The following is a 115,343-nucleotide window of genomic DNA, read 5'->3' on the forward strand; positions in this document are numbered from 1 at the left end:
TCGGCATGACCATGCCCAAATGGCAGCCAGCCCATCGTGCGTCGTATGGTCAACTGCTGATGTCCCTTGGACAACTGTTTTGCCGCGAACCCGTATTACGTCAGCGAGCGCTTTATCAAGGGCTGATGTTTGCATCGTTCAGTTTGTTCTGGACCGCCGTACCGCTGGTGTTGAGTCGTGAGTTCGGCCTCACGCAAAGTCAGATTGCGATGTTTTCTCTGGTCGGCGCCATCGGTGCAGTCGCTGCACCTATCAGTGGTCGACTCGCTGATGCAGGGCACACTCGACGAGCCTCACAGTTGGCCATGGTGCTGGGCGTGGTGAGTTTCCTTCCCGCCTTCATTAATCCCTTTTACGGTGTGATTGGTTTGGCGGTCACCGGTGTTGCTCTGGACTTTGCTGTGCAGATGAACATGGTGCTTGGCCAACGAGCCGTCTACGCCTTGGGCACCGCCAACAGAGGCCGCCTGAATGCGTTGTACATGATCAGTATCTTCGTTGGCGGTGCAATCGGTTCCTCGGTGGCCAGTTCGCTTTATGAACATGCCAGCTGGTTGGCGATTGCAGCGGTGGGAAGCGCCTTGTCGCTGGTCGCTCTGATCGCCTTCTCGATTGTTTCTCGTCGAGCCGGGCAGGTTCACTGAGTCGATCGGTCTCTGGAACGCGCAATGCCCAAGATGAGAACGGGGATAGTCGAGGAGTGTCATGGACAAGTTGCTCGCATTGAAAATGTTCGTCCAGGCTGTGGATTCGAAGGGCTTTTCTTCTGCCGCTCGACAGTTGGGCCTGGCGACGTCTTCCGTGACCCGGATGATCGACGGGCTTGAGGCTGAGCTGGGCGCTGTCCTGCTTAACCGTTCCACGCGGCAAATCTCATTGTCAGATGCCGGGGCCGCCTACTACTTGAAAGCGCGGGAGGTGTTGAACGCTGTAGCCGAAGCGGATGCCTCGGTCACTGACCGTGGGGAAGTCCCCGCAGGGCATCTTCGTATTTCCGTACCTGTGGCACTGGGACGTCGTCTGATTGCGCCGCATATCGCCGCGCTTTTGAAGCGTTACCCGCAACTCGTGTTGGACATGACGCTTTCTGACGACATTGTTGAGTTGTTGGGGGAGCGCGTCGATCTATCGATCCGGTTGGGCTCCGCAGCAGCAATGGACGGTGTAGTCAGTCGTCCTGTCGGTCATTTTAGCCGTAGGGTGGTTGCCAGTTCCGAGTACCGGAATGCGCATGGTTTCCCCGAACATCCTATGGACCTCATGCAGCACGAGTGTATGCGCTTTAGTTATGGCCAAAAGCAACAGGTTTGGAGTTTCTTAAAGTCCGGTGAGAAGACTCGAGTACCTATTGAAGGCCGCTTTAAAAGCAACAATGCGGAGGTTTTGCGCGAGGTTGCGCTGGCGGGCGGAGGGGTGGCTCTTTTACCTGATTGGCTCGTCAACGATGATATCGGTAGCGGTCACCTGACGTCATTGTTCGAGTCTTTTGTTGTCAATCCGAACGACGCGAGTTCGGTTATCTCTGCGCTGTATCTTCCCAATCATCGCGGCTCCAGGCGCGTCAATGCATTTATCGATTTCATCAGCGAGTTGCTCGGGCCTGAGGGCTTGCCAGTGAGCTGATCTCGTGACCGTTGATTAATTTAAAGCGTTGGATTTTGACGTAATGGACCACTTTCGCTGTGTAGATACAGCAGATCCGGGAGGCTTGAATGAGCGCCGCAACATTGCATTACGTGTACGACCCGTTCTGTGGCTGGTGCTATGGAGCGGCACCAATGATCACGGCGGCCACCACGATTCCTGGCCTGGAAATTCAGGCTCATGGTGTAGGCATGTTATCGGGAGACAAAAGCAAGTTTGTGTCGGGTGAATGGCGCGATTTTGTTCGTCCCCACGAAGCTCGGATTACCGCGTTCAGCAAACAAACCTTCGCAGACGCTTACGTCCAGGGCGTACTCGACCATGAAAGCGTTTACCTGGACTCTTCACCGCCCATTGCAGCCATGATGACGGCTCAACAGCTGTCAGGACGCGGCATTGAAATGCTCAAACGCTTGCAAGTCGCGTACTACCAGGAGGGACGGGCCATTGCTGACCGTGGGGTGATTGCCGACATTGCCGGCGAGCTTGGCTTTGAATCAGATAGGTTTATGGCGGCTTTTGATTCGGTCACCGCAGACTCATTGCAGGATCATCTTGAGCGCAGCAACGGGATGCTGGAAGCCCTGAATGCGCGTGGCTTTCCAGCATTTGCGCTGGAAATCGATGGTGAGATGGAAGTGTTGGCCATGGGGCATTATTTAAGTCGACCCACATTGTTCAAGACGGATATTGAAAGCCGCCTGGCCAAATAGGTGTGGTTCATAGCCAGCACATTCTTTTGTTTTGTATGATGCCTGAATGAAGCTCTAGTGAGGCGTTATGCAAGACTCAAAAAATGTGGACGAGAACGAGCCAGGCAAGTCAAAGGACTCCGCAAGCCTCGTCAAATCGACGACTCGACGCCTTTCGCCAGAGGTCAGGGAAAAGCAGATTGTGCAGAAAGCCATCGAGCATTTTGCGACGTGCGGATTCTCGGGGAGCACCCGTGAGCTTGCGCGACAACTTGATGTTACCCAGCCTTTACTCTATCGATATTTCCCTAGCAAAGAGGCGCTGATAGATCGCGTGTACGACGAGGTGTACCAGTGGGATACCTCGTGGGAAGCGATGATCAAGGATCGCTCGGAACCCCTTCAGTCTCGTCTGGTTCGTTTCTATACCTCATATGCAGGGGTGATTCTGCGGCGGGAATGGATTCGTATCTTCGTTTTCGCCGGGCTGACACGTGAAGGTATCAACGATCGGTATCTCGCCAAATTGCGTGAGCGAGTCTTCATTCCTGTCATCGCAGAGATTCGCCATGCTCATGGATTGGCACCCTCCTCAGGCGAAACGATCAATGACAAAGAGCTGGAATTGATCTGGAGTTTGCATGCCAGCATTTTCTATATTGGCGTGCGCAAATGGATTTACGATCTTCCAGTAACGGAGGACATTGATGCGCTGATCGAGCAGATGGTCGATGCATTCCTTAACGGCAGTCCCCATGTATTGCAACAAGTCGATAACGACCTCGGCGAGAAGCCTAGCTTGAATTGATCGGCTTCAATTTGAGTTGGTTTTTCTGCGTTACCCGTCCGCTGATCTTTTGCTTTGCCTCTCTTTTTTGTCGACCACTCATCACCTGTTTCAGTCTTCAGCTGATCAGGTGGTAGGGGCCGTACGCATGTCATTTTGCCCTGAAAAGCCCTTTCCCAACGCTTGAAACCCGCTTCCCTTTTGCGTCGCCATGACGTGGTCCAGGCCAGTCCTCAAAAATTTGCCCCATCGGCTATTTACTTCAATTTCGTCAGGACGTATTGTTTATCGAGTGATAAATAAATACAAAAAACGTTGGAGGCACCATGCAAGTCCTGAAGCTCGCTCATTACTCGATCCGGTCGTTCGACCTGGAGAAGTCCAGCCGATTTTATGAAAGGGTGCTCGGTTTTACCCCTGGCTATCGGCCGCCGTTCGATTTTCCTGGCGTTTGGTTGTACATGGGAGGAGATGAGGAGGACTTTGGCACGGTCCACATTATCGGGATTGACCCCTCCAACCCCGAAGGTCTGAAGAACTACCTCGGCGATAAAGAAATCCCGCTGACAGGCACTGGAACCGTTGACCACATTGCCTTTCTGGTAACTGGCCTGGTTGCATTCTGGAACGTCTTCAAAGCCGAAGGCATTGCCTGGCGTGATCGCACCGTTCCGAGCCTCGGCCTGCATCAGGTTTTCATCGAAGATCCGTCAGGTGTCACCATCGAGCTCAATTTTCCAGCCTCCGAGATTGAAGCTGTTGGTTCTTATGCCTCCCATGTAGCTGCCACTGTGGGAGAGCGGCCATGATCAATACGTTGAATAAACCCCGCGCTATTGTCGTGGGCGGTTCGCTGGGTGGTCTGTTTGCAGCAAATATGCTGTTACGCAAAGGTTGGGATGTTGAGGTTTTCGAGCGTGTTCCGGATGAACTCGCTGGACGAGGCGCCGGGATCGTTACACACCCTGAATTGTTCGAGGCGATGGCCGCTGCGGGAATTCCCCTCGATGCATCTGTCGGTATCAATGTGCTTTCGCGTGTCACGTTGGCCCAGGATGGCGATGTGGTACTTGAAAACGCGCTCCCTCAGACGTTGACCGCGTGGGGGAAAATGTACCAGGTTCTTCGCGCCGCATTTCCGGACTCCCTGTACCGCTGCGGTGGTAGCGTCATCTCGGTTGAAAGCACTGACACGCATGCCAGCGTCACGTTGGCCGATGGCACAACTCATCAAGCGGACGTCATTATTGCCGCTGATGGATTTCGGTCGACAATCCGCCAGCATTTTTTACCTGACGTACACCTGCAATACGCTGGATATATCGCATGGCGTGGGTTAGTCGATGAAAGTGCTCTATCGGATTCTGCCCACGCAGCGCTATTCGATAAATTCGCTTTTTGTTTGCCGCCACACGAGCAGATCCTGGGGTATCCAGTTGCCGGGCACTCCAACAGCACCCTTGTAGGCGAACGCCGTTATAACTTCGTGTGGTACCGCACCAGTGACGACGACGATTTGCGCGATTTGTTGAGGGACGAAAGCGGGAAACAATTTGAAGGTGGAATTCCTCCGGCGCTGATACGCCGTGATGTGCTCGACACTATGTACCAGTCCGCAGAGGCATTACTTGCCCCGCAGTTCGCCGAAGTTGTAAAGAAAGCCGCGCAACCGTTATTCCAGCCAATTTACGACCTGGAAGTACCAAAGATGAATTTCGGGCGTGTCGCTTTGCTCGGCGACGCGGCATTTGTGGCGCGTCCCCATTGCGGAATGGGTGTTACCAAGGCCGCCGGTGACGCGTTGGCAATCGTCGAAGCACTTGAGCGACATGCATCCGTTGAAGAGGCACTGGCGGACTATAGCGAGCAACGCTGTCGTTTCGGGGCGTCGATTGTTCAGCATGCCAGGCATTTGGGTGCGTATATGCAGGCGCAACTGAAAAGCGAGGAAGAGCGCGAAATGGCTGAGTTGTACCGGACCCCCGAAGCCGTAATGCGCGAGACAGCGGTGCCCGTGAAGTTTTAATTCAGCCAAAAGCCCTTTGCAGGAGACAACCATGGAACATGCATATCCGCAAGACGGTGGCTCGGCCCTGTCCGCTGAACAGGTTGATAACGCTATTCAAAACCCGATTCTCGAAAATCCGGAGTTTCGTGCTTTGGTAAAACAGCGACGGATATTTTCGTGGAGTATGACTGCCCTGATGCTGGCAGTTTATTTCGGATTTATTCTTTCTCTAGCCTTTATACCGGCCCGTTTGGGTACACCTATCATCGAAGGGCAACCGATGACATGGGGCGTTCCAATTGGCTTTGGAATGCTCGCCTTCACGATTCTTCTCGTTGCTGTCTACGTATGGCGAACTAATACCTGCTACGACCCTAAAATAAAAACAATCATCAGGAGCTTCAACAAATGAAGCGTCTACTTATTGCAGTCTCAGCCATTCTGGCGTCGGTAGCGGTATACGCTGCCGACGCTCCGGGCACAGTCCACAAACATAACCCCATTGCCATCGGCATGTTTTTAGCGTTTGTTATTTTTACTCTGTTTGTCACACGATGGGCCGCACGCAAAAACAATAGTGTTGCCGATCACTATGCCGCAGGCGGAAAAATTACCGGCTTCCAAAATGGTTGGGCCATCGCCGGAGACTATATGTCCGCGGCGTCTTTGCTGGGTATCTCCGCGTTGGTGTTTACCAGCGGTTTTGATGGACTGATTTACTCAATCGGTTTCCTTGCAAGCTGGCCGATCATTCTGTTTCTGATTGCCGAGCCATTACGCAATCTAGGTCGCTACACGCTGGCGGACGTACTGTCCTATCGCCTGAAACAACGACCCATACGAGCGTTTGCCGCGTCCAGTTCGATCGTGATCGTTCTGCTTTATCTGGTTTCTCAGCTGGTAGGCGCTGGAAAGTTGGTGGAGTTGCTGTTCGGTTTCGATTACACCGCAGCTGTGCTTCTCGTCGGTACGCTAATGGTCATCTATGTTTTCTTTGGCGGGATGCTGGCAACCACCTGGATTCAGATCATCAAGGCAGTCTTACTGCTGACTGGCTGTGTCTTCATGGCTTTCATGGTCTTGTCCGAATTCGGATTCAGCCTGAACCAGCTATTCACTCAAGCTACCCAAGTGCATCCATCCCATGTAGCAATCATGAGTCCAGGAGGGCTGATTACTGACCCGGTATCTGCGATTTCCCTGGGGCTGGCATTAGTCTTCGGTACGGCAGGTCTTCCACATATTCTCATGCGGTTCTTCACCGTCGGTAACGTCAAGGCTGCGCGCCAAAGTATTCTTTATGCCACCGGTCTTGTCGGCATAGGGTACGCACTGATCGTCATCATCGGTTTCGGCACCATCGCCCTGGTTGCCAGCAATCCTGCCTATCATGATGCGTCAGGTGGAATATTGGGTGGCGTTAATATGGTTGCGATTCACCTCGCACATAACGTCGGCGGCAATGTCTTCCTCGGGTTTATGTGTGCGGTATCGTTCTCGACAATATTGGCAGTAGTGGCGGGGTTGACCCTTGCAGGCTCGTCTGCCGTTTCTCATGATCTTTATGCACATGCCTTGCGCCGTGGTACCGCAAGCGACCGTGAAGAAATGCGCGTCTCTCGTGTTACAACCATCGTGCTGGGTGTGTTGTCGATTCTGCTGGCGATTGCTTTCGAGAAACAGAACATCGCATTTATTGTGAGCTTAACGTTCTCCATCGCCGCAAGTTCCAATTTTCCAGTGCTGTTGTTGTCGATTTACTGGAAGGGCTTAACGACGCGTGGCGCCGTGATTGGCGGATCGTTGGGGCTGGTGTCTGCAATTACCCTGTGCATTCTCAGTCCTACTGTTTGGGTCAAGATTCTCCATCATCAGCAAGCCTGGTTCCCGTATGAATACCCGGCCCTGTTCTCTATGGCTGTCGCATTTATCGGTATTTTCTGGTTCTCCATTACTGATCGTTCCGCCAGCGCCGTAGTTGAACGCAGTCGATTCGAGAATCAGTTGGTCGATACGGAGCTGGGTACGCCGGCAACATGGAAGGCGCAACTTAAAGCTGATTAAGCCAGGTGATGGCTGTCTACATTAAATAACTACAAATTTCTGCATGAAAGTGTAGCTCCTGTAACGCTGGTCGCGAGAAGTTGATTTTTAATAAGCGAACTAAGGTTTGGCTGTGTGCTTCTCGCGCACCATAAGCTATCGGAATACCTACGTCTGGAAAGTCGCTTAATAGTTCATACAAAAATAACAATTTAAACTTGGGTGAAAATAAATGAAGTGTACTTTTGCTGTTGCGACAGCCATGTGTGTATTGGCGCAGCAAGCCCATGCGGCTGGTTTTGTCGATGATAGTAAGGCTGCGATTAAACTGCGTAACTTCTATATCAATAGCGATTACCGAGACTCGGCAACACCCGCTCAGAAAGCAGCCAACCAGAGTTATCAAGCGGAGTGGGGGCAAGCCTTTCAACTCGAATTCATCTCGGGCTATACCCCGGGGCCTGTGGGTTTTGGTGTTGATGCGTTGGGCATGCTGGGCGTCAGGCTGGATTCAAGCGCCGGTAAACATGGCAATCCGACGGGCACGAACTACGGTGGCGTGGTATTTCCAAGTGACGGTGACCATGCGGTTGACGATTTCTCCAACTTGGGGCTGACCGGGAAAATGAAAATATCCAAGACCGAACTGAAGCTTGGAACTCTGGTCCCAAAACTGCCGGTGATCTTCAGCAATGACGGGCGTTTGTTGCCTCAAACCTGGCAAGGAACCCAGGTTTCTTCGGCCGACATCAAAGACCTGACCTTGATCGGCGGGCAAATTGAAGAGGTGAAGGGGCGCAACTCCAGCAACAATGAAAATATGTCCATCGCAGGCGCCAATAATGCGGTCACTGGCCGCTTCAGTAATAAATTTATTTACGCCGGTGGCGATTACAAGCTGACTAAAGATCTAACCTTGCAGTACTACTACGGCAATCTAAAAGATTTTTATAAGCAGAATTTTCTTGGCCTGATTCACAACTGGGCAATCGGGCCAGGTGTACTGACCAGTGATGTTCGATACTTTAATAGCAAGGATGATGGTGCAAACGGCCATGACCCTGCGTATTTTACGACAGGCTACTACGGCGGTAACACGCTGAAAGGAAAAGTCGATAACGATTTGTACAGTGGGTTGTTTACCTACGCGGTTGCGGGTCACACTTTCGGAGCAGGCTATGAAGTCAGTGATGGGAAAAGTGACTTCCCTTATTTAAACCAGGGGGACGGCCCCACCACCTACACCATCACGGAAATGCAGGTTCAGAAGTTTGTTCGTGCTGGCGAGAAGTCGTGGCAAGCCCGTTACTCTTTTGACTTCGCAAAACTGGGTCTGCCTGGTGCGACGGCAGGTGTTGTGTATGTTAAAGGTAATGATATCAATACTGTCGCATCTAGCAATTCCAGCGAATGGGAACGTGATATTACACTCGCCTATGTCGTGCAATCAGGCCCCTTCAAAGGCTTGGGTGTCATGTGGAAAAATGCAATGGTGCGGAATAATATCCCGAACGCCCGCCAACAAGACGAGAATCGCGTGATTATAAATTACCAGTTGGCATTGTTTTGATTTTTAAACGCAGGCGATAGTTTGTAGCGGAAACTATGCGGTGAGTCAGTGCTGTTGTGACTGGCCGCTGTAACTGACAGGCAGCGCTTTAACAGGTGTTGCATGTACATGTCGTTCTCTTCCAACGGCATGTTTTTAAGTAGAGTAACGTTTCCCTTAGTTGGGGTAGGGCGGTGCAAGTGATCCTTCACCGCCCTTTTTTATTCTGAACAGGGGGCGTTCATGATCCCAGAGCATCCTGCCAACCACGTCGCGCCAACGGCAGATCCAGCAAGCGCTTGCCGATGGCATCACTGATGGCGTTGCCCAGCGCCGCGGCCATGGGGCCCTGGACGATTTCCGCCGCGCCGAGGAATGGCTGGCCGGGCTGATCAATCATGTGCACCTCGACCTGTTTCGGCAACTCGGGAAAACGCATGATCGGATAGCCGCTCCAGTCGAAGCTATGCATGCCGCTGGCGTCATAGAGGATTCGTTCATAGAGCGTCCAGCTGGCGGACTGAACGATGCCACCCTGGACCTGATTGAGTAGCCCATCGGGGCTGACTATTTGCCCCACATCGACGGCGGCCACCACCCGATCAATCGTCACTTGCCCGGTCTGCCGTTGCACATGCAGCTGCACGGCGATGGCGCAGTAACCCATGATGTTTTTATAGCGAGCGAAGGCGAAGCCGATTCCGCTGCCGGGGCCAGTTGCCTTTTGCGGCCAACCGAAGCTGCTGGCCACACGTTCCACCACCGCCCGTGCTCGTGGATCGCTCAGGTGATTGAGGCGAAATTGCACCGGGTCCACGGCGGCCTGCGCTGCCAGTTCATCGACAGTGCTCTCGATGGCGAACACGTTGATATGGGCGCCGAGCGAACGCATGGCCGAGGTCCTGAACGGCATGGTCAGAACGAAGTTCAGATCGACCTGCAGGTTGGGTATCTCGTACAACGGAACCGAGTTACGGTCGCCGTCACCCTCGGGCTGGGCAATAGGGATCGAAGGGGCTGGGGTGAAGGGCCTGGCCAACAGCCACGCCGGTAACAAGCGCCCGGCATTGACGATACGTTCGTTGTGCGGCGTGCTCCAGAGTTCGTATTTCCAGTCCCGAAGGCGCCCGCCGTCGTCCAGTCCTGCTTCCACTTCGGCAAGCATCGCCGAGCTGTAGGGCTCCCAAAGATTTTCCTGCTCGCGCATCCATTGCACCCGTATCGGCTTGCCGGGTATGGCCATGGCGATCAGCGCGGCATCGGCTGCGGCGTCATCCGCGCCGTTATGGCCATAGCAACCGGAGCCTTCGGCGTGGATGCAACGCACCTGTGCCACCGGCAGGCCGACCATCTCGGCGATGCCCATGCGCAGAGGATAGACGCCTTGAGTGTGAGTCCAGACAGTGAGTGTTCCGTCCTGAAACCAGGCCATTGCACACGACGGCCCGATGGAGCCGTGCATGAGGTATTGCTTGGTCACCCGTGCCTTGTAGGCGCGTGGCGCAGGTTGCGCGAGGTTGCCCTTGGCACTCACCGGGTAGCGTCGCGCTGGCAACTCGGTGAGGAGTTGATGGATATGTGTTGAGTCGGGCAGCGGATTACCTTCTGTCCAGCGGGCAGAGGCGTAGCCTTCGCGCATCGCTTTGACTGCCAGCCATTCATCGGTGGCGACCACGGCGAGGTAACTGCCGTTGCGGACCAGTTTCACCACACCGGGGAGTTTTTTGAGGGCCGCCTCGTCGATGTCCAGCAGCTGACTGCCGCGCCGGGGTGGGCGTATCACACGGGCATGCAGCATGTCGGGCAGACGCATGTCTTGCACATAAGCCGCACCGCCGCTGACCTTGGCTGGAATGTCCAGTCGAGGCAATGATGTGCCGATCAGTGTGAAGCTGCTGGCTGGCTTGAAGGGCGAGCTGGCCGATGCGAAGCGATGCAGTTGAACCCCGACAACCGCTTGCACGTAGGTCATGCTGCGACCTTGCGCATCGTAGATCACGGCGTCCCGCGTGCTCAGGCTGGCGACTTTCTGCTGCCATTGCCGTGCCGCAGATTCGAGTAACAGCTGACGTACCTGGGCCGCAGCATTGAACAACGCAGTGCCGCTGTCGACGATTGTATGGCTGCCGGCGGTATAGCCTTCGTTGGGCGTCAGCGCGGTGTCGGCGGTGAGAAAACGGATGAGCCCGGGCGACACTTCCAGGCGCTCGGCGGCGATCTGCAGGAGCGCCGTTTTGACGCCGGTGCCCAGCTCCACTTTGCCGGTGTAGACGGTGATGCCATCTTTCGCGTCAATGCGGATCCAGGCGTCCAGATAGGGCGTGGCCCGCAGGCTGCCCGGCAGGTCAGGTGCCAGGATTTGCGTGCCCAAGGTGTCCACTTCGGTGTCGGCGAAGGCGCGCGGAATGCCTGGAAGCATCGCGAACCCCATCACCAACGCACCATTGATCACGAACGCACGGCGGCTCAGATTGACGTTTTGCGTCGAGGTTTTCATACCTTGGCTCCCTGCGCGATGACCGACTTGATAGCGGCGAGGATCCGCACATGGGTGCCGCAGCGACACAGGTTGGGTGCCATGTGGCGACGGATCGTTTCATCATCCGGATGAGGGTTGGCCTCCAACAAAGCCTGCGCCCGTACGATCATCCCCGCGATGCAATAACCGCACTGGGCCGCCTGTTCGTCGATAAAGGCCTTCTGCAACGGCCCCGGTTGGTCGGCGCTGCCCAGGCTCTCCACGGTGCGCACAGATTTTCCCGCCAGCGCGCCACACGGTGTCAGGCATGAAAACACCGGTTTGTCGTCTACTAAAACCGTGCAAGCGCCGCACTGACCCAGGCCGCAGCCGTACTTGGCTCCATTGAGCCCCACCTGGTTGCGCAAGGCATAAAGCAGCGGCATGTCTTGCGCAATGTCCAGAACATGAGTCTTGCCGTTGATGTCGAGTGTGATCACGGTTGCTGCTCCTGAGCCCGAATGCTCTTGATAGTTTTCTCCAGGTCCGTCCAGGGTCTGGTCGCGCAGCTTTCGGTGCGCAGATACTCGGCAATGGCGGCCAGATGGCTATCGTCGAGGTTGTGTGCAAAGGCCGGCATGTAGTGGCTGGGAGCGGCACTGGACATCGGAATGCCTTGCAGGATGGTTTGGATTAAATTGCGTGGTGAGTCCGCCGTTACTGCCGAAGTGCTGGCCAGAGCTGGCCTCGATTCAATGGCGCGCATCGGGGCGGCGGTGCCGTGGCAGCTCGCGCAGGCACCTTCGAATAACGAGGCGCCCAGAAGCGCCTTGGCGCTGGGCTTGGCCTCAGAGGTACAGGGCGGCAACGTCGCATCCGGTGAGGTTTTCTTGAGGTCAAGAATGTACTGCGCGATGGCATGGGCATCTTCCTCCGGCATCTGAGCGATGCTCAGGCTGACCGGCAACATCGGGCCCGCTGCTGCGCCGTGTCCTTCGGCGACCTCGCCGGTCAGGTAGGCGACCAGTTGGGCTTCATTCCAGGGATGTTGCGCCGAGGCCATTGCGCGCAGGGCAGGGGCCGTCCAGCCGTCGACGATACCGCCGTTGAACAGCTCGCTGCTTTTCTCCCCGCCAATCAAATTCAGGGGCGAATGGCAGGATGAACAGTGTCCCGCGCCCTCGACCAGATAGCGTCCACGATTCCATTGCGCTGATTGCCCGGGAAGTGGTTCCAGTGGATCCCCATGCAGGAACAGCAGGTTCCAGAAAGACACCAGCGGACGGAAATTCATGGGAAAGACCATATGGTTTTCCGGTGCGGTGTAGTTGACCGGATCCACGCTCATCAGGAAGGCATAGGCATCCGCAATATCTGCATCGCTCATCTTTCGGTAATGCACGTAGGGGAACGCCGGATAGAGAAAATGGCCGTCGCGCGCGATGCCTTCACGCATGGCCCGTTCAAAGGCGTCCAGCGACCACTGGCCGATACCGGTTTCCCGGTCTGGGGTTATGTTGGTGGTGAAGAGTGTTCCGAAGGGCGTTACCAGCGGCAATCCTCCCGCCATGTGAGCGCCGCCAGGTCGTGTGTGGCAGACCGCACAATCGCCCGCTTCGACGACGCGTCGGCCTCTGTCCAGGGTCTCGCGATCTGCATTTTCGGGCGGGCTGACAGTGGCGATTTCCGGCCTCCACATCATCCAGAATGCAAACCCTATCCCCACGATGCCGATTGCCAGAACGGCACCGATGATCGTCTTGCGCTTCATCGCCTTACCTCTCGAGCTCAGTTAACGACAGATTTTTCAATCCGCCGCGTGCGATTGGCGTACGGCGACTTTCTGTGGCGTGAGCTTAGAGAGGGCGGTTGTGATGGAGTACCCCATCAAGGCGCAACGCTACATTGCGCCCAGCGCAACGACGTCAGAATTAACAACCGTTAACTCGCGCCACTTGCGCGCTTGTCCAAAGATGGATGCTCAAGGAATGTACCGATGGCATTGAAGGAGTTTCATGGACAAGCTGCTCGCACTGAAAATGTTCATCCAGTCGGTAGATTCCAAGGGCTTTTCGGCGGCCGCCAGGCAACTCAATCTGGCGACCTCTTCAGTGACCAGAATGATCGACAGGCTTGAGGGTGACCTCGGTACCGTGCTGCTTAATCGCTCTACCCGGCAAGTCACGTTGACGGATGCCGGGAGTGCTTATTACTTGAAAGGCCGGGATATTCTGAATGCCATGGCGGATGCTGACGAGTCGGTTTCGGATCGTGGTGAAGTGCCCGCAGGGCAGCTGCGTATTTCGGTCCCAGTGGCGTTTGGACACCGCCTCATCGCCCCTCATATCTCCACGCTTTTAGAGCGTTACCCAATGCTCATGCTGGATATGACGTTATCTGACGACATCGTCGATCTGCTCGGCGAAAGCATCGATCTATCGATCCGGATGGGGTCGCCGGCGGCGATGGAAGCTGTGGTCAGTCGCCGCATCGGCAGCTTTCGACGCCGGGTGGTCGCCAGTGCCGAGTACCTGAATGCTCGCGGACTTCCTGACCAACCCATGGACCTCATGCGATACGAGTGCATGTGCTTCAACTACGGTGCACCGCAGCAGGTCTGGACATTTACAGGCAAGGGGCAAGCGATTCGCGTGCCCGTCGACGGGCAGTTCAAGAGCAACAATGCCGAGGTTTTGCGTGACGTGGTACTGGCCGGTAGCGGGGTGGCGCTTTTGCCCGATTGGCTGGTCAATGATGATATCGACAGTGGTCGATTGACGTCCTTGTTCGACGCTTTTGTCGTCAATCCGGACAGCGCAAGTTCGGCGATCTCGGCCCTGTACCTGCCCAACCACCGCGGCTCGAAACGTATCAATACGTTCATTGATTTCCTCACCGAGTTACTCGGATCGGAGTGTCAGCTCGTGGGCTGATCGCCCCACCTTTGCGTTTTGCGAAACGCAACGTTGTGCAGAAGGTGGATTCTCTGGCGGGGACCGGCCGCCTACCGTGGGGGTGTGAAAACATTCAACCACGGAGACTGCCATGAGTTTGCACTCATCCAAGATTCAGGTGACTTACGACTTCATCTGCCCATGGTGCTGGATCGGTGAGGAAAATCTCGAACGCGCGCTTGCCGCTTCGGATTATTCAGCTGACGGCCACATTACGTTCCTGCCTTACCAGTTGAACCCGGACATGCCTGTTCAGGGCATGGATCGTAAAGCCTACCGCTCTGGCAAGTTCGGCAGCTGGGCGCGTAGCCAGGCCATGGACGCACAGGTGACCCACGCCGGCAAGGCTGTCGGTCTGGAGTTCGATTACCAACGAGTCGAAAAAACCCCCAACACCTTGGCAGGGCATCGGCTGGTATGGCGAGAACAACTGGCGGGTAGAGACGCGTCCCTCCTGATCAAGGCCATTTTCAAGGCGTACTTCAGCGAGGGGCGGGATATCGGCGACCTCAATGTGCTGGCCGACATCGCTGCCGAAACGGGGCTGGACCGGGGGGCAGTTGTCGACTTTCTCAACACCGAGGAAGGCACCGCTGAAGTCCTGGAGCTGGAGGCCATAACCAAGGCCTCCGGTGTGCGCTCGGTACCGAGTATTCAGATCGCAGACGACGTCATCAGTGGTGCTCAGCCCATCGAAGTAATGATCCAGATACTAAGACGAAGCCAGGCGGCTTAAGCCGTTTTTTCAATCCCTATTCATTCAGGAAATCATCATGACTCATCACTTGTTCAGCCCGATCAAACTCGGCCTGCTCACCCTTGATCACCGCGTCGCCATGGCCCCTTTGACTCGCTCCCGTGCGGGCCAGCCTGGCAACGTACCGACCTCAATGAACGTCGAGTACTACCGTCAGCGTGCCAGTGCCGCGTTGATCATCACCGAGGCTACGCAGATTTCGCAGCAGGGGCAGGGTTACGCCTGGACGCCCGGCATCCATAGCGACGAGCAGATTCAGGGCTGGAAAGCTGTCAGCGAAGCCGTGCACGCAGAAGGCGGGCGCATCTTCCTGCAGCTCTGGCATGTGGGGCGGGTGTCGCACCCGGTATTTCAACCTGACGGCGGCCTGCCGGTGGCACCGACCGCGCAGCCGGTCCCCGGCAAGACGTTCATCCTGAATGAAAAGGGCGAGGGGGTCTGGGGTGATGTACCGGTTCCTCAGGAACTGGACATTCCAGGCATTGAAGCGATCGTCGCCGACTTCCGCAAGGCCGCTCGCAATGCACTTCTTGCCGGTATGGACGGTGTGGAGATTCACGCAGGCAATGGCTATCTGCTTGACCAATTTATCAACAGCGCTAGCAATCAGCGTAGCGATCGCTACGGTGGAAGTATCGAAAACCGCGCGCGGCTATTGCTCGAAGTCGTGCAAGCCGTGACCGAAGAAATAGGCGCCGAACGTGTTGCTGTGCGTCTGACACCGATGGGGCGTTTCATGGGCATGGGCGATGACACCCCGGAACAAACCTTTGGCTACATTGCATCCCGGCTCAATCACTGGAATCTCGCTTACCTGCACCTGGTAGAACCGATGATGGTCGGCACGGTGCTCGACGAAAGTAACGATCCCCGCTGGGACGCCATCATCAAGCAGCTGCGTACTGACTTCCATGGCGTTCTGATGCTGGCGGGTGGGTACTCCGGCGAAACGGCCGAACAGGCTATCGCGCAGGGGCGTGCCGACCTCATCGCTTTTGGTCGCCCGTTCATTGCCAACCCCGACTTGCCAGCGCGTTTGCGTGGCCGTACCGAACTCAACCCGGCGGACGGCAACAGCTTTTTTGGCGGCGACGCCAAGGGGTACATCGACTATCCGGTGTTGGCATAACGCAACGTCAAATCCAGAGGCTGTGGGAATCACCCTGCTACGAGGAGAGAGGTAATGAAGAGTTCAGACGTTCCGAAGGCCTTGGTCATTGGTGGTTCCCTGGGAGGACTGTTCGCCGCCACGGCGTTGCGTGCGATTGGCTGGCACGTCGATATTTTCGAGCGATCCCCCGCGGCGATGGATAGCCGTGGTGGAGGCATTGTTCTGCAAGCAGATGTCCTTCAGCATTTTCGCTATGCCGGAATCAAACCGGCCAATGCACTTGGAGTCCGCTCCCATGATCGTCTGTATTTGAATCGAGCTGGCACCGTCGTGCATAAAGAGCCGATGCCGCAAACTCAGACGTCCTGGAACACGCTCTACAACTCATTGTTCTCTGTCTTCCCTGCCGAGCACTATCACCGTGGAAAGACGCTGGTTGATCTGACTCAAAATGAGCAACGAGTGACTGCGAATTTTGCAGATGGCAGCAGTGCTGAGGGAGACCTGCTGATTGGTGCCGATGGTGCGGGTTCAACCGTGCGAAGTCTGGTGTTGCCTGGGGCGCAATACACCTATTCGGGGTATGTAGTCTGGCGTGGTCTGGTTGATGAAGACGGACTTCCAGACTTCGCCAAAGCGCAGCTTTACGAAGACTTTGTCTTTCAACAAGACCCTGAATCGTTGATGTTGGAATACATGGTGCCGGGCTTGAATGGCTCGGTTAATCCTGGCGAGCGACGGTTCAACTGGCTCTGGTATTTGAAAGCTGCCCAAGGCGCAGCATTAGATGCTGTGCTCACTGATAACAATGGTCATCGGCGTAGCCACTCCATTCCACCGGGAGCCTTGGCTGCTCAGCAGGATGCTTACCTGCGGGACATGGGTGAGCAGCATGCCAACCCGGCTTTTCGTGAACTGATTCGCCAGACCAAGGATATTTTCGTTCAAGCGATCCTTGATCTGAAAGTCCCCCAAATGGTGTTTGGTCGCGTGTTGCTGACTGGCGATGCCGCTTTTGTGCCGCGCCCTCATACGGCCGGCAGCACGGCCAAGGCAGCCCGCAATGCACTGTCCCTGGCTCAAGCGATCGACGACATTGGCGACATCGATAAAGGCTTGCTGATCTGGCAGCAACTGCAACTTGCAGAAGGCAAGCGTATGGCGGATTGGGGGGTGAGCATGGGTGACCGGATCATGGGCATCAACTGATCCTGATTCAGCCGCTTTAACTGGATAAAGTTCGTTTACAGGCGGGGTGTTGTTGCCGTATTTCCAGGCTGGAATATAAAAAGAGGAGAAAGCTTCAGCTCGAAGCTTTCTCCTCTTTTTGGCATCTGCATGTTTTAAGGCATTAACCATTCAGGCAAGCGCTACCGAATATCTTGTATTGCAGGTCGTGCGTTGCGCCCTTGTGATCCACATACACCATGTGCGCATCCACCGGGCCGCAAGCGTTATTTGTGTCCTCGGCAGTAGTGATGTTGATGACTTTGGCGATATCCATGTGTTCGGAGTAATTGTAGTGCTCAGGTTCAGGAGTGGCGACGTTGATGTTGGAAGCGCTTTGGGCAGAAGCGTAAACGCTGAACATCATGAGTGAGGCGAGCATTGCGTATTTCATGAGGGTGATTTCCAGAGGTTGTTTAAGAAGGAACTCTTTGTGTGCTTCTGGAGTTAATTGTGATGTCGAGCGTTAGTTTATAAAAATACCCAATTCAAATACCGGTAATTACCACAATTGATGTGTCGCCAACGTGCCTGTCAACAAGTGACTGATAAGTTGCATGATCGACAAAGCGCCAGGTATTGCTCACTTGTCCACTTCGTCATGAAGGCTTGAATCGGAGCAAAAAAAAGGCCGGTCAGACCGGCCAAAGGGAAATTGAGTGTTTCGCTAAAGTTATCCGCGGAGTCCGAGGATTCTGGCCGCGTTTCCACCGAGCACTGCAGCCTTCTCGCGGGGGCCCAGACCTACGCTTTCTACAAAACGCACCGGTTGTTCGTATCCCATGTCGAAGCAGTAGTCGCTGCCCAGTACCAGATGGTCGATACCGACATTGGCGATCAAATAGTCCAGAACCGGCCCGGAGTGTGAAACGGTGTCGTAGCTGAATCGCGTCAAATAGCTGCTCGGCTTTTGAGCCAGACGCCGTGTCTCGGGACGTGAACTCCAGCCTGCGTCGAGACGCCCGACGAGTATTGGCAATGCTCCACCGGCGTGGGGCAATGACACATGCAGCTGTGGGTATCGATCCAGTACTCCACCGAGAATCAGGTGTGAAGCCGCGATAGCGGTATCGAACGGGTTGCCCAGCAGGTTGCTCAGGTAATAGTTACTCAAGCGGCTGCCGCCAACCGTTTGTTGCGGGTGCAGGAACACTGGCAGTCCCAGCTGTTCAATGCGGGCAAAGACTGGTGCAAAGTGTGGATCGTCCAAGTCCAGACCGTTGATATTGGTGCCCATATAAACGCCCCGCACCCCGGGCAGTTCGGCTGTGCGTTCCAGCTCGATAATGGCGTCGTGCACATCCAGCATCGGCAACGTCGCCAGTACCACAAAACGCAGCGGGTGTTGGCGATGAACAGTTGACGCGGCATCGTTCCAGGCACGTGCCAGGCGGGCATTGAGTTGACGATCTGCCCAGTACACCATTGGCACGCTCAAGGACAGCGCCTGAACATCGACGCCTGCGCGATCCATGTCGAGCAAGCGCGCTTGCACATCGATAAATTTCAGGGGCAAAGGCCCTAATCCGCCGGCCGGGGTAGCGAAGCTGAATGAATTTTCCTGGCGGGTATAGCTTCCACCGAAAGCTTTGCCATCACCGCCCAAGAGGTGCAAGAACTCTTCAGGGTAGTAATGCGCATGGATGTCCACCGATCTCACCGGGATGTCGGCACCCCTCTTGATCGGCCCCGCCGAGGCGGGTACCAAACGGGTGACCAGCAGGCCGCCCGCAGTAGCTGCCATGATGCCTAGCAGTTGGCGACGGGTCTTCGAGAGACAGCAGGGACATTGCATGGTCAATCTCCTTTTTATTGTTTTTGTTGGGCGATGAACGCCGAGACGCCTTTATTGATCAGTCGATTACTTTTGAATTTTGATTATCAATCGATAAATTGAAATAATGCAAGGGGCTTCAATTGGCCTTCGTTCCAAATCGGAATCATGGGGGAGCGTTGGTGGTGATGAACGTTCTGTTATAGTCGCGAGCTTACTGATCGCTCGATAAAAAGGAGTGGCAATGACTGACTCCACGTCTGATCCGATAGACGCGCTTGATTGGCGGAATCGCCGCAAGAGCGCCCGCGCAGGTAGTCAGAAGCCATGCAACCCCAAACCCGCTACCGATTGAGCACAGCCATGCAAGACGCCCACCGTCTGGTCATGCACAGTCGTTACCTTTACTTTTCGATCTCGGAATCCGTTTATGGATAAGTTGCTGGCGCTCAAAATGTTTGTCGAAACGGTTCGCTGTGGTGGTTATTCGGCAGCGGCGCGCAAGCTCGGCATCTCCACTTCGTCAGTGACGCGACAGGTAGCCGGACTGGAAAGCGAGTTAGGCGCCAGCCTGCTTAACCGCACCACGCGCAACACCAGCGTCACGGTGGCGGGCCAGAACTATTTCGATAAAGCCGTGGCGATCCTCGAGGCCATCGACGAGGCCGATGCCGTCGTTACCGACCGCGGCAGTGAAGCCCAGGGGCGATTACGGGCCAGCGTCCCGGTGGAATTCGGCCGACGTATCATCGCTCCCCATCTGGGGCGGTTGCTTGAGCGCCATCCTGGCCTGGAGATCAGCCTTTCGCTGAGCGACGAGGTCAGTGACCTGCTCAGCGAGCAAATCGACGTGTCCGTGCGTCTTGGTTCATCGGTTGTCAGTGATGACATCGTCAGCAAGCGAATCGGTGATTTCCAGCGTTGGGTGGTGGCAAGTCCCGAATACCTGACGCGTACCGGGCTACCCCGGCACCCGCGTGACCTGTTGGAGCATCAGTGTCTGCGTTTTGATTACCGCACGGGTCACCACAATTGGACCTTTCAGGGCGACGAAGAAGTTATCCGCTTGAATGTGCAGGGACGGTTGCAAAGCAACAACGCCGACATTCTGCGCGAGGCGGCGTTGGCCGGTGGCGGGGTGACGCTGTTGGCCAATTGGCTGGTGCGTGACGACGTCAGCGCAGGTCGGCTCACGCGCGTGCTGGAGCAGTATGAGGTCAACCCTGGCAGTGCAAGCACCTGCATCAATGCGTTGTATCTGCCCAATCATCGTGGTTCCAGCCGCATCAATGTGTTCATAGAGTTTCTCAAGGAAATACTCGCCCCCTAAGCACGTCCTGTGCATTTGACCAGACGGCGTTGCGCGGCGCTTTTGATCGAATCGAAATGCCGGCCGATGCCATCGCGGCGCACAGCGTGCTGCCTTGATTGCGCGCTCGCGCAACGGCAGCGTTGCCGAATGCGCAACGAAGCCTTGCAGTGGGCAGCGATTCTCCCGGCGTGCCCGGGTTCGTAAAGTGATGCCCATCAACTGACCCCGGTCGTCAACGCGCCACCCCGCGGCACTGACAAATTTTTTCAATTGGAACTCGCCCCGATTCGGCCGGCTACGGCCCGCTATCGCCTGGCGAAAGTATGAGGAATGTCCTATGAAACCCCTGCAGACGGTTCCCTTGATCCTCTCGGCTCTGGCGCTGGCGGTCGTGCTCGCTGGCTGCAAGCAAGAGGCCCCCGCACAAGCTGTTACACCGCCACAGGTTGGTGTCGTGACGCTTCAATCACAAACGTACACAGTGCAAAGCGAGCTACCGGGACGTACCGCGCCGTTCCGCGTTGCAGAAGTGCGGCCGCAAGTGGACGGTATCATCGAGCAGCGTCTGTTTGACGAGGGCAGTGAGGTGAAACCCGGACAGCCGCTGTACCGCATTGATCCATCACCGTACGAAGCAGACGTCGCCCGCGCCCGCGCATCGTTTCAACAGGCCCGTTCCCTCGCAGACCGTTATCGACAGCTGATCGGAGAAAAGGCGGTGAGCCGTCAAGAGTTCGAGGATGCACAGGCGCGACAACTGACGGCGGAGGCTGACCTCAAGCGTGCCGAGATCAACCTGCGTTACACCCGTGTGCTCGCACCGATTGCTGGCCGCATCGGCCGCTCCAGCGTGACCGAAGGTGCGCTGGTGAACAACGGCCAGGCAGCGGCCATGGCATCGATTCAGCAACTCGACCCCATCTATGTCGATATCACGGAGTCATCTGCAAACCTGCTCAAACTGCGTGATGATCTCAAGCAAGGGCGCCTGGAGACGGCGGGGGCGGACGCCGCCGTGGTGAGCCTCGCGTTGGAAAATGGCAGTGCCTATGGACTGCCGGGGCGCTTGAAGTTTTCTGAGGTGTCAGTCGACCCCTCCACCGGTTCGGTGACCCTGCGCGCCGTGTTTCCCAACCCGGAGCACCTGCTACTCCCTGGTATGTTTGTGCGTGCAAAACTTCAGAGCGGCGTCCGACAAGCCGCCATCCTTGCTCCGCAGCAAGGGGTGACCCGCGACCTGAAGGGTAATCCCAGCGCACTGGTGGTCAGCGCTGATGGCACCGTGGAACAGCGTCCCCTGACGGCCAATCGCACAGTGGGCAACCAATGGCTGGTAGAGCGTGGCCTCGAAGCGGGGGATCGCTTGATCACTGAAGGGCTGCAGTTCGTCAAGCCAGGCATGAAGGTCTCCGTGACTGCCGCGCAAAACGTGGCACCGGTGTTGGCCGGTGCCGTGGCTGGGGGGAACTGAACATGTCCAGGTTCTTTATCGATCGGCCCATTTTTGCCTGGGTACTCGCATTGATCGTCATGCTGGCGGGCGGGCTGGCGATCCTCAAGCTGCCCGTCAACCAATACCCTGACATTGCTCCGCCAGCGATTTCGATTCAGGTGACCTACCCAGGGGCATCGGCCCAGACCGTGCAGGACACCGTGGTCCAGGTCATCGAGCAACAGCTCAACGGCATCGACAACCTTCGCTACGTCAGTTCGGAAAGCAACTCCGACGGCACCATGGCGATCACGGTTACGTTCAACCAAGGGACGAACCCCGACATCGCTCAGGTTCAGGTGCAAAACAAACTCAACCTGGCCACGCCCTTGCTTCCGCAGGAAGTGCAGCAGCAGGGGATCCGGGTGACAAAAGCGGTCAAGAACTTCCTGATTGTGATCGGCGTCGTTTCCGAAGACGGCAGCATGTCCCGCGAGGACCTGGCCAACTACGTGGTATCCAACATGCAGGATCCGCTGTCGCGCACTTCCGGCGTCGGTGACTTCCAGGTGTTCGGCGCGCAGTACTCCATGCGGATCTGGCTTGATCCTTCGAAGCTGGTCAGTTTCGGCCTGACGCCCGTCGATGTGAAAAGTGCGATTCAAGCCCAAAACGTGCAAGTGTCTTCCGGCCAGATTGGCGGCCTGCCTGCATTGCCGGGCCAACAGCTCAACGCCACCATCATTGGCAAAACCCGCTTGCAGTCAGCAGAAGAATTCAAGGACATCCAGCTCAAGGTCAATCCTGACGGCTCCGAAGTGCGTCTGGCCGATGTGGCCGATGTCGCACTGGGCGGTGAAACCTACAGCGTCAACGCCCAGTTCAATGGTATGCCGGCGTCCGGCATCGCCATCAAGCTTGCCCCCGGGGCTAACGCGCTGGACACCACCAAGGCGATCCACGACACCCTCAACCAACTGCAACCGTTTTTCCCTCGCGGCATGAAAGTGGTCTACCCCTACGACACCACGCCAGTGGTGCGCGACTCGATCCATGGTGTGTTCCATACCCTGGGTGAGGCGATCGTGTTGGTGTTCCTCGTGATGCTGCTGTTTCTGCAGAACCTGCGCGCGACCATCATCACCACGCTGACCGTTCCTGTCGTCCTGCTGGGTACGTTCGGTGTTCTCGCGGTCGCCGGTTTCACCATCAACACCTTGTCGATGTTCGGCATGGTATTGGCCATCGGCCTGCTGGTGGATGACGCCATCGTCGTGGTCGAGAACGTCGAGCGTGTCATGCGTGAGGAGCGGTTGTCGGCGAAAGAAGCCACGATTCGCTCGATGAAACAAATCCAGGGCGCGCTCGTGGGCATTGCCATGGTGTTGTCGGCGGTGCTGTTGCCGATGGCATTTTTCGACGGGTCAACCGGCGTCATCTACCGTCAGTTTTCCCTCACCATCGTGTCGGCGATGGCTCTGTCGGTGCTCACCGCGCTGGTGTTCACGCCTGCCTTGTGCGCCACGATGCTCAAGCCCCATGACCCGACGCATGGGCTCGCACGTCTCGGCTTCTTCCGTGCTTTCAATCGCGGGTTTGATCGCGGCGTGCAACGCTACGAGCGAGGTGTCGCCGGGATGTTGCGGCACAAGGCGCCGGCATTCCTGGCTTACCTGTTGATCGTCGTTGGCATGGTCCTGCTGTTCAGCCGCATCCCCACTGCGTTTCTGCCCGATGAAGATCAAGGCGTGATCTTTACCCAAGTGCAGACCCCCGCCGGGTCCAGTGCTGAGCGCACGCAAAAGGTGCTCGACAGTGTGCGTCAGTATTTGCTCGCCACTCCTGAGCAGGGGGGAGAGGCTAACGCTGTAGACGCCGTGTTTACCGTGAATGGATTCAACTTCGCGGGGCGTGGGCAAAGCTCGGGCATGGCTTTTGTTCTGCTCAAGCCGTGGGAAAAGCGCGGTCCTGAAGATGCGGCGCTCGCGTTGGCCAAGCGCGCTCAAGCGAAATACATAGGCATGCGCGATGCAATGGTCTTCGCCGTGGTGCCTCCAGCAGTGCGTGAGTTGGGCAACGCTTCGGGCTTTGATTTATTCCTGCAGGATCAGGCCGGCGTCGGTCACGAAGTCCTGGGGCAGGCGCGCAATCAGTTCCTGCGTCTGGCCTCCGAAAGCAAAGTGCTGACAGCGGTTCGACTCAACGGCCTGAGCGATGAGCCCCAGTATCGGTTGAAGATCGATGACCGGCGTGCGAGGGCGCAGGGCGTTTCACAAACAGACATCAACACCACGCTCTCTGTGGCCTTCGGCGGCAACTACGTCAATGATTTCATTGACCGTGGCCGAGTCAAAAAAGTGTTTGTACAGGGCCAGGCCAGCGCGCGCATGTCCCCTGAAGATCTGGACAAATGGTACGTACGTAACGCCGCCGGGAAGATGGTGCCGTTCTCCGCTTTTGCCTCCGGCGAGTGGGTCTTCGGCTCTCCCAAACTGGCGCGCTACAACGGTGTGCCGGCAGAGGAAATACTGGGTGGCCCGGCACCGGGTTACAGCACGGGTGATGCCATGGCTGAAGCACAGGCCATCGCTGCTCAGTTGCCGCCTGGTGTCGCGCTGGCGTGGACGGGCTTGTCGTATGAAGAAAAGCTTTCCGGGTCTCAAGCGCCTGTCATGTATGCGCTTTCGCTGCTTGTGGTGTTCCTCTGTCTCGCGGCCCTTTATGAAAGCTGGTCCATTCCCTTGGCCGTGATGCTGGTGGTACCGCTGGGTGTTGTGGGGGCATTGCTTGCCACCACCTTGCGCGGCCTGTCCAACGACGTGTTCTTTCAGGTAGGCCTGCTGACGACAGTCGGACTGGCGGCGAAGAACGCCATCCTGATCGTGGAGTTCGCCAAGGAATTGCATGAGCAGGGTATGGGCTATGCCGAAGCGGCGATTGAGGCGGCGCGGCTTCGTTTGCGTCCCATTGTCATGACCTCGCTTGCGTTCATCCTCGGGGTTGTGCCGTTGGCTATCTCCACCGGTGCAGGCTCCGGCAGTCAGCATGCCATTGGCACCGGTGTGATCGGCGGCATGCTGACCGCCACCGTCCTGGCCATCTTCTGGGTTCCACTCTTTTATGTGTCGGTGTCGTCACTGTTCGCACGTCGATCGTCCGTCGCTCTGGCCGCAGTCGCTCACGAAGAGGTCATGTCATGATCAAACCATTCAGTTTTCTGGTCCTGAGTTCGTTGTTGTTCAGTGGTTGCTCTCTGATCCCGGAGTACCAGCAACCTCAGGCACCGGTGGCGGCGACTTACCCCTTGGCGTCAGTGTCACGTGATGAGAGTGCCGCAGCGCTCGATTGGCGCGAGTTCTTTTCCGATCCGGCCTTGCATCGATTGATCGAGACCGCACTGGCCAACAATCGGGATATCAGGATTGCCACGTTGAACGTCGAGGCCTATCAGGCGCGCTATCGCATTCGCCGCGCGGATCTGTTGCCGGACGTCTCGACGGCGGGCAGTGGTAGTCGTCAGCGAGTTCCGGCAGATCTGGCATCCGGTGATAAAGCCACGATCGAGAGTCAGTACTCTGTCGGGCTGAACGTGAGTTATGAGGTGGATTTGTTCGGCCGTGTGCGCAGCCTCGATCAAGCAGCATTGCAGCGTTACCTGGCCAGTGAACAAGCACAGCGTTCAGCCCGTATCGGGCTGGTGGCAAGCGTTGCAAATGCCTGGCTCACTCTGCAGGCCGATCAAGCGCTGGAGCGACTGACCAGCGATACCCTCGACACCTATGAAAACAGCTACCAGCTGACACGTCGCAGCGCTGAAGTAGGTACCGTTTCAGACTTGGCGTTGAGCCAGGCACAAACCCTGGTGCAAGGCGCTCGCGGCTCGATGGCCCGGTATCGTCGGCAGGTTGCCGAAGACCGAAACCAGTTGGTGTTGTTGATTGGAGGTGAACTCCCCACCGATCTGTCGAGCGGTGATTGGGAGCGACAATCTTTACCTGAGGTGCCAGTGGGGTTGCCTTCGGATCTGCTCAACCGTCGGCCCGACATAGTGGAAGCAGAGTTATTGCTCAAGGCTGCCAATGCGGATATCGGCGCAGCCCGGGCTGCGTTCTTTCCCCGAATCAGCCTGACGGCGGATGCTGGCACCTCGAGCGAAGAACTTTCAGGGCTCTTCAATGGAGGCTCGGGTGTCTGGAGCTTTTTCCCCCGGATCAGTCTGCCAATCTTCAATGCGGGCCGCTTGCAAGCCAGCCTGGACGTCACTCAAGTCGAGAAAGACATACAAGTGGCGCGTTACGAAAAGGCGATCCAGTCAGCCTTCAGGGAAGTCAGTGATGGACTGGCTGCAACACAGACCTTTGGACAGCAGATTGAGGCGCAACAAGGGCTGGTCAGCGCGAGTGCCAAATACTATCGGCTGGCGGAAAGTCGCTACCTGACAGGTATCGACAGCTCTTTGACTCTTTTGGACGCGCAACGGACGCTGTTCGCTGCGCAACAAGCGTTGATCAGTGATCAGTTGGCCGCACGAGCGGCAACTATCGATTTGTACAAAGCGCTGGGAGGAGGGTGGCAGGGCTGACATGACGACCACGGATCCTCCTTTTTGGCCATGAAATGGATTCTCCCTACTTTTACGCCCCACAACACAGTAGCGCCTAAGTATTCGTCTCCGCAGCGCCAAAGCAGAAGGGGCGGGAATTGGACAGAGTGATGGCCATTGGCTAACGTCAGGTAGCCTCCCTCCGAATCACAAAACGGCGGATTACCAAGGCATGCAAATCAATCTACCGCCCGAGCCGGGAAGCGAATCAAGGGAGATAGAGGCATGGAGAGTGCTGGGGCGGACTTTGATTTGATCGAGGTTTCAGGAGGTCCTCGGTTCCGACCTGGAGAATCCCTTGCTCGCAAGTGAAGCTTTTTCTCAGCTCCCGAAAGCAACTCACGACACGATCAAAATCACGTTTTAGAGTTGGTTGATATTGGTAGGTTGTTGTTAGTCCCGTCGTTAGTGCCAGATAATTTGATGTTGATGGAAAAGCTGGAGAAAAGTCGGGGGCAGCAGGTGGCCCAGAAGAATACTGAAGAGGCGAGGTAACGTGGAAGTGCGATGTTTGCCATCTTTAATGGCAGATTTTTGTCTTTCAAGGAGGATTTTATATGCGCGTTCTAATTCTTTTGTTTCTTGTTCTCACGTTGCAGGCCTGCGCTCCGATATCGTATCGCGAAACCGATGAGGGAAGGTTTGAAGGCGCTTTGGATGTGCGCTGGATCAAGAATGACTATTTTCTGTTTGTTCCAAGCAAGGATGATCCGTTTCGATTTACACGTTCTAATGGTGAAGTAATTCGCCCTGGCCCCATGTATACCGATGGGGGGTCAATTCCTCGATTTTTATGGGGCGTCAATGGTTATTCCCCTTGGGGGTACGCCCCCGCTTATATCATTCACGATTGGCTTTTCGTGGCTCATGAGTGTGGTTACCCCGGGTACAAGGATTACTCGTTCAAAAATACGCATATCGTCCTGGCAGAGGGTTTGAAGGCGGTGATGGAGGTAAGTCCTGAGATTCGAAATTACTTTGTTTTTGAATCGGTGGTTGCAGCCGTCAGTTCGCCCATAGCGAAACGGCTCTGGGAGAAGGGTATATGCAACGAACCCGTAGCTTTCAACCTGCTGGGCATTCCTGAACAAACGCCTCCTGGGGAGTTGCTGATGACAATAAAATTCAAATAGTGGCTGACGCGCAGTTCCACTCAGCTGCCCGAGGTCAACGCCGGAGTCGTGACGGGTGATGCTGTCGTTTTTGCGGCCCAGAAGCGCCTTTCGGCTTGTTACAGGCAGGTGATATCAACCCTGACCAAGAAGCCCACGGATGCCGGTCAAACATTTGCCCGCTACAATGCGTGCCTCGACCGTGACAAACCAGATAAAAAATATGTCCTTGCCCAAACATCACCTGGAACTGCTCAGCCCTGCCCGTGACGTGAGCATCGCTCGCGAGGCGATCCTGCATGGTGCCGACGCCATTTATATCGGTGGCCCGAGCTTCGGCGCCCGCCACAATGCCTGTAACGAAGTGAGTGAGATCGCCGGACTGGTGGAGTTCGCCCGGCGCTACCACGCCCGGGTGTTCACGACGATCAACACGATCCTGCATGACAATGAGCTGGAGCCAGCGCGCAAGCTGATCCATCAGCTCTACGATGCCGGCGTCGATGCGTTGATCGTCCAGGACCTTGGCGTGATGGAGCTGGATATTCCGCCCATTGAGCTGCACGCCAGCACCCAGACTGACATCCGCACCCTGGCACGGGCGAAGTTTCTTGACCAGGCAGGCTTCTCCCAACTGGTACTGGCCCGCGAGCTGAATCTGCAAGAGATTCGCGCCATCGCCGACGAGACCGATGCGGCCATCGAATTCTTCATCCATGGCGCGTTGTGTGTGGCGTTCTCCGGCCAGTGCAACATCTCTCACGCACAGAACGGTCGCAGCGCCAACCGTGGCGACTGTTCACAGGCCTGTCGTTTGCCGTACACCCTCAAGGACGACCAGGGCCGCGTCGTCGCCTACGAAAAACACCTGCTGTCGATGAAGGACAACAACCAGAGCGCCAACATTCGCGCGTTGGTGGAAGCCGGCGTTCGCTCATTCAAGATCGAAGGGCGTTACAAGGACATGGGCTATGTGAAGAACATCACGGCCTATTACCGCCAGCGCCTGGACGACGTTCTTGAAGATCGTCCGGACCTGGCCCGTGCGTCCAGTGGCCGCACTGCGCATTTCTTTGTGCCTGACCCGGACAAGACCTTCCACCGTGGCAGCACCGACTACTTTGTCACCGACCGCAAGGTCGACATCGGAGCCTTCGATTCACCGACTTTCACTGGCCTGCCAGTGGGCGTGGTGGAGAAGGTGGGCAAGCGTGACTTGCAGGTGGTGACCTCTGAGCCGCTGTCCAACGGCGACGGTCTCAACGTGCAGATCAAGCGCGAAGTAGTGGGTTTTCGCGCCAACATCGCCGAGCCCAAGGGTGAGTTCCTCGAAGAGGGCGAGAAGCGCTATCGCTACCGTGTCGAACCCAACGAGATGCCGGACGGGATGTACAAGCTGCGGCCCAACCATCCACTGAGCCGCAACCTGGACCATAACTGGCAGCAAGCCTTGCAGAAGACTTCCGCTGAACGTCGTATCGGTCTGGCCTGGGTCGCACAGCTGGACGAGCAGCGCCTGCAACTCACCGCCACCAGCGAGGAGGGCGTCAGTGCCAGCGTGTCCCTGGACGGTCCGTTCGGTCTGGCCAACAAGCCGGAGCAGGCCCTGGACCAACTGCGTGATCTGCTCGGTCAACTGGGCACCACCGACTACCACGCCACCGGCATCAAGCTGGAAGCAACCCAGGCGTTCTTCATCCCCAACTCGCAGCTCAAGGCCCTGCGTCGGGAAGTGATCGAAGCGCTGACCGCGGCCCGTCTGCTGGCCCACCCACGGGGTGGTCGCAAGGCCGAGACAAACCCGCCGCCGGTGTACCCGGAGTCGCACCTGTCGTTCCTGGCCAACGTCTACAACCAAAAGGCTCGCGACTTCTATCACCGTCACGGCGTCAAGCTGATCGATGCAGCCTTCGAGGCCCACGAGGAAACCGGAGAAGTGCCGGTGATGATCACCAAGCATTGCCTGCGCTTCTCCTTCAACCTTTGCCCCAAACAGGCCAAAGGGGTCACCGGCGTTCGCACCAAGGTCGCGCCGATGCAACTGGTGCACGGTGACGAGGTGCTGACGTTGAAGTTCGACTGCAAACCTTGCGAAATGCACGTGATCGGCAAGATCAAGGGCCACATCCTTGACCTGCCGCTACCGGGCAGCGTCGCGGAGCCGGTCGTCGGTTACATCAGCCCTGAAGATCTGCTCAAGACGATTCCTCGCGCGCCCCACTGAAAGGTGGGCTAGCCCGCATCAGGGACAGGGACGTTTCTTGATCGGTGTCAAACGGGTGGGGCGGGCAGCTCTGTATTCTGTGAAGCAACACTCGCGCGCCCTTGCGGATGAACGCGCGAGTTCCCATTGGGCCGAAGTTCACCGGCACTGGCGACACAATGGGATTGATGTTCCTCTCGCTGAGTCATCAGAGCCATCCCTCTCATGGTCTATCCCGTTTTTTTGACATTGCACCTGTTCGCCGCGCTGATCTTCATCGGCACGGTGTTCTTCGAAGTCCTGTTTCTGGAAAGCATCCGCAAGCAATTGCCCGACAGGGTAATGATGCTGGTCGAGCAGGGGATCGGTCGTCGAGCCCGGACGCTGATGCCGTGGGTGTTGCTGGTGTTGTTCGGCGCGGGGATCGGCATGGTCTGGCAGCGTTACTTGCCCGCTCTTGCCACGCCGCTGGCGTCTTCGTTCGGCACGTTGCTGATGGTGAAAATCGTCGTTGCCGTGAGTGTGCTCCTGCATTTTCTGGTTGCCATGATTCTGTTCAAAAGCGGGCGCATGAACGCTCGATACCTGCAGTTCATCCACGGCAGTCTGTTCTGCCATATGGTCGCCATCGTCTTGCTGGCCAAGGGCATGTTTTACCTGACGTGGTGACCGATGGTCGGCCTCTGCAAGCACTTGGCTGGCGGCTTGATACAAATCAAGGAGCGATGACTGCCGATCCCGGACACTGAAGATCTGCAGCCAGTCTGGGAGACCCGTCATGCTCGATTTCTTTCACAACCCTGGCGAGCTTGTCGCTCGGTGCGATCAGGGTGTGCTCGACCCCAACTGCCATGCCGATACGCAAAAGTTTCACAACGGCATCGGCTCTCTGGATTTGCTTCGTGCCTTGCGCGTCAGCCGCCAGAAACGCCGGCCGCTCTCCCTGAACTTGCGCCTGCCTTCCAGCCTCAAGCCATCCTTTTGCACCCTTGCTGATGCCTGCGGCGAGCAGGGCGCCATCGAGCAGTACCTGCGGCGTCTGGAACACGAGATCGACCTGGTCGGTTGCCACACCCATCCCGAGCAACGGGTCGAGCAATTTCACCTGGGCGGTGGAACGCCCACCATCGCCCATATTCAGCGACTGATGGGGCATTTGCGTCGCCGGTTCAACTTTCTGGCGCATGAGTCTGGCGACTACAGCGTTGAAGTGGATTTGCATCACACCGATTGGTCGACCATGGGCGTGCTGCGTGATCAGGGATTCAATCACGTCAGCATTGGTGTTCCGGACATCGACACCGAGTGCGAGATGTCCGTGGCTTGTTACCAGAATCCGGCACCGATCCATTCACTCATCGATGCCGCGCGCACGTTTGGTTATCGCTCCATCAATGTCGATCTGGGGTTTGGCCATGCCTGGCAAACGCCGGACAGTTTTGCGCTGAAGCTGACGACGATTATCGAGCTGGAGCCTGACCGCCTGATGGTGTTCGACTATGCACGGCCGCCACGCCGCTATCGGCCTGTGCTCGGTGACAAGGCCAGGGCGTTGTGCAGCCAGGACGACAAAGGCGCGATGCGTCAGATCTGCTTCGAGCAATTGCTTGCAGCGGGGTATCACTACATCGGCATGGGGCAGTTTGTCCGGCCCGATGATGACCTGGCGATCGCTCAGGAGCGGGGCCGCTTGAGCCGCACCTGCGACGGTTTCACCCGTCACGGCTATTGCGACCACATCGGGTTCGGTGTGGGCGCCATCAGCCGGATCGACGATTTGTACACGCAAAATACCGACGCCATTGAGCGCTATCAACGTCAGCTGGACAACGACCAGCTGCCGACAGCACGTGGCTGGCGTTTCGAGGCGGGGGAGCAGATCAGGCAAATGGTCATGGAGCGACTGGCGTGTGATCAGGAGCTGGATATCCGTGCCATCGAGCGGCGCTATGGGCTGGTGTTCCCCATGTATTTCTCATCCGTCTGGCCGTTGCTGGAGCAATTGAGTCGTGACGGTTTGATTGAATTGTCAGAGCGTTTCATCAGCATCCTTCCCGCCGGCCGGCAGGAAGTGGATGCTATCTGCAGCCTGTTTGAAAAGGAGGTGGACAGTGCAAAACATTAACCCACCTGCGAGTTGATTGATCATGAAGCCTTCATTCGATTTCAATCGTGCCCTGGTCGAAAAATATGACCGGCCCGGGCCGCGCTACACCTCTTACCCGACGGCGCCGCAGTTTCATCAGGCGTTTGCCGTTGACGACTATCAGCGTGCCGCCCACGACAGCAACCAGGCCGCTGTGCCGAAACCGTTGTCGGTGTACATCCACATTCCGTTTTGCAAAAGCCTTTGTTACTACTGCGCCTGCAACAAAATCATTACCCAAAAGACCCATCGGGCCGTCGAATACCTGACGTACCTCAAGCGTGAAATCGCCATGCAGGCCGCGCTGTTCGACAGCACGCGCAAGCTTACGCAACTGCATCTGGGCGGGGGCACACCGACGTATTTGACCCAGGAACAACTGGCCGACCTGATGGACTGCCTGCACCAGGCATTCGACATGGATGACAGCGACGACCATGAGTTTTCCATCGAGGTCGACCCGCGCACCATCAGCAGCGAACAGATCCATTCGCTGCGCCAATTGGGCTTCAATCGCCTGAGCTTTGGCGTGCAGGACTTCGATCCCGACGTCCAGGCGGCGGTCAATCGCCAGCAAAGTGAAGCGCAGATTTATGCGCTGGTCGCGGCGGCGCGCGAGGCGCAATTCAAGTCGATCAGCGTCGATCTGATTTACGGCCTGCCCCTGCAAACGGTGCAGAGTTTCGACGTCACACTCGCCAAGATCATTGCCCTGCGCCCGGACCGGATTGCTGCCTACAGTTATGCGCATCTGCCGGAGATGGTGCGCGCGCAACGGCTGATTCGCCCGGAGGACATGCCACCGCCGGAGCGCAAGCTGGAGTTGCTAGAACTGACCATTCGTCGTTTGACCGAGGCCGGTTATGTCTACATCGGCATGGACCATTTCGCCTTGCCGGATGACGAACTGGCACTGGCCCGCGCCCATGGCACGCTGCAACGCAATTTCCAGGGGTACTCGACCCATGCCGACTGCGACTTGATCGGCCTCGGGGTGTCTTCGATCGGCAAGGTCGGCGACAGCTACAGCCAGAGCGTCAAGGAGCTTTCGCAGTACTACGCGCGCATCGATCAAGGTCTGCTGCCGGTGCATCGGGGTTATCGCCTGAGCGCTGACGACCTGTTGCGCCGCGAAGTGATCAGCGACCTGATGTGCCATGGCCGGATCGATTTCGCCAAGTTCGAAGCACGTCACGCGATCTGCTTCACCGAGTATTTCGCCGAATCATTGGCCCAACTCGGCGAGCACGTTCGCGACGGGCTCTTGCAGATTCACCGTGACGAGCTGGTGCTGTTGCCGCAAGGGCATTTGATGATGCGCAGCGCCGCGATGGCGTTTGATGCCTACTTGGGCGATCAGCAAAAAGGCCAGTTTTCGCGCACTGTTTGAGACATTCGGGCGCTCTGGCACGGGGATTGTCGGCAAGTTGATTTCAATCAAGGGACGGGGGCGCAATGCTCCCTAACATGACCGCAGACCCTTTGAAATCAGCCTGCTCATGACAATCTCTTCGCCTTCGATACCTGGCAGCCTGCGCATCTGGAGCGTTGGTCTGGTGGTGACGGTCTTGCTGATACTCGCGATGTTCGCGGTGGTTGAGGCCAAGTCATACGGCGACATCGAGCAGCAGCGCATCGAGAAGGTCTTTCCGCAGACCGATTCGGTTTCCGCAGCGGAAGGCCCGTTCAAGGTGCGGACGATATCAGCGGCCGGCAAGGTCATCGGTTATGTCTTCCAGAGCCTGGACGTGGTGGACATTCCGGCCTACTCGGGCAAGCCGATCAATACCCAGGTGATCCTCGACACCGCCGGTGTGATTCAGGATGCCTACGTCCTGGAACACCATGAGCCGATTCTGCTGATCGGTATCCCCGAAGAAAAACTCCACGGTTTCAGCGCCCGCTACACAGGGATCAAGGTCAGCCAGCGAGTGGTTGTCGGCCACTCCAGTGACCCGAGTGCGGTCACCGTGGATGCCATCGCCGGCGCAACCGTCACCGCCATGGTGGTCAATGAGGTCATCATGCGGGCCGCCCATGAAGTGGCCGTATCGCTCAAGCTGATCGAGGACAAGGGGGCAGTGGCGAGCAAGCCCGCCACCGTGCGCCAGGACTTTTTCGAGCCCGCCACCTGGGAGCAACTGAGCGGAAACGGCGCCATCCGCCGCTTGAACCTGACCCGTGGACAGGTCGATGCCGCCTTCAAGGGCACCGAGGCCGAAGGCGTCGACACGGCCGCGCTTGACCAGGTCGATGACACCTTTATCGAGCTGTACACCGCCGACCTGAACCCGCCGACCATCGGCCGCGCGCTGCTGGGTGACATTCAATACCGTGTCCTCATGCAAGACCTCAAGCCCGGCGAGCAAGCCATTGCTGTATTGGGACGCGGCATGTATTCGTATAAAGGCTCGGGTTACGTGCGCGGCGGGATTTTCGACCGGGTGCAATTGCGCCAGTTCGGCAATGTCATCAGCTTTCGCGACATGGACCATCAGCGCCTCTCTGACGTGTTCGCCAAGGGCATGCCCGAGTTCGATGAGATGTCGGTGTTCATTGTGCGCAAGCAGGCGGGTTTCGATCCGGGATCGCCCTGGTCCCTGGAGTTGCTGGTACGGCGTCAGACCGGTCCGGTCAGCGGCATGTTCAGCAGCTTCGAACTGTCTTATCAATTGCCCGAGCAATACCTTGAGCGCCCCGCACCGAGTGCCGAAGAACTGGCCGCCATCGAGGAAGCCAACCGGCCGATGTGGTTGACGATCTGGTATCAGAAACACTTCCAGGTCGGCGTACTCGCCACCGCGTTGTTGCTGCTGACCGCGATCCTGTTCCTGCAGGACAAGTTCACCCGCCGCCCGCATTTCCTGCACTGGCTGCGTCGCGGTTACCTGATCTTCACCGTGGTGTTCCTCGGCTGGTATGCGCTGGGGCAGCTGTCGGTGGTCAATGTCCTGACCTTTGTCCATGCGTTGTTCGAGCACTTTCGCTGGGAGCTGTTTCTCACCGACCCGCTGATTTTCATGCTGTGGGTGTTCACCGCCGCGAGCATTCTGTTGTGGGGGCGTGGGGTGTTCTGCGGGTGGTTGTGCCCGTTCGGTGCCTTGCAAGAACTGATCAACGAAGCCGCGCGCAAGCTGAAAATCCCCCAGTACGAATTGCCCTTCGCGGTGCATGAGCGGTTGTGGGCGATCAAGTACATCATTTTGCTGCTGCTGTTCGGTATCTCCCTCGAATCCATGTCCACCGCCGAACTGTTCGCCGAAGTGGAACCGTTCAAGACCGCCATCACCCTCAGGTTCGACCGCCAATGGTGGTTTGTCCTTTACGCGGTGGCGCTGCTGGTCATCAACATCTTCACGCGCAAAGTCTATTGCCGCTACATCTGCCCGTTGGGTGCCGCGTTGGCGATCCCGACCAAGCTGCGCCTGTTCGACTGGCTCAAGCGCCGCAAGGAATGCGGCAACCCCTGCCAGTTGTGCGCCAAAGAATGCGAGATCCAGGCGATTCACCCCGATGGCCGGATCAATGCCAACGAGTGCCACTACTGCCTCGATTGCCAGATGACTTATCACAACGAACACAAATGCCCGCCGCTGATCAACAAGCGCAAGAAGCGCGGCAAACCGGCACCTGTGGCGGCGCAACTGATACCTGTCGTGGAAGTGGCCGCCCCTGAATGATGTGCCCCCTTGCGGGAGCGAGTTCTACCCGCACACCGTTTTATCCCTTCAAGGAGTACGCAGCATGACTGACACAGAATCCACAAAACCGGTGCAGGAAGAAGAGCACACCGGACTCAGCCGTCGCGGTTTTCTCGGTAGCAGCGCCGTCACCGGGGCGGTGCTGGCAGGGGCCACGACATTGGGCGGGGCGGTGTTCAGCCGCGAGTCATGGGCGGCTGCGGTCAAGGATGCGCAGGCGAAAACCCATGTCGGCCCCGGCGAGCTGGACGAATACTACGGCTTCTGGAGCGGCGGTCATCAGGGCGAAGTGCGGGTGCTGGGCGTGCCGTCGATGCGCGAGCTGATGCGTATTCCGGTGTTCAACGTCGACTCGGCCACCGGTTGGGGCCTGACCAACGAAAGCAAGCGCATCATGGGCGACAGCGCGAAGTTCCAGAATGGCGATTGCCATCACCCGCACATCTCCATGACGGACGGCAAGTACGACGGCAAGTACCTGTTCATCAACGACAAGGCCAACTCCCGTATCGCGCGCATCCGCCTGGACATCATGAAGTGCGACAAGATGCTCACGGTGCCGAACGTGCAAGCCATTCACGGCCTGCGCCTGCAAAAAGTGCCGTACACCAAGTACGTGTTCGCCAACGCCGAGTTCGTCATTCCGCACCCCAATGACGGCCACACCTTCGACCTGCAAGACAAGAACAGCTTCACCATGTTCAACGCCGTCGATGCCGAAAAAATGGAAATGGCGTTTCAGGTGATCGTCGACGGCAATCTGGACAACGCCGACATGGACTACACCGGCAAGTACGCCGCGTCCACCTGCTACAACTCGGAGAAGGCCTACGACCTCGGCGGCATGATGCGCAACGAGCGCGACTGGGTCGTGGTGTTCAACATTCCGCGCATCGAAGCCGCGATCAAGGCCGGCAAGTTCATCACCCTGGAAAACTCGAAAGTGCCGGTGGTCGACGGTCGTAAAACCGATGGCAAGGACTCCGAATTCACCCGTTACATCCCGGTGCCGAAGAACCCCCACGGCCTCAACACCTCATCCGATGGCAAGTACTTCATTGCCAACGGCAAGCTGTCGCCAACCGTATCGATGATCGCCATCGACCGCCTGGACGACCTGTTCGCCGATAAATTCAAGGACCCGCGCGAAGTCATCGCCGCCGAGCCGGAACTGGGCCTGGGCCCGTTGCACACCACCTTCGACGGTCGCGGCAACGCCTACACCACGCTGTTCATCGACAGCCAGGTGGTGAAGTGGAACATGGCGGACGCGGTACGTGCCTACAAGGGCGAGAAGGTCAATTACATCAAGCAAAAACTCGACGTGCATTACCAGCCCGGCCACAACCACGCGTCGCTGACCGAAACCAGTGAGGCGGACGGCAAGTGGCTGGTGGTGTTGTGCAAATTCTCCAAGGACCGCTTCCTGCCGACCGGGCCGCTGCACCCGGAAAACGACCAGTTGATCGATATTTCCGGCGAAGAAATGAAGCTGGTGCACGACGGCCCGGCGTTTGCCGAACCGCACGATTGCATCCTCGCGCGGCGGGATCAGATCAAGACGCAAAAAATCTGGAACCGTAACGACCCGTTCTTCGCCGCCACCGTGGAGCTGGCCAAGAAGGATGGCATCAACCTGGAGACCGACAACAAGGTGATCCGCGACGGCAATCATGTGCGGGTCTACATGACCTCCATGGCGCCGGCGTATGGCTTGACCGAGTTCACCGTCAAGCAGGGCAACGAAGTGACCGTGACCATCACCAACATCGACCAGATCGAGGACGTGTCCCACGGTTTCGTCATGACCAACCACGGCGCGAGCATGGAGATCAGCCCGCAGCAAACCTCGTCCATCACCTTCACCGCCGACAAGGCCGGCCTGCATTGGTATTACTGCAGCTGGTTCTGCCATGCGCTGCACATGGAAATGGTCGGCCGCATGAAGGTCGAGCGGGCCTGACGGTTGAGCATCGACAGGAGCGGACCGATGACCGACATCAAGGGAAACCCGATCAAGGTGATCGCGCTTGCGCTCCTGCTGATGCCCTGCAGCGTGCTGGCGGTGCAACCCATTACCACGCTGCCGTTGCGCCTTGACGCCGAGCAACGCTGGCACGTGCCGGCGGGCGAATACCGTGGCTCGTTCAGCGTCGATCAACCGATGCAGATTGTGTGCGAGCCCGGCGCGGTTTTTCAGGCGCAAGGGCAGGGCAACGGGGTGATTGTCAGCGCACCGGACGTCGGGATCGAGGGCTGCACTTTTCTGGACTGGGGGCATGACCTCACGGCCATGAATGCGGCGGTGTTCCTCCAGCCCAAGGCCCGTGGCGCGGTGATCAAAGGCAATCGACTGCAAGGTCAGGGATTCGGGATCTGGGTCGATGGGACTCAGGATGCGAGCCTGATCGACAACCGCATCCAGGGCGATCCGGCGATGCGTTCACAGGATCGCGGTAACGGCATTCACCTGTATGCAGTACATGGCGCCAGGGTCATCGGCAACCAGGTGCGCGACACCCGCGATGGCATCTACATCGACACCTCCAACGGCAACCTGCTGCAAGGCAATACCCTGGAAGACCTGCGTTACGGCGTGCATTACATGTTCGCCAACGACAACCAGTTGATCGGCAACACCACCCGCCGCACCCGCACCGGCTACGCCCTGATGCAAAGCCGCAAGCTCACGGTGATCGGCAACCGCTCCGAACAGGATCAGAACTACGGCATCCTGATGAACTACATCACCTATTCAACTTTGCGCGACAACTTCGTCACCGACGTGCGCGACGGTTCGACCGGCGACAGCATGATCAGCGGCGCCGAGGGCAAGGCGCTGTTCATCTACAACTCGCTGTTCAACCGCATCGAACACAACCACTTCGAGCACAGCGCCGTGGGCATTCACCTCACCGCCGGCTCCGAAGACAACCGCATCGCCGACAACGCGTTTGTCGGCAACCAGCGCCAGGTCAAATACGTCGCCACCCGCTTGCAGGAATGGTCGGCGGATGGCCGGGGCAATTACTGGAGCGACTATCTGGGCTGGGACCGCAACAACGATGGCCTGGGCGATATCGCCTACGAACCCAACGACAACGTCGACCGCCTGCTGTGGCTGTACCCGCAGGTGCGGCTGTTGATGAACAGCCCAGGGATTGAACTGCTGCGCTGGGTGCAAAGGGCGTTTCCGGTGATGAAATCGCCGGGCGTACTCGACAGCCATCCGTTGATGAAATCCACCACGCACACCCTGACCAAGGAGCCCGTCACATGAATGTCGTCGATCTGGAAGGCGTCAGCCAGCGTTATGGGCACACCACGGTGTTGCATCAGTTGAGCCTGAGCCTGGCCGAAGGCGAAGTGCTGGGTTTGTTCGGGCACAACGGCGCGGGCAAGACCACCAGCATGAAACTGGTGCTCGGTTTGCTGCAGGCCAGCGAAGGGCAGGTCAGGGTGTTTGGCCGCTTGCCCAGTGATCCGAATGTCCGGCGCCTGCTCGGCTATTTGCCGGAGAACGTGACGTTTTATCCGCAAATGAGCGGCCTGGAAACCTTGCGTCATTTCGCGCGACTCAAAGGGGCCGCGTTCGCTCAGGTGGACGGGCTGCTGGAGGAAGTTGGCCTGGCAGGGGCGGCGCATCGACGGGTCAAGACCTACTCCAAAGGCATGCGCCAGCGCCTCGGGCTGGCGCAAGCCTTGCTCGGCGAACCGCGCCTGTTGCTGCTCGACGAGCCGACGGTCGGCCTCGATCCCATCGCCACTCAAGACCTGTATCGGTTGCTCGACCGTCTACGCAGCCAGGGCACCAGCGTCATTCTCTGCTCTCACGTTTTGCCGGGGGTCGAGGCGCATATCAATCGTGCGGCGATCCTGACCCAGGGGCGTCTGCTGGCCCTCGGCAGTCTGCGCAGCCTGCGCGAGGAAGCCGGGTTGCCGACGCTGATTCGCGCCAACGGGCTCAAGCATGCCGGCCCCTTGCAGGCCTCGTGGAACATCGCCGGGCATGTCACTCAACGTTGGGGCGTGGAGGGCCTCGAAGTGGCCGCGCTCAATGGCAGCAAACTGGGCCTGTTGCGCCAGTTGCTCAATGAGGACGAGCCGGCTGACGTGGAAATCACTCCACCGTCCCTGGAAGACCTCTACCGCTATTACATGGGACGGGCCGCTGCGACCCACAGTGGAGAGATTCTATGAACCCGATCTGGAACATGGCCCGCAAGGAATTCAATGACGGTTTGCGCAACCGCTGGTTGTTGGCGATCAGCCTGTTGTTCGCGGTGCTGGCCACCGGCATTGCCTGGCTGGGCGCGGCGGCGTCCGGTCAGTTGGGCTTTACCTCGGTGCCCGCGACCATCGCCAGCCTGGCCAGCCTGGCGACGTTCCTGATGCCGCTGATTGCCTTGATGCTGGCGTATGACGCCATTGTCGGCGAGGACGAAAGCGGCACCTTGCTGCTGTTGTTGACCTATCCGCTGGGGCGCGGGCACATCCTGCTCGGCAAGTTCATTGGCCACGGGTTGATCCTGGCGCTGGCGACGCTGATCGGTTTCGGCTGCGCGATGCTCGCGATTGCCGTGCTGGTGGACGACGTCGAGCTGAACCTGCTGCTCTGGGCCTTCGGACGATTCATTGTGTCGTCGACGCTACTGGGCTGGGGCTTCCTGGGGCTGGCTTATGTGCTGAGCAGCGTGGCAGCCGAGAAATCCACGGCCGCCGGTTTGGCGCTGGGCGTGTGGTTCTTTTTCGTGCTGGTGTTCGACCTGGCGCTGCTCGCCCTGCTGGTGCTCAGCGAAGGGCACTTCAACCCGAAGGTGCTGCCCTGGTTACTGCTGTTCAATCCCGCCGACCTTTATCGCTTGATCAATCTTTCCGGCTTTGACGCCGTCGCCAGTACCGCTGGCGTGCTGACCCTGGGCAGCGATTTGCCTGTGCCGGGCTCGATGCTCTGGCTCTGCCTGCTGTTGTGGGTGGCGGCGCCGTTGGGTACGGCCTGGCTGCTGTTCCGTCGACGGGCGACTTGAATTCTTACTTTGGTTTTTTGGAGCACCTGATGATGAGAACGCTTGATTGGAAGACGCTGCGCAACCTGGCGGGCCTGATGGTCTGTGTGCTGCTGACGGCGTGTGACAAACCCGTGCAAGCCAGCTACAGCGATGCCCCCAGCGCCTTTCATCCCAGTGATGAGTGCCATGTCTGCGGCATGATCATCGACGGCTTTCCCGGCCCCAAGGGTGAAGTGGTCGAGCACAGCGGCATCAAGAAATTCTGCTCCACGGCGGAAATGATCGGCTGGTGGTTGCAACCGGAAAACCATCATGGCGATGCCAGGCTGTATGTCCACGACATGGAGCACAGCCCTTGGAATTCGCCGGATGACACCCGGCTGATCGATGCCAAAGATGCGTATTACGTGGTAGGCACCCGGCTCAAGGGGGCGATGGGTGTGGTGTTGGCGTCGTTCTCCAGCCAGCAGGCGGCTGAAAAACTGGCCACGGAGCAGGGCGGTCGCGTGCTGCGGTTCAGCGAGATCGATCAGTCGGTGCTGCAGCAACCGGCCATGTCGCACTCGACTCATTGAACTGTCGATCCATTGAGAAAATCTGATCGCCGTCAAGTCGGTATTTTTGCATCTGTTCAAAGATAGGGGCCCGCCAGGTCCCCAGTGCTTGGCATCGACGATGCCCAGGAGAACATGATGCAAACCGAGTTTCAGGATCGTTTGGCCGTGATCACCGGCGCCAGTTCCGGGATTGGCCTGGCCTTGTGCGCGGCGCTTTTGCCGCGTGGGGTCAGGGTGTTGGCGATGTCGCGCACCGTCGGTGACTTGCCGGCCTTGCAGCAGATCTATGGTGAACGGCTGCAATGGTGTGCCGGGGACGTTACCTGCGAGGACGATCTGCAAGGGTTGGCCCGGCGGGCGGCGACGTTGGGGCGGGTGGATTATCTGGTGCCCAACGCCGGCATTGCCGAAATGGCCGACAGCCTGGACATGCCGGCCTTTCAGCGGCAATGGGCGGTCAATGGTGCGGGTGCGTTGAACACCCTGGCGGCGATGCGTGGTGAGTTGGCGAACCCGGCGTCGGTGGTGTTTGTCGGCAGCTTCCTGACGGGTTCGAGTTTTCCCGGTCTGGCGGCTTGCATTGCCAGTAAGGCCGCACTCGCGGCACAGGCGCGCACTTTGGCGGTGGAGTTTGCCCGTTACGATGTGCGCATCAACCTGGTCTCGCCGGGGCCGACCGCGACCTCGATGTGGGACAACCTGGGCTTGAGTGATGGTGAGCTTGACGATGTTGCTGACACGCTTGGCAAGCGTCTTTTGCCGGGGCATTTTCTTGATGCGTCTGCGGTGGCCAACGTGATTATTTTTCAGCTGTCCCAGGGGGCGCGGGGGGTTTATGGGCAGGACTGGAAGGTTGATAACGGTTATACGTTGGGCTGACGGGGGGGATCGGGGTACATATCCATTTCTGCGGTAACGGCGGCTTATGGTTTCGCTCTTACAGCGACTCACTTTTCCAAACGCCGAAAAGTAAGCAAAAGGCTTTGCCCCTGACGTACGGTGCCTCGCTAAGGCTCGGCATACCCTCGCTCCGGTCCTGCTCCGTGGGCCCGCCGCCATCGGCCATCCATGGCCGGGGGCGGCTAACCCGGCATCCATGCCGGGTTGCCCACTGCGCAGAACCTCCACTCGGCCTTCCGACGGGGCAGATCAAAATCAAAAGCCAAAGCAAAGCAACAGCAGCAGACGCGGTAATTGGCCATGACACCAATCAACTGTAGGAGCCGGCTTGCTGGCGATAGCGTCCGTCCAGCCAATAAATGCGTCGACTGACCCACCGCTATCGCCAGCAAGCCGGCTCCTACAGTTGATCGTATTTATCCAAACACCTATGCATTTCCCTTGTAGGAGCCAGCTTGCTGGCGATGGACGTCAACGATAACGCGGGCTGTCTGAATGAACGCGTTGCCCGGTCGTTTTTCGCGGGCAAGCCTCGCTCCTACAGGGAACCGCGTACGTTTTTGATTTTCACCACTCATCAGGCCGAGCGTTAGCTCGCCTTCCGCTTTTGATCTGAGCGCCCCCTCGAGAGGCCGAGCGCAGGTTCTGCGTAGTGGGCAACCCGGCATGGATGCCGGGTTAGCCGCCCCCGGCCATGGATGGCCGATGGCGGCGGGCCCACGGAGCAGGACCGGAGCGAGGGCATGGCGAGCCTTAGCGAGCCACCGAACGAAAGGGGCAAGAGCCCTTGGTTACTTGGGGCTCTTCCAAGTGACTCGCCGTAAGGGCGAAACCGCCAGCCGCCATCACCAAAAAAACGGATATACACCCAACCCCTAATGCGAAGTCCCCTCCACAAACTCGATCTTGTTGCCAACGTTGTACTTGCCCGACGGCTTGTTCATCGGGATACGCTTGATCTCCTCAAGCGTGTCACTGTCATAAACAATCAGCGCCCCATCAGTGGCCCAAATACTCAGCAGCAAGTGCCGACCATCGCGAGTGAACTCGACGTGCGCCGCCGTCTTGCCAGGCATCGGACGCAAGGTACGAGCGATTTCCAGAGTCTGTTTGTCGATCAAATGAATCGCATCGTTGTCCGGCCCGAAGAACACATCCGTCCAGGCATACCGCGAGTTGACGTGACTGCGCATGAAAAACCCCGGCCCCAACGTCGGGATTTCCTTGATCAACTTCCAGGTCTTGAAATCGATGACAGAGATCAGCCCCTTGCTGATGTTCGGCGTGGCAAACACCCACTGACCGTTGCGTTTCCAATAGGTCCCGGACCCCAGGTGCGGCATGCCCGGCAACGGAATGTCGGTGACTACCTTGCCACTGTCGAGGTCGATCACCTGACCACCTTTGGCCTTGCGCGACGTGGCCAGCAACTGCTTGTAGTCCGGTGAAAAGGAAAAGTCGTCGAGCATGTCCTCAGCCTCGATCCGTCGCGGTTCGAAGTCCGGAGTCCCGGCGCTCGACAGTTCCCAGACTTCCTTCACGTCCTTGAGCGCGACGATGAAACTGTCCCGTGGCGGCGCGGTGTAGACCGCGCTGACCCGTGACGCCGTGCCGTCCTGGCCGATGGCTGGAATGGTTTTGACCAGCGACAGATCGCGGGCATCCAGCACGACAAGATTGCCCGGCAAATAGTTACCCACCAACACCCAGCGACCATCCTTGCTCACCGCCAGGTTCCGGGTGTTGAGCCCGGCGCGGACCTCGGCGATCAGTTTCAGGTTGTGCAGGTCGTACAGGCTGACCCAGCCATCGCGTGAGGCGACGTAGACGAAGCGCCCGTCCGGCGAGAACTTCGGCCCGCCATGCACGGCAAAGTGCGAGGTAAACCGCGCCAGCACCTCGAAACGATCGCCGTCGAGGATGTTGATGTGGTGATCGCCAGCTTCCACCACCACGAACAGGTTCAGCGGATCGGCGCCATGCTGGGGCGTGGTGGGCAGCTTGCTGATGTCGGCGAGCATCGAGTGACTGCCGCGAATATCGTCGTTGCTCCAGGTCGGCGGGGTGGCGGGCGGTTGCTGAAGGTAGCTCACCAGCGCGTCGATCTGCGCCGGGTTGAACACGTTGGCAAACCCGGCCATCTGGCTTGCGGGGCGGCCGTTCTGGATCACGCTGCGGATTTCATCGGGTTTGATCCGGCTCAGACTCTCTGGCAACAACGCCGGCCCGGTACCGCCGAAACGGTTGGCGCCATGGCAGCTTTGGCAATGCTGGCGGTAGTCGTTCGCGGCGTGTTCAAGTGCCGGATCAGCGGCGCCAGCGACAGCACTGACCCATAACAACGGCAGCAGCAGCCCGCGCTTCATAGCGCCACCTTGCCGTGCCGTTGCAACGCCTGGACAGGATAAAAGCGCGCCGGGTATTCCATCGGTTGTGCCGCGAACAGATCGACCACCTTGCCGATCACCGTCAGCGTCGGGATACCGGGCGGGCACTCCAGCGCCAACGTCGGCAGTTGGTGCAACAAACCACGGGCAACGTGCTGGTCGGGGCGCGTGCCGTTGCTGACCAGCGCTGCCGGTGTGTCGGCCGACAACCCGGCCTCGATCAGGTGCTTAGCGATAACCCCGAGGTTCGATAAGCCCATGTAAAACACCAGGGTCTGGCTGCTGTCGGCCAGATCGCGCCAAGGCAGTTTCAACTCGCCGTCGTGTTGCAAGTGGCCGGTGATGAATCGACAGGAATTGACCAGGTCCCGGTGCGTCAGCGGGATGCCGGCGTAAGCGCTGCACCCGGACGCGGCGGTGATGCCCGGCACCACCTGGCAGTCGATGTTGCGCTGCAGCAGATACTGCAACTCCTCGGCGCCGCGACCGAAAATGAACGGGTCGCCACCCTTGAGCCGGACCACGCGTTGCCCTTGCTCGGCGAGGTCGGCCAGCAGCTCGTTGATTTGTTCCTGGGGCAGGCTGTGGCAGCCGCTGGCCTTGCCGACGTAATGCCGGGCGCAAGTGAGGGGGATCAGCGTCAGCAGGTCGGGGCTGATCAGACGGTCGTAAACCACGGCGTCGGCCTGCATCAACAGGCTCCAGGCGCGCAGGGTCAGCAGGCGTGGATCGCCGGGACCCGCGCCGACCAGGGCGACTTCGCCCGGTCTGAACAGGGACGCAAGTGCGGCCGGTAAAATAATCGATGGGTACATGGGACGTCCTTGGTTCTTCATCAGGTTGGCCGGGGCTTGCCAGGCGGATGCTTCAGTGCATGACGCAAGGGATTGTCGTGATGGGCGGCACACCGATTTCTTCATCGCTGAGGTGGCAACCGGGGTCCTGCCCCCACAGATCGCCTTCGGCCCAGGCGCGGGTTCGGGTGTTGCCGTTGCAGATGTCCAGCCAGCGGCATTGGCCACAGCGGCCGCCGACGGCGCGCGGATGCGCCCGCAGCTGTTGCAACAAAGTGTCCGGCCGGTCCAGCCAGAGCGTGCGAAACGGCGTGTGCCGCACGTTGCCCACCGAGTGCTGCCACCAATAGGTGTCCGGGTGCACTTCGCCGGTGTTGTCGATGTTGGCGATGCCGCTGCCCGAGGCATTGCCGCCCCAGGCGCGCAGCATGTGTTCCAGGCGCGGGTAATGTTCGGGCAGATGCAGCCCCACCCATTGCAGCAACAGAACCGCGTCGGCATCGTTGTTGCCGCTGACGAAATCGCTGTCGCGACCCTGCGCGATGTCTTCCCAGGCGCGTTCGAAAATCTGCGTCATCGCCTCGCGGCTCATCTGTTGCCGGGCGTCGAGCTGGCGGCTGCGTTTGCCGCGACCGCTGTAGTTGAGGTGCGACAGGTAAAACTTTTGCACGTCGTACTCGCGCATCAGCGCCAGCAATTGGGGAAGCTGCGCATGGTTTTCCTGGGTCAGGGTGGTGCGCAGGCCGACCCGAATACCTTGTTCGCGACAGAGGCGGATCGCCCGCATGGAGCTGGCAAAACTGCCCTTGAGTTGGCGGAAGGCGTCATGGGTGGCTTCCAGTCCATCGATGCTGATCCCGACATAGTCGAAATTCGCCGCACGGATCTGCGTGATGTTGTGCTCATCGATCAGCGTGCCGTTGGTGGACAAGGCAACAAAGAAACCCTTGGCGCGGGCGTAGGCGCTGAGCACAAACAGATCGTCACGCAGCAGCGGCTCACCGCCGGACAGGATGAGCACTTTCACCCCGGCATCGCGCAGATCATCGATCACGCTCAGTGCGGCGGGCGTATCCAGTTCATCGCGAAAGACACTGTCGGCCGAGGTCGCGTAGCAGTGTTTGCAAGTCAGGTTGCAGCGCCGCAGCAGGTTCCAGATCACCACGGGCGGCCGGTTGCTGCCCGGTGGGCTGGTTCTGGGGGCGGGCGCCTGGCCGGCCAGCGCACGCAGGTATTGGCTGATCCTTAACATGCAACTCTCCTTGAGTCGGCGCGCCTTCAATGCGTTGCGGGTGGCAGGCGCAATCCGGTTTTTTTCAGGATGCGGCTGCTCACCAGCATCTCGTCGGCGGCACAGGCATCGCCCAGCAAGTAGCGCAGGTGTTCGCGGTAGCTGTCGATTTCCTCGCTGCTGCGACCGTGCACCATGGCAAACAGGTTGTAGCGCCAGTCCTCACGGCGCGGGCGTCGATAGCAATGGCTGACGAAGGGCTGCGCACCGATCAGCGCGCCGAGGCGCGGCATGTCGGCGTCGCGCACATCCCAGACCGTCATGCCGTTGTAGCGATAACCCAGGCGATAGTGGTTGGGGACGGCGGCGATGCGCCGGATGGCGCCCTCGGCCTGCAAGCGCTTGAGCAAGTCCAGGGTGGATTCGATGCTCAAGTCCAGCTGCTCGGCGAGCCAGGCCCAAGGGTCGTCCAGTAAGGGCAGGCCGGTCTGGGTCAGCTCGATCAGGCGATGGGCCAGGGTGTCTTCAGACCGGGAAATACAAACCGACATGGTAGGTCTCCTCTTTGGGCAGATTCAGCAGCGGCAAGCCGGTCAGGGATTCAATGCGCTGCAGGGTCTCGGCAATGCCTTGTTCGGTCGGGCAACCGAGCACAAACCACATGTTCCAGGCGTGTTCGCGTCGATAGTTGTGGGCCACTTCCGGCAGGGCGTGCAGTTGCTCGGCGACGTCTTCGAAGCGTTCTTCCGGCACCGCCAGCGCCGCGAGCGTGAAGGCACCGCCCAGCCGTTCAATGTCGAACATCGGGCCGAAGCGCGTGAGCACGCCGTCCTCCAGCAGTGCGTGGAGCCGATCGAGCAGTTCACTGCTGCTGCTTTGCAGTTCGGCGGCCAGTACTTTCCAGGGATGGCGCACCAGCGGCAGGCCCAGTTGCAAGCGGTTGATCAGTCGACGGTCGAGGTCATCCACGGTCGGAGGCTCCTGTTGATGAAGGCGCAAAGCGCCCGCCGCATTGTTTGAAGGCGTGGGTGCTGAACAGCAGTTGGTGGGGCAGGTCGCTCAGCAGGTGTTCTTCGAGCAGCGCCTGAATGTGCGCCGCAACTTGATCGCGTTGGCGACCGTGAACCATGCAGAACAGGTTGTATCGCCAGTCAGGCAGGCGTCGCGGCCGCTGATAGCAGAGGGTGATGCCGGGCGCTCGCCCCAGGCGCTGGCCGACTTCGTCGATCAACGCATCCGGAATGTCCAGCACCAGCATTGCGTTGGCGGTAAAGCCCAGTGCGCGATGGTTGAGCACCAGGCCAACCCGGCGGAACAACCCTTGTTCGTGCCACTGGTGCATTTGCGCGAGCACCTGGTTTTCCTCGGCGTTGATCCGTTCGGCGAGTGCCTGATAAGGACGCGAGACCAGCGGCAACCCGCCTTCCAGGTGCCGACGCAGGGCCAGTGCCTGTTTGGGATTCAATGGCGCTTTCATCGGCTTTCTCCCAGGGCAAAGCCGAGGTCGATGCGGTAAGCGGTCAACATCGGCAGGTCCAGTGGGGTGAGGCCGGTGTCGTACTCCAGTTCTTCGAGAATGCGCTCGATGTGTTGGCGATCGGGCCCGGTCAACACAAACCACAGGTTGTAGTGATGCTCGCGCGCATAGTTGTGATTGACCTCGGGGTATTGGCTGACGCGCTCGGCGACCTGATGCAGGCGTTCGGCGGGCACGGCGAGGGCGGCGAGGGTGCTGGCGCCGGCACGGCTGTGGTCGAACACCGGGCCGATCCGCGACAAGGCCCCGGCCAGTTCCAGGCGTTGCAGGCAGGCGATCACTTGCGACTCGCTGCAACCCAACACCTGGGCCATTTCACGATAAGGTTCCGGGCACAGCGGCATGCCATGCTGGAAGCGATCAATCAGTTGGCAGGCAAGCAGGTCGAGGTCCATTTCAATAGCCCATTTTTTGTGCGCGGCTGCTGAAGAAGATGCCGCTCGGTGCAGTGGCCGGCAGGGTGCTCAGCTGTTTCAGGCTGTACGGGTCCCAGACCTGAACCTGATTGCCGTCGCGTAACGACAGCCACAGCTGATCGCCGCGTGCGGTGAATTCCATGTGCAGCACCGCCGGGCCCGGTCGCAGGTCGGCGACCACGGCGTGGGTTTCGGTGTCGATCACCTGGACCCGATCGTTGTCCGGGTAGGCGAAATTGACCCACAGTTGCCGACCGTCCGGGCGCGAGGTGACGAACACCGGTTGGCCGGCCACGGGGATCACGGCGCTCTGCTGCCAGGTGCGCGAATCCATCACCAACACTTGATGGCGACCGACAGCGGGAACGAAGGCCTGATGGTCGGCGACGGCCCAGCCCTCAAGGTGCGGCATTTTGTAGACCGGCAGTTTTGCCTGGCCGCGTCCGTAATCACCGAGCACCCGCTTTACCCCGCGCTCGGGATGCCAGAGGTCGAGTTGCGCCATGCCGTCTTCGCCGAACAGGCCGGCCATGTAGTAGCGCCCGTCCGGGGTGATCAGCGCGTCGTAGGGTTGCTCGCCGATGTCGGTGAAGCGGCTGATCTGCGGGGTGGTGCCCTGGCTGAAATCCAGGGTCCAGATCTCGCCGGTGTCGAACAGGCTGAACACAAAACGCTGGCCGGGCGCGTCGACCAGGCCGACCACGCGGGAACGCTTGCTGCCATCGGCCAGCGGGGTGGCGGGAATGTCGGCCACCAGCTGCAAGGTTTCGGCATCAAAGACCTTGACCCCGCCGGGCACGTAGTTGGACACGGCGATCAATTTGCCGTCCTGACTGATGGCGCCGCCGATGCTGTTGCCGCCCTGGATCACTCGGTGATCGATGCGTCGGGTCAGCAGGTCGATCTTGCTCAGACCACCGTCGCGGCCGAACACATAGGCAAAGCGCTGGTCGCGGGAGAACACCACCGAGGCGTGGGACAGGTCGCCCAACCCTTCGAGTCGGGCCAGCGAAGTGCGATTGTCGCTTTCGATGATTTGCAGGCTGCCGGTGGCGCGTTCCACCACCACGCCCAAGTCGCCGGTGCCACGCAAGGGTGGCTGAGCGCAGGCGGACAATAACAGCCCGGTCGCCGCTGACAGCAGGATTGAACGGATCATGGTGCGGGATATCCCTGGAGAAGAAGATCGATCAGCCAACGGATGTCGGCGGTGCTGAGCAGCGGGGCCCAACCGGGCATCGCGGTGCCGGGCCGGCCATGGGTGACGGTGGCGATCAGGCTGTCCCTGGACTTGCCCGCCAGCGCTGCGCGGGTCAGTTCGGGGCCGAGGCCGCCGGTCATGTGCAGCCCATGGCAGGCGCCGCAGTCCTGGGCCAGCAGGTGTTCGAGTTGCGCCTGACGCTGGGCGTCGGGCGCGGCAACCGTGGTTGCGCAAATGAGGAGGAGGGCCGCCAGAACCAGAGCCTTTCGAAAAATCATCATGGCGCCCTCCAGGCGGTTATTTGAGCGTCAGGACCCAGGTCGCGAGAATCTTCGCTTCCTCATCCGTGACCGGGTTTGCCGGCATCGGCATCGGTCCCCAATTGCCCTGTGTGCCGTTTTTGATATGACTGGCCAGGGTGTCCGCGGCCCCGGCTACGCCCGCATTCTTGGCCGCTACATCCTTGAGTGCCGGGCCGACCAGTTTGGTGTCGATGGAGTGGCAGGCTGCGCAGGGTTTGCTCTTGAACAGCTCCAGCGCGTCCTGGGCCATGGCCGGTTGCACGCTCAGCGCAGCGGTCAGGGCGAACAGTGAAAGCAGAGTATTTTTCATGGTGTTTCCTTGCATTGATGGAGCTCAATAGATGTCGTGTTGGGTGTTGTAGACGTTGAACTTTCCGGTGGGTGTGATCAGTCGTTTGTCCTTGATGACTGACTTGAGCTTCAGGGTTTTATCGTCGATCACCACCAGCGCCGATTCGTCGGCCTGACCGCTCCACACGGAGAACCAGACTTCATCGCCGGCCTTGTTGTATTCCGGTTGCACGACGCGCATCGCCCCTTGCTTGATGCCCGCGTATTCGGCGATGGGCAGCACGGTGTAGCCGGCGTCGAGCTTGTCGATGTTGAACACCGCCACCGACTGACTGAGTTTTGCGTCCGGGTTGAGGGTGGTGTCGACGTACAGGTGACGGGAGTTGGGGTGGGTCTTGATGAACAGCGATCCACCGCCCTGGCCCTTGATCGAGGCGACCTGTTTCCAGGCGTATTGCGCGTGTTTGACCGGGTCGGTGCCGATCAGCGAGATGCCTTCATCGCCCAGGTGGCTGGTGGCCCAGACCGGCCCGTAGGTTGGGTGGTCGAAGTTGGCGCCGCGCCCAGGGTGCGGGGTTTTGCCGACGTCCACGAGTGCGGTCAACTTGCGCTCCTTGGAGTCGATCACGGCGACTTTGTTGGAGTTGTTGGCGGCGGTCATGAAGTAGCGGTGCGTGCTGTCCCAACCGCCGTCATGCAGGAACGGCGCGGCGTCGATGGAGGTGACGGTGAGGTTCTTGATGTCCTGGTAATTGACCAGCATGACCTTGCCGGTTTCCTTGACGTTGACGATGAACTCCGGCCATTCGTGGGACGCGATGATTGCCGCGACCCTCGGCTCAGGGTGATATTCCTGCTTGTCGACGGTCATGCCGCGTGTCGAGACGATCTGCTTCGGCTCCAGGGTTTCGCCGTCCATGATGGTGAACTGCGGCGGCCAATAGGAACCGGCGATGGTGTACTTGTCCTCGTAGCCCTTGAACTTGGAGGTCTCGACCGAGCGCGCTTCGATGCCCACTTTGACTTCGGCGACCTTGGTCGGCTCCACCGGCCACAGGTCGATCATGTCGATCCGGGCGTCGCGGCCAATCACCAGCAAGTAGCGGCCCGAGGCGGAGATCCGCGAGATGTGCACCGCATAACCGGTCTCGATCAGCTTGACGATTTTCTTGCTGTCGCCGTCGATCAGGGCAATCTTGCCGTCATCGCGCAATGTCACCGAAAACAGGTTGGGCAGGTCGAGTTTGCTCAATTGTTTTTTCGGACGATCCTCGGGTTTGACCAGCACCTTCCAGGTTTTCAGCGTCTCGGCCATGCCCCATTCCGGTGGTGTCGGCGGCGTGTGCTGAACGAACTTGGCCATGGCCGTGATTTGCTCCTTGGTCAGGGCATTGGACGTCCCCCAGTTCGGCATGCCTGCCGGTGAACCGTAGGTAATCAAGGCCTCCAGGAACGGTTGCCCGCGCGACTGGGTGATGTCCGGGGTCAGCGGCTTGCCGGTCGCCCCTTTGCGCAGCACGCCGTGACAGCCGGCGCAGCGCTGGAAGTAGATTTCCTTGGATGAATCGAACTCGGCCCGGCTCATGTCGGGAGCGCCAGCGGTTTTGACCATGGGCGGTGTGGCGGCGGGCTCGTTGGCTCTGGCTGCGTGAGACACCGCAAAGGCCAGTGTCGAACACAGGGTGGCGACGGTCAGAGCAAACGTTTTTCTATTGCTGATCAGCATTCCATTTCTCCTCAGGCAAGACCTTTGCGATGCGCTGGAACGACAGCGCAGGACGCAGGTTCTTAGTGCGCTGCAAGGCTATGCCCGAGCAGGCCAATGCCCGCTTGACGGCGATCAAGTTTGTCGGCCATGTCACTTGCCAGGTTGTCGCAGGGGTCCGTAGCGTGTCCCTCAATTCTGTTGTTGAATCAGGTGCCCCATGGACCATCTCCCGTCTGGCGAACACAAGGCCGAACCCTTCTACCAACCGCTCAACAATGAGGAGGCGCTGTTCGAGCAGGCCTGGCAACACGGCATGCCGGTGCTGATCAAGGGGCCGACCGGATGCGGCAAGACCCGTTTCGTCCAGCACATGGCGCATCGGTTGAACCTGCCGCTGTACACCGTGGCGTGCCACGACGACCTGAGCGCGGCTGACTTGATCGGTCGCCATCTGATCGGTGCCCAGGGCACCTGGTGGCAGGACGGACCGCTGACCCGCGCGGTGCGTGAAGGCGGCATCTGTTATCTCGACGAAGTGGTCGAGGCGCGCCAGGACACCGTGGTGGTGTTGCATCCGCTGGCCGACGATCGTCGCGAGTTGTTCCTGGAGCGCACCGGCGAGGTGTTGCAGGCGCCGCCGTCCTTCATGCTGGTGGTGTCCTACAACCCCGGTTACCAGAACCTGCTCAAAGGCATGAAACCCAGTACCCGACAACGCTTCGTGGCGATGCGTTTCGATTACCCGCCGGTGGCCGAAGAGGAGCGCATTGTTGCCCGCGAGGCTCAGGTGGACAGCGCGCTGGCAGCGCAAGTGGTCAGGCTGGGGCAGGCGCTACGCCGGCTCGATCAGCATGATCTGGAGGAAGTCGCTTCGACGCGGTTGCTGATTTTCACCGCACGAATGATCCGCGCCGGCATGAGCCCACGTGAGGCGTGCATGGCCTGCCTGGCCGAACCATTGAGCGACGATCCGCTGACCGTTGCGGCGCTGATGGACGTGGTTGATGTCCACTTCGGTTGAACCCGGCGGCATTGCGGCCAGGCATTTGCCGGGCGATCTGGCGATGTGGTTTTTCATTCTGGCCGAGCTGTCGGTGTTTGCCATTCTGATTCTGGTGTTCGCCGTGACCCAGGCACTCAAGCCGCAGCTGTTCAGCGAAAGTCGTCTGTTGCTGAACACGTCGACCGGTCTGGCGATGACCCTGAGCCTGCTCACCGCCGGGCTGTTCGCGGCGCTGGCGCAGGCGCAAGTCAGGCGCTCACGGCCTCGCCACGGCGCTGTCTGGTTGCTGGCGGCGTTGCTCGTCGCCAGTGTCTATGTGGTGTTGAAAGTCACCGAATACCGACACTTACTGGCCTCGGGGCTGGGGATGGAGCACAACACGTTTTTCACGCTGTACTGGATCCTCACCGGGTTTCATTTTCTTCATGTGTTGCTTGGCATGTTCATCCTCGGATGGCTGGCCGAGCGTTGCCGTCGTGGGTTGTACGACGCCAGTAACCGCAGTGGATTTGAATCCGGCGTGTTGTATTGGCACATGGTTGATCTGATCTGGGTGGTGTTGTTTCCGCTGGTTTACGTGCTGGGTTGATGAGGTTTTCATGTCTGCTTCCAGGTTCTTGTTTGTCTGCTGGGCAGCGCTGGCCACGCTGAGCGTAAGCACTGTGTTGCTGGCGCAGTCGGGCGCGACAGGGGTGTTGTCCGTGGCCATCTTGTTGGTGGCTGTGGGCAAGGCCTGGTTGATTACTGATGGCTTTATGGAGATGCGCCATGCGCCGCGATTGTGGCGTCGGTTGTTGGTGGGTTGGGCGTTGGTGTTGGCGGTGGTTGTGGGGGGGATGTTGGTGGTGGTTGATTGAGTACATATCCGTTTCTGTGGTGATGGCGGCTATTGGTTTCGCCCTTACGGCGAGTCACTTGGAAGAGCCCCAAGTAACCAAGGGCTCTTGCCCCTTTCGTTCGGTGGCTCGCTAATGCTCGCCATACCCTCGCTCCGGTCCTGCTCCGTGGGCCCGCCGCCATCGGCCATCCCTGGCCGGGGGCGGCTAACCCGGCATCTATGCCGGGTTGCCCACTGCGCAGAACCTCCACTCGGCCTCTCGAGGGGGCGACTACCGCCACAGCCGCCGAGGCGGCCTGAAAGCCGACCTGGCTCTTCGGTCGTGCGCACACTTGCGCACTGTGGTGGCCGCACTAATTTTGGATGTTTGCACATCCCCCCTGTAGGAGCCGGCTTGCTGGCGATTGCGTCTACCCAGCTAATACATACGTCGACTGACCCACCGCCATCGCCAGCAAGCCGGCTCCTACAAGGGATTGGGTTCACACGATTCAAAATTGTAGGAGCCGGCTTGCTGGCGATGGACGTCAACGATAACGCGGGCTGTCTGAATGAACGCGGTGTTTGGGCGTTTTTCGCCGGCAAGCCGGCTCCTACAGGGGATCTGCGTACGCTTTTGATTTACACCACTCATCAGGCCGAGCGTTAGCTCGCCTTTAGCTTTTGATCTGAGCGCCCCCTCGAGAGGCCGAGTGGAGGTTCTGCGTAGTGGGCAACCCGGCATGGATGCCGGGTTAGCCGCCCCCGGCCATGGATGGCCGATGGCGGCGGGCCCACGGAGCAGGACCGGAGCGAGGGTATGCCGAGCCTTAGCGAGGCACCGAACGAAAGGGGCAAGAGCCCTTTGGTTACTTTGGGGCTTTTCGAAAGTGACTCGCCGTAAGGGCGAAACCAATAGCCGCCAACACCACAAAAACGGATATGTACCCCCCCTCAAAAAAAAACGACCGCCTGACACAAAGCGCTCCCACATTCGATCTGCGGTGTCGGCAATACCCGAGCAAAACCATCGGAGTTTCTTGATCGCCATCAAGCAGGTTTCAACCCTTCGCTTCCTATCATGGACGGGCCAAGCAAAGAGGAAGCGACCATGTCAGAGACCTTCACCAAAGGCATGGCCAGGAACATCTACTTCGGGGGAAGTATCTTCTTCTTCCTGGTATTCCTGGCCTTGACCTACCACACGGAACAGACCTTCCCGGAGCGCAGTAACGAAGCGCAGTTAACCGAATCAGTGATTCGCGGCAAGACAGTCTGGGAGCAAAACAACTGCATCGGCTGCCACACGCTGCTGGGCGAGGGCGCCTACTTTGCGCCTGAGCTGGGCAACGTCTTTCAGCGACGCGGCGGGGAAGAGGGCTTCAAACCTTTCCTGCATGCCTGGATGAAAATGCAGCCGCTGGGCGTACCGGGCCGGCGCGCGATGCCTCAGTTCAAATTGAGTGACCAGGAGGTGGATGACATCGCCGAGTTCCTCAAATGGAGCTCGAACATCAACACCAATGGCTGGCCGCCAAACAAGGAGGGCTGAGCAATGAGCATTGCCAATCCACATCTGAAATTCGCCTCGCAAGCCGTGGCCAAACCGTACTTCGTGTTTGCCCTGATCCTGTTCCTCGGTCAGGTGCTGTTCGGTTTGATCATGGGCCTGCAATACGTGATCGGAGACTTTCTGTTCCCGATCATTCCGTTCAACGTGGCGCGGATGGTGCACACCAACCTGTTGATTGTCTGGCTGCTGTTCGGCTTCATGGGCGCGGCTTACTACCTGATCCCGGAAGAAGCCGACCGAGAGCTGCACAGCCCGAAACTGGCAATCCTCCTGTTCTGGGTGTTCGCCGCCGCCGGTGTGCTGACGATCCTGGGCTACCTGCTGGTGCCTTATGCGGGCCTGGCCAGGCTGACCCACAACGAGTTGCTGCCAACTATGGGCCGGGAGTTCCTCGAGCAGCCGACCATCACCAAGATGGGCATCGTGGTGGTGTGCCTGGGCTTCCTCTACAACATCGGCATGACCCTGCTCAAAGGTCGCAAGACCACCGTCAGCATGGTGATGATGACCGGGTTGATCGGGCTCGCGGTGTTCTTCCTGTTCTCCTTCTACAACCCCGGCAACCTCGCCCGTGACAAGTTTTACTGGTGGTGGGTGGTGCATCTTTGGGTGGAAGGCGTGTGGGAACTGATCATGGGTTCGATGCTCGCCTTCGTGCTGATCAAGATCACCGGGGTAGACCGGGAAGTCGTGGAAAAATGGCTGTACGTGATCATCGCCATGGCGCTGATTACCGGGATCATCGGCACCGGTCACCACTTCTTCTGGATCGGTGCGCCCGAGGTCTGGTTGTGGGTCGGCTCGATCTTCTCCGCCATGGAACCGCTGCCATTCCTGGCCATGGTGATCTTCGCGTTCAGCATGGTGAAGAACCGTCGTCGGCAACACCCGAATCGCGCGGCCACACTGTGGGCCAAGGGCACCACGGTCACGGCGTTCTTCGGTGCGGGCGTCTGGGGTTTTCTGCACACGTTGGCCCCGGTTAACTTCTACACCCACGGTTCGCAACTGACGGCGGCTCACGGTCACCTGGCCTTCTACGGCGCTTACGCGATGATCGTGATGACCTTGATCAGCTACGCCATGCCACGTTTGCGCGGCTTGGGTGAAGCCGGTGACGAGCGCTCGCAGACGCTGGAGATCTGGGGCTTCTGGTTGATGACCCTGTCGATGGTGATGATCACATTGTTCCTCACCGCTGCCGGTGTCGTGCAGGTCTACCTGCAACGCTGGCAGGCCGACGGAATCGCGTTGCCCTTCATGTCCACGGTCGAACATTTGCAAGTGCTGTTCTGGGCCCGCCTGGGTTCCGGTGTGGGTTTCTTCGCCGGGTTGCTCTGCTACTTGTTCAGCTTCAAGCAACGTGGCCGCGCCGCTTTGCGCGCCCCGGCTGCCGTGGTTCCGTCATGAGCCTGCATAACGGCTAGAAAAGGTCGGCCCGGCTGAGACAGCGGGCCGTTTTTTTGCTTTGGAAAAAGGGCAACTACCATGGCCTTTACCGTTGAACTGGAAGAGTGGGTCGGCAGTGTCTGGCACCGTTTCATCACCCGGCGCGCCAGTGCGGATTTCCCCGAGGCACGCGTTGAGCTGATCAGCCAGCAACGCCCGCTGGCGCTGTTGTTTCGTGCCATGGGCGGTGCCAACGGTGTCGGCGTCGAAGCTGCCAGCGACCGCGATCTGCTGCTGCGGCGCAACGTGTTGCAGCAGATCGCCGGCACCTGCAAACAAGTGCCGTTGGCGTGGTGCGACGACGCAAATCTTCGGCTGCCATCGAGCCTGGCGGTGTTTCCTGACGTCGCTCTGAACGAAGAACTCTATCGTTGGCTCGCGCTGCTGGCGGCGCAGGCCGGGCCGATGCGTCACTGGGGGCGGGACAATCAGCGCTGGACGCAACAGCTGTTGCAGCGCTTCCCCGCGTTGCGCGTCCGCTATCAACGCCTGGTCGATGCGCATCTGCAATTACGCCCGGATCCGGCCTCGTTGAACCGCAGCGAAGCGGCGCTGGAGCGGGCGTTATGCCAGGCGTTGCGTGAGCCGGGCAGTGTCGAGCATTTTCCTCGTAGCGAACGCGCTGCCTGGCCGCTGCCGTTGTGGTTGTACCCGCCGCAAAATTTCGCCAGTGCGCAGGCAGCCGATCTGGGCGATGAATCCGAAGAGTCGTTGACCACGCCACCCGGCGAACAGAAAAGCGGACGCAAACGCGCCACGCGGATCGATGAAAGTACCCGTGATGGCGGGCTGTTGGTGGTACGCCTGGAGAACCTGTTCAGTTGGACCGAACACGTGGATCTGGATCGCTGGTCGGACGACAGCGAAGACCCGGACGCCGCTCGGGTCGCCGATGACCTGGACGAACTGACGCTGTCGCGCACCCGTCTGCGCAAGGGCGGTGGCCTCAAATTGCACCTGGATCTGCCGCCGGCCGATGTCGACGATATTCCCTTGGGCGAGGGCATCAAGTTGCCGGAGTGGGACTATCGCAAGCAGCGGATGCAGGACAGCTTCGTCAATCTGCAAATGATGGTGCCGCGCGACTGTGAAGCGCAGCCGCTGCCGCCACGGCTCAAGGCTTCGGCGCGACGTTTGCGTCGTCAGTTCGAACACCTGCGCAACGACCGCCAGTGGTTACGCCAGCAACCCCAGGGTTCTGAACTGGACATGCAGGCCTGGCTGGATTTTCACGTTGAACGCGAGCATGGCGAGTGCGCCGAACGGGGTTTGTTCATGGAACAACGCCAGACCCGCCGCGACCTCGCGTGCCTGTTGCTGGCCGATGTGTCGATGTCCACCGACGCCCATCTCAACGATGAACATCGTGTCATCGATGTCATCCGCGACAGCTTGCTGCTGTTCGGCGAAACCCTGTCGGTGCTGGGTGATGATTTTGCCCTGTACGGGTTTTCCTCATTGCGTCGCCAGCAAGTGCGCATGCAGGAGCTCAAGTCGTTCACCCAGCGTTATGACGACAACACCCGAGGTCGCATCCAGGGGCTCAAGCCGGGTTATTACACACGCATGGGCGCCGCCATTCGCCAGGCCACCAAACTGCTGGGCACCAGCAAACGACGCAGCAAATTGTTGCTGCTGCTGACCGACGGCAAACCGAATGATCTGGATTTGTATGAGGGCCGCTACGGTGTCGAAGACACCCGCGAGGCGGTGCGGGAGGCGCGGCGCCAGGGATTGACGCCGTTCTGCATCACGATTGATCGCGAGGCCGGGGACTACTTGCCGTACATGTTCGGCGCCAATGGCTACACCTTGATCCGCCAGCCCGAACAACTGCCTCTGCGCTTACCGCAGTTGTATCGCCAGTTGACCCAGCCATGACCCTGGCATCAACGCGGCAGCCAGAAAAACATCGCCACGCAAAAGATCGTCAGGCCGATGCAGAACCACATGAACCGATGCTGCCGACGCTCTCCGGCGCGTTCGGCCAACGCCGGCAGGGGCATGCCGCAGTGGCGGCATTCGGTTTCTTTTGATGGATTGGCGTGTTGGCAATACAGGCAGACGGGCATGGCGCTCACTCGAACTGTTCCAGGCGTGGACGATCAAGAATGGCGATCTGGCGGCCGTCCTGGGTAATGATTTTTTCATCGATCAGGCGGCGGATGATGCGCGAAAACGTCTCCGGCTGGATCGACAGGTGCCCGGCAATCAGTTGCTTGGCCATCGGCAGTTCGAATTGACTGTCGATGGTTTGCTGGCGCACCAGCTGCGTCAGCAGATAGCGCACGACCCGGTGGGTAGCGTTTTTCAGTGACAGGGTTTCGATTTCGTTGACCCGCTGATGCAGGCGAACGCAGAGCTTGCCCAGCAGCGCGAAGGTCAGCCGGCTGTTGTTCTGCAGCAAGCGCATGTAGGTGCTGTTGGATAACCGGTAGAGCTGGGTAGGGCAGACCGCTTCGGCCGAGGCCACATAGTTGGGGGTGTCCATCAGCATCATCGCTTCGGCGAAGGTTTGTCGATCGCTGAGAACCTCGAATACTTTTTCCTGCCCGTCGGGTGTCAGGCGGTAGATCTTCACCGCCCCGGCAATCACGAAATAGAACGAATCGGCCGGCTCGCCCTGACGGAACAACGGCTCGCCTTTGTCGATGCTCAGCAGTTGGCTGGTACTCATCAATTCATCCAGCTGTTCTTCATTCAACGGCTCGAACAAGTGATGACTGCGCAAAATCTGGTGATGGACGCGATGAAGCACCATGGGAATTCATCCTGAAGGTTGAGGAGTGGCTTGCGATCAAGAATCAGACAAGGCCCAGGGAGATGCCGCTGGCCACCGCCAGGACGGAGGTCAACACCACAAACCAGGCCAGTGGCTGGACGACTTTTTTCATGAGGACTCCCGGGATCGAGTTTGCTTTGAGTTCCCGAGGCTTGAGCAAAACGCGGGCCATGCCTGAAGGCCTTTGTTTATTGGGGTTGTAGATGGACAGGGTAAAAAAGACCCATGCAATAAGGGTAAAAACAACCCTTAAATGGTCATTTTTACCCTGCGCCAGCTACCGTTACAGCTAGGAAGTGCCGCCAGCCATTGATCTGGAGCGGGGGCACGCCCCTTGCACACTTGATCTGCGACAAAGGCAATTGCTCGGCAATACCCGATGATTGCACCCGGAATTACCTCGCGCGCAGGTTGGCGCCAGGTCAGCAACAAGGTAGAGGAGTGGCTTTATGCAAGTGCTTGACCGCCGTAAAGCGATGGCCATAGCGCCGCTGTTACGTCTGGCCTTTCGGCCGTTCTTCCTCGCGGGCGGCCTGTTGGCCGTGCTGGTCATCCCGCTTTGGCTGGCGGCCTTCAGCGGTTCGTTGTCCGCGTGGCAACCGGCCGGTGGGTGGCTGGGCTGGCATCGGCATGAATTGCTGTTCGGGTTCGGGCTGGCGATTATTGCGGGCTTCCTGCTGACGGCCGTACAGACCTGGACCGGTCGCCCCGGCCTCAGCGGCAAACCGTTGGCCGCGCTGGCGCTGCTGTGGTTGGCGGCGCGCGTGGCGTGGCTGGTCAATGCCCCGTGGCCGCTGCTGGTGGTGCTGGAAATGGCGTTCCCGCTGGCGGTGGCGGTGTTGATGGGCTTCACGTTGTGGAAGGTACGGCAAAAGCGTAACTACCCGATTGTGGTGGTCCTGCTGTTGCTGGCCGGTGCCGACGGGTTGTCTGTGTCGGGGCTGGTCGCAGGTCATGAAGGCTGGCAGCGTCAGGGCGTGCTGACCGGCATCTGGCTGGTGGCGGCCATGATGGGGTTGATCGGCGGGCGCGTGATTCCGTTCTTCACCCAGCGCGGCCTCGGCCGGGTTGACGCTGTTGCCCCTTGGCCATGGCTGGATTGGCTGCTGCTGATTGGCTCTCCACTGGTGGCGTTGCTGTATGCCGTCGGCCCTGCGCTCAACGCCAATGTCTGGGTGGGTTTGTTGTTCGCGGTGCTGGGGGCTGGGCATCTGGTGCGCCTGGTGCGCTGGCAAGATCGCGGCCTGTGGCGCGTGCCGTTGTTGTGGTCGCTGCACCTGGCTTACGGCTGGCTGGCGGTGGCCTGTCTCGGCATGGCGCTGTGGCATTTCGGCGTGCCGCTGAACCCGAGCCTGGCAGTGCATTGCCTGACGATCGGCGCCATGGGCGGTCTGGTGCTGGCGATGATCGCGCGGGTAACGCTCGGGCATACCGGCCGTGCGCTGGAGCCACCGTCGGGCATGACCTTGGCGTTCATTTTGCTCAATCTGGCGTGTCTGAGTCGGGTCGTGTTGATTGTGTTTTTCCCTTTGCCGGCGCTGTGGCTGGCCGGTCTGTGCTGGACGCTGGCGTTTGCGCTGTACGCCTGGCGTTATGGGCCGATGCTGCTGCGGGCCCGGGTCGACGGTCATCCGGGATGAGCAGGCCAAAGAATGGAGGCGGGCGATGATGTATCCCTTTTTGTTGATTACGCATTTGCTGGCAGCCATCGCCTTCATCGGCACGCTGTTTTTTGAAGTGGTGATCTGGCACCGCGCCCGCCAGCCGCTGGCAGAAACGGCGCGAGCGACGGCGGATCAGGCGATTGCCGTGCGCTCGCGCAAGGTGCTGCACGGTGTGGTGTTGCTGTTATATGGCGCCGGCATTGCGCTCGCCTGGCAGCACCGCGGTGTTTTGAGCCAGCCGCTGGCCAGCAGTTTTGGCACTTTGCTGAGCCTGAAAATCATCCTGGCCCTGAGCATCATCGGCCATTACCTGCTGCTGGCGTATTGGCTGAAAAGCGCGCGGCTGTCCACGACCCGCGCGACCTGGATTCGCCGCAGCATCCTCGGGCACATGGTGTTGATCGTGATCCTGGCCAAGGCGATGTTCTATTGGCACGGCTGATGGCGCTGTAAAGCCGGTAGTTCTGAGGCGACGCCATTCGCGAGCAAGCCCGCTCCCACAGGGGAATGTTGATCCCTGTGGGAGCGAGCCTGCTCGCGAAAAGTGTGATCAGTGGTGTGGGTTCAGGGCGTTAATGAACAGCACGTTGTTTTCCAGGTGAATGTGTTGCATCAGGTCGTCCTTGAATTCCAGCAACCCGCGATAGAGTGCGCGCCAGGTGTTGCAGGCATCCGCTGGCGGAGTGATGTGGTGGGTCAGGGCGAGCATCTGTTCCAGCGCTTCGCCATGTTGATCATGTTCGAAACGCAACACCTGGATCGGCGGTGCGGCCTGCGGGCCGATGCCCTGTTGCAGCATCGGGAAGAGCACTTGTTCTTCCTTGAGCATGTGGCCTTCGAGTTCTTGCTGCATGTCGCTCAGCAGATCGGCCAGGCCGTTGGGGCAGGTGCTGCGCGCCCCGTGCACTTGCTCGACGCGTCGGGCCAGGCGGATCAGTTCCGGCAGTTGCTCGCGGTGGCGGGCGTGGTAGCGCGTCAGGAGGTGGGCAATCAAGGCCTCGGACGTTTCAGTGCGCCAATCGTGCTGGGTTTCGCCGGTGTCTTGCAGGGTTTCCAGAGCATCGGCAATCAGCAGCGGATCGAGGTCTTTGCCAAGGGCCGCTTCCCGCAGGCTTTTATGCCCACCGCAACAGAAGTCCAGTTTGAAGTTGTGAAAGATTCGGGTGGCGCCGGGAATGTCGCAGGCCAGTTGGCCGAGGCTTTGTTCCAGTAGGGTCTGGCTCATCAGGGGGTTCCTTGCTTGGGTTTCAACGGTTCTCCTGGCTTGTTGCATCCGGCGTGCCATATTTAACTGATTGATAAATATGAATTTATTTTTAGTTGTGGTGATGCGCACCCTGACGCATTAGGGTGAATCCCACCATAGAGGGTAATTAAAACCATGCTGCGTGAAAGCCTGGCGGCCGACCTGATTGTCGAGTTGCCCAATGCCGTGCGGTTGCAACGACTGGTCCAGACCCTGCGCCAATACTTCAACAGTGGCGCGGTGGGTTTGTTGCGTCTGGATGACGACAGCCTCAGGCCCGTGGCAACGGTGGGGCTGGTGCATGAAGCGTTGGGGCGCCGGTTCGTCATCGCCCAGCATCCCCGGCTGGCGGCGATCATGGCCTCGCGCGAACCCGTCTGGTTCGAGCCCGACAGTCGCCTGCCGGATCCTTACGACGGATTGCTCGACAACCACATCGGCGAACCGCTGCCGGTGCATGACTGCATGGGCGTGAGCCTGTATGTCGAGGGGCGGATCTGGGGCGCGATCACCCTCGATGCGCTGCACGCCGGAACCTTCGACAGCCGTGCGCGGGAGGAGCTCAAGCGCTGCACCTTGCAGATCGAAGCAGCCGTGCGGGTCACTCGCCTGGAACAGGAAAACCGCAGCTTGCGCTTGTCCCGCAGCGATCCTCAGGATTTGCGAATGCCGGTCGAGGAGGGCGAGATCCTCGGGCAGAGTGAGGTGTTGCATCAGCTGCTCAATGAGCTGGACGTGTTGGCCGATTCCGATCTGCCGGTGTTGCTGCTGGGCGAGACCGGTGTTGGCAAAGAACTGTTCGCCCGGCGCTTGCATCGTCTGTCGCGGCGCAGCCACAAGCCGCTGATTCAGGTCAACTGCGCGGCCTTGCCCGAGTCGTTGGCGGAGAGTGAATTGTTCGGTCACGTCAAAGGCGCCTTCTCCGGTGCCACGGGTGACCGTGCCGGGCGCTTCGATGCGGCCAACGGTGGCACGCTGTTTCTCGATGAAGTCGGTGAGTTGCCATTGAGTGTGCAGGCGAAATTGCTGCGCACCTTGCAGAACGGCGAGATCCAGCGGCTGGGCGCGGACAAGCCGCTGCATGTCGATGTGCGCATCATCGCCGCCACCAATCGGCACTTGCCGGACAGCATTCGCGATGGCCTGTTTCGGGCTGATCTGTATCACCGGCTCTCGGTGTACCCGGTACCGATCCCTTCGTTGCGCGAACGTGGCAATGACGTGTTGATGCTGGCTGGGCATTTCCTTGAACTCAATCGGGCGCGTCTCGGCCTGCGTGGCTTGCGTCTGTCGCCGGCGGCCGAACGCGCATTGCTGGCGTATACCTGGCCGGGCAACGTGCGCGAGCTCGAGCATGTGATCAGTCGTGCCGCCTTGAAGCAGCTCAGTCGCGGCAGCAGTCGTGCGTTGATCATGACGCTGGAGCCCGAGATTCTTGATCTCGACAGTGCTCCGAACGCACCGCAGGTTGTTTCTGAGCCTTGCGACGCCGCTCCGGCTGATCTGCCATTCCAGCCGCTGGGTGAAGCCGTCGACGATTATCAACGCAAGAAAATTCTCCAGGCCCTGAGCCTGTCCGGGGAAAACTGGGCCAGCGCGGCGCGGATTCTGGAAGTCGATCCGAGCAATTTGCACAAACTGGCGCGGCGTCTGCGGCTCAAGTAATCGACACTGTTGATGGCGGTCAAGGTCGGTTGGCGCAGTGCCTCGCACACTGAGCAAAACCTTCCGGAGATCACTGTCATGCCGCTTTCCCTGGCCCAAATGCGCCGCAACTACACCCTGTATGGCTTGCAGGACGAGCATGCGCTGGATGACCCTTTGGTGATGTTTCGCCAATGGCTGCAACTGGCCCGCGACACCGAGAGCGCGCCTGTCGAAGCCAATAGCATGATGCTGGCGACGGTCGACAGCGATGGGCGGCCGCACTGTCGTGTCCTGTTGCTCAAGGGCTTGAGCGAGGAAGGTTTTACGTTCTTCGGTCATTACCAGAGTGACAAGGGCCAGCAACTGGCCGCCAATCCTTATGCCGCCATGACGTTTTTCTGGCCGGGGCTGGAGCGGCAGGTGCGTATCGAAGGTCGCGTCTCGAGGCTGGATCCGGCGTTGTCGGATGAGTACTTTGATTCCCGGTCCATGGCCAGTCGTCTCGGTGCCTGGGCTTCGCCGCAAAGCCGTCCGCTGGCGAGTCGGGCAGCGCTTGAATTGCTGTTGGCTGACACGATCAAACGCTTTGTCGGCCAGACTGTTTCGCGACCTGAGCAATGGGGTGGGTACTGCCTGCATCCTGAGCGTCTGGAGTTTTGGCAGGGGCGTGCCGACCGGTTGCATGACCGTATTGACTATCGCTTGCATGAGGGTGTCTGGAAACGGAGCCGTTTGGCGCCTTGAGTCTGATGGGAAATGGTGGGGGGCTTTGTTGGTGTGTATATCCGTTGCTGCGGTGATGGCGGCTATTGGTTTCGCCCTTACGGCGAGTCACTTTCGAAAAGCGCGAAAGTAACCAAAGCGCTTTTGCCCCTTTCGTTCGGTGCCTCGCTAATGCTCGGCATACCCTCGCTCCGGTCCTGCTCCGTGGGCCCGCCGCGATCGGCCATCCTTGGCCGTGCGCGGCTAACCCGGCATCCATGCCGGGTTGCCCACTGCGCAGAACCTCCACTCGGCCTCTCGAGGGGGCGACCACCGCCACAGCCGCCGAGGCGGCCTGAAAGCCGACCTGGCTCATTTTGCGCACGCGTTGTCCTTCACTGCTGCGTTCACTCATTCCGGATATGTTCACCGATCCCCTGTAGGAGCCGGCTTGCTGGCGATAGCGTCAGTTCAGTCACGCACTCATTGCCTGATCCACCGCTATCGTCGGAACGCCGCCCGCAGCAAGCCGGCTCCTACAGTTGATCGTATTTATCCAAACACATATGCACTTCCCTTGTAGGAGCCAGCTTGCTGGCGATGGACGTCAACGATAACGCAGGCTGTCTGAATGAACGCGTTGCCCGGTCGTTTTTCGCGGGCAAGCCTCGCTCCTACAGGGAATCCCATACGCTTTTGATTTCCACCACTCATCAGGCCGAGCGTTAGCTCGCCTTCCGCTTTTGATCTTGAGGTACACGCCCCCTCGAGAGGCCGAGTGGAGGTTCTGCGCAGTGGGCAACCCGGCATGGATGGCGGCGGGCCCACGGAGCAGGACCGGAGCGAGGGCATGCCGAGCCTTAGCGAGGCACCGAACGAAAGGGGCAAGAGCCCTTGGTTACTTGGGGCTCTTCCAAGTGACTCGCCGTAAGGGCGAAACCAATAGCCGCCATCACCGCAGCAACGGATATACCCCCCAACAAACCCATCCCCCCATCAGCCAGAAATCCATGCGCCCGAGAGGTACCTCCTTGGAGGAATAGGCTCATCAAGGATTCCGGTTCAGGCTTGGGCCCATACCCTCATCTACGGGAAAACCTGGACATGGCCCATCTGGCGCAACGCACATTTGAACCCCTGAACATTGCCGTGCTGACCATCAGCGATACACGCACCTTCGACACCGACACTTCAGGACAGACCCTGACCGATTTGCTGCAAACCGCCGGGCATGTATTGATCGATCGTGACCTGGTCAAGGACGATATCTATCAAATCCGCGCCACCGTTTCCCGGTGGATCGCCGACCCCGAAGTACAAGTTGTGCTGATGACCGGCGGTACCGGTTTCACCGCTCGCGACAACACGCCGCAAGCTGTCCTGCCGCTGCTGGACAAACACGTGGAAGGCTTCGGCGAATTGTTCCGTCAGGTATCCCTGGAGGAAATCGGCATGTCCAGCCTGCAATCCCGGGCACTGGCCGGCATGAGCAACGGCGTGCTGGTGTGCTGCGTACCCGGTTCACCGGGTGCCTGCCGGACGGCCTGGAACAAGATCCTGCTCGAACAACTGGACAGTCGCACCGGCCCCTGCAATTTCGCCCCGCATTTGAAACCTCAGGCCCAACGCAACATTGATGCCTGCGAGACACGCTCATGACCGGCCGGGTGTGCGACCTCGGCAACCTGATGCCGGTGGACGAGGCCATCAGCCGCCTGCTCGATCAGGCACCGCCGCCGCCCCTGGTGCAAATGATCCGCCTGGATCAAGCGATGGGGCGCGTGCTGGCAGCGGATATTCATTCCCCGGTGAACCTGCCGGCCTGGGACAACAGCGCCATGGACGGTTACGCCCTCAGGGCCGTCGACCTGCCCGAGGAGGGTGGCTGGCTGTTGATCGGCGGGAGAATTGCGGCGGGGGATCAGGCGTGCGCACCGTTGCTCGCGCAACAAGTGGTGCAGATTTTTACCGGCGCACCCTTGCCACCGGGCGCCGACACCGTCGTGCCGCAAGAGCGTTGCCGGATCGACGGCGAGCGTGTCTGGTTGCCGCCCGCAAGCGTTGGCGATCACGTGCGCAAAGAGGGTGAAGAAGTTCGTCGCGGGCACCTGCTGCTCAAGGCGGGAAAGCGCCTGCGCGCACAGGAAATCGGATTGCTGGCCGGCGCCGGGATTGCGCGGATCGAAGTCTATCGACCGTTGCAGGTGTGTTTGCTCAGCAGCGGCAATGAACTGCGCGAGCCGGGCGATCCCTTGGCGCCGGGGCAGATCTACAACAGCAATCGCTACTGTCTGGCGGAGCTGTTGCGTGGATGGGGCGTCGAGGTGCATGACTACGGCGTGATGGCCGATGAGCTGGCGGCCAGTCGGCACGCCTTGAGCCTGGCGTCGTCGGAATGCGACCTGTTGCTGAGCAGCGGCGGCGTTTCGGTCGGCGAGGAGGATCATCTCAAGCACGCCATCGAGGAACTGGGCAGCATCGATTTCTGGCGTCTCGCCATGCAGCCGGGCAAACCGCTGGCCTTTGGCGAAGTGGCGGGCAAACCGTGGATCGGCGTACCCGGCAATCCTTCGGCGGCACTGATTACCGCGTTGGTGGTGGTGCGACCGTTCTTGCTCCGGGCCCAGGGTATGACGGACGTGATGCCACGGCCACTGGCCGTGCCCGCCGGGTTCGAGTGGTTGCAAAGCAACAAGCGCCGGCAATACCTGCGAGCCAGGTTGACGCCCGGCGCAGACGGCCAGTTGCGCGTGGAACTGCACCCTCAGCAAAGCTCGGCGATGTTGACGGCCGCGTGCTGGGCTGACGGGCTGGCAGTGATCGACTGCGAGCAGCAAGTGCTCAAGCACGACAACGTGATGTTCCTGTCCTTTGCCGACCTGATGCAGTGAGGGCAATTGATTGCCGTCAAGGCAGTGCCTGCCGGTCTGACTAGACTGGCAGCGCCGCTTTTTTCATGAGGATTACCCATGCAACTGGTCTGCCCGGCAGGGAACCTGCCTGCGCTCAAAGCGGCGGTGCGCCAAGGCGCCGATGCCGTTTATGTCGGTTTTCGCGATGACACCAACGCCCGGCATTTCGCGGGGCTGAACATGGACGACAAACAGTTCGACGCCGCCGTCGCCCACATCCGTCAGCATCAACGCAAACTCTATGTCGCCGTCAACACCTACCCGCAACCCAAGGGCTGGGAGCGCTGGCAGCGGGCGGTGGATCGTGCTGCCGATTTCGGTGTGGATGCGCTGATCGCCGCCGACCCCGGGGTGCTCAACTATGCCAGCCAGCGCCATCCGCAACTGGCGTTGCACCTCTCGGTCCAGGGCTCGGCGACCCACGCCGCCGCGTTGGCGTTTTACGCGCAGCGCTACGATATTCGGCGCGCCGTGCTGCCACGGGTGTTGTCGTTGGCGCAGGTGCGCCAGGTGGCCGCCAGCAGTCCGGTGCCCATTGAAGTTTTCGGTTTCGGCAGCCTGTGCATCATGGCCGAAGGGCGTTGCCACCTGTCGTCCTACATCACCGGCGAGTCACCGAACCTGTGCGGCGTCTGTTCGCCGGCCAAGGCGGTGCGCTGGAGCGAGGACGCCGAAGGGTTGAGCGCGCGGCTCAGTGAAGTCCTGATCGACCGCTACACCCCCGACGAACCGGCCGGTTACCCGACCTTGTGCAAAGGCCGTTTCCTGGTCGACGGCAAACGCTTTCATGCCCTGGAAGAACCCACCAGCCTCGACACCCTGGACCTGCTGCCGGAGCTGACGGCCATCGGCGTCGAAGCCGTGAAAATCGAAGGCCGCCAACGCAGCCCGGCTTATGTCGAGCAAGTCACCCGGGTCTGGCGCGCCGCGCTGGATGCCCATCGCGGCGCGCCGGGCGCTTTTCGGGTCAAGGAAGAATGGCGTCAGGTGCTGGCCGGGTTGTCCGAGGGCAGCCAGACCACCCTGGGTGCTTATCATCGATCATGGCAATGAGGGGACGCGACATGAAGCTCAGCCTGGGACCGGTCCTGTTTTATTGGGACAAGGAGCAACTCAGCAACTTTTACGCCGAGATGTCGGCCATGCCTCTGGACGTGATTTACCTGGGGGAAACCGTGTGCTCGAAACGCCGGGCCTTTTCACTGGATCAGTGGCTGGGACTGGGGCGCGAGTTACAGGAGTGCAGTCGGGCGCAGTTGGTGATCTCCAGTTTGACGCTGATCGAAGCAGCGTCGGAACTTTCCAGCCTGCGCCGCCTGTGTGACAACGGCCAACTGTTGGTGGAGGCCAATGACATGGGCGCGGTGCAGTTCCTCGCCGAGCGCCAGTTGCCGTTCGTGGGTGGCCCGGCCCTCAACCTGTACAACGGCCACTCGCTGGCGCAGCTGCTCGACTGCGGAATGACCCGCTGGGTGCCGCCCGTGGAGTGTTCGGCGGCGCTGATCCGCGACGTGATCGGGCAGGTCCGTGAACTGGGCCGAGCGGTGCCGGAAGTTGAAATTTTCGCCTATGGGCATTTGCCCCTGGCCTATTCCGCCCGCTGTTTCACGGCCCGCGCGGAAAACCGGCCCAAGGACGACTGCCAGTTTTGCTGCATCAACTACCCCGACGGCATGGCACTGACCAGCCAGGAAGGGCAGCCGCTGTTTACCCTCAACGGTATTCAGACCATGTCGGCCGAGGTCACCAATTTGCTCGCCGATTATTCCGGGCTGGTGGACTGCGGCGCCGATCTGTTGCGCCTGAGCCCGCGTGCGCAGGGCATGGCTGAGGTGATTGACAGTTATCAGCGGGTTCGTTCGGGCGAGATGCCGCCGTTGTTTGTCGAAGGGTGCAATGGCTACTGGCATGGCCAGGCCGGCATGTTGCGCGTCGAGGAGGTTGGCCTGTGCTGAACCGAAAAAAGTGGCTGCTCAAAGGTGCCGACCGGTTGTTACCGCTGGTGCGTCGGGTGCCGTTTGCCGTGCAGCGCCTGGCGTTGCAGCAGGCGCTCAATCGCTGCCTCGCCGAGCCGTTGCGTGATGGTGAGTTTGAGGTGTTGCGCGGGCGTTGGTTGTGTTTGCGGATTCCGGATCTGGGGTTGTCCTGGTATCTGACGCTCAATCGTCAGGGGTTGCGGATTGCCGAGCATGCTACGGCGGCTGTGACCATCAGCGGGAACTGGCGTGAGTTTTTACTGTTGGCCAGTCGTCAGGAGGATCCTGATACGCTGTTTTTTCGTCGGCGTCTGGTGATTGAGGGCGACACAGAATTGGGGTTGGCGTTGAAGAATTTGATCGATAGCCTTGATCCTGATGTGTTGCCGGTCTGGTTGTGGCGGAATCTGGAGCGGGCGGGGAAGGGGTTGGCGGCGGGGTGATCGACATTGCTTGCCGGCGATGGTTGTGTGTCGAGTTTTTTGATGGTGTACATATCCGTTGCTGCGGTAACGGCCGCTTATGGTTTCGCCCTTACGGCGAGTCCCTTTTTCAAACGCCAAAAAGGAACCAAAAGGCTTTGCCCCTGACGTACGGTGGCTCGCTAATGCTCGCCATGCCCTCGCTCCGGTCCTGCTCCGTGGGCCCGCCGCGATCGGCCATCCCTGGCCGTGCGCGGCTAACCCGGCATCCATGCCGGGTTGCCCACTGCGCAGAACCTCCACTCGGCCTTCCGACGGGGCAGATCAAAATCAAAATCAAAAGCCAAAGCAAAGCAAAAACGAGGCGGCCTGCCAGCCGACCTGTTTCTATGATCGTACGCATTCCCTGTAGGAGCCGGCTTGCCGTCGATGGACGTCAACGATAACGCGGGCTGTCTGAATGAACGCGTTGTCCGGTCGTTTTTCGCGGGCAAGCCTCGCTCCTACAGGGAATCGCGTTTGCTTTTGATTTCCACCACTCATCAGGCCGAGCGTTAGCTCGCCTTCAGCTTTTGATCTGAGCGCCCCCTCGAGAGGCCGAGTGGAGGTTCTGCGCAGTGGGCAACCCGGCATGGATGCCGGGTTAGCCGCCCCCGGCCATGGATGGCCGATGGCGGCGGGCCCACGGAGCAGGACCGGAGCGAGGGTATAGCGAGCCTTAGCGAGGCACCGAACGAAAGGGGCAAGAGCCCTTGGTTACTTGGGGCTCTTCCAAGTGACTCGCTGTAAAAGCGAAACCAATATCAGCCGTTACCGCAGGAATGGATATGTACACCTGAACGAAAATGATCGGCTACCAGGCCGCTATCGCCAGCAAGCCAGCTCCTACAGGGAATGTTCGCTGCCCTCAAGCCCGGCTTACATGCTGCCGGGTATCACTGACAATCAACCCCCTGATCCCCTCAAACAACTCATCGCTCTGCGCCTCGGTGCAATCCTCGCCATAACGCTTACGCACCCCGTAATGACTCAGAATCAAATGCACATCCGCATGCAAACCATGCTGCTTCAGACAGTTCTCGACACATTGCAGCGGGCAACCATCCAGCGCAAAAATCCGCCGCCCCGACCGCGCCTTGTTGACCAGCGCGGCCACATGCCCGCCGACACCGGCAATGCAGGACATTTCAGCAACGCCACTGCGATCCAGGCGCACAGCCAATGTGTTGGCCAGTTGCGCAACATTGGAACAGCCGGAACAGGCATAGACCAGAGGCAAAGTCGAAGGGGGCATTGACGCTCTCCGTTGATGGGGTGTTCAAGTGTGCAAGGCACAGGGCGTTGCGCATTGATGGCAGTCAATTCCGGTTATTGGAACGCCGCCAGGTCCTCTTCCGCGAGGATGCTGATGTGGCGTCGCTCCATGGCGATCAGGCCGCTGTCCACCAGGCGATGCAAAATCCGCGAAAAGGTTTCCGGCTGAATCCCCAGCTTCGACGCCACCAGGCGTTTGGACATCTGCAAGACAATCTGGCCGGTGACCGGGTTGCGTTCCTGAAACAGGAAATTGATCACCCGACGGCTCGCGCTCGCCATGGTCAAGGTGTCGATGTCCCGCAGCCGCAAGTGCAGGTGCACGCTCATACTCGCCAGAATCGCCAGGCAGACTTTCGGCTGGTCCTCCAGCGCATTGCGATAGTGGGTGCCCTCGATGCTGACCAGCACGCTGTCCTTCAACGCGGTGGCGCTCACCGGGTAGAGCCGGGCCTGGCTGAACAGCAGCGCTTCGGCAAAGGTTTGCCCGGGCTGGATGATCTCCACCAGGTTTTCCTGGCCTTCGCCAGTGAGTCGGTACAACTTGACCTGGCCGCTGACCAGCAGAAAAAAGCGTTTGGCCGGATCGCCCTGATGCATGAGCGTGCTGTGACAAGGCAGGCGCTTGAGCATGGCCAGGGCACAGACTTCCTCGAAGACTTTCTCCGGCAATTGGCTGAACAGATGATGACGGCGCAACGTTAAAACGATGGAAGGGTGGGTCAGCATGGCGTACCTCCGCTGACGGTCATAGTAGAGAGCGCAGGCCGGTTGACCTATGCCTCTGCAGGCCTACCTCCAAGGAGGCATGGCCGTCAGCCCGCACTGCGCAGATGCTCCATGGCCCACACCGCCGCCTCGACCCGCGAGCGCAAACCGAGTTTGTGCAGCAGGTTCTTGACGTGAACCTTGACCGTCCCTTCGGTGATGCCCAGCTTGTGCCCGATGACCTTGTTGCTGAAGCCGCTGGCGATGGTTTTCAACACCTGGCGTTCGCGGTCGGTCAGTTCGACCACCGCCTGGCGTGGCGGCGAGCGCAACGCCTGGGCCATGACCTGGGTCAGGCCGGGGCTGATGACCAATGCACCGTCCAACGCTTCGCGGATGTACTGGATCAACAGTTCGGGCTCCATGTCCTTGAGCAGATAACCGTCGGCATCCAGGCGCAACGCGTCGCGAATATCGTCTTCGGCGTCCGACACGGTGAACAGCAACACCTTGCCGGTGTAGTGCATCGCGCGCAGTCGACGCAGGGTTTCAATGCCGTTCATTTGCGGCATGTTGTTGTCGAGCAACACCAGGTCCGGTTGCAGCGGTTCGATCAGGCTGAGCGCTTCCTCGCCATGGTTGGCTTCGCCGACGATCAGGAAGTCATCTTCCAGTTCGAGCATTTGACGGATGCCGCGACGCATCATGGGATGGTCGTCTACCAGCAGGATTCTATGGTGTGGGGACGGGTTCATGTGACGCTACCTTCTGTGTGCTGTCCGAGAAATTCCGGGTGGAATTCCAGCTGGACGAGGGTGCCTTGAGGCTCCCTGGAAAATATGTGCAAGTGGCCGCGCAAGCTCCGCGCCCGCTCATCCATGATGTTCAGGCCGTGATGTTCGCGCTGGTCGACGTCGCCGCTGAAGCCGCGCCCGTCATCCTCGACCGACAGCCTCACGGTTTCGCCGTCCTGACGCAGTTCCAGCCAGGCGTTTTGCGCGTGAGCGTGGCGCAGGCAATTGGAAAGCGCCTCGCGGGTGATCTGCAAAATGTGGATCTGCTCGCTGGCCGAGAGCTGAAAGGCCAGCGCATCGACGTGCAGGTGCACCTGGAATTCGCCACGACGGGAGAATTCTGCGGCAGTGTCCTTGAGCTCCTGCACCAGCCCGGCATCGTGAATCTGCAGGCGGAAAGTGGTCAGCAGTTCGCGCAATTGGCGGTAGGCATTGTTCAGTCCTTCGCGCAATTCGGCGGTGACGTTTTCCAGGGTCTGCACCGGTTCGCCACGGCGCATCAGGGTCTGCATGCGGCTGACTTGCAGCTTCATGTAGGACAGGGCCTGGGCCAGTGAGTCGTGCAGTTCGCGGGCGATGATCGTGCGCTCTTCCAGCAACAGTAACCGATGATCCTGTTCCCGTTGGCGCTTGAGTGAGAGCGAAGTGCCGATCAGGTTGGCCAGGGCCTGGATCAGTTGGGTTTCCCAGGCTTGCGTGGGGTGGCCGTCGACAAAGTAAGCCTTGAGTTCACCCAGTTCGCTGCCCTGGTTGCTGATGCTGAAGGATTGCGGCCTCGCGTCGTGGTGTTTCTGGCACGTGGCGCAATCGCTGCTGGCGCAGACGTCGCGGATGTTGGCGCCATGCAGGGCGATCAGTTGCTGGGCAGGCGCCTGCGCCTGGCCTTGCAAGCACAGCGACAGGCGCAAGCCCGGCAGGCGTTGCTGGAAGCGCCGGATCAACTCGTCCAGCCCTTCGGCATTGGCCAGGCGTGTGGCCAGGCTGCGACTGCTTTGATAGAGCAACTCCAGCGCAGCGTTGGCCTGTTGCAGGTTCAGGGTTTTTTGCCGGACCTGACTTTCCAGTGTGCGGTGTGACTCTTCTATCGTTTCGGCCATGGCGTTGAAGCTCGTGGCCAACTGGCCCAGTTCGTCCTGGGACTGATGGTTGACCCGCACCTTGAAATCACCGCGTCGAAAGCGCTGGGTTGCGTCCACCAACTCCTTGAGGGGCGTGACGACGCCGTACTGCAACTCGTACAAACCGATCAGCAGGACAATCATGGTGGTGAACAGCGCCATGCCCTGGATCACTTGTTGCCAGCCCTGCTTTTGCTCGCTCTGGCGCTGGAGCAGGCTGACGAACTGGTTCAGTTGCTCAACGAACGGCCGGGCCTGGGCTTGAAACGCCACGGCATCGCCGCGTTCCAGCGCCGGGCGCAACGCCTCGTTCCATTGTTGCTGGAGTTGCCTATAGCTGGTTTGCAACGCGGTGGTCGGGCCATCTTCCAGCACGGCCTTGAGTGACTGGCTGTTGAGACGACGTTGCAGGCTTTCAGTGATGCCGATGATTTCTTCATCGGTGGCACCGGCGGCGAGTTTCCAGCTCAGGTGGTAGGTTTCCATGCGCACCGAGCCCGCCGTGTTGATGGCGGCGGCATCACCCTGGCTGAACCAGGCGATCAACCCGGCGCTCAACGAGCTGGCGAGGGCGAGCACGGCGATCAGGATCACCGCGAGCCCGGCGCGGGCGGGCAGGGAGCTGCGCAACCAGCGAATCATCGGCGCAGGTCCCGGGGGTAAAGCAGAAAGCAGAGCATGTACAGCTCCAGAGTGAGGTTGTTTGTTATGGCCTCTTCGCGGGCAAGTCGGATCGCCGCCCGCTCGCTCCTACAGTTACCGGCGTTTCAGTGATCGATACCTAACCTGTAGGAGCGAGGCTTGCCCGCGAAGGCGATCCAGAGGCGCGCTACCTCTAAAGAGTTGTCGACGGCTCCCTGTCGACAGAACACTGGGTGGAAAAAGTTAAAACGCTGATAAACAAGGGGTTTTAAGCATTCTCCGGTCTACCTCCTTGGAGGTAGGCAGTGCAAGCATAGGCTTGGGCCCGCTTGGGCTTCGTTGACGTGGATCAAGTTTTTACGGGGTTGCTCTCTCTAGTCTGCCGCCATGGCTAACTGACTGGAGAGCATTGTGACCCAACCCCGTGTACGACAAGGCTTGGTGCTGGGCATGAGCACGCTGGCCTTCACTGTATGTTTCATGGTCTGGATGATGTTTGCCGTGCTCGGTGTGCCGATCAAGGAACTGCTCCAGCTCAACGAAACCCAGTTCGGCCTGCTGGCCGCGACCCCGGTCTTGACCGGCTCGCTGGTGCGTTTGCCGCTGGGGTTGCTGACCGACCGCTTTGGCGGGCGCAGCGTGTTCTTTCTGCTGATGCTGTCCTGCGTCGCACCGCTGTACCTGATCAGCCACGCCACCGCCTATTGGCAGTTTTTGCTGCTGGGCCTGTTCGTCGGTTTGGCCGGCGGCTCGTTCTCGGTCGGGATTGCCTACGTCGCCAAGTGGTTCGACAAAGAGAACCAGGGCTTCGCCATGGGCATCTTCGGCGCCGGTAACGCCGGGGCTGCGGTCACCAAGTTTCTCGCCCCGGCCCTGATCGCCGCCGGCAGTTGGCAGCTGGTGCCGAAAGTCTTCAGCGCCATCCTCTTTATCACTGCGCTGTCGTTCTGGTTCCTCAGTGCCGAAAACAAGGACCACCGCAGTGCCTCGGGCGCCACGCTGCGTGAGCAACTGCGTTCGCTGAAAGATCCTGCGGTGTGGCGCTACTGCCAGTACTACTCGATCGTCTTCGGCGGCTATGTGGCCCTCGCGCTGTGGATGACCAAGTACTACGTGCAGGAATACGGTTTCAGCCTGCAAAGCGCGGCGCTGCTGGCGGCGTGTTTTTCCCTGCCCGGTGGCGTGCTGCGTGCCGTCGGTGGCTGGATGTCGGATCGCTGGGGCGCGCAAAGCGTGACCTGGTGGGTGTTGTGGGTCAGCTGGATCTGCCTGTTCCTGCTCTCGTACCCACAGACCCAACTGCAAGTGCAGACCATCAACGGCACCGTGGATTTCCACATCGGCCTTAACCCCGCGCTGTTCACCGTGCTGCTGTTCGTCATGGGCATTGCCTTCGCGTTCGGCAAGGCCTCGGTCTTCAAATACATCGCCAATGACTACCCGAAAAACATGGGAGCGGTGTCCGGCATCGTCGGTCTGGCCGGTGGCCTGGGCGGTTTCGTGCTGCCGATCATGTTTGGCGCCCTGGTGGACCTCACCGGCGTGCGCTCGTCCTGCTTCATGTTGATGTACGGCGTGGTCTGGGTCTCCCTCACCTGGATGTACTTCAGCGAAATGCGCAAAAGCCCGGTGCTTGGTAAAGCGCCGACGCTGACCCCGTCCCCGATTTCCAGCATTGCCCAAGGAGAACAACATGTCCGTTCTGCAAAAGCCTGAAAAAGGGCCGGTCATTCATGACTGGCGCCCCGAGGACCCTGCGTTCTGGGGAAGCAGCGGCAAACAGACCGCCACGCGCAACCTGTGGATCTCCATTCCCGCGCTGCTGTTGGCCTTCGCGGTGTGGATGGTCTGGAGCACGGTGATCGTGCGCCTGAACGCCATCGGCTTCACCTTCACCACCGACCAGTTGTTCTGGCTGGCGGCGTTGCCGGGGCTGTCCGGCGCGACCTTGCGCGTCTTCTATTCCTTTATGGTGCCGATCTTCGGTGGCCGGCGCTGGACCGCCCTGAGCACCGCATCGTTGCTGGTGCCATCGATCTGGATGGGCTTCGCGGTGCAGGACCCGGGCACCCCGTACAGCGTGTTCGTATGGATTGCCTTGCTCTGCGGTTTTGGCGGCGGCAACTTCGCCTCGAGCATGTCCAACATCAGCTTCTTCTACCCGAAGTCCCAGCAAGGCACGGCCCTGGGCCTCAACGCCGGGTTGGGTAACCTGGGCGTCTCGGTGATGCAGTTCTGCGTGCCGCTGGTGATCACCTTCGGCGTGTTCGGGGTCATGGGTGGCAATCCGCAAACCCTGCCGGACGGTGGCCAATTGTGGCTGCAGAACGCCGGGTTCATCTGGGTGCCGTTCATTGTCCTGGTGACGGTGCTGGCCTGGTTCGGCATGAACGATTTGTCCAGTGCGCGGGCCTCGTTCAGCGAGCAAGCGGTGATCTTCAAACGCAAGCACAACTGGCTGATGTGCTGGTTGTACCTGGCGACCTTCGGTTCGTTCATCGGTTTTTCCGCTGCGTTTCCATTGCTGATCAAAACCTCGTTCCCTGATGTGATCGCACTGAAATTCGCCTTCCTCGGCCCGTTGGTGGGTGCGCTCGTGCGTCCATTGGGCGGCTGGCTGGCGGACAAGCTCGGCGGCGCGAAAGTGACCTTGTGGAACTTCGTCGCGATGATCGTGATGGTCTTCGGCGTCATGCACTTCCTGCCGCAGAACGGTACAGGCGGCAACTTCTACGGCTTCCTCGGCATGTTCATGCTGCTGTTCATCACCACCGGCGTGGGCAACGGCTCCACCTTCCGCATGATCCCGGTGATCTTCCGCACCCAGCATGAAAAAGCCGCTGCCGGAAAATCCCCGGCCGTACGCGAACAAGCACTCAAGAATGCCGGCAAAGAGTCCGCCGCCGTCCTGGGCTTCAGTTCGGCCATGGGCGCCTTCGGTGCGTTCTTCATTCCCAAATCCTTCGGCACTTCGATGGCCCAGACCGGCGGACCGGAGATGGCCTTCTACATGTTCGTCGGTTTTTACCTGAGCTGCATCGTCGTGACCTGGTGGTGGTACGCGCGCAAAGGCGCTGCGACACCCTGCTGAGACGACCCGAATCCAACCATTGCGTGGGCGGGGCACAGAACCCCGCAGCAAGCCTGAGAGGACTACACCGTGAGTCATTTACTGGATCAATTGCGGTTTTTCAATCGCAAGCAAAACGAGTTTTCCGAGGGTCATGGAGAGACCCGCAAAGAGTCGCGCGACTGGGAGAACGTCTACCGTTCGCGCTGGCAGTACGACAAGATCGTGCGTTCCACCCACGGGGTGAACTGCACCGGGTCTTGCTCGTGGAAGATCTACGTGAAGAACGGCCTGATCACCTGGGAAACCCAGCAGACCGACTACCCGCGCACCCGCAACGACCTGCCCAACCATGAGCCTCGTGGCTGCCCGCGCGGCGCCAGTTACAGCTGGTATATCTACAGCGCCAACCGGCTCAAGTACCCGAAAATCCGCAAGCCATTGCTCAAGCTCTGGCGCGATGCGCGCCAGACCATGGCGCCGGTCGAAGCCTGGGCCAGCATTGTCGAGGACAAGGCCAAGGCCGACTCCTATAAAAGCAAGCGCGGCATGGGCGGCTTCATTCGTTCCAGCTGGGACGAAGTCAACGAGATCATCGCGGCGTCCAACGTCTACACCATCAAACAGTACGGCCCCGACCGGATCGTCGGGTTCTCGCCGATCCCGGCCATGTCGATGGTCAGCTACGCCGCAGGTTCGCGTTACCTGTCGCTGATCGGCGGCGCCTGCCTGAGCTTCTACGACTGGTACTGCGACTTGCCACCGGCTTCGCCGATGGTCTGGGGTGAGCAGACCGACGTGCCGGAATCGGCCGACTGGTACAACTCCAACTACATCATTGCCTGGGGTTCCAACGTTCCGCAGACCCGTACCCCCGACGCGCACTTCTTCACCGAAGTCCGTTACAAGGGCACCAAGACCGTGGCGATCACTCCGGACTATTCGGAAGTCGCCAAGCTCACCGACCTGTGGCTGAACCCCAAGCAGGGCACCGACGCGGCGCTGGCGCAGGCCTTCAACCATGTGATCTTCAAAGAGTTCCACCTGGATAAACCGAGCGCCTATTTCACTGACTACGCCAAGCGCTTCACCGATCTGCCGGTGCTGGTGCTGCTCAAGCAAATGGCCGACAAGGCGCCGGGCGCCGGTTACCAGCCAGACCGCTTCCTGCGCGCCAGCGACTTGACCGACAACCTCGGCCAGGAAAACAACCCGGAATGGAAAACCATCGCCCTGGATACCAGCGGCGAACTGGTGTCCCCTCAGGGCTCCATCGGTTATCGCTGGGGCGAGAAGGGCAAGTGGAACATCCTGCCGCGTGAGGGTGGCGAAGGTCGCGAAATCGATCTGAAACTGAGCCTGATCGGCGATGACGTGGCCGAAGTGGCGTTCCCGTATTTTGCCGGCGAGTCCCACGAGCACTTCCAGCACGTGGCCGGCGATGCCGTGCAATACCGTCGTGTGCCGGTGCACAGCCTCGTTCTGGCTGACGGCAGCGTGGCCAAAGTCGCCACCGTGTTCGACCTGTCGGCCGCTAACCTGGCGATCGACCGTGGCCTGGGTGGCGAAAACGTCGCCAAGGATTACAACGACGCCTCGGTGCCCGGCACCCCGGCCTGGCAGGAGCAGATCACCGGCGTCAGCCGCGAGAAAGCGATCCAGATTGCCCGTGAGTTTGCCGATAACGCCGACAAGACCAAGGGCCGCTCGATGATCATCGTCGGCGCGGCGATGAATCACTGGTACCACATGGACATGAACTACCGCGGGCTGATCAACATGCTCATGCTCTGCGGGTGTGTCGGTCAGACCGGTGGCGGTTGGGCGCACTACGTCGGCCAGGAAAAACTCCGTCCGCAATGCGGCTGGCTGCCCCTGGCGTTCGGTCTGGACTGGAACCGTCCGCCACGGCAAATGAACGGCACCAGCTTCTTCTACGCCCACAGCTCGCAGTGGCGCCACGAGAAGATGAGCATGCACGACGTGCTCTCGCCATTGGCCGACAAGTCACAATTCCCCGAGCATGCGCTGGACTACAACATCCGCGCCGAACGCGCCGGCTGGTTGCCTAGCGCACCGCAACTCAACACCAACCCGCTGCACATTTGCCGTGATGCCGCTGCTGCCGGCATGGAACCGAAAGACTACGTGGTCAAGTCGCTGCAGGACGGTTCGCTGCGCTTCTCTTGCGAGCAACCGGACAGCCCGGTGAACTTCCCGCGCAACATGTTCATCTGGCGCTCCAACCTGCTGGGCTCCTCGGGCAAGGGCCACGAGTACATGCTCAAGTACCTGCTCGGCACCAAGAACGGGGTGATGAACGAAGACATCGGCCAGGTCGGCGACTGCAAACCGGAAGAAGCCGAGTGGGTGGACGAGGGCGCCATCGGCAAGCTCGATCTGGTGACTACGCTGGACTTCCGCATGTCCTCGACCTGCGTCTATTCCGACATCGTCTTGCCGACCGCAACCTGGTACGAAAAAGACGACATGAACACCTCGGACATGCACCCGTTCATTCACCCGTTGTCGGCCGCGATCGACCCGGCGTGGGAATCGCGTTCCGACTGGGAAATCTACAAAGGCATCGCCAAGGCGTTTTCCAGCATGGCCGAAGGGCACCTGGGCGTCGAAAAGGATCTGGTGACCATTCCGCTGATGCACGACAGCGTCGGCGAACTGGCCCAGCCGTTTGGCGGCACCGACTGGAAAAGCGAAGGCGTGGCACCGGTGCCGGGTAAAAACGCACCGAACCTGCACGTGGTCGAGCGCGACTACCCGAACATCTACAAGCAGTTCTCGTCCCTCGGGCCATTGCTGGAGAAACACGGCAACGGCGGCAAGGGCATCAACTGGAACACCGAGGCCGAAGTGAAGTTCCTCGGTGAGCTCAACCACCACGAACGGGACGCCGGTATCAGCCACGGCCGTCCGAAAATCGACTCGGCCATCGATGCAGCGGAAGTGATCCTGTCGCTCGCACCGGAAACCAACGGCCACGTAGCGGTCAAGGCCTGGGCCGCGCTGTCGGAATTCACCGGTATCGACCACAGCCATCTGGCGGTGGGCAAGGAGCATGAGGCGATTCGCTTCCGCGACATCCAGGCGCAGCCACGCAAGATCATTTCCAGCCCGACCTGGTCGGGGCTCGAAGACGATCACGTCAGCTACAACGCCGGTTACACCAACGTTCATGAAGCCATTCCATGGCGCACCATCACCGGTCGTCAGCAGTTCTACCAGGATCACCCGTGGATGCAGGCGTTCGGCGAGCAGCTGATGAGTTACCGGCCGCCGGTCAACACCCGGACCATCGCCGGGGTGAAAGGCAAGCGCAGCAACGGCCACAAGGAAATCGTCCTGAACTGGATCACGCCGCACCAGAAGTGGGGCATCCACAGCACCTACAGCGACAACCTGTTGATGCTGACCTTAAGCCGTGGCGGCCCGATTGTCTGGCTGTCGGAGAACGACGCGAAAAGCGCCGGCATCGAGGACAACGACTGGATCGAGTGCTTCAACGCCAACGGTGCGCTGACCGCCCGTGCGGTGGTCAGTCAGCGGGTCAAGGACGGCATGGTGATGATGTACCACGCCCAGGAACGGATCGTGAACGTGCCCGGATCGGAAACCACCAAGACCCGTGGCGGCCACCACAACTCGGTGACCCGCGTCGTGCTCAAACCGACCCACATGATCGGTGGCTATGCCCAGCAGGCCTACGGTTTCAACTATTACGGCACGGTCGGTTGCAACCGCGACGAGTTCGTCGTGGTGCGCAAAATGTCCAAAGTCGACTGGCTCGATGGTTCGTCCGGTGATGACCTGCCGCGTCCTCTGCCGACCGATATCGAGGAGAACTGAGATGAAGATTCGCTCACAAATCGGCATGGTGCTGAACCTGGACAAGTGCATCGGTTGCCACACTTGCTCGATCACCTGCAAAAACGTCTGGACCAGCCGTGAAGGCATGGAATACGCCTGGTTCAACAACGTCGAAAGCAAACCCGGGATCGGCTACCCGAAAGAATGGGAAAACCAGGACAAGTGGAAGGGCGGCTGGATCCGCAATGCCAACGGCTCGATCAACCCGCGCATCGGCGGCAAGTTCCGCGTGTTGGCCAACATCTTTGCCAACCCGGACCTGCCGAGCCTCGACGACTACTACGAGCCGTTCGACTTCGATTACCAGCACCTGCACACCGCACCGCTGGGCGAGCATCAGCCTACGGCGCGCCCACGCTCGCTGGTCTCCGGCAAGCGCATGGAGAAAATCGAGTGGGGCCCGAACTGGGAAGAAATCCTTGGCACTGAATTCGCCAAGCGTCGCAAGGACAAGAACTTCGACAAGATCCAGGCGGACATTTACGGCGAGTACGAAAACACCTTCATGATGTATTTGCCGCGCCTGTGCGAGCACTGCCTCAACCCGGCGTGTGCGGCATCGTGCCCGAGCGGGGCGATCTACAAGCGTGAAGAAGACGGCATTGTCCTGATCGACCAGGAAAAATGCCGTGGCTGGCGCATGTGCATCAGCGGCTGCCCGTACAAGAAAATCTACTTCAACTGGAAAAGTGGCAAGTCCGAGAAGTGCATTTTCTGCTACCCGCGTATCGAAGCCGGGATGCCGACCGTGTGCGCCGAAACGTGCGTCGGTCGTATCCGTTACCTCGGCGTGTTGCTGTACGACGCCGACCGCATCAGCGAAGTGGCGAGCACCGCCAATGAGCAGGATCTGTACGAGAAACAACTGGAGATCTTCCTCGACCCGAATGACCCGGTGGTGATCCGTCAGGCCCTGGCAGACGGTGTACCGCAGTCGGTGATCGATTCCGCCCAGCGTTCGCCGGTCTACAAAATGGCCGTGGACTGGAAACTCGCGCTGCCGCTGCACCCGGAATACCGCACCTTGCCGATGGTCTGGTACGTACCGCCACTGTCGCCGATTCAAAACGCCGCAACCGCTGGCACCGTTGGCATGAACGGGGTGATTCCGGACGTCGACAGCCTGCGTATTCCACTGAAGTACCTGGCCAACCTGCTGACTGCCGGCGATGAAAAACCGGTCAAGCGTGCGTTGAAACGCTTGCTGGCGATGCGTGCCTACAAGCGTTCCGAGCAAGTCGATGGTGTGCAAGACCTGCAAGTGCTGGCGGACGTCGGTTTGAGCGTGGACCAGGTCGAGGAAATGTACCGCTACCTGGCCATCGCCAACTATGAGGACCGCTTTGTGGTACCGACCGCCCACCGCGAAGACGCCATGAGCGACGCCTTTGCCGAACGCTCCGGTTGCGGTTTCAGTTTCGGCAGCGGTTGCAGCGGCAGCTCCGACACCAACATGTTCGGCGCGAAAAAGGCCAACCGTCGCGACGTCCTGAAAACCGTGCAGTTGTGGGAGGAATGAGCATGCAAATTCTCAAAGTGATTTCGCTGCTGCTCGATTACCCGACTGAAACGCTGATCAGCGGCCGCGACGAACTGGAGCAGGCGATCATTCAATCGCGGGAAATCAGCCCGAAGCAGCGCGGTGCGTTGTTCGAGTTGCTGGAGCTGATCTGCGCCAATGACCTGATGGACGGGCAGGAGCACTACGGTGCGCTGTTCGGTCGGGGGCGCGCGCTCTCGTTGCTGTTGTTCGAGCACGTGCACGGTGAGTCCCGCGACCGTGGCCAGGCCATGGTCGACATGATGGCGCAGTACGAGGACGCCGGTTTTGCCATCGGCGTCAAAGAGCTGCCGGACTACATCCCGCTGTACCTGGAGTTTCTGTCCACTCGCGAAGACATCGAGGCCCGCGAGGGCCTGGCGGATGTCTCGCACCTGCTGGCCTTGCTCGCGGCGCGTCTGGAGGAGCGTGAAAGCGCCTACGCCAGTTGCTTCCGGGCGCTGCTGCAGATTGCCGGCTCCGAACCGCATCAGGCCGTGGCCGACCTGCGTGAGCAGGTCGCGGCGGAAGTGCGCGACGACTCGCTCGAAGCCCTCGACAAGATCTGGGAAGAGGAGGCCGTGGACTTTCTCCAGGCCGAACAGCAGGACCGTTGCGGTTCGCTGCCAAGCGCGCCGGGCAAGGCCCGGGAAGAAAGCGCGGTGCCGTTGCACTGGGTGGATTTTCAGCATGAAGGACTGGCCGCCGCGCCAGTCCAGGAGGTAGGCAATGTCTAAATGGAACCTGTTGTTGTTCGGGATTTATCCCTATATCGCTTTGGCCATTTGCCTGATCGGCAGTTGGGCCCGCTTCGACCTGTCGCAGTACACCTGGAAGGCGGGCTCCAGCCAAATGCTCAACCAGCGCGGCATGCGCGTGGCGAGCAACTTCTTCCACATCGGTGTGCTGTTCGTGCTGGCCGGGCATTTCGTCGGCCTGCTGACGCCCGCGTCGGTTTATCACCATGTCATCAGCACTGAGAACAAGCAGTTGCTGGCGATGGTGTCCGGCGGCTTCTTCGGCCTGTTGTGCCTGATCGGCCTGCTGATGCTGGTCAACCGGCGCCTGAGCGACCCTCGGGTCCGCGCCACGTCCAGTACGTCGGACATCCTGATTCTGCTGGTGCTATTGGCGCAGTTGCTGCTCGGCCTGCTGACCATCGTTGCGTCCACCGCGCACATGGACGGTTCGGTGATGGTGATGCTCGCCGACTGGGCGCAGAACACCGTGCTGTTGCGGCCGACAGAAGCGGCGGCCTCCATCGCGCCGGTCGGGCTGACCTACAAGTTGCACGTGTTTCTCGGCCTGACCCTGTTTGTGCTGTTCCCCTTCACCCGTCTCGTACACGTGATCAGTGCACCGGTCTGGTACCTGGGACGCCGTTATCAAATCGTTCGGCAGAAATTCTGAGGAGACAATCATGTCAGGTGGATGTGGATGTGGCGGTGGTAACGGCGGCAGCGGTGGCTGCGGATCTTCCAAACAAGTAGAGGTTGCGGTGCCGGACGATGTCGCACCGTTTGAAGAGCTCGCGGTTGAACCTGCGGCGGCCGATGACGCGCCGGCGCAGTTGATCGCCAGCAGCGAGCAGGAGTGGCCGATCATCAGCGTCAACGAGGTGGTGATCACCCCGGAAGCGATGGCCCAGGAGCTGCAATATCACCCGGCCGAAAGCCGCGAAGAGGCGGTGTATCTGGCCGCCAAGGCGCTGGTGATCCGCGAGTTGTTGCAGCAGCGCATCGCCGAACTGGGCGTGTCGCTGGAGGTCGGTGCCGGTGAGAACGAAGAAGAAGCCGCCACGCGCTTGTTGCTCGAACGCGAGGTGATCGTGCCGCAATGCGACGAGCAAACCAGCCTTCGTTACTACGAAAACAATCGCGGGCGCTTTCACAGCGCGCCGTTGCTGGCGGTGCGGCACATCCTGCTGGAGTGCGCGCCGGACGATGCCGAAGCCCGCGAGCTGGCGCATGCCCAGGCAGAAATCCTGCTGCAACGGCTGGAAGACTTCCCCGGCAGCTTCGCCGAGCTGGCGGTGAAATATTCGGCCTGCCCTTCGAAGGCGCAAGGCGGTTCTCTGGGGCAGATCAGCAAAGGCCAGACCGTGCCGGAACTGGAGCGGCAGTTGTTCACGCTGGCACCGGGGCTGGCCAGCAAACCGTTGGAAAGTCGTTATGGCTGGCATGTGGTCAGCGTCGATCAGCGGATCGAAGGCATGCCGTTGCCCTATGAAGCGGTGTCGACGGCGATCCGCACGCAGTTGCAGCAGGGCGTCTGGCAAAAGGCCCTGGTGCAATACCTGCAAACCCTGATTGGCGCGGCGGATGTCCGCGGTATTCATTTGCAGGGCGCTGACTCACCGCTGGTGCAGTGAGCCTCAAGGCTAACCGGGAGATGTGATGAACGCTGTGATGCAGGATGGTTTTGGGCGGCAGATCGATTATCTGCGGATGTCGGTGACGGACCGGTGTGATTTTCGTTGTGTGTATTGCATGGCGAAAAACATGACCTTCCTGCCGCGTCAGCAGGTGCTCACGCTGGAGGAATTGCAGCGCCTGGCAACGTTGTTCGTCGGATTGGGCGTGCGCAAGATTCGCCTCACTGGCGGCGAGCCGTTGATCCGTCCCGGCATTGTCGATCTGTGTCGCAACATCGCCGCGTTGCCCGGTTTGCGCGAACTGGTGATGACCAGCAACGGCTCGCAGCTGGGCCGCCTGGCGCGGCCGTTGGTGGAGGCGGGTGTTAAACGGATGAACATCAGCCTCGACAGCCTGGACGCGCAGAAATTTCGCGCGATCACCCGCAACGGCGATCTCGATCAGGTGCTTAGCGGCATCGAAGCGGCGCGGGATGCGGGGTTTGAGCGAATCAAGCTCAACTGCGTGGTGATGAAGGGGCGCAACTTCGATGAGGTCCCGGCGTTGGTGCAATACGCCATCGACCAGCGCATCGATATCAGTTTTATCGAAGAAATGCCGCTGGGCGATGTCGGGCGATCACGGGGCGAATCGTTTTGTTCCAGTGATGACGTGCGCACGTTGATTGCTCAGCGTCATCGCTTGCTCGACAGCACGGAAAACAGCGGCGGGCCGGCGCGTTATGTGCGCCTGGAACGCCATCCCGAGACCCGGATCGGTTTCATTTCACCCAACAGTCACAACTTCTGCGGTACTTGCAACCGGGTGCGGATGACGGTGGAAGGCAAGCTGCTGTTGTGTCTGGGGCAGGACGATGCGCTGGATTTGAGAGGGTTGCTGCGGCGTTATCCGCTGGATGACCAGCCGGTGATCAATGCGGTGCAAAAGGCTTTGCGCGGTAAACCGCTGCGCCATGATTTCACTCCGGAGGGGGATGTGCAGATTGTTCGGTTCATGAATATGAGTGGTGGTTGATTTGCCGCAAATCCAATCGCCGAGTTTCTGATGGTGTACATATCCATTCCTGCGGTAACGGCCGCTAATGGTTTCGCTTTTACAGCGAGTCACTTGGAGAAGCGCCAAGTAACCAAGCGCTTTTGCCCCTGTCGTTCGGTGCCTCGCTAATGCTCGGCATGCCCTCGCTCCGCTCCTGCTCCGTGGGCCCGCCGCGATCGGCCATCCTTGGCCGTGCGCGGCTAACCCGGCATCCATGCCGGGTTGCCCACTACGCAGAACCTCCGCTCGGCCTCTCGAGGGGGCGACTACCGCCACAGCCGCCGAGGCGGCCTGAAAGCCGACCTGGCTCTTTGGTGCGCGCGTTCCCTCATTCCGGATATGTACACCTATCCCCTGTAGGAGCCGGCTTGCTGGCGATGGCGTCCGTCCAGCCAATACATACGTTGACTGATCCACCGCTATCGCCAGCAAGCCGGCTCCTACACGGGGATTGGGTTCACACGATTCAAAATTGTAGGAGCCAGCTTGCTGGCGATGGACGTCAACGATAACGCGGGGTGTCTGAATGAACGCGTTGTCCAGACGATTTTCGCCGGCAAGCCGGCTCCTACAGGGGATCGTATTTATCCAGACACATACGCATTTCCCTTGTAGGAGCCAGCTTGCTGGCGATGGCCGTCAACGATAACGCGGGGTGTCTGAATGAACGTGTTGTCCGGTCGTTTTTCGCGGGCAAGCCTCGCTCCTACAGGGAATCGCGTTTGCTTTTGATTTCCACCACTCATCAGGCCGAGCGTTAGCTCGCCTTCCGCTTTTGATCTGAGCGCCCCCTCGAGAGGCCGAGTGGAGGTTCTGCGCAGTGGGCAACCCGGCATGGATGCCGGGTTAGCCGCCCCCGGCCATGGATGGCCGATGGCGGCGGGCCCACGGAGCAGGACCGGAGCGAGGGCATGCCGAGCATTAGCGAGGCACCGAACGAAAGGGGCAAGAGCGCTTGGTTACTTGCCGCTTCTGCAAGTGACTCGCCGTAAGGGCGAAACCGCCAGCCGCCATCACCACAACAACGGATATACACACCAAAAACAAATGCTAGGCAATCACCGCCAAATCTTGATATCGGTCAATTGCAGATCCGTCCTTTGTCCGTAACCTCCACTGCATGTTGTGTTTTTAGATGAATAAAAATCTATATGTAGTATCTGGAGGCCGAATGCAAAGCACGCTGATCTCAGTAGGAAGTAACCGTTTGCACAAGCGCAACGGTGACCTGGTTGCCTTCGACGCCGACAAGATCCGTCAGGCGTTGATCGCTGCCGGCAGGGCAACCGGGGAATACACCGACGTTGAAGCCGAAGGCCTGCTCGAGGCCGTACTCGCCCGCCTGGAAGGGCTGCCGAGACTGCATGTCGAACAGATCCAGGACCGTGTCGAACGGGTGCTGATGGACGCCGGTTTTTTCTTCGCCATGCGCGCCTACATCGTCTACCGCGAACAGCACGGACGTTTGCGCCGCGACCGCCGGACCCTGGTCGAGGTCGCCACCTCCATGAACGAATACCTCGACCGTGAAGACTGGCGGGTCCAGGCCAACGCCAATCAGGGCTATTCCCTGGGCGGGCTGGTGCTGAACGTGTCGGGCAAGGTCACCGCCAACTACTGGCTGGACGAGGTCTACAGCGAAGCCATCGGCCAGGCCCACCGCGAGGCGGATTTGCATGTGCACGACCTCGACATGCTCGCCGGTTATTGCGCCGGATGGTCGCTGCGCACGCTCTTGCACGAAGGGCTCAACGGTGTGCCGGGACGGGTCGAAGCCGGTCCGCCGAAGCACCTGAGCAGTGCCCTGGGGCAGATGGTGAATTTCCTTGGCACCCTACAAAACGAATGGGCCGGTGCCCAGGCGTTCAGTTCGTTCGACACCTACCTGGCGCCCTATGTGCGCAAGGACCAGCTGGGTTTCGAGCAGATACGCCAGGCGATCCAGGAATTCATCTACAACCTCAACGTCCCATCGCGCTGGGGCACGCAAACGCCCTTTACCAACCTGACCTTCGACTGGGTTTGCCCGCAGGATCTGCGCGAGCAGATCCCCATCATCGGCGGTGAGGAAATGCCGTTTGCCTATGGCGACCTGCAAGCCGAAATGGACCTGCTCAACCGCGCCTACATCGAGGTGATGCAGGCCGGCGATGCGAAAGGGCGGGTGTTCACCTTTCCGATCCCGACCTACAACATCACCCATGATTTTCCATGGGACAGTGAAAACGCTGACCGCCTGTTCGAGATGACCGCGCGTTACGGCCTGCCGTATTTCCAGAACTTCCTCAATTCGGACATGCAGCCCAATCAGGTGCGATCGATGTGCTGCCGCTTGCAACTGGACGTGCGCGAGTTGCTCAAGCGCGGCGGCGGTTTGTTCGGCTCGGCGGAACAGACCGGATCGCTCGGCGTGGTGACCATCAACTGCGCGCGACTGGGTTATGTGTTCAAGGGTGATACCAGCGGTTTGCTCAAGCGTCTGGACACGCTGATGGAACTGGCGATGGAGAGCCTGGAGGTCAAGCGCAAGGTGATTCAGCATCACATGGACGCCGGATTGTACCCGTACACCAAGCGTTACCTCGGCACCTTGCGCAACCATTTCTCGACCATTGGCCTTAATGGCCTGCATGAAATGCTGCGCAATTTCAGCGGCGACAAGGAGGGCATGCACACCGAGCACGGCCGGCAGTTTGCCCTGAGGATGCTGGACCATGTGCGCGCCACGCTCGTGCGTTTCCAGGAAGAAACCGGCCACCTCTACAATCTCGAAGCCACGCCGGCCGAGGGCACTACCTACCGTTTCGCCAAGGAAGACCTCAAGCGCTATCCCGACATTCTCCAGGCTGGCAGCGCGCAGGCGCCGTATTACACCAACTCCTCGCAACTGCCCGTGGGCTACACCGAAGACCCCTTCGAGGCCCTGGAACTGCAAGACGAATTGCAATGCAAATACACCGGCGGGACGGTCTTGCATCTGTACATGGCCGAGCGGATTTCTTCGACCCAAGCCTGCAAGCAACTGGTGCGCAAAGCCCTCGGGCGGTTCCGCCTGCCGTACCTGACCGTGACCCCGACATTCTCCATCTGCCCGGTGCACGGCTACCTCGATGGCGAGCACGAGTTCTGCCCTAAATGCGACGAGATCCTGCTGCTCAAAGAACAGCAAACCGGCACCGTTCACTGATTTCGATCCACTCAACCGCAAGGAGCTTCACCATGATTGCATCGCAAACACTGCCCCAGGCTCAACGTCAACGCTGCGAAGTCTGGACCCGGGTGATGGGTTATCACCGTCCGGTGTCGGCGTTCAATCCGGGCAAACAGTCGGAGCACCGCGAACGGGTGCACTTCACCGAAAGCGCGGCCGTGGCCGGGCGCCAATGAGTCGAATGCTGCGGGTCGGGGGCATGGTGCCCCTGACCACTATCGACTATCCGGGACAGCTCGCCTGCGTGCTGTTTTGCCAGGGGTGTGCCTGGCGTTGTCGTTACTGCCATAACCCGCAACTGATCCCGCCTCGTGGCACCGAGGAAGTGGATTGGCGGCGGGTTATGGCGTTTCTGCAACGTCGACAGGACCTGCTCGATGCCGTGGTGTTCAGCGGCGGTGAGCCGACCTTGCAGGACGCGTTGCCCGGTGCCATGGATGAAGTGCGCGCCATGGGATTTCGCATCGGTTTGCACAGCGCCGGCATCAAGCCGGCCGCGTTTGCCAAGGCGCTGGCCGGGGCCGACTGGGTGGGCTTCGACGTCAAGGCATTGCCCGAGGATTGCCAGGCCATCACCCGCGTCGAGGGCAGCGGAACAGCCAACTGGCGCAGCCTCGAGCATCTGCTGGCCAGCGATGTCGACTACGAATGCCGCACCACCGTGCATTGGCATCTCGTCGAACCGGCACGTCTGTTGACCCTCGCGCAGCGATTGAGCGCGCTGGGCGTCAAGCGCTTCGCCGTGCAACTGGTGCGCACCGAGCGAATGTTCGATCCGCTGCTGCCGAGCGTTTCGGCACAGGCCTTGCTACCCGATCTTTGGGAAGCGATGCGCGAGTTGTTTCCAGCGTTCGTGTTACGGGGGTAACCGAACCCGAGGAACAACGTTCAACAGTGACATCCACCATGAATTTCAAATGCGCTGCCAATCAGGCAGGTATCAAACTGGGAGCATTTGATATGGCTAAATTAACCACGGCACAACGGATCGTCATCGGCTTTGCAATCGCGCCGCTGGCGCTGATGGGCATGGCGTTTTACGCGTTGCACGATCTGGCAACGCTCAAGGAACAGGCGGTGGTCATCGTCAAACAGGACTGGCCGAAGATCGAACCGATCATGGTCATTGCCACGGGCGTGCGCGATAACGCCAGGAACACCCGGGACTTGCTGATCAACAAGGACAATCAGCAAGTGCAGCAGTCGATCGACGCCACCAAGAAACGCATCACCCAGGCGCTCGAAACCCTTGAGCCGCTGTTCTATCTGCCAGAGGGCAAAGCCGCATACCTGGCCTTGAAAAAGAACCGCGAAGCCTACGTTGCCGCGTTCACCCAGGTGCAGGTCTTGATTCGGCAAGGGGCTTCCGACGATGCCATGGCCCAGCTGAAGCAGAAAGTCGTACCGGCCGAAGCCGAGGTGTATCGCAGCCTGGATGAGTTGATGGCGCTGCAAGGGAAAATCTTCATCGACCGTGAACAGTCGGCGCAGGCGCTGTACAGCGATGCCCGGCGCAACATGCTCGGGTTGTTCCTGTTCTGCCTGGCGCTGGTGATTGCCGCTGCGATAGTCGTCACGCGCAGTGTGACCCGGCCATTGGGTGGCGAGCCGGATGATGCCGCACGGTTCTTGAGTGAAATCGCCGAGGGCGACCTGACGATTCAGGTGCCGGTGGGTGCAAGTGCCGACGGCAGTGTGATGATGAACATGCATCAGATGCAGCAAAGCCTGAATGCCATGGTCAAGCACATCGCTTCTTCGGTTGACCGGGTAGCCAGCTCTTCCGAAGAACTGAGTGCCGTCAGCAGCCAGACCGCCAGCAACCTGCAATTGCAGGGGCTGGAGATCGAGCAGGCGGCTGCGGCGGTGAATCAGATGACGGCTGCGGTGGATGAAGTGGCGCGCAACGCGGTCAGTACTTCCGAGGCCTCCAAACAGTCCGAGCAAACCGCGCAGCGCGGCCGCGAACAGGTTCAGGAAACCGTGGTTGCCATCGGCGAACTGGCCGATGGCGTCACCGACACCTCGCAACGCATCGAGCAACTGGCGGGCCGGGTGCAGGACATCAGCAAAGTCCTGGACGTGATTCGCAGCATCGCCGAGCAGACCAATCTGCTGGCCCTCAACGCGGCAATTGAAGCCGCACGGGCCGGGGATGCCGGGCGCGGCTTTGCCGTGGTCGCCGATGAAGTGCGCGCGCTGGCGCATCGCACGCAGGAGTCCACCCAGGAAATCGAGCAGATGATCGGCAACATTCGCCAGGATACCGGCCATGCGGTGACGGCCATGCAAAGCAGCAGTCATCTGGTGCGAGCCACCCTGGAAGTGGCGCAGCGCTCAGGTGATGCACTGGATCAGATCACCCGGTCCATCTCGCAGATCAATGAGCGCAACCTGATGATTGCCAGTGCCACGGAGGAGCAGGCGTTGGTGGCGCGTGAGGTGGATCGCAATCTGGTGGGGATTCGCACCTTGTCCGAGCAAGTCTTGCTGGGTGCGCAGCACACCGACACCGCTGGCCATGAACTGGCACAGATGGCCGGGGCGCTGCATCAGACCGTGGCGCGATTCAAGGTCTAGACCCACCGGGCAGGTGGTTGTGGAGGTGGGCGCTCAGGACCAGCCCCAGAACTGCAACCACCAGCCAAACCCGATCAAACCATTGGCCAACAGCAGGCAGGCGCTGCCCGACATGCGCCGCGCCAGAGAGCGGTTTTCGCGGCTCAGTCGCTTCCATCCCAGCAGCAAACTCCAGCCTATCGCGGCCACCAACAGGCAGGCCCTGACCGGTTGCACCCATTCCAGCAGCAAACCTTCATAGCGCAGCAGTTTCACGGTGGTTGCCGACAACCCGAGAAACAGTCCTGCACCACCCAGGGGCGTGAGCGTGAGCGCCAGGGGCCAATACAGTGCACGATCACCCGCCAGTCGAGCGCTCAGGCGCAAGAGAACCATTAGCACGGTGCCGAGCAGCACCGAACTCAAACTCAGGTAAGTGACGATGCTGAACCCGTCGAGCCAACTGAAGCTGTCGTTGAGCTGCGGGTAGTGGGTGAGCAGCCACCAGGGCGCGTTGTCTTGCAAGGCCCAGAGCTGGTCGTGTTCAACCAGCCATTGGGCAAGCGTTTGTTTGAGGGCGACGAACCAGGGGCTGACTGTCCACTGGAATGCGCCCATCGCCAGGCCGATCACACCGAACAGCAGCAAGCGAGCATCCCACGGGGATAGCGTCTGCGACGTCGCGTGAAGAATCTCTTGATTGCCCGACCGGGCGATCAACTGGACGGCACCACGTTGCCCGCTGCAGCGCCCACAGGCATGACAATCACTGGCGCCTTGCAGGCGTCGGATATCGAGCAACGGTGCGCAGTTGGGGGGTGGCAGGCGTGGCGGGGCGTTTTCTATCCAGCGTTGTTCATTGACCTGAAAATGCACCGGCGCCAGGCGGGCGAGCAGTGCAAACACGCCGCTGACCGGGCACAGGTAACGGCACCAGACCCGCTTGCCTCGGGCGAACAACAACCCGACGCCCACCGCAGCGACAGTCGAACCACCTAGAATCAGCAGCGCCGCCTGGGCGTAGTCATAGACGCTGATCAACTGGCCATAGAGGGTCGTCAGGCAGAACGCCAGGGTCGGCCAGCCGCCCCAGCGCAACCAGCGCGGCACGCCCATGCCTTTACCGTAATGGCTGGCCCATTCGCTGAGCGAGCCCTCCGGACACAGCACGCCACACCAGAGTCGACCGAACATCACGATCGACAGCAGCACGAACGGCCACCAGATCCCCCAAAACAGAAACTGCGCAAGCAAGGTCAGGTTGTCGAGCATTCGTGCCTGGCTGTCCGGCAGCGGTAACAGCGGCGGGATCACCAGCAGCACTGCGTAAAACACCACAACCAGCCACTGCGCGGCACGAATGAACCGCGCATGACGACGCATCCCGTCACCCAGTCGCTGGAGCCATCGATTGTGCCAACTCAGTTCAGGCATGGGACTTTTTCCATCGTCCGTTGCCGTAGCCATCCGCCGACGACCAGCCAGTAACCGATCCACATCAGCAAGGTCAGGGCACTGGGGGTTGCCCGATAACCGGCAAAACCGGCCAGGAAACCACCGAGTCCATGGCTGTCGCTCAGTAAGACGCTGCTGTCCCAGAACGCGTCGCCAATGACGCCGTAAACCTGCTCCGGCAGATCGAGGGCGAGCAGTTGGCCGCCGATTCGCTCGGTGCCACTGACCAGCAATGCGGCCCCGAGCATGAGCAGGATGACTTCGCTGATGGCAAAGAATCGTTGCCACGAAATGAACCGGCGACTGCTGTGCAGCAGGATGATGGTCAACGCCGACAGCACCAGCCCCATGGCGCCGCCGATGGCAAACAAACCGAGCTGCGGGCCTCGCAGTTGAGCACCGGCGCCATAGAGAAACACGACCGTTTCACTGCCTTCACGACTGACCGCGAGCATCGCCAGCAGCAACAATCCCATGCCGCCTTGCCGGGCCAGATGGCTGTCGGCGTGGCGCTGCAAATCCTGTTTGAGGGAGCGCCCGTGACGGTGCATCCAGCCCACCATTTGCACGATCAACAGGCTGGCGACCAGGGCGAGGGCGGCCTGGAACCATTCACTGGCCGAGCCGCTCATGGCCTCGCCGGCAAACAGAATCAGCACGGCCAACAGACCCGAGAGCAGCAACCCCAGCCCCACGCCGACCCACAAGTATTTGACCAGTCGATGACCCTGGTACTGCTGGCTGGCCCAGGCCTGGAGAATGCCGATCACCAGCAACGCCTCGACGCTTTCGCGCCAGACGATGAACATTGATTGATTCATGAAAACTCCGTGCGCTGACAGGTTATTTCGCGAGGATGCCGCCCTCGGGCAATTGCGGATTGAACTCGTCGAAAAACGGGTAGTGACCGGGCCTGAGCGGGTGAATGACGACAAAAGTGGTCACACCCGGTGACATGACTTTTTCAACCCGCAGCGGTGTGCTCTCGAATTCGGCCGGCCCCTGACCGTTGTTTTTCAGGACGATCTTGAATCGCTGCCCGGCCGGGACCTCCAGCAAGGCCGGCGTGAAGTGACCATCGCGCAGGATCAGTTCGTAGCTCGGTAACTCGGCATGGGCGGTCAACGGCGCAAGGGCTCCAGCCACCAGCAGGCAGGCAACCTGCAGGCGCTTCATTCAATAGCCGCCTTTTTTGCCAATGCCGGCGTAGACGAATTCGTAGTGCAGTTCGCAGCGTTCGAACCAGGGCGCGACACCGGTTTCCTTGTCGGTGTGGCGACCGAGAGAGGCATGACCACCGGGTGGCAGGATGGTGAAGGTGAGTTGATATTTGCCCGGCCCCATCAGCTTCACATTGTCGCCGTAGTGCGGACCGTCGTTGGCGACCATGGCGTGGAAATCGCCTTTGAGTTCCGGGTCGTTGCCTTGCTTTTTCAGATTGAAAGAGACGTTGAGATAGGGCACGAAACTGCCTTCCTGAAAGCCCTGGTGATTATCCGCAGTGGCGCGGATGTCGGCCTCCAGATGCACATCCGAATCCGCAGTGGCGCGCATCATGCCTGCCGGTTCCATCTCGATCGGTTGCAGATAAACCGCCCCGACTTCCAGCCCCGGACACAGCTGTGGTTCGCCGATCGGGTATTCCTTGGCCTGAGCCAGCGGTACGAACAAGAGCAAAGCGAGTGTGAGAGAGGTACGCATGATTTCTTCCTGGGCACTGACGAGTAGGAACCCGAGTCTAGGAAAGTTTGCTGCGAACAATAATGATTGCTATCAAGTTTTGAGTAATTAAACCGACGGCTCGTCGCGCCGGCGAAATCGCTGGGCGCGCTCGACGCTGTGGGTCATCTGTGCCGCCGCATGGACGGTCAAGGGATGCTGGGTAAATCCGGCTCTGGGGGAAATGTAGCCGGCCATTTCCCGGGCAACGGCGAGCTGACGTTCCGAACCTTCCGCCAGCAGCGCGATGACCAGGTTTTCCAGGGCAATGACGCGGACACGCAAGTGAACCAGTTCGGCGTTTGTCAGCGCAGGTGGGGCGATAAAGGCATCGCTATCGATGGATGTGGCGGCGTCTTGATCGTCCCATGTCGACAGCGGTGGACGGTCGGGTGTCTCTGCGTTCGGGTGAGGATTTTTATTGATCATGAGCGACGTCTCCAAGTCTGTTCGGCCGTTATCAGCTTAGCCTCAGGATCATGATCGGGGGAGGGCAGTCACTCGATGTCGATAGCTTGATATCCATCAAGGACGGCTGCGCGCGATGGTTGTAGCTTGGGAAGCACGCCTCTCAATGACCGGAGATCGGCATGGCCAAGAACTTCCCCGACAACCCCAAGCACCCCGAGCGGATTTGCTGGGGATGCGACCGGTATTGTCCGGCCAAGTCATTGGCGTGCGGCAATGGCTCCGAGCGTACGATGCATCCGGCCGAGCTGTTTGGCGAAGACTGGAACGTGCCCGGCGACTGGGGTATCGAGCCCCTCATCGTCACAACCAAGGCGGCGGATGACGATATCTGACGCAGGTCCAACCTGGTCATAGCGCAGCATTGCGTTCCATGCCCGCAACCATCTGTCATGAAATGAAAAGCCTGTGTCGTCTGATGAGAAGCGGCTCACCAGACTGCGTCCTACAGTCCAATCAGCGCAAATCGACGCTGTACAGACTGGAGAATAAGAAAAAATGGCCAACGCCGTACGCTTCTACGAAACCGGTGGTCCCGAAGTCCTCCGTTATGAGGAGGTCGAGGTCGGCGATCCCGGTCCAGGCCAGGTTCGTCTTCGTCATGTGGCGGTGGGCCTTAATTATGCCGACACCTATTTTCGCAATGGCACTTACCCGATTCCGATGCCCAACGGCATGGGGGTTGAAGCGTCCGGTGTGGTCCAGGCCGTCGGCGAAGGGGTGACCAACGTCCAGGTGGGGGACCGCGTCACCTATACCGGTTTCCTCAACACCCTTGGTGCCTACAGCACCGAACGGCTGATCGCGGCTGCGCCGTTGATCAAGCTGCCGGAAACCATCAGTTTCGAGACCGCTGCGGCCATGACCATGCGCGGCCTGACGTCTTCGTACCTGATGCGCCGCATCTACGACTTCAAGGAAGGCGACAGCATTCTGCTGCACGCCGCCGCCGGTGGCGTCGGCCTGATCGTCTCGCAGTGGGCCAAATTGCTCGGCTTGAACGTGATCGGCACGGTTTCGACCGAAGAAAAGGCCCAAATCGCCCGGGCTCACGGTTGCGACCATACTATCAATTACAGCCATGAAGACGTCGCCGCCCGCGTTCGCGAATTGACCGATGGCGTCGGCGTCAACGTGGTGTTCGACAGCGTCGGCAAGAACACTTTCGCCGGCTCCCTGGATTCGCTCAAGCGTCGTGGCCTGATGGTGTGCGTCGGCACGGCATCCGGTCCGATTCCTGCGTTCGACCCGGTGATGCTGGCGATGAAAGGCTCGTTGTTCCTGACCCGTCCGGCCCTGGCGGACTACATCGCCGACCCTGCGGAGAAAGCCGCCCTGGCCGGAGAGTTGTTCGATCACGTCGGCAGCGGCCGGATCAAGATCGAGATCAACCAGCACTACGCCTTGCAGGATGCGGTGCAGGCTCATCGCGACCTTGAGTCGCGCAAGACCACCGGTTCGTCGATTTTCGTCATTTAAGGAGCGGCCAGCCATGAAAGTCGAACAATTGACCTGCAATATCGGCGCCGAACTGATCGGCGTGAACCTCGCCGACGCGGTGCATGACGACGGTCTGTTTGCCGAGATTCGTGCCCAGTTGCTCAAGCACCGGGTGGTGTTCCTGCGTGATCAGAACATCACCCGCGACGAGCACGTGGCCTTCGCTCGCCGCTTTGGTGAGTTGGAAGACCATCCGGTGGCCGGCAGCGATCCGGATCATCCGGGGCTGGTGCGGATCTACAAGAATCCGGACCAGCCGATGGACCGCTATGAAAACGCCTGGCACGCCGACGCCACCTGGCGCGAGGCGCCGCCAATGGGGTGCGTGTTGCGCTGCGTGGAATGCCCGCCGGTCGGCGGCGACACCATGTGGGCCAACATGGTCGAGGCCTATGCGCGTTTGCCGGAAGACGTGAAGGTGAAAATCGCCGACCTGCGTGCCCGTCACAGCATCGAAGCGAGTTTCGGTGCGGCAATGCCGATCGAAAAACGCCTGGCGCTCAAGGCGATGTACCCGGACGCCGAACACCCGGTGGTGCGCACCCACCCGGAAACCGGCGAGAAGGTGCTGTTCGTCAACGCCTTCACCACCCACATCAGCAACTACCACACCTCTGAGCGGGTGCGCTTCGGCCAGGACGCTAACCCCGGCGCCAGCGAATTGCTGCGCTACCTGATCAGCCAGGCGTACATCCCCGAGTATCAGGTGCGCTGGCGCTGGAAGCCCAACAGCATCGCCATCTGGGACAACCGCAGTACCCAGCACTACGCCGTCATGGATTACCCGCCGTGCCATCGCAAGATGGAGCGCGCCGGGATCATCGGCGACAAGACCTACTGATCGACCCTTTCTGCATACGCACTCGTAAACACGTCTGCCCGGCACGATCCCGGGTGGGCGGGACAATCATAAAAAGTGGAGTAAATCATGCAATTCTTCGACGATTCCCTGCACCCGGAAAACATGGAAAAAGTGGTCATCACCGTGGCCCCGTACGGCCCGGAATGGATGCCTGAAGATTTCCCGGAAGACATCCCGCTGACCATGGACGAGCAAGTCCAGAAAGCGGTCGATTGCTATGAAGCCGGCGCCACCGTGCTGCACCTGCATGTGCGTGAACTGGACGGCAAGGGCTCCAAGCGCCTGTCGAAGTTCAACGAGCTGATCGCTGGTGTGCGCGAAGCGGTGCCGGACATGATCATCCAGGTCGGCGGTTCGATTTCCTTCGCCCCGGAAAGTGATGGCGAAGCCGCCAAGTGGCTGTCCGACGATACCCGCCACATGCTGGCCGAGCTGACGCCAAAACCGGATCAGGTCACGGTGGCGATCAACACCACCCAGATGAACATCATGGAGCTGCTGTATCCGCAATACCTGGAAGGTACCTCACTGGCTAACCCGTTGATCCAGGCTGCCTACAGCGAAATGACCGTGCCGGCCGGCCCGGCCTGGGTTGCCGAGCACCTCAAGCGCCTGATGGACAACGACATCCAGCCGCACTTCCAGCTGACCGGCATGCATGCCCTGGAAACCCTCGAGCGCCTGGTGCGCAAGGGCATCTACAAGGGCCCGCTGAACCTGACCTGGATCGGCATCGGTGGCGGTTTCGACGGTCCGAACCCGTTCAACTTCTTCAATTTCATCCACCGCGCGCCGAACGGCTGCACCCTGACCTCCGAGTCGCTGCTCAAGAACGTCATGCCGTTCAACACCATGTCGATGGCCATGGGCATGCACCCGCGCGTGGGCAATGAAGACACTATCATTGATCACAAGGGTGATCGCTTCGGCTCGGTGGCGCAGATCCAGCAAACCGTGCGCATTGCCCATGAACTGGGTCGCGAAATCGCCACGGGCAAAGAAGCCCGCGAGATTTATCGCATCGGTGTGAAGTACGACAGCATCGAGCAGACCCTGTTGGCCAACGGTATGGCCCCCAACCGCAAGGCTGGGCAAAAGGGTGTGCCGCAACGCGGCTGACCGGCGGTCCGGACGAGGGGCCGCAACCTCTCGTCCACCGCACTGCAACACGCTTGATAACAACAATAAATAAAAGCATTGAGGAGGCTGCATGGCCTTTCACCCAATCGCCGCTGACGATGACGACGCAGGTTGCGTCGGCGTTTCGCGCCAATATGCCTGGATCGTTTTTGCATTGACGTTCGGCCTGTTGATTTCCGATTACATGTCGCGTCAGGTGCTGAACGCGGTGTTCCCGCTGCTCAAGAGCGAGTGGGCCCTGAGCGACGGCCAGCTCGGGTTGCTCAGCGGCATCGTTGCCTTGATGGTCGGCCTGCTGACATTCCCGCTGTCGTTGATGGCTGACCGCTTTGGACGAGTCAAGAGCCTGGCGCTGATGGCGTTGCTGTGGAGCCTGGCCACGCTGGGCTGCGCATTGGCGCAGGATTACCAGCAAATGTTCATTGCCCGGTTCATGGTCGGCGTCGGTGAAGCGGCTTATGGCAGCGTCGGTATCGCCGTGGTGATTTCGGTGTTTCCGAAACACATGCGCGCCACCCTGGCCAGCGCGTTCATGGCGGGCGGCATGTTCGGCTCGGTGCTGGGCATGGCGTTGGGCGGTGCCATCGCGGCCAAGCTAGGCTGGCGCTGGTCGTTCGCCGGCATGGCGTTGTTTGGCCTGGTGCTGGCGATGCTTTATCCGATCATCGTCAAGGAAGCGCGCATCGCACCGCAACGGGTCGCCAAGGCGGTCGCGGGGGCCAAGCGTCCGCTGCGTACGCTGTGGTCCAGTCGTTCGGTGGTAGCGACCTACGTCGCCAGCGGCTTGCAGCTGTTCGTCGGCGGCACGGTGATGGTGTGGATTCCCAGCTACCTCAATCGCTACTACGACATGCCGACGGACAAAGCCGGCGCCATGGCGGCGATCATCGTGCTGTGCAGCGGTGCGGGGATGATTGTGTGCGGCATGCTCAGTGATCGGCTGTGTCGCAACTCGCCTGAACGCAAGGTCAGCCTGGCCATCGCCTTTTGCCTGGGCAGTTGCCTGCTGCTGTCGGCGGCGTTCGCAATGACGGCAGGACCTATGCAACTGGCACTGATTTGCCTGGGCATGCTGATTGCCACCGGCACCACCGGCCCGGCTGGCGCGATGGTCGCCAACCTGACCCATTACTCGGTCCATGGCACGGCCTTCGCCACGCTGACATTGGCCAACAACATGCTGGGACTGGCGCCGGGGCCGTTCATCACAGGAAGGGTGTCGGACCTCATCGGCCTGCATGCCGCTTTCCAACTGGTGCCATTGGTCAGCCTCGCGGCAGCTGCCGTGTTCTTTTATGCCAAGTGTCATTACCACAAAGATATTGCCCGCCTTCAGGGTCAGCGCGTGCCTGACCCCGTCAGCCAGGCCGGGTTAGAGGTGAAGTTGTGAGTCGTCGTCTACAGATTGATGTGTTTTTCGATTTTATCTGCCCTTGGTGCCTGATCGGCAAACGCCAACTGGAGCATGCGCAGGTACAGTTTCGCAGTCGCCATCCGGATGTGCAGATCAGCACGCAGTGGCATGGCGTGCAGTTGCTGCCGCAGTTGCCGTTGGAAGGTGAGCCCTTCGTCGATTTCTACCGCAAGCGCCTGGGCAATGCCGATGCCATGACCATGCGCCAGGCCCAGGTACAAAAGGCTGCCGCGGCGGTTGGACTGACCATCGACCTCGGCCAGATCGAGACGATGCCCAATACCGCAGACGCCCATCGCCTGTTCGAGCGGGTCAGCGCGCTGGGCAACGCTGCCCAGAGTGAAATGTTGCTTGAGCGGCTGTTCGCCGCTTATTTCCGCAAACGCGAAAACCTTGGTTGCCGCGAGACCTTGCTCGCCATTGCCCGCTCCTGCGGCATTGATGCGCAGGTCTTGGCTGACTGCCTGACGGGCGACGCCACGCCATTTGCCGGATCACCCGAGGCGAGCAGTGGCGTACCGGGCTTTCAGTTCGATCGCCGCATGACGGTGGTGGGCGCGCAACCTGCAGCGGTGTTGCTCGGGGCCATGAGCCAGGCACTGAAAGAAAGTGATTACGAGCGGCAACCTGTATGACCCGGCGTATCCCCGTGCCTGCCGGCAAACACCCGCAGGTCGGCGGTCGTGCACTGTTCGAATTCGATGACAAAAGCCTGGCGCTGTTCAACGTCGAAGGTGACTTGTTCGCCATCGACGACAGTTGCCCGCACCAGGGCGCCTCGCTGTGTGGCGGGCGTCTTGAGGGGCGAGTGATTCAGTGTTGCGCCCATGGTCTGCGCTTCGATCTGCGCAGCGGTTACCTGCTCAATTCCACCGCAGTCAAAGTCGCCAACTACCCGGTCGAGATCATCGACGGCCAGGCATTCATCGTCATTGTTCCCGAGGAGGCCGCGCCATGAACGCCATCGCTCTCACCCGTATCCACAGCCGAACGCGCGAACTGGCGCCGGGTTTTGTCGTCAGTCTGATCGTGGCGGCGGCCGCGTCGTTTTTGTCCGAGCACTACGGTGCGCCGGTGATGCTGTTTGCCTTGCTATTGGGCATGGCCCTGAATTTTCTGGCCGGCGACGGTGCCTGCAAGGCCGGCATCGAATTCACGGCGCGCACTGTGTTGCGCATCGGCGTGGCGCTGCTGGGCATGCGCATCACTCTCGAACAGATGGCTGCGCTGGGCTGGAAGCCAGTGGCGCTGGTGGTGATTCTGGTGGTGGTGACCATCGGCGTGTCGGTGATCGCGGCCAAGGCGCTGGGCTTCCAGCGTTTGTTCGGCATGCTCACCGGAGGGGCTACCGCGATTTGTGGTGCATCGGCCGCGTTGGCGCTGGCGGCAGCGCTGCCCAATCATCCGCAGAAAGAACGCGCGACCTTGTTCACGGTGATTGGGGTGTCGGCGCTGTCGACTCTGGCGATGATCGTGTACCCGATGATTGCCAATTGGCTGCAACTGTCGCCGCAAGTGGCCGGGGTGTTTCTCGGGGCGACCATCCATGACGTGGCCCAGGTGGTCGGCGCCGGTTACAGCATGTCGACCGAGACTGGCGATACGGCCACGGTGGTCAAGCTGATGCGGGTCGCGATGCTGCTGCCGGTGATCGTCACCGCCGCGATGATCACCCGCATGCAGGGCGCCGATCCGACCGGCAAGCGACCGCCGTTGCTGCCGTGGTTCGCCGTCGGTTTCCTGTTGCTGGCGTGCATCAACAGCACCGGCTGGGTGGCCCCGGTGGTGCAGGGCTCGATCAATGAGCTGTCGCGCTGGTGCCTGGTGGTGTCCATCAGTGCCCTGGGCATGAAGACCCAGCTCAAGGAGCTGGCGGCGGTGGGTATCAAGCCGATCCTGTTGATGGTGGGGGAGACGGTGTTTCTCGTCGTGCTGGTGCTGTTGTTGCTGCACTGGGGCTTTTGACACCCGACGCATAACGCTTTTTGACAGAGGGCTGCACCGCGGTTGACTCCTCACTGTGGTGGTGTCCTCGACCGGTGTCGACAACACCGGTTTTTTTCGGCGACTGTGCCAGCAGTCGCCGTTTTTTTTTGCCCGGTGTGAGCTTGCTGGGGGAAGGACCAGAGGTCAGGCTTCCCGCGTCATCGTTGACCTCCGTCGGTGTCTTTGCCGACGTTGATCCATGCTGTGTCAAAGCTTGTGGGGGATTGTTGTCTGAGTACATATCCATTGCTGCGGTGATGGCGGCTATTGGTTTCGCCCTTACGGCGAGTCACTTGGAAAAGCCCCAAGTAACCAAGGGCTCTTGCCCCTTTCGTTCGGTGCCTCGCTAATGCTCGGCATGCCCTCGCTCCGGTCCTGCTCCGTGGGCCCGCCGCGATCGGCCATCCTTGGCCGTGCGCGGCTAACCCGGCATCCATGCCGGGTTGCCCACTGCGCAGAACCTGCGCTCGGCCTCTCGAGGGGGCGACCACCGCCACAGCCGCCGAGGCGGCCTGAAAGCCGACCTGGCTCTACGGTCGTGCGCACACTCCCGCACTGTGGTGGCCGCACTAATTTTGGATGTTTGCACATTCCCCTGTAGGAGCCGGCTTGCTGGCGATGGCGTCCGTCCAGCCAATACATACGTTGACTGATTCACCGCTATCGCCAGCAAGCCGGCTCCTACACGGGGATTGGGTTCACACGACTCAAAATTGTAGGAGCCAGCTTGCTGGCGATGGACGTCAACGATAACGCGGGCTGTCTGAATGAACGCGTTGCCCCGACGTTTTTTCGCCGGCAAGCCGGCTCCTACAGGGGACACGTATGCTTTTGATTTCCACCACTCATCAGGCCGAGCGTTAGCTCGCCTTCAGCTTTTGATCTGAGCGCCCCCTCGAGAGGCCGAGCGCAGGTTCTGCGCAGTGGGCAACCCGGCATGGATGCCGGGTTAGCCGCCCCCGGCCATGGATGGCCGATGGCGGCGGGCCCACGGAGCAGGGCCGGAGCGAGGGCATGCCGAGCCTAGGCGAGGCACCGAACGAAAGGGGCAAGAGCGCTTGGTTACTTGCCGCTTCTGCAAGTGACTCGCCGTAAGGGCGAAACCCATAGCGGCCGTTACCGCAGGAATGGATATGTACACCTGAAAGAGATTGGTCGGCTGTCTGGCTCACTCCTACAACAGGCGCGATATCAGTAGGGTTTGGGTGGGGCCGCGTCCGTCGGGGCTTTTGCCGAACCCTGTTTTTGCACCCGCCACGTCGCCGGTGGCATACCGAACTGACTGATGAACCACCGCGTAAACGAACTCGCCATCGAGTAACCAAGCATGTCGGCAATGCGACCAAGCGTGTAATTCGGGTTGTCCAGATAACGCAGCACCAGGTCGCGGCGCACATCGTTGATCACATCGTTGAACGCACAGCCATCATCCTTGAGGCGACGTTGCAGGGTGCGAACGTTCATGCCCTGGCTCTGCGCGACTTGCTCGATGGTGGCGCGGCCCATGGGCAGCAGCAGGTAGATGGCCTTGCGCACTTCGAACAGCATCGAAGTGCCTTGGTGGCTTTGCAGCGAATCGAGGTAGCTCTGGGCGTAACGGGCCATGGCCGGGTCGGCATTGGCGTTGGTCATGTCCAGGCTGGCACCTGCGCAAACGATGCCGTTGAACTCACTGCCGAACTCCAGGGTGCAGCCGAACAGGCGACGGTGCAGTTGAAGGTTGTCGGGGGGCTGGTGGGTGAAATTGACGCTGTAGGGATGCCAGTGAGAGCCGAGCAGGGCGGCGCACAGGCGGAACATCACGCCGATGGCAAGCTCGGTGGCCTGTCGACTGGGCATCGGCGAGTCGGTGACCACCTCTTCGCGAATGATCACCATCTTGCCGGCCTCTTCAATGAAGATGGCCAGCGAATCATTCATCAAGTGCCGGTAATGCACCACCACCTGCAAGGCATCACGCAGCGTGCGCTGATGGCTGAGCAGCAGGCTGACCACGCCGAAGTCCGAGAGCTGGCGCGACTCGGCCATGCTCAGGCCGAAGTTCTGGCAGCCGCTGGCGGCGGCTGAATCCTCCAGCAGACGCACGGCGGCATCGATGGGAATGCGATGCTCAGGGGCTTGCAGCAGGGCTTTGCTCAAGCCGACGCCGGCCAGCACATCGCGCGGGTTGAACCCCAGGTATTGAGTAACCTCCAGGTAGTTGGTCAAGACGGCGGCGCGAACAAGCTTGGGCATGCGAAGGTCTTTCCTGGGCCGGTTGCGATTCAGATGAGCGTGGCGACTATATCCAGCACATCAGCGATTGAACAGTTGCGATGTTGTCGAGGGCGCTCGCCAGTTTCTGTCCGCAATCACCTCCGTTGTCGTGGAGCAATCGACGCACACCCATTGATTACAGTGAGCTGCAGAGAACCTGTGGGGATTTTCGACCAGTGGTCGGCGCGCGCCAATACCTGGAAATCTGTCATGAAAAGAAAAGTGCCTGACGTCCAATGAAAAGCGCCTGGGGTGGGCGCTCTTTAATGTCAGTCCTACAAAAAGCCCCTGGCCACAGAGCCAGTCGAGTCATCGAGAAAGCGTAGGTGCTGAAGTGGACAAACTGCAAACTGCCGCAACCGTTCTGATCGTACCGGGCCTGCGCGAGCACGTTGCCGAACATTGGCAGACGTTGCTTGAAGCCAGGCTGAGCAAGGTACGTAGTGTGCCGCCGCAGGAGACCGACAAGCTCGATTGCAACAAGCGCGTGCAAGCGATCCAGCACGCGCTGGAGCAGATCGACGGGCCGGTGATCCTGGTCGCCCATAGCGCCGGCGTACTGATGGTCGCGCACTGGGCCGCTCAGTACCGCCGGCCGATCAAGGGCGCGCTGCTGGCTGCTCCACCTGACCTCGATGCCCCTTGGCCGTCAGGCTACCCATCGCCTGAAACCCTGCGTAGCCAGGGTTGGGATCCTCTACCCAAAGGGCCGCTGCCATTTCGCAGCCTGGTGGCCGCCAGTACCAACGACCACCTCGCCAGCCTGGAAGCCGTTACGCACCTGGCTGAAGGCTGGGGCAGTGAGCTACTCAATCTGGGCGATGTCGGTCATCTCAATCCTGCTGCCGGGTACGGGCACTGGCCGCAAGCCGAAGCCCTCATCCTCGAGCTGGATCGCTAGTTCAGGCGCCGGTTGGCTCGCGCCATCCGGCATTTGCCCTCACTCCTGAAAAACGCAAACCCCTGGAACAAGAGGGTGCGCGAGGGCGGCTGCGCTTAAAACAAATACAAAATGGCGGAGACAACGCAATGCACAACAATAAGAGTCACGGGTTCACCGCTTCACGCTACACCTTGCTGGCCTCAGCCATTCTCGCGGCAACGGTGCCGATGGCCCATGCGGCAGAGATCGAGACAGGTAACCCGGACTGGACCGTTCGCCTGGATAACACCATCAAGTACAACTACGGCGTACGCACTGAAAGCGCGGACAAGCGCATGTTGGGCACGCCCAACAACAACGACGGCGACTACAACTTCCGCAAGGCCGGGACCAACATCACCAACCGCGTCGACCTGTTGACCGAGATGGACGTGGTGTACCAGAACCACATGGGTTTTCGCGTCAGCGCCGCCAGCTGGTACGACAAGGCCTACGAGAACACCGGTTCCAATTCGAACCCGTTCGTCAACGGCAACGGTTCAACCTCGGGCCTGGTCGCCAACGACCCGCGCCTGGCCGGGGTCACCAATGACAACGTCGGCAACGGCAGCCCGCACCTGAGCAACTATGCCCAGCGTTACTACACCGGCCCGTCCGGTGAAATCCTCGACGCCTTCGTGTTCTACAGCACCGAAGTGGGCGAGGAGTCGATGCTGAGTTTCAAGGCTGGCCAGCACAACGTGTTCTGGGGCGAGACCATTCTCAACCCGGTGCATTCGATCAGCTACGGCCAGTCCGGCCTGGACCTGGCCAAGCTGGCCGCGTCGCCGGGCACCGAAGCCAAGGAGCTGTTCGTTCCGCGCAATCAGCTGTCGATGTCCTTCACGATCAATCCCGAACTGACCGTGGCCGCCCAGTACTTTCTCGACTGGGACGCCGCACGCCTGCCGGAAGCCGGCACCTACTACGGCGGCTCCGACCTGGTCGGTTTCGGCGCGCAGTCGTTCCTGCTGGGTAACACTAATGCTGTCGTGCCTGGCAGCCCTCTGGGTTGCGGCCTGGCGCCGTGCAACGGCTTGACCAACGTGCGTCGCGGGCATGACCTGACGCCGGACAAACGTGGCGACTGGGGTCTCATGGCCAAGTGGTCGCCCGCCTGGCTGGACGGCACCCTCGGCGTTTACTACCGCGAAACCTCGGAAATCCTCCCGCAAGCCTGGCTGGATGCCCGAGGCCTGAGTTCGGCCAACCCGAACGGAACTCGCCCGGCCGGCCAGGTGCCCGCGGTGATCAATACGCTCAACTCGCTGAGCACCGCCACCTATCAAATGGCCTATGCCGACAACATCAAGATCGTTGGCCTGAGCCTGTCCAAGGATGTGGGTGGGGTGAGCGTGGGTTCGGACCTGAACATTCGTCACAACATGCCGCTGGCGAGTATTCCTGCCGTTGTCAGCACTAACAGTCCGCTGGGCCTGGGCGCGGGTCTTGGCCTGTTGCCGGCGCGTACGGCTGCCACCGGTGTGGTTTATGACACCCCGCAGAAGGGCGACAGCATGGCCGCCACCGGCGACACCTTGCACTGGACGCTCAACGGTCTGATGACCATTGCCAAAACGCCTGTATTCGATTCGGCAACCCTGCTTGGCGAGCTGTATTACAGCAACCTGCTCAAGCTCGATAGCAAAAATGAGGCGCTCTACAAGGGCAAGGGCACCTACCACGGCATCGACCAGCCAACCCGGGACAACTGGGGCATCGCGGTCAACTTCACACCGACCTGGTACCAGGTGTTTCCCGGTGTCGACCTCAACGCGCCGATGTCCATCAACGTCGGTCTCGATGGCGTTTCACCGGTCTCCGGTGGCGGTGCCAAAGACACCGGTAACTACGCCATCGGTCTCGGGGCCGTTGTGTACAACAAATACTTTGTCGACCTGAAGTACGTGGACTCTTTCGGCAAGACCGACAAGTGCAATGTCAGCGGTGTGAGTACCGGCCCGACCGGAGGTGACGGCGCTGCGCCGAACGCCTTCAGCGGTAACGAAAACTACGCCTGTTACGCCGGTGGCTACTCGGCCTTTTCCGGTGGTGGTGCAACGACTGAGGACCGTGGCGCCGTTTACCTGACGATGAAAACCACTTTTTGATTCAACACTGATTTGCTCAATGCAAGCAGGAGAATAACAAGATGAAATTCGCAAAAACCGTGTTGGCCGCTTCGCTGGCCATGGTCCTGGTCGCTCAGGCACAGGCCGCTGTTTCAACTCAGGACGCTGCCAAGTTGGGCAGCAGCCTGACCCTGGTGGGCGCCGAAAAGGCCGGGAACGCTGATGGTTCCATCCCTGCCTACGACGGTGGCCTGACCACGCCACCGGCCAGTTTCAAATCCGGTGACAGCATGCGCCCGGATCCGTATGCCAGTGAAAAACCGTTGCTGGTGATCGATGGCAAAAACGTCGATCAGTACAAGGGCATGCTCAGTGCCACCACAGTGGAACTGGCCAAGCGTTTCCCGACTTACCGTGTCGATGTATACCCGACCCACCGCACCGTTTCGCTGCCAAAAGCCATCCTTGATAACGGCGTGAAGAATGCCAGCGGCGCCAAGTCCCTCGAAGGCGGTCTGGCCATCGATAACGTGCTGCCGGGCGTGCCATTCCCGATCCCGCAATCGGGCAGCGAAGCGATGTGGAACTTCCTGCTGCGCTATCAAGGCGTGAGCATCAACTCCAAGTACGACTCCTGGAACGTTGACTCCGCTGGCGTGCCAAGCCTGGCCACCACCGGGCAGGCGTTCATCTCCTACCCGATCTACGAAAACCTGGCACAACCGATCAGCAGCGCCGACGTGTACTACCAGATGAAGCTGTCGTACACCGGCCCTGCACGCCGGGCCGGTGAAGCGGTGATGCTCAAGGACGCCGCCAACCCGCTGCAGCAACCGCGCCGCGCCTGGCAGTACCTGCCGGGTCAGCGTCGGGTCAAACTGGCACCGAACCTGGCTTACGACACGCCTAACCCAGGCACCGCCGGCGCGGGCACCTACGACGACGTTTTCGTGTTCAACGGCGCGCTGGACCGTTACGACTGGAAGCTGGTGGGCAAGCAGGAAATGATTGTGCCCTACAACACCTACAAGCTGACCTACGCCCAGGATCCGAAGTCGCTGACCACCGCCAATCACCTGGCACCGGACTTCGTGCGCTGGGAAAAACACCGCGTCTGGGTGGTGGAGGGCAACCTCAAGGCCGGCTCCCGCCACATTTATCAGAAGCGCCGCTTCTACCTTGATGAAGACAGCTGGACCGCTCTGGCCTCGGATCAATACGACGCTCGTGGTCAGTTGTACCGTGGCTCCTTCGCCTTCCTCAGCCAGAGCTACGACAAGCAGGTCCCGGACTCCACGCCCTTCATGATTTACGACCTGGTCGGTGGTTCCTACAACATCAACGGCGTGGTCGGGCCTTATGGCGGCATCAAGTACATCGATCCGCTTTCCAAGGCCCAGTGGTCGTCGGAATCCCTGGCCGGCAGCGGCATTCGCTAAGCCAACCGCAAAAAAGCGCCTACAAGGTCCACCGCTCACAAGGCGGTGGGCCGTGCGCCGACGGCGTGGGCGCCAGGTTTTCCGAAGAGGACGCGGTATGTGTTCGTATAAGAATTATTTGCAGGTGGCGTTTGGCGTTGTGCTCGGCCTGTTGCAGGGTGTCACCCTCGCGGCTGATTACGTCGATGTGCTGGACCTGCCCGCCAGAGTCAGTGCCTTGGCCATCAACAGCCCGTTGTCCGGCATGGCTCGCGCCGGTGAGCGCGTGATCGCCGTCGGCCAGCGTGGCCATATTCTGTTTTCCGATGATGCCGGCAAGCACTGGCAGCAGGCAGCGGTGCCGGTCAGTGCCGATCTCACGGCGGTGAATTTTCCGACCACCACCCAAGGGTGGGCGGTGGGCAACGACGGTGTGGTGCTGCACAGCAGCGACGCCGGCGCGACCTGGCAAAAGCAACTCGACGGCCGTCAGATCGGCGCCTTGCTGGTCAAGCATTACACGGCGTTGGCCAGTGCCGAGCCGGGCAATGAACAATGGCCGTTGCTGGTTGCCGAAGGCCAGCGGTTGATCGAGCAGGGCGCAGACAAACCGCTGCTCGACACATGGTTTGCCAACGACAAAGTCGGTTATGTGGTCGGCGTGTTCAACCTGATCCTGCGCACCGAGGACGGTGGCCAAAGCTGGACGCCATTTCAGGATCGCACAGACAACCCGCAAGGTTTCCACCTCAACGCCATCGCTTCCACCGGCGACGCGTTGTACATCGCCGGCGAACAAGGCCTGTTGCTCAAATGGGATGACAACTCCCAGCGCTTCACCGCCGTGCCGACGCCGTATCAAGGCAGCTTTTTCGGCGTGCTCGGCAAGCCTGGCGAAGCGCTCGTCTATGGCCTGCGCGGCAACGTCCTGCGCAGCACCGATGGCGGCCAAAACTGGACGGCACTCGACACCGGCCTGCACGTCAGCATCACCGCTGGCCTGATCGATGCCCGTGGCGATTACCGCCTGTTCACCCTGGGTGGGCAGATGCTGGTCAGCCAGGGCACGGGCGCGCAATTGCACCTGCTGCGCCAACCGGTGCCGACCCCGGTCGCCGGTGTTACCCAGTCCGCCGCTGGTGCGTTGGTGGTCGCGGGCAGCCGTGGCGCCCAGACGCTAGCCCTCGAACCCTAAGAGCGAGAACCCAGACATGGGCAATATCAAACAAGACGCCATGCCGGTAATCCGCGACCTGCGGGATTTCGATCAGCACTCCGGCAACCACCTCGAACGGTGGGTGTTCAACTATCGGCCGCTGTTCATGCTGCTGATGGCGATGGCCACCGTGGTGCTGGGTTTCATGGCCGTGACACGCCTGGAGCTGCGCCCAAGCTTCGAAAAAATGATTCCGCAGAGCCAGCCGTACATCCAGAATTTCCTGGAAAACCGCCAGTCGTTGCGTGGCCTGGGCAACTCGGTGCGCGTGGTGGTCGAGAACACCCAGGGCGATATTTTCGACCCCGCTTACCTCGACGTACTCAAGCAGGTCAACGACCAGCTGTTCCTCACCGAAGGCGTCGACCGCGCGTGGATGAAATCCCTGTGGAGCCCGGCGGTGCGCTGGACCGAAGTCACCGAGGATGGTTTCCAGGGTGGCCCGGTGATGCCCGATACCTATTCCGGTCAGCCTGAACAAATCGAGCAACTGCGCCAGAACATCTCCCGCGCCGGTCTGGTCGGCAGCCTGGTGGCCAGCGACTTCAAATCGAGCATGCTGATCGTGCCGCTGCTGGACAAAGCCGCCGCCGGTGGTCAGCCCATCAACTATCACGCGTTCTCGCAGATGCTCGAAGAGCAGTTGCGCGACAAGATCGAATTCGCCGGCGACAGCGCGGCGCGCAAATCCGGGGAAGAGGGCAAGGGCCAATACAAGGTTCGGGTCATCGGCTTCGCCAAACTGATGGGCGACCTGATCGATGGCCTGATTCAGGTGATGATGTTTTTCGGCCTGGCGGTCATCACTTCGCTGGCGATCATCTATGCCTACACCCGTTGTGTGCGCAGCACGTTGCTGGTGGTCGGCTGCTCGCTGATTGCGGTGGTCTGGCAACTGGGTATCGTCGCCTGGCTCGGTTATGCCATCGACCCGTACTCGGTGCTGGTGCCGTTTTTGATCTTCGCCATTGGTGTGTCCCACGCCGCACAGAAGATGAACGGCATCATGCAGGACATCGCCCGAGGCACTCACAAACTGATCGCCGCGCGCTATACCTTCCGCCGCTTGTTCATCGCCGGCGTCACCGCGTTGCTGGCCGACGCCGTGGGTTTCGCGGTGCTGATGCTGATCGACATTCCGGTGATCCAGGACCTGGCGATCACCGCCAGCATCGGCGTCGCGGTGCTGATCTTCACCTCGCTGTTGCTGATGCCGGTGGCGCTGTCCTATGTCGGTGTTGGCGCCAAGGCTGCCGAGCGCGCGCTGAAAATCGACACCCGCGCCGAACACCACAAGGGCTTCGGCAAACTCTGGGACCTGCTCGACCGCTTCACCACCGCCAAGTGGGCGACCGGCGCAGTATTGGTCGCCGTGCTGATGGGCATCGGCGGCTTCATGGTCAGCCTCAACCTGAAGATCGGCGATCTCGAAAGCGGTGCGCCGGAGCTGCGTGCCGACTCGCGCTACAACCGCGACAACGCCTACATCACCCAGCATTACGCGCTGTCCAGCGACCTGTTTGCGGTGATGATCAAGACTGCGCCGGAAGGCTGCCTGAACTACAAGACGTTGGTCCTTGCCGATCGTTTGGCCTGGGAGCTGCAACAGTATCCGGGCGTGCAAGCGACGACCTCGCTGGTCAACGCCGTGCGGCAGATCACTGCTGGCACCTATGAAGGCAACCCCAAGCTCAACAGCATCCAGCGCAACCAGGACGTGCTCAACTACGCCGCGCAGCAGGCTTCGGTCAACTCGCCTGAGCTGTTCAACAACAACTGCTCACTGATGCCGGTGATCACGTTCCTCAAGGATCACAAGGCTGAAACGCTGGATGCGGTGGTGGCAATTGCCGACAAGTTCGCCAAGGAAAACAGCACCGAAGATCGTCAGTTCCTGTTGGCGGCCGGCAGCGCGGGCATCGAAGCGGCGACCAACATCGTCGTGCGCGAAGCCAATCGCACCATGTTGCTATACGTCTACGCGGCGGTGACGCTGTTTTGCCTGATCACCTTCCGCAGTTGGCGCGCCACGCTGGTGGCGCTGTTGCCGCTGGTACTGACCTCGATCCTCTGCGAAGCGCTGATGGTCGCCATGGGGATCGGCGTAAAGGTTGCGACCTTGCCGGTGATCGCCCTCGGCGTGGGCATCGGTGTTGACTACGCCTTGTACCTGCTCAGCGTGCAACTGCACTTCCAGCGCCAGGGTTTGCCGCTGTCCCAGGCCTACCGCAATGCGGTGTCCTTCACCGGCCGGGTGGTCGGGCTGGTGGGCATCACCCTGGCGGCTGGCGTGGTGTGTTGGGTCTGGTCGCCGATCAAGTTCCAGGCCGACATGGGCATCCTGCTGACCTTCATGTTCCTGTGGAACATGCTGGGTGCGCTGGTGCTGATTCCTGCCCTGTCTTATTTCCTGTTGCGCGAACGGGCGCTGGCGCCCGGCCCTGTTGCGCAAGCCGACAACACCGAAATCTCTCAACGTCCGGGCATGCCTCATGCCCTGACCACTTCCGAGTAAGCCAACGATGTCTGATTACAAAGCTCCTTTGCGTGACATGCACTTCGTACTCAACGAGGTTTTCCAGGTGTCCCGGTTGTGGGCCAAATTGCCTGGCCTGGCCGAGGTGATCGATGAAGAAACGGCCGCCGCGATCCTCGAAGAAGCCGGCAAGATCAGCGCCGAAGTGATTGCACCGCTGAACCGCAGCAGCGATGAACAAGGCTGCACCTGGAGCAATGGCTCGGTGACGGCACCGGATGGTTTTGCCGCCGCCTACAAGGCTTTTGCCGAAGGTGGCTGGGTGGGCGTAGGTGGCGATCCACGGTTCGGTGGCATGGGCATGCCCAAGGCCATTTCGGCCCAGGTCGAAGAGATGGTCAATTCGGCCAGCCTGTCCTTCGGCCTGTACCCGATGCTGACGGCCGGCGCGTGCCTGTCGATCAATGCTCACGCCAGCGAAGCACTGAAAGCCACCTACTTGCCGAACCTGTACGACGGCACCTGGACCGGCTCGATGTGCCTGACCGAAGCGCATGCCGGCACGGACCTGGGCCTGATTCGCACCCGTGCCATACCTCAGGTCGACGGCAGTTTCAAGATCAGCGGCAGCAAGATATTCATCACCGGCGGTGAGCACGACCTGACCGAAAACATCATTCACCTGGTACTGGCGCGCTTGCCGGATGCACCGGCGGGACCGAAAGGCATTTCGCTGTTCCTGGTGCCCAAGGTGCTGGTCAATGCCGATGGCTCGCTGGGCGAGCGCAACTCGCTGTCCTGCGGCTCCATCGAGCACAAGATGGGCATCAAGGCCTCCGCCACGTGCGTGATGAACTTTGATGGTGCCACCGGCTGGATCGTCGACGCACCGAACAAAGGGTTGGCGGCGATGTTCACCATGATGAATTACGAACGTCTGGGCGTAGGTATTCAGGGCCTGGCGCAAGGCGAACGCTCGTACCAGAACGCCGTCGAATACGCCCGTGACCGCCTGCAAAGCCGTTCGCCGAGGGGCGCGCAGAACAAGGACAAAGCCGCCGATCCGATCATCGTTCACCCGGATGTACGACGGATGCTGTTGACCATGAAGGCCTTGAACGAAGGCGGGCGGGCGTTTTCCAGCTACGTGGCCCTGCAACTGGATACCGCCAAGTACAGCGAAGACGAGTCAATCAGCAGTCGCGCCCAGGAACTGGTGTCGCTTCTGACCCCTGTTGCCAAGGCGTTCCTCACCGACATGGGGCTGGAAACCACCGTGCATGGCCAGCAGGTCTTCGGCGGCCATGGCTACATCCGCGAATGGGGCCAGGAGCAATTGGTTCGCGATGTGCGCATCACCCAGATCTACGAAGGCACCAACGGTATCCAGTCACTGGACCTGGCCGGGCGCAAAATCGTCGGCAGCGGCGGGGCGCTCTACCGGCTGTTCGCTTCGGAGATCCGCAACTTTACCGCCAATGCCTGCGCTGACCTCGGCGAGTTCACCAGACCGTTGAACGCCGCCGTCGACACCCTCGACGAGCTGACCGCATGGCTGCTGGACCGAGCCCAGAACAACCCGAATGAAATCGGCGCGGCTTCGGTCGAATACCTGCACGTGTTCGGCTACACCGCGTACGCCTACATGTGGGCGCGAATGGCCAAAGCCGCCATGAGCACGCATTCGAAGGACGCGTTCTATGTCAGCAAACTGGCCACTGCACGCTTCTACTTCGCCCGTCTGCTGCCACGTATCCACTCGTTGAGCGCGTCGGCCAAGGCTGGCAGCGAATGCCTCTATAAATTGGATGCAGAGCAGTTCTGAGCTCACGTAAAAAAGGACCGGGAACCACAACCATGATGGCGACAAAAATAATTCCGCCCGCCGACGGCGCCTACGCCTATCCCTTGCTGATCAAGCAATTGTTGTTGTCCGGCGTGCGCTACGAGCCGGGCCGGGAAATCGTGTATGCCGACAAGCTGCGCTACAGCTACCAGACGCTCAACCAGCGGATACGCAAGCTGGCCAACGCCTTGACCGCTGCCGGCGTCAAGGCCGGGGACACGGTGGCCCTGCTTGACTGGGATAGCCATCGCTACCTGGAATGTTTCTTTGCCGTGCCGATGATCGGCGCGGTGCTGCATACCG

The 115,343-nt window shown here is 59.9% G+C and carries 100 protein-coding genes and 1 pseudogene (2 of these 101 only partly in view); 72 read left to right on the top strand and 29 right to left on the bottom strand.

What is annotated here, in order from left to right; genetic code table 11:
• From IB245_RS02845 to IB245_RS02885, 9 genes are all read left to right on the top strand, one after another.
• Positions 1-644, top strand: partial view of an MFS transporter gene (locus IB245_RS02845; protein WP_008037521.1) — the 3' portion only. It extends 568 nt beyond the left edge of the window; only the last 644 of its 1,212 coding nucleotides appear in the window; the start codon falls outside the window, past its left edge; its stop codon occupies positions 642-644.
• A gap of 61 nt (positions 645-705) precedes the next feature.
• Positions 706-1,623, top strand: coding sequence for a LysR family transcriptional regulator (locus IB245_RS02850; RefSeq protein WP_192226396.1), 918 nt, complete (start codon positions 706-708; stop codon positions 1,621-1,623).
• Between the two features lie 89 nt (positions 1,624-1,712).
• Positions 1,713-2,357, top strand: a complete 645-nt coding sequence (locus tag IB245_RS02855) for a DsbA family protein (protein ID WP_192226398.1) — start codon at positions 1,713-1,715, stop codon at positions 2,355-2,357.
• Between the two features lie 67 nt (positions 2,358-2,424).
• Positions 2,425-3,144 (top strand): TetR/AcrR family transcriptional regulator, encoded by a 720-nt coding sequence (locus tag IB245_RS02860; protein WP_192226400.1) that lies wholly within the window; start codon positions 2,425-2,427, stop codon positions 3,142-3,144.
• 305 nt (positions 3,145-3,449) lie between these two features.
• On the top strand, positions 3,450-3,932 hold the full coding sequence (locus IB245_RS02865) for a VOC family protein (RefSeq protein WP_192226402.1): 483 nt from the start codon (positions 3,450-3,452) through the stop codon (positions 3,930-3,932).
• On the top strand, positions 3,929-5,149 hold the full coding sequence (locus tag IB245_RS02870) for an FAD binding domain-containing protein (protein WP_192226404.1): 1,221 nt from the start codon (positions 3,929-3,931) through the stop codon (positions 5,147-5,149). Before IB245_RS02865 ends, IB245_RS02870 begins: the two co-directional genes overlap by 4 nt.
• A gap of 31 nt (positions 5,150-5,180) precedes the next feature.
• Positions 5,181-5,543, top strand: a complete 363-nt coding sequence (locus IB245_RS02875; protein WP_008037511.1) for a DUF485 domain-containing protein — start codon at positions 5,181-5,183, stop codon at positions 5,541-5,543.
• Positions 5,540-7,195 carry a cation acetate symporter gene (locus tag IB245_RS02880; RefSeq protein WP_192226406.1) on the top strand — a complete coding sequence of 552 codons (1,656 nt, stop codon included), beginning with the start codon at positions 5,540-5,542 and terminating at the stop codon, positions 7,193-7,195. Before IB245_RS02875 ends, IB245_RS02880 begins: the two co-directional genes overlap by 4 nt.
• A gap of 211 nt (positions 7,196-7,406) precedes the next feature.
• Positions 7,407-8,744 (top strand): OprD family porin, encoded by a 1,338-nt coding sequence (locus IB245_RS02885; protein WP_192226408.1) that lies wholly within the window; start codon positions 7,407-7,409, stop codon positions 8,742-8,744.
• A 220-nt stretch (positions 8,745-8,964) separates the two neighbouring features.
• Here the strand turns inward: IB245_RS02885 and IB245_RS02890 are convergent, their stop codons facing one another.
• From IB245_RS02890 to IB245_RS02900, 3 genes are read right to left on the bottom strand one after another with little or no spacing between them, the layout of a single operon-like run.
• Positions 8,965-11,220, bottom strand: coding sequence for a xanthine dehydrogenase family protein molybdopterin-binding subunit (locus IB245_RS02890; RefSeq protein WP_192226410.1), 2,256 nt, complete (start codon positions 11,218-11,220; stop codon positions 8,965-8,967).
• Positions 11,217-11,681 (bottom strand): (2Fe-2S)-binding protein, encoded by a 465-nt coding sequence (locus IB245_RS02895; RefSeq protein WP_008037507.1) that lies wholly within the window; start codon positions 11,679-11,681, stop codon positions 11,217-11,219. Before IB245_RS02895 ends, IB245_RS02890 begins: the two co-directional genes overlap by 4 nt.
• Positions 11,678-12,952, bottom strand: coding sequence for a c-type cytochrome (locus IB245_RS02900; protein ID WP_192226412.1), 1,275 nt, complete (start codon positions 12,950-12,952; stop codon positions 11,678-11,680). Before IB245_RS02900 ends, IB245_RS02895 begins: the two co-directional genes overlap by 4 nt.
• Positions 12,953-13,196: 244 nt before the next feature.
• Between IB245_RS02900 and IB245_RS02905 the strand changes: the two genes are divergently transcribed.
• The 4 genes from IB245_RS02905 to IB245_RS02920 all read left to right on the top strand — a co-directional run bounded on the left by IB245_RS02905 (position 13,197) and on the right by IB245_RS02920 (position 17,212).
• Positions 13,197-14,114, top strand: coding sequence for a LysR family transcriptional regulator (locus IB245_RS02905; RefSeq protein ID WP_192226414.1), 918 nt, complete (start codon positions 13,197-13,199; stop codon positions 14,112-14,114).
• Between the two features lie 112 nt (positions 14,115-14,226).
• Complete coding sequence (locus IB245_RS02910; RefSeq protein ID WP_192226416.1) at positions 14,227-14,871, top strand: DsbA family oxidoreductase; 645 nt, start codon at positions 14,227-14,229, stop codon at positions 14,869-14,871.
• Positions 14,872-14,908: 37 nt separating this feature from the next.
• Entirely contained in the window at positions 14,909-16,021 is a 1,113-nt protein-coding gene (locus IB245_RS02915; protein ID WP_192226418.1) for an alkene reductase, read from the top strand.
• A 54-nt stretch (positions 16,022-16,075) separates the two neighbouring features.
• Entirely contained in the window at positions 16,076-17,212 is a 1,137-nt protein-coding gene (locus tag IB245_RS02920) for an FAD binding domain-containing protein (protein ID WP_192226420.1), read from the top strand.
• 142 nt (positions 17,213-17,354) lie between these two features.
• Here the strand turns inward: IB245_RS02920 and IB245_RS02925 are convergent, their stop codons facing one another.
• Both IB245_RS02925 and IB245_RS02930 read right to left on the bottom strand, forming a co-directional pair.
• Positions 17,355-17,612 (bottom strand): DUF2790 domain-containing protein, encoded by a 258-nt coding sequence (locus IB245_RS02925; protein ID WP_225609770.1) that lies wholly within the window; start codon positions 17,610-17,612, stop codon positions 17,355-17,357.
• A gap of 291 nt (positions 17,613-17,903) precedes the next feature.
• Positions 17,904-19,025: an amidohydrolase family protein gene (locus IB245_RS02930; RefSeq protein ID WP_192226424.1), complete on the bottom strand. Its 1,122-nt coding sequence runs from the start codon at positions 19,023-19,025 to the stop codon at positions 17,904-17,906.
• 409 nt (positions 19,026-19,434) lie between these two features.
• On the opposite strand from IB245_RS02930, the gene IB245_RS02935 reads away from it, so the two are divergent.
• The 16 genes from IB245_RS02935 to IB245_RS03010 all read left to right on the top strand — a co-directional run bounded on the left by IB245_RS02935 (position 19,435) and on the right by IB245_RS03010 (position 41,958).
• On the top strand, positions 19,435-20,334 hold the full coding sequence (locus tag IB245_RS02935; protein WP_192226426.1) for a LysR family transcriptional regulator: 900 nt from the start codon (positions 19,435-19,437) through the stop codon (positions 20,332-20,334).
• 319 nt (positions 20,335-20,653) lie between these two features.
• Positions 20,654-21,787: an efflux RND transporter periplasmic adaptor subunit gene (locus tag IB245_RS02940; RefSeq protein WP_192226428.1), complete on the top strand. Its 1,134-nt coding sequence runs from the start codon at positions 20,654-20,656 to the stop codon at positions 21,785-21,787.
• A 2-nt stretch (positions 21,788-21,789) separates the two neighbouring features.
• Positions 21,790-24,948, top strand: a complete 3,159-nt coding sequence (locus IB245_RS02945; RefSeq protein ID WP_192226430.1) for an efflux RND transporter permease subunit — start codon at positions 21,790-21,792, stop codon at positions 24,946-24,948.
• Positions 24,945-26,330, top strand: coding sequence for an efflux transporter outer membrane subunit (locus IB245_RS02950; protein ID WP_192226432.1), 1,386 nt, complete (start codon positions 24,945-24,947; stop codon positions 26,328-26,330). Before IB245_RS02945 ends, IB245_RS02950 begins: the two co-directional genes overlap by 4 nt.
• A gap of 578 nt (positions 26,331-26,908) precedes the next feature.
• A complete protein-coding gene (locus tag IB245_RS02955) occupies positions 26,909-27,484 on the top strand; it encodes a DUF1353 domain-containing protein (protein WP_192226434.1) in 576 nt (191 codons plus the stop codon).
• Between the two features lie 202 nt (positions 27,485-27,686).
• Entirely contained in the window at positions 27,687-29,687 is a 2,001-nt protein-coding gene (locus IB245_RS02960) for a peptidase U32 family protein (RefSeq protein ID WP_032832365.1), read from the top strand.
• A 204-nt stretch (positions 29,688-29,891) separates the two neighbouring features.
• A complete protein-coding gene (locus IB245_RS02965; protein WP_008032069.1) occupies positions 29,892-30,335 on the top strand; it encodes a CopD family copper resistance protein in 444 nt (147 codons plus the stop codon).
• 109 nt (positions 30,336-30,444) lie between these two features.
• On the top strand, positions 30,445-31,791 hold the full coding sequence (locus IB245_RS02970) for a coproporphyrinogen III oxidase (protein WP_008037459.1): 1,347 nt from the start codon (positions 30,445-30,447) through the stop codon (positions 31,789-31,791).
• A gap of 22 nt (positions 31,792-31,813) precedes the next feature.
• A complete protein-coding gene (gene hemN / locus IB245_RS02975; RefSeq protein ID WP_192226436.1) occupies positions 31,814-33,202 on the top strand; it encodes an oxygen-independent coproporphyrinogen III oxidase in 1,389 nt (462 codons plus the stop codon).
• 109 nt (positions 33,203-33,311) lie between these two features.
• Positions 33,312-35,492: a transcriptional regulator NosR gene (gene nosR / locus IB245_RS02980; RefSeq protein ID WP_192226438.1), complete on the top strand. Its 2,181-nt coding sequence runs from the start codon at positions 33,312-33,314 to the stop codon at positions 35,490-35,492.
• A 64-nt stretch (positions 35,493-35,556) separates the two neighbouring features.
• The gene (gene nosZ, locus IB245_RS02985) at positions 35,557-37,476 is read left to right on the top strand and encodes a TAT-dependent nitrous-oxide reductase (protein WP_008037454.1); all 1,920 of its coding nucleotides are present in this window, start codon (positions 35,557-35,559) and stop codon (positions 37,474-37,476) included.
• 27 nt (positions 37,477-37,503) lie between these two features.
• Entirely contained in the window at positions 37,504-38,793 is a 1,290-nt protein-coding gene (locus IB245_RS02990; RefSeq protein ID WP_192226440.1) for a nitrous oxide reductase family maturation protein NosD, read from the top strand.
• Positions 38,790-39,713, top strand: coding sequence for an ABC transporter ATP-binding protein (locus IB245_RS02995; RefSeq protein WP_008037453.1), 924 nt, complete (start codon positions 38,790-38,792; stop codon positions 39,711-39,713). The genes IB245_RS02990 and IB245_RS02995 overlap by 4 nt, the downstream gene beginning before the upstream one ends.
• Positions 39,710-40,540, top strand: a complete 831-nt coding sequence (locus IB245_RS03000; RefSeq protein ID WP_008037452.1) for an ABC transporter permease — start codon at positions 39,710-39,712, stop codon at positions 40,538-40,540. The genes IB245_RS02995 and IB245_RS03000 overlap by 4 nt, the downstream gene beginning before the upstream one ends.
• A 32-nt stretch (positions 40,541-40,572) precedes the next feature.
• A complete protein-coding gene (locus IB245_RS03005) occupies positions 40,573-41,097 on the top strand; it encodes a nitrous oxide reductase accessory protein NosL (protein WP_192226589.1) in 525 nt (174 codons plus the stop codon).
• A 117-nt stretch (positions 41,098-41,214) separates the two neighbouring features.
• A complete protein-coding gene (locus tag IB245_RS03010) occupies positions 41,215-41,958 on the top strand; it encodes an SDR family NAD(P)-dependent oxidoreductase (RefSeq protein WP_192226442.1) in 744 nt (247 codons plus the stop codon).
• Positions 41,959-42,854: 896 nt separating this feature from the next.
• On the opposite strand, the gene IB245_RS03015 is transcribed toward IB245_RS03010, so the two are convergent.
• Genes IB245_RS03015 through nirS form a run of 11 tightly spaced genes read right to left on the bottom strand, consistent with a single transcriptional unit; the run spans position 42,855 to position 51,750 of the window.
• Positions 42,855-44,345, bottom strand: a complete 1,491-nt coding sequence (locus tag IB245_RS03015; protein WP_192226443.1) for a cytochrome D1 domain-containing protein — start codon at positions 44,343-44,345, stop codon at positions 42,855-42,857.
• On the bottom strand, positions 44,342-45,181 hold the full coding sequence (gene cobA / locus IB245_RS03020) for a uroporphyrinogen-III C-methyltransferase (RefSeq protein ID WP_192226444.1): 840 nt from the start codon (positions 45,179-45,181) through the stop codon (positions 44,342-44,344). The genes IB245_RS03015 and cobA overlap by 4 nt, the downstream gene beginning before the upstream one ends.
• Before the next feature lie 52 nt (positions 45,182-45,233).
• Entirely contained in the window at positions 45,234-46,412 is a 1,179-nt protein-coding gene (gene nirJ, locus IB245_RS03025; protein ID WP_192226446.1) for a heme d1 biosynthesis radical SAM protein NirJ, read from the bottom strand.
• A gap of 26 nt (positions 46,413-46,438) precedes the next feature.
• Positions 46,439-46,942, bottom strand: coding sequence for an Lrp/AsnC family transcriptional regulator (locus IB245_RS03030; protein ID WP_008043669.1), 504 nt, complete (start codon positions 46,940-46,942; stop codon positions 46,439-46,441).
• On the bottom strand, positions 46,917-47,360 hold the full coding sequence (locus IB245_RS03035) for an Lrp/AsnC family transcriptional regulator (protein WP_192226448.1): 444 nt from the start codon (positions 47,358-47,360) through the stop codon (positions 46,917-46,919). Before IB245_RS03035 ends, IB245_RS03030 begins: the two co-directional genes overlap by 26 nt.
• A complete protein-coding gene (locus IB245_RS03040) occupies positions 47,353-47,868 on the bottom strand; it encodes an Lrp/AsnC family transcriptional regulator (RefSeq protein ID WP_008034419.1) in 516 nt (171 codons plus the stop codon). Before IB245_RS03040 ends, IB245_RS03035 begins: the two co-directional genes overlap by 8 nt.
• Positions 47,865-48,323, bottom strand: a complete 459-nt coding sequence (locus IB245_RS03045) for an Lrp/AsnC family transcriptional regulator (protein WP_192226450.1) — start codon at positions 48,321-48,323, stop codon at positions 47,865-47,867. The genes IB245_RS03040 and IB245_RS03045 overlap by 4 nt, the downstream gene beginning before the upstream one ends.
• Before the next feature lies 1 nt (position 48,324).
• A complete protein-coding gene (locus tag IB245_RS03050; RefSeq protein ID WP_192226452.1) occupies positions 48,325-49,503 on the bottom strand; it encodes a cytochrome D1 domain-containing protein in 1,179 nt (392 codons plus the stop codon).
• On the bottom strand, positions 49,500-49,826 hold the full coding sequence (locus IB245_RS03055) for a c-type cytochrome (protein ID WP_192226454.1): 327 nt from the start codon (positions 49,824-49,826) through the stop codon (positions 49,500-49,502). The genes IB245_RS03050 and IB245_RS03055 overlap by 4 nt, the downstream gene beginning before the upstream one ends.
• Positions 49,827-49,842: 16 nt before the next feature.
• Positions 49,843-50,157, bottom strand: a complete 315-nt coding sequence (locus tag IB245_RS03060; protein WP_008043673.1) for a c-type cytochrome — start codon at positions 50,155-50,157, stop codon at positions 49,843-49,845.
• 24 nt (positions 50,158-50,181) lie between these two features.
• On the bottom strand, positions 50,182-51,750 hold the full coding sequence (gene nirS, locus IB245_RS03065) for a nitrite reductase (protein WP_223413864.1): 1,569 nt from the start codon (positions 51,748-51,750) through the stop codon (positions 50,182-50,184).
• Between the two features lie 313 nt (positions 51,751-52,063).
• On the opposite strand from nirS, the gene IB245_RS03070 reads away from it, so the two are divergent.
• The 6 genes from IB245_RS03070 (at position 52,064) to IB245_RS03095 (ending at position 58,569) form a co-directional block, all read left to right on the top strand.
• Positions 52,064-52,867: a CbbQ/NirQ/NorQ/GpvN family protein gene (locus IB245_RS03070; protein ID WP_008034410.1), complete on the top strand. Its 804-nt coding sequence runs from the start codon at positions 52,064-52,066 to the stop codon at positions 52,865-52,867.
• Positions 52,851-53,438, top strand: a complete 588-nt coding sequence (locus tag IB245_RS03075) for a cytochrome c oxidase subunit 3 family protein (RefSeq protein ID WP_192226458.1) — start codon at positions 52,851-52,853, stop codon at positions 53,436-53,438. The genes IB245_RS03070 and IB245_RS03075 overlap by 17 nt, the downstream gene beginning before the upstream one ends.
• Positions 53,439-53,448: 10 nt before the next feature.
• Positions 53,449-53,706 (top strand): cytochrome C oxidase subunit IV family protein, encoded by a 258-nt coding sequence (locus IB245_RS03080; protein ID WP_192226460.1) that lies wholly within the window; start codon positions 53,449-53,451, stop codon positions 53,704-53,706.
• A 1,071-nt stretch (positions 53,707-54,777) separates the two neighbouring features.
• On the top strand, positions 54,778-55,218 hold the full coding sequence (locus IB245_RS03085) for a c-type cytochrome (protein ID WP_192226462.1): 441 nt from the start codon (positions 54,778-54,780) through the stop codon (positions 55,216-55,218).
• Positions 55,219-55,221: 3 nt separating this feature from the next.
• Positions 55,222-56,649, top strand: coding sequence for a cbb3-type cytochrome c oxidase subunit I (locus IB245_RS03090; protein ID WP_008029660.1), 1,428 nt, complete (start codon positions 55,222-55,224; stop codon positions 56,647-56,649).
• A 78-nt stretch (positions 56,650-56,727) separates the two neighbouring features.
• Positions 56,728-58,569, top strand: a complete 1,842-nt coding sequence (locus tag IB245_RS03095; RefSeq protein WP_192226464.1) for a nitric oxide reductase activation protein NorD — start codon at positions 56,728-56,730, stop codon at positions 58,567-58,569.
• 8 nt (positions 58,570-58,577) lie between these two features.
• Here the strand turns inward: IB245_RS03095 and IB245_RS03100 are convergent, their stop codons facing one another.
• Positions 58,578-58,760, bottom strand: a complete 183-nt coding sequence (locus IB245_RS03100; RefSeq protein ID WP_008029656.1) for a hypothetical protein — start codon at positions 58,758-58,760, stop codon at positions 58,578-58,580.
• 5 nt (positions 58,761-58,765) lie between these two features.
• A complete protein-coding gene (locus IB245_RS03105) occupies positions 58,766-59,449 on the bottom strand; it encodes a Crp/Fnr family transcriptional regulator (RefSeq protein WP_008029654.1) in 684 nt (227 codons plus the stop codon).
• A gap of 470 nt (positions 59,450-59,919) precedes the next feature.
• Here IB245_RS03105 and IB245_RS03110 point away from each other — a divergent pair, with 470 nt between their 5' ends.
• Both IB245_RS03110 and IB245_RS03115 read left to right on the top strand, forming a co-directional pair.
• Positions 59,920-61,110 carry an NnrS family protein gene (locus IB245_RS03110; protein ID WP_008043457.1) on the top strand — a complete coding sequence of 397 codons (1,191 nt, stop codon included), beginning with the start codon at positions 59,920-59,922 and terminating at the stop codon, positions 61,108-61,110.
• A 28-nt stretch (positions 61,111-61,138) separates the two neighbouring features.
• The gene (locus IB245_RS03115; RefSeq protein ID WP_192226591.1) at positions 61,139-61,576 is read left to right on the top strand and encodes a CopD family copper resistance protein; all 438 of its coding nucleotides are present in this window, start codon (positions 61,139-61,141) and stop codon (positions 61,574-61,576) included.
• 108 nt (positions 61,577-61,684) lie between these two features.
• Here the strand turns inward: IB245_RS03115 and ytfE are convergent, their stop codons facing one another.
• The gene (ytfE, locus tag IB245_RS03120) at positions 61,685-62,359 is read right to left on the bottom strand and encodes an iron-sulfur cluster repair protein YtfE (RefSeq protein ID WP_008029646.1); all 675 of its coding nucleotides are present in this window, start codon (positions 62,357-62,359) and stop codon (positions 61,685-61,687) included.
• Between the two features lie 156 nt (positions 62,360-62,515).
• Here ytfE and norR point away from each other — a divergent pair, with 156 nt between their 5' ends.
• From norR to ubiT, 7 genes are all read left to right on the top strand, one after another.
• Positions 62,516-64,045, top strand: coding sequence for a nitric oxide reductase transcriptional regulator NorR (gene norR, locus IB245_RS03125; protein WP_008043455.1), 1,530 nt, complete (start codon positions 62,516-62,518; stop codon positions 64,043-64,045).
• A gap of 78 nt (positions 64,046-64,123) precedes the next feature.
• The gene (gene pdxH, locus IB245_RS03130; RefSeq protein ID WP_008043454.1) at positions 64,124-64,771 is read left to right on the top strand and encodes a pyridoxamine 5'-phosphate oxidase; all 648 of its coding nucleotides are present in this window, start codon (positions 64,124-64,126) and stop codon (positions 64,769-64,771) included.
• Between the two features lie 1,062 nt (positions 64,772-65,833).
• The gene (gene moaB, locus IB245_RS03135; RefSeq protein ID WP_008034780.1) at positions 65,834-66,388 is read left to right on the top strand and encodes a molybdenum cofactor biosynthesis protein B; all 555 of its coding nucleotides are present in this window, start codon (positions 65,834-65,836) and stop codon (positions 66,386-66,388) included.
• Positions 66,385-67,620, top strand: a complete 1,236-nt coding sequence (glp, locus tag IB245_RS03140) for a gephyrin-like molybdotransferase Glp (RefSeq protein ID WP_192226466.1) — start codon at positions 66,385-66,387, stop codon at positions 67,618-67,620. The genes moaB and glp overlap by 4 nt, the downstream gene beginning before the upstream one ends.
• Before the next feature lie 78 nt (positions 67,621-67,698).
• The gene (gene ubiU, locus IB245_RS03145; RefSeq protein WP_008034782.1) at positions 67,699-68,694 is read left to right on the top strand and encodes a ubiquinone anaerobic biosynthesis protein UbiU; all 996 of its coding nucleotides are present in this window, start codon (positions 67,699-67,701) and stop codon (positions 68,692-68,694) included.
• 11 nt (positions 68,695-68,705) lie between these two features.
• Complete coding sequence (locus IB245_RS03150) at positions 68,706-69,596, top strand: U32 family peptidase (RefSeq protein WP_192226468.1); 891 nt, start codon at positions 68,706-68,708, stop codon at positions 69,594-69,596.
• Positions 69,590-70,060, top strand: coding sequence for a ubiquinone anaerobic biosynthesis accessory factor UbiT (ubiT, locus tag IB245_RS03155; protein ID WP_192226470.1), 471 nt, complete (start codon positions 69,590-69,592; stop codon positions 70,058-70,060). The genes IB245_RS03150 and ubiT overlap by 7 nt, the downstream gene beginning before the upstream one ends.
• Before the next feature lie 886 nt (positions 70,061-70,946).
• On the opposite strand, the gene IB245_RS03160 is transcribed toward ubiT, so the two are convergent.
• From IB245_RS03160 to IB245_RS03175, 4 genes are all read right to left on the bottom strand, one after another.
• Entirely contained in the window at positions 70,947-71,333 is a 387-nt protein-coding gene (locus tag IB245_RS03160) for a putative zinc-binding protein (protein ID WP_008043726.1), read from the bottom strand.
• Between the two features lie 74 nt (positions 71,334-71,407).
• Positions 71,408-72,082, bottom strand: coding sequence for a Crp/Fnr family transcriptional regulator (locus IB245_RS03165; RefSeq protein ID WP_008030978.1), 675 nt, complete (start codon positions 72,080-72,082; stop codon positions 71,408-71,410).
• 86 nt (positions 72,083-72,168) lie between these two features.
• Entirely contained in the window at positions 72,169-72,816 is a 648-nt protein-coding gene (gene narL, locus IB245_RS03170; RefSeq protein WP_192226472.1) for a two-component system response regulator NarL, read from the bottom strand.
• Positions 72,813-74,615 (bottom strand): HAMP domain-containing protein, encoded by a 1,803-nt coding sequence (locus tag IB245_RS03175; protein WP_192226474.1) that lies wholly within the window; start codon positions 74,613-74,615, stop codon positions 72,813-72,815. The genes narL and IB245_RS03175 overlap by 4 nt, the downstream gene beginning before the upstream one ends.
• 411 nt (positions 74,616-75,026) lie before the next feature.
• On the opposite strand from IB245_RS03175, the gene IB245_RS03180 reads away from it, so the two are divergent.
• The 13 genes and pseudogenes from IB245_RS03180 (at position 75,027) to IB245_RS29280 (ending at position 92,311) form a co-directional block, all read left to right on the top strand.
• Entirely contained in the window at positions 75,027-76,331 is a 1,305-nt protein-coding gene (locus tag IB245_RS03180; protein WP_008030986.1) for an MFS transporter, read from the top strand.
• Complete coding sequence (locus tag IB245_RS03185) at positions 76,309-77,706, top strand: NarK family nitrate/nitrite MFS transporter (protein WP_008043731.1); 1,398 nt, start codon at positions 76,309-76,311, stop codon at positions 77,704-77,706. The genes IB245_RS03180 and IB245_RS03185 overlap by 23 nt, the downstream gene beginning before the upstream one ends.
• Before the next feature lie 69 nt (positions 77,707-77,775).
• Positions 77,776-81,549 (top strand): nitrate reductase subunit alpha, encoded by a 3,774-nt coding sequence (locus IB245_RS03190; RefSeq protein WP_008043732.1) that lies wholly within the window; start codon positions 77,776-77,778, stop codon positions 81,547-81,549.
• 1 nt (position 81,550) lies between these two features.
• Positions 81,551-83,089, top strand: a complete 1,539-nt coding sequence (gene narH / locus IB245_RS03195) for a nitrate reductase subunit beta (protein ID WP_192226476.1) — start codon at positions 81,551-81,553, stop codon at positions 83,087-83,089.
• A 2-nt stretch (positions 83,090-83,091) separates the two neighbouring features.
• A complete protein-coding gene (narJ, locus tag IB245_RS03200) occupies positions 83,092-83,847 on the top strand; it encodes a nitrate reductase molybdenum cofactor assembly chaperone (RefSeq protein WP_192226478.1) in 756 nt (251 codons plus the stop codon).
• On the top strand, positions 83,840-84,520 hold the full coding sequence (gene narI, locus IB245_RS03205) for a respiratory nitrate reductase subunit gamma (protein ID WP_008030998.1): 681 nt from the start codon (positions 83,840-83,842) through the stop codon (positions 84,518-84,520). The genes narJ and narI overlap by 8 nt, the downstream gene beginning before the upstream one ends.
• A 10-nt stretch (positions 84,521-84,530) precedes the next feature.
• Positions 84,531-85,481, top strand: a complete 951-nt coding sequence (locus IB245_RS03210) for a peptidylprolyl isomerase (protein ID WP_192226480.1) — start codon at positions 84,531-84,533, stop codon at positions 85,479-85,481.
• A gap of 25 nt (positions 85,482-85,506) precedes the next feature.
• Positions 85,507-86,499: a GTP 3',8-cyclase MoaA gene (gene moaA, locus IB245_RS03215; protein WP_192226482.1), complete on the top strand. Its 993-nt coding sequence runs from the start codon at positions 85,507-85,509 to the stop codon at positions 86,497-86,499.
• 1,192 nt (positions 86,500-87,691) lie between these two features.
• Positions 87,692-89,707 carry a ribonucleoside triphosphate reductase gene (locus IB245_RS03220; RefSeq protein WP_008032936.1) on the top strand — a complete coding sequence of 672 codons (2,016 nt, stop codon included), beginning with the start codon at positions 87,692-87,694 and terminating at the stop codon, positions 89,705-89,707.
• A gap of 32 nt (positions 89,708-89,739) precedes the next feature.
• Complete coding sequence (gene nrdD, locus IB245_RS29190; RefSeq protein ID WP_008032934.1) at positions 89,740-89,907, top strand: anaerobic ribonucleoside-triphosphate reductase; 168 nt, start codon at positions 89,740-89,742, stop codon at positions 89,905-89,907.
• Positions 89,904-90,599, top strand: a complete 696-nt coding sequence (locus IB245_RS03230; RefSeq protein WP_008043833.1) for an anaerobic ribonucleoside-triphosphate reductase activating protein — start codon at positions 89,904-89,906, stop codon at positions 90,597-90,599. The genes nrdD and IB245_RS03230 overlap by 4 nt, the downstream gene beginning before the upstream one ends.
• A 92-nt stretch (positions 90,600-90,691) precedes the next feature.
• A pseudogene (locus tag IB245_RS29275) lies at positions 90,692-91,183 on the top strand (MCP four helix bundle domain-containing protein); the annotation flags it as partial.
• Between the two features lie 423 nt (positions 91,184-91,606).
• Positions 91,607-92,311: a methyl-accepting chemotaxis protein gene (locus IB245_RS29280; protein WP_411740742.1), complete on the top strand. Its 705-nt coding sequence runs from the start codon at positions 91,607-91,609 to the stop codon at positions 92,309-92,311.
• A 33-nt stretch (positions 92,312-92,344) separates the two neighbouring features.
• Here the strand turns inward: IB245_RS29280 and IB245_RS03240 are convergent, their stop codons facing one another.
• The 5 genes from IB245_RS03240 to IB245_RS03260 form a co-directional block, all read right to left on the bottom strand.
• On the bottom strand, positions 92,345-93,724 hold the full coding sequence (locus IB245_RS03240) for a 4Fe-4S binding protein (RefSeq protein ID WP_192226484.1): 1,380 nt from the start codon (positions 93,722-93,724) through the stop codon (positions 92,345-92,347).
• Positions 93,712-94,566 (bottom strand): FTR1 family iron permease, encoded by an 855-nt coding sequence (locus IB245_RS03245; protein WP_192226486.1) that lies wholly within the window; start codon positions 94,564-94,566, stop codon positions 93,712-93,714. The genes IB245_RS03240 and IB245_RS03245 overlap by 13 nt, the downstream gene beginning before the upstream one ends.
• A gap of 22 nt (positions 94,567-94,588) precedes the next feature.
• Positions 94,589-94,921: a cupredoxin domain-containing protein gene (locus IB245_RS03250; RefSeq protein WP_008032923.1), complete on the bottom strand. Its 333-nt coding sequence runs from the start codon at positions 94,919-94,921 to the stop codon at positions 94,589-94,591.
• A complete protein-coding gene (locus IB245_RS03255) occupies positions 94,922-95,446 on the bottom strand; it encodes an iron transporter (protein ID WP_192226488.1) in 525 nt (174 codons plus the stop codon).
• 87 nt (positions 95,447-95,533) lie between these two features.
• Complete coding sequence (locus IB245_RS03260) at positions 95,534-95,893, bottom strand: hypothetical protein (protein ID WP_192226490.1); 360 nt, start codon at positions 95,891-95,893, stop codon at positions 95,534-95,536.
• A gap of 161 nt (positions 95,894-96,054) precedes the next feature.
• Here IB245_RS03260 and IB245_RS03265 point away from each other — a divergent pair, with 161 nt between their 5' ends.
• From IB245_RS03265 to IB245_RS03300, 8 genes are all read left to right on the top strand, one after another.
• A complete protein-coding gene (locus IB245_RS03265) occupies positions 96,055-96,267 on the top strand; it encodes a DUF3079 domain-containing protein (RefSeq protein ID WP_008032916.1) in 213 nt (70 codons plus the stop codon).
• Between the two features lie 163 nt (positions 96,268-96,430).
• Positions 96,431-97,411, top strand: a complete 981-nt coding sequence (locus IB245_RS03270) for a quinone oxidoreductase family protein (RefSeq protein ID WP_008032914.1) — start codon at positions 96,431-96,433, stop codon at positions 97,409-97,411.
• Positions 97,412-97,424: 13 nt separating this feature from the next.
• Complete coding sequence (locus IB245_RS03275; protein ID WP_008032911.1) at positions 97,425-98,273, top strand: TauD/TfdA dioxygenase family protein; 849 nt, start codon at positions 97,425-97,427, stop codon at positions 98,271-98,273.
• An 87-nt stretch (positions 98,274-98,360) separates the two neighbouring features.
• On the top strand, positions 98,361-99,413 hold the full coding sequence (locus IB245_RS03280) for a 3-keto-5-aminohexanoate cleavage protein (RefSeq protein WP_008032909.1): 1,053 nt from the start codon (positions 98,361-98,363) through the stop codon (positions 99,411-99,413).
• A gap of 91 nt (positions 99,414-99,504) precedes the next feature.
• Entirely contained in the window at positions 99,505-100,824 is a 1,320-nt protein-coding gene (locus tag IB245_RS03285) for an MFS transporter (protein ID WP_008032908.1), read from the top strand.
• Positions 100,821-101,483, top strand: coding sequence for a DsbA family oxidoreductase (locus IB245_RS03290; RefSeq protein WP_192226492.1), 663 nt, complete (start codon positions 100,821-100,823; stop codon positions 101,481-101,483). The genes IB245_RS03285 and IB245_RS03290 overlap by 4 nt, the downstream gene beginning before the upstream one ends.
• Positions 101,480-101,806, top strand: a complete 327-nt coding sequence (locus IB245_RS03295) for a Rieske (2Fe-2S) protein (RefSeq protein ID WP_008043850.1) — start codon at positions 101,480-101,482, stop codon at positions 101,804-101,806. The genes IB245_RS03290 and IB245_RS03295 overlap by 4 nt, the downstream gene beginning before the upstream one ends.
• Complete coding sequence (locus IB245_RS03300; protein ID WP_192226493.1) at positions 101,803-102,813, top strand: YeiH family protein; 1,011 nt, start codon at positions 101,803-101,805, stop codon at positions 102,811-102,813. Before IB245_RS03295 ends, IB245_RS03300 begins: the two co-directional genes overlap by 4 nt.
• Positions 102,814-104,025: 1,212 nt before the next feature.
• Here the strand turns inward: IB245_RS03300 and IB245_RS03305 are convergent.
• A complete protein-coding gene (locus IB245_RS03305; RefSeq protein ID WP_008032805.1) occupies positions 104,026-105,069 on the bottom strand; it encodes an AraC family transcriptional regulator in 1,044 nt (347 codons plus the stop codon).
• 355 nt (positions 105,070-105,424) lie between these two features.
• Here IB245_RS03305 and IB245_RS03310 point away from each other — a divergent pair, with 355 nt between their 5' ends.
• From IB245_RS03310 to IB245_RS03340, 7 genes are all read left to right on the top strand, one after another.
• Positions 105,425-105,991, top strand: a complete 567-nt coding sequence (locus tag IB245_RS03310) for an RBBP9/YdeN family alpha/beta hydrolase (protein WP_008040963.1) — start codon at positions 105,425-105,427, stop codon at positions 105,989-105,991.
• Between the two features lie 128 nt (positions 105,992-106,119).
• Positions 106,120-108,123, top strand: coding sequence for a DUF1302 domain-containing protein (locus IB245_RS03315; RefSeq protein WP_192226495.1), 2,004 nt, complete (start codon positions 106,120-106,122; stop codon positions 108,121-108,123).
• A 41-nt stretch (positions 108,124-108,164) separates the two neighbouring features.
• Positions 108,165-109,523 carry a DUF1329 domain-containing protein gene (locus IB245_RS03320; RefSeq protein ID WP_192226497.1) on the top strand — a complete coding sequence of 453 codons (1,359 nt, stop codon included), beginning with the start codon at positions 108,165-108,167 and terminating at the stop codon, positions 109,521-109,523.
• A 97-nt stretch (positions 109,524-109,620) separates the two neighbouring features.
• The gene (locus tag IB245_RS03325; protein WP_192226499.1) at positions 109,621-110,697 is read left to right on the top strand and encodes a WD40/YVTN/BNR-like repeat-containing protein; all 1,077 of its coding nucleotides are present in this window, start codon (positions 109,621-109,623) and stop codon (positions 110,695-110,697) included.
• A 16-nt stretch (positions 110,698-110,713) separates the two neighbouring features.
• A complete protein-coding gene (locus IB245_RS03330; RefSeq protein ID WP_192226501.1) occupies positions 110,714-113,233 on the top strand; it encodes an efflux RND transporter permease subunit in 2,520 nt (839 codons plus the stop codon).
• Positions 113,234-113,240: 7 nt separating this feature from the next.
• On the top strand, positions 113,241-115,019 hold the full coding sequence (locus IB245_RS03335; RefSeq protein ID WP_192226503.1) for an acyl-CoA dehydrogenase C-terminal domain-containing protein: 1,779 nt from the start codon (positions 113,241-113,243) through the stop codon (positions 115,017-115,019).
• A gap of 32 nt (positions 115,020-115,051) precedes the next feature.
• Positions 115,052-115,343, top strand: the beginning of a protein-coding gene (locus tag IB245_RS03340) for a fatty acid--CoA ligase (protein WP_192226505.1). 1,352 nt of this gene lie beyond the right edge of the window; the window shows 292 of its 1,644 coding nt (coding positions 1-292); its start codon is at positions 115,052-115,054; the stop codon falls past the right edge of the window.

It is taken from the genome of Pseudomonas sp. PDM02, from assembly GCF_014852285.1.
GTDB classification, from domain to species: domain Bacteria; phylum Pseudomonadota; class Gammaproteobacteria; order Pseudomonadales; family Pseudomonadaceae; genus Aquipseudomonas; species Aquipseudomonas migulae.

Coding starts and splice junctions, on each gene's coding strand:
- IB245_RS03320 (WP_192226497.1), top strand. CDS start 108,165: ATGAAATTCGCAAAAACCGTGTTGGCCGCTTCGCTGGCCATGGTCCTG.
- IB245_RS03150 (WP_192226468.1), top strand. CDS start 68,706: ATGAAGCTCAGCCTGGGACCGGTCCTGTTTTATTGGGACAAGGAGCAA.
- narJ (WP_192226478.1), top strand. CDS start 83,092: ATGCAAATTCTCAAAGTGATTTCGCTGCTGCTCGATTACCCGACTGAA.
- IB245_RS03240 (WP_192226484.1), bottom strand. CDS start 93,724: ATGCCTGAACTGAGTTGGCACAATCGATGGCTCCAGCGACTGGGTGAC.
- IB245_RS29280 (WP_411740742.1), top strand. CDS start 91,607: ATGACGGCTGCGGTGGATGAAGTGGCGCGCAACGCGGTCAGTACTTCC.
- moaA (WP_192226482.1), top strand. CDS start 85,507: ATGAACGCTGTGATGCAGGATGGTTTTGGGCGGCAGATCGATTATCTG.
- moaB (WP_008034780.1), top strand. CDS start 65,834: ATGGCCCATCTGGCGCAACGCACATTTGAACCCCTGAACATTGCCGTG.
- IB245_RS02935 (WP_192226426.1), top strand. CDS start 19,435: ATGGATAAGTTGCTGGCGCTCAAAATGTTTGTCGAAACGGTTCGCTGT.
- IB245_RS02930 (WP_192226424.1), bottom strand. CDS start 19,025: ATGCAATGTCCCTGCTGTCTCTCGAAGACCCGTCGCCAACTGCTAGGC.
- IB245_RS03115 (WP_192226591.1), top strand. CDS start 61,139: ATGTATCCCTTTTTGTTGATTACGCATTTGCTGGCAGCCATCGCCTTC.
- IB245_RS02990 (WP_192226440.1), top strand. CDS start 37,504: ATGACCGACATCAAGGGAAACCCGATCAAGGTGATCGCGCTTGCGCTC.
- IB245_RS03275 (WP_008032911.1), top strand. CDS start 97,425: ATGAAAGTCGAACAATTGACCTGCAATATCGGCGCCGAACTGATCGGC.
- IB245_RS02940 (WP_192226428.1), top strand. CDS start 20,654: ATGAAACCCCTGCAGACGGTTCCCTTGATCCTCTCGGCTCTGGCGCTG.
- IB245_RS03280 (WP_008032909.1), top strand. CDS start 98,361: ATGCAATTCTTCGACGATTCCCTGCACCCGGAAAACATGGAAAAAGTG.
- IB245_RS03300 (WP_192226493.1), top strand. CDS start 101,803: ATGAACGCCATCGCTCTCACCCGTATCCACAGCCGAACGCGCGAACTG.
- nosR (WP_192226438.1), top strand. CDS start 33,312: ATGACAATCTCTTCGCCTTCGATACCTGGCAGCCTGCGCATCTGGAGC.
- IB245_RS03080 (WP_192226460.1), top strand. CDS start 53,449: ATGTCTGCTTCCAGGTTCTTGTTTGTCTGCTGGGCAGCGCTGGCCACG.
- IB245_RS03325 (WP_192226499.1), top strand. CDS start 109,621: ATGTGTTCGTATAAGAATTATTTGCAGGTGGCGTTTGGCGTTGTGCTC.
- IB245_RS02945 (WP_192226430.1), top strand. CDS start 21,790: ATGTCCAGGTTCTTTATCGATCGGCCCATTTTTGCCTGGGTACTCGCA.
- IB245_RS02890 (WP_192226410.1), bottom strand. CDS start 11,220: ATGAAAACCTCGACGCAAAACGTCAATCTGAGCCGCCGTGCGTTCGTG.
- narL (WP_192226472.1), bottom strand. CDS start 72,816: ATGAACCCGTCCCCACACCATAGAATCCTGCTGGTAGACGACCATCCC.
- nirS (WP_223413864.1), bottom strand. CDS start 51,750: ATGGTCAAAACCGCTGGCGCTCCCGACATGAGCCGGGCCGAGTTCGAT.
- IB245_RS03330 (WP_192226501.1), top strand. CDS start 110,714: ATGGGCAATATCAAACAAGACGCCATGCCGGTAATCCGCGACCTGCGG.
- IB245_RS02925 (WP_225609770.1), bottom strand. CDS start 17,612: ATGCTCGCCTCACTCATGATGTTCAGCGTTTACGCTTCTGCCCAAAGC.
- IB245_RS03055 (WP_192226454.1), bottom strand. CDS start 49,826: ATGATGATTTTTCGAAAGGCTCTGGTTCTGGCGGCCCTCCTCCTCATT.
- cobA (WP_192226444.1), bottom strand. CDS start 45,181: ATGTACCCATCGATTATTTTACCGGCCGCACTTGCGTCCCTGTTCAGA.
- IB245_RS02885 (WP_192226408.1), top strand. CDS start 7,407: ATGAAGTGTACTTTTGCTGTTGCGACAGCCATGTGTGTATTGGCGCAG.
- IB245_RS02910 (WP_192226416.1), top strand. CDS start 14,227: ATGAGTTTGCACTCATCCAAGATTCAGGTGACTTACGACTTCATCTGC.
- IB245_RS03090 (WP_008029660.1), top strand. CDS start 55,222: ATGAGCATTGCCAATCCACATCTGAAATTCGCCTCGCAAGCCGTGGCC.
- IB245_RS03265 (WP_008032916.1), top strand. CDS start 96,055: ATGGCCAAGAACTTCCCCGACAACCCCAAGCACCCCGAGCGGATTTGC.
- IB245_RS03095 (WP_192226464.1), top strand. CDS start 56,728: ATGGCCTTTACCGTTGAACTGGAAGAGTGGGTCGGCAGTGTCTGGCAC.
- IB245_RS02900 (WP_192226412.1), bottom strand. CDS start 12,952: ATGAAGCGCAAGACGATCATCGGTGCCGTTCTGGCAATCGGCATCGTG.
- nosZ (WP_008037454.1), top strand. CDS start 35,557: ATGACTGACACAGAATCCACAAAACCGGTGCAGGAAGAAGAGCACACC.
- IB245_RS02860 (WP_192226400.1), top strand. CDS start 2,425: ATGCAAGACTCAAAAAATGTGGACGAGAACGAGCCAGGCAAGTCAAAG.
- IB245_RS03070 (WP_008034410.1), top strand. CDS start 52,064: ATGGACCATCTCCCGTCTGGCGAACACAAGGCCGAACCCTTCTACCAA.
- IB245_RS03245 (WP_192226486.1), bottom strand. CDS start 94,566: ATGAATCAATCAATGTTCATCGTCTGGCGCGAAAGCGTCGAGGCGTTG.
- IB245_RS03335 (WP_192226503.1), top strand. CDS start 113,241: ATGTCTGATTACAAAGCTCCTTTGCGTGACATGCACTTCGTACTCAAC.
- IB245_RS03270 (WP_008032914.1), top strand. CDS start 96,431: ATGGCCAACGCCGTACGCTTCTACGAAACCGGTGGTCCCGAAGTCCTC.
- IB245_RS02950 (WP_192226432.1), top strand. CDS start 24,945: ATGATCAAACCATTCAGTTTTCTGGTCCTGAGTTCGTTGTTGTTCAGT.
- IB245_RS03010 (WP_192226442.1), top strand. CDS start 41,215: ATGCAAACCGAGTTTCAGGATCGTTTGGCCGTGATCACCGGCGCCAGT.
- IB245_RS03060 (WP_008043673.1), bottom strand. CDS start 50,157: ATGAAAAATACTCTGCTTTCACTGTTCGCCCTGACCGCTGCGCTGAGC.
- norR (WP_008043455.1), top strand. CDS start 62,516: ATGCTGCGTGAAAGCCTGGCGGCCGACCTGATTGTCGAGTTGCCCAAT.
- IB245_RS03075 (WP_192226458.1), top strand. CDS start 52,851: ATGTCCACTTCGGTTGAACCCGGCGGCATTGCGGCCAGGCATTTGCCG.
- IB245_RS02880 (WP_192226406.1), top strand. CDS start 5,540: ATGAAGCGTCTACTTATTGCAGTCTCAGCCATTCTGGCGTCGGTAGCG.
- IB245_RS03050 (WP_192226452.1), bottom strand. CDS start 49,503: ATGATCCGTTCAATCCTGCTGTCAGCGGCGACCGGGCTGTTATTGTCC.
- IB245_RS03295 (WP_008043850.1), top strand. CDS start 101,480: ATGACCCGGCGTATCCCCGTGCCTGCCGGCAAACACCCGCAGGTCGGC.
- ytfE (WP_008029646.1), bottom strand. CDS start 62,359: ATGAGCCAGACCCTACTGGAACAAAGCCTCGGCCAACTGGCCTGCGAC.
- glp (WP_192226466.1), top strand. CDS start 66,385: ATGACCGGCCGGGTGTGCGACCTCGGCAACCTGATGCCGGTGGACGAG.
- IB245_RS03040 (WP_008034419.1), bottom strand. CDS start 47,868: ATGAAAGCGCCATTGAATCCCAAACAGGCACTGGCCCTGCGTCGGCAC.
- IB245_RS02865 (WP_192226402.1), top strand. CDS start 3,450: ATGCAAGTCCTGAAGCTCGCTCATTACTCGATCCGGTCGTTCGACCTG.
- ubiU (WP_008034782.1), top strand. CDS start 67,699: ATGCAACTGGTCTGCCCGGCAGGGAACCTGCCTGCGCTCAAAGCGGCG.
- IB245_RS03160 (WP_008043726.1), bottom strand. CDS start 71,333: ATGCCCCCTTCGACTTTGCCTCTGGTCTATGCCTGTTCCGGCTGTTCC.
- IB245_RS02905 (WP_192226414.1), top strand. CDS start 13,197: ATGGACAAGCTGCTCGCACTGAAAATGTTCATCCAGTCGGTAGATTCC.
- IB245_RS02850 (WP_192226396.1), top strand. CDS start 706: ATGGACAAGTTGCTCGCATTGAAAATGTTCGTCCAGGCTGTGGATTCG.
- IB245_RS03250 (WP_008032923.1), bottom strand. CDS start 94,921: ATGAAGCGCCTGCAGGTTGCCTGCCTGCTGGTGGCTGGAGCCCTTGCG.
- IB245_RS03175 (WP_192226474.1), bottom strand. CDS start 74,615: ATGATTCGCTGGTTGCGCAGCTCCCTGCCCGCCCGCGCCGGGCTCGCG.
- IB245_RS03285 (WP_008032908.1), top strand. CDS start 99,505: ATGGCCTTTCACCCAATCGCCGCTGACGATGACGACGCAGGTTGCGTC.
- IB245_RS02955 (WP_192226434.1), top strand. CDS start 26,909: ATGCGCGTTCTAATTCTTTTGTTTCTTGTTCTCACGTTGCAGGCCTGC.
- IB245_RS03085 (WP_192226462.1), top strand. CDS start 54,778: ATGTCAGAGACCTTCACCAAAGGCATGGCCAGGAACATCTACTTCGGG.
- IB245_RS02920 (WP_192226420.1), top strand. CDS start 16,076: ATGAAGAGTTCAGACGTTCCGAAGGCCTTGGTCATTGGTGGTTCCCTG.
- nrdD (WP_008032934.1), top strand. CDS start 89,740: ATGATTGCATCGCAAACACTGCCCCAGGCTCAACGTCAACGCTGCGAA.
- IB245_RS02970 (WP_008037459.1), top strand. CDS start 30,445: ATGCTCGATTTCTTTCACAACCCTGGCGAGCTTGTCGCTCGGTGCGAT.
- IB245_RS02870 (WP_192226404.1), top strand. CDS start 3,929: ATGATCAATACGTTGAATAAACCCCGCGCTATTGTCGTGGGCGGTTCG.
- IB245_RS03005 (WP_192226589.1), top strand. CDS start 40,573: ATGAGAACGCTTGATTGGAAGACGCTGCGCAACCTGGCGGGCCTGATG.
- IB245_RS03260 (WP_192226490.1), bottom strand. CDS start 95,893: ATGATCAATAAAAATCCTCACCCGAACGCAGAGACACCCGACCGTCCA.
- nirJ (WP_192226446.1), bottom strand. CDS start 46,412: ATGTTAAGGATCAGCCAATACCTGCGTGCGCTGGCCGGCCAGGCGCCC.
- IB245_RS03305 (WP_008032805.1), bottom strand. CDS start 105,069: ATGCCCAAGCTTGTTCGCGCCGCCGTCTTGACCAACTACCTGGAGGTT.
- IB245_RS03030 (WP_008043669.1), bottom strand. CDS start 46,942: ATGTCGGTTTGTATTTCCCGGTCTGAAGACACCCTGGCCCATCGCCTG.
- IB245_RS02855 (WP_192226398.1), top strand. CDS start 1,713: ATGAGCGCCGCAACATTGCATTACGTGTACGACCCGTTCTGTGGCTGG.
- IB245_RS03220 (WP_008032936.1), top strand. CDS start 87,692: ATGCAAAGCACGCTGATCTCAGTAGGAAGTAACCGTTTGCACAAGCGC.
- IB245_RS03185 (WP_008043731.1), top strand. CDS start 76,309: ATGTCCGTTCTGCAAAAGCCTGAAAAAGGGCCGGTCATTCATGACTGG.
- IB245_RS02875 (WP_008037511.1), top strand. CDS start 5,181: ATGGAACATGCATATCCGCAAGACGGTGGCTCGGCCCTGTCCGCTGAA.
- IB245_RS02915 (WP_192226418.1), top strand. CDS start 14,909: ATGACTCATCACTTGTTCAGCCCGATCAAACTCGGCCTGCTCACCCTT.
- narH (WP_192226476.1), top strand. CDS start 81,551: ATGAAGATTCGCTCACAAATCGGCATGGTGCTGAACCTGGACAAGTGC.
- IB245_RS02995 (WP_008037453.1), top strand. CDS start 38,790: ATGAATGTCGTCGATCTGGAAGGCGTCAGCCAGCGTTATGGGCACACC.
- IB245_RS03210 (WP_192226480.1), top strand. CDS start 84,531: ATGTCAGGTGGATGTGGATGTGGCGGTGGTAACGGCGGCAGCGGTGGC.
- IB245_RS02965 (WP_008032069.1), top strand. CDS start 29,892: ATGGTCTATCCCGTTTTTTTGACATTGCACCTGTTCGCCGCGCTGATC.
- pdxH (WP_008043454.1), top strand. CDS start 64,124: ATGCCGCTTTCCCTGGCCCAAATGCGCCGCAACTACACCCTGTATGGC.
- IB245_RS02960 (WP_032832365.1), top strand. CDS start 27,687: ATGTCCTTGCCCAAACATCACCTGGAACTGCTCAGCCCTGCCCGTGAC.
- IB245_RS03100 (WP_008029656.1), bottom strand. CDS start 58,760: ATGCCCGTCTGCCTGTATTGCCAACACGCCAATCCATCAAAAGAAACC.
- IB245_RS03165 (WP_008030978.1), bottom strand. CDS start 72,082: ATGCTGACCCACCCTTCCATCGTTTTAACGTTGCGCCGTCATCATCTG.
- IB245_RS03315 (WP_192226495.1), top strand. CDS start 106,120: ATGCACAACAATAAGAGTCACGGGTTCACCGCTTCACGCTACACCTTG.
- IB245_RS03045 (WP_192226450.1), bottom strand. CDS start 48,323: ATGGACCTCGACCTGCTTGCCTGCCAACTGATTGATCGCTTCCAGCAT.
- IB245_RS03015 (WP_192226443.1), bottom strand. CDS start 44,345: ATGAAGCGCGGGCTGCTGCTGCCGTTGTTATGGGTCAGTGCTGTCGCT.
- IB245_RS03110 (WP_008043457.1), top strand. CDS start 59,920: ATGCAAGTGCTTGACCGCCGTAAAGCGATGGCCATAGCGCCGCTGTTA.
- IB245_RS03000 (WP_008037452.1), top strand. CDS start 39,710: ATGAACCCGATCTGGAACATGGCCCGCAAGGAATTCAATGACGGTTTG.
- IB245_RS03230 (WP_008043833.1), top strand. CDS start 89,904: ATGAGTCGAATGCTGCGGGTCGGGGGCATGGTGCCCCTGACCACTATC.
- narI (WP_008030998.1), top strand. CDS start 83,840: ATGTCTAAATGGAACCTGTTGTTGTTCGGGATTTATCCCTATATCGCT.
- IB245_RS03105 (WP_008029654.1), bottom strand. CDS start 59,449: ATGGTGCTTCATCGCGTCCATCACCAGATTTTGCGCAGTCATCACTTG.
- IB245_RS03255 (WP_192226488.1), bottom strand. CDS start 95,446: ATGCGTACCTCTCTCACACTCGCTTTGCTCTTGTTCGTACCGCTGGCT.
- hemN (WP_192226436.1), top strand. CDS start 31,814: ATGAAGCCTTCATTCGATTTCAATCGTGCCCTGGTCGAAAAATATGAC.